The sequence below is a fragment of the Microbacterium sp. MYb62 genome (assembly GCF_002979475.1).
Classification (GTDB): Bacteria; Actinomycetota; Actinomycetes; order Actinomycetales; family Microbacteriaceae; genus Microbacterium.
In genome coordinates, this window is record NZ_PCOY01000004.1 from 113,355 (window position 1) to 228,016 (window position 114,662).

The window sequence follows — 114,662 nt, forward strand, 5'->3', positions numbered from 1 at the left end:
CGTACTCGGAGGAGTACAGCGGATCGTTCATCGCGACACCCTCGCCCCAGCCCTCCGCCTCGTCGGTGACAGCGCGCACCACCAGCGCCTCGCGCACGGTCTGCACGCCGAACGACGTCCGGAACGGCGACACCAGCGGCATCTCGATCACACGCAGCTCGAATCCGGTGAGCTTCATCCCTGTTCTCCTCTGTCGATGGTGTAGGCGCCGGAGCGGTCGAAGGAGAGCACGCGCCCTCCCGCCTCCAGCGAAGATCCGAGCGTCTCGCGAAGGGCCAGGCGCCACGCGGTCGCGAGGGCCGGCTCCGTCACGCGCAGCGACTCGATGTCGCGCGGCAGCGCCACACGCACCAGGCGTGCGTCGGTGCGATGCCGGAGCGGCCCGAGATCCTCACCCACGCTGAGCAGCGGCTCGGTGGCCGCGTGGTCGTCGGCGACGACGGCCGGCTCGCCGTGGCAGGCGGCCACGACCCGGGGGTCGCGCACGTACCAGGTCACCAGCATCCGGTCGGTGTCGTCCGCTCCGTTCAAGGCATCGGCCATGTGCCCGTAGAAGTTGCGGTGATACGACGTCGGCGCCGCGGCGAGCTTGACGAGATTGAAATGGGCGTTCCGGCTGATCAGCGGATCGAACGTCCAGGAGATCTCGTCGAGTCCCTCCTGAAGCGCCCAGGCACGCTGGTGCACCTTGAGGGCGAAGCCGACGCTGCGCCCGCGCATCCGTGCGGAGACACCGGCGATGTGGCTGTGCAGGGCACGCTGCTCGGGAGCCGCGAAGAATCCGAAGCAGGCGCCGACGAGCTCATCGTGCTCGAACGCCCCGCCCACGTAGCTCCCGGCTTTGGACAGCGCGCGCAGCGTCTCGACGTTCACGGGGGAGTTCTCGCCCTGCTTGGTCCAGATGCCCTGGAACAGCTCGGCGACGCGGGCGAAGTCGCCCACATCCGTGAGCAGTCGGATATCGACCCCCGCTCTCGTCGCAGCGGTGCTCGCCGCGTCGGCGGCCTCCTCCGGCGAGGCGCTGTGCGCCGCGGCATCCGTCATGCTCATGCCCTTCCTCCGGCCAGAGCGCGGGAGATCAGCCCCTGCAGCAGCAGCATGCGCTCGGGGATCATCGCGACGACGACGTGCTCGTCGTCGGCGTGCGCCCCGCCTCCGACGGCACCGAGGCCGTCGAGGGTCGCAATCCCGAGGCCCGCGGTGAAGTTGCCGTCGGATGCGCCTCCGACGCTCACGCCCTCGAACGGCGTGAGCCCGGCGCTTTCGGCGATCGAGACGGCCTCTGCGAACAGGTTCGTCGAGGTCTCGGGCTCCATCGGACGACGGTTGACCCCGCCCTCCACGCGGACCGACGAGCCGGGCAGGGTCGTCGGGAGGGCACGGATCGCCGCATCCACACGATCCTGCTCGGCGATCGTCCGCACGCGCACGTCGACCGAGAACTCGGCATCGGCGGGCACGGTGTTCGTGGTGCTGCCCGCTCGCAGGAGCGTCGGCGTGACGCTGGTTCCCGCGGTCGGGTCGCCGAGTCCGGCGACCGCCAGGAGCAGGTTCGCAGCCTCCACCGCCGCATTCACCCCGCGTTCCGGTTCGAGTCCCGCATGTGACGCGCGTCCGGCGACGTGCACGCGATAGAGCGAGACGCCCTTGCGCGCGATCTTCAGGGCCCCGTCGTCGGCGGCGGCCTCGAGGACGAACGCGGCCGCGCAGCCGATCGCCTCCTGCTCGATCAGCGCGCGCGAGCTGGGGGAACCGAGCTCCTCGTCGCCCGTGATCAGGATGCCGATGCCGGTGCGATCCGGCAGCGCCGCCACGGCGTGCAGGGCCATCACGACGCCGGTCTTCATGTCGAAGCATCCGGGTCCGCGGAGGATCCCGTCCGCGACCCTGAACGGATGCCGGAGCAGCGACCCGAGCGGCCATACGGTGTCATGGTGGCCGAGCAGCAGCACCGACGGATCGCCGAAGCGCCACCGCAGATGGGTGCGCCCGTCGATCACGATGCGGTCGGGGGCGACGCCCAGCAACCGTTCCCCGAGCGCGGCGACGACATCGGCGCTGCGCGCGACGGCATCGAGATCGTCCGACGGCGATTCGCAGGAGACGAGGGTCCCGATGTCGGCGAGGACCAGGTCGAGGTCGACGTCGGCCCGCACGGTCATCACGAGACCTTCGGCGCCGCGCGGACGCCGTGGTGCACGTAGCGCTCACCGCTGGGCAGCGCGTAGAAGACCACGGCGTGCCAGGCCTGCTCGCCCTCGGGGCGCATCACGAACTCGCCGGGGCGGACGGGCACCAGCGTGTTCTCCTGCACCGGTTCGGGGAGGAGCGCTGCGAGGGGGCCGTTGAGGGTCGTGCGCATGCGCAGGCCGTCGTCGGTGCGGAAGATCTCGGTGCGGACACCGGCCCGGTCGTAGACACCCTCGAACTCCGAGAAGTCGTCGGCGAACGGCTCCTCGGGCGGTACGAGCCCCGCGGGGAGCCGCACATCGGCGATCTCGGCGAAGATCTCGCCGAAGAGCGCGTCGTACAGGTCGCGGGTGTTTCCGCCGTTGGCCAGCAGCGTGACCGCGACTCCCTCGTCGAGCAGGATGCGCAGGAACGAGGACTGTCCGATCGTGTTGCCGTCGTGGCCGACCAGCTTGCGACCGTCCCAGTCGAACAGGATCCAGCCGACGCCCCAGGCGTCACCGAGCGTGTACGGGTCGGGCATGTCGACCTCGCGCTGCTGCATGCGCTCCACGGCGGCTTCCGAGAGCACACGGGTGCCGTCGGCGGCGAGCCCGCCGGTGAGGTGCATGCGGGCGAACGCGAGCACGTCGGCCGTGGTGGAGTTGATGAGACCTGCGGGGCCCATGGATCGGGGGAGCATCCAGGCCGGTGCGAGCTCCGGACCGTCGTCGCCCACCACGGTGTGGCCGCTCGCCGCACGGAACATGATGGCCTCCTCCGGGAGCGTGGAGGAGTGGGTGAGCCCCAGCGGCGTGAACAGCAGATCGCGCATGGCCTGGTCCCAGGTTTTCCCGGTGACCTTCTCGATCACGCGCCCGGCCAGGGAGAAGCCGGAGTTGCAATACGACATGGTCGCACCGAGCGGATGGTTCTGCGCGACGCCGTCCAGCAGCGCGACGTACTTCTCGAGCGTGTCGTCGCCGCGTCCGGTGTCGGTGAAGACGTCGCCGTCGATCCCACTGGTGTGGTTCAGGAGGTGACGCAGCGTCACGGTCCGGGTGATCTCCGGATCGGAGGACGAGAACTCCGGCACGTAGGAGGCGACGGGGGCGTCGAGGTCGAGGATGCCCTGATCGACCAGCCGCATGATCGCGGTCGTCGTCCACACCTTGCCCATCGAGCCGATCTGGAAGACCGAGTCGTCGGTGGTCTCGATGCCGGTCCGTATGTTGAGTATGCCGTGATGGGCATATACCGGCTCCTCGCCGAGGCGGAGGATGCCGAGGGTCGCGCCAGGAACCTTGTGCGCCTCGGCGAGCGTGCTCAGCCGCTGCTGCCAGTGCCGCGCGTCGAGGCGGGCGCGGACGGGCTTCCCGGCGGGTGGGGCGTACTGCTCGACCCAGTCGATCACGCGCTGCGAGAAGTCGGCGCGGTGCGAGGGAGCGCCGGAGAGCACGAACAGGTGCGAGCCGCCGGGGTAGAGCACCAGTCGCGTGGGGACGCCGCGCTCGCGCAGCGCCGTGAACCACTGCTCGGCCTGGCCTACGGGGCAGCGATCGTCCGCCGCGCCGTGCAGGATCAGGGTGGGCGTGGTGACCCGGTCGACCTGCGTGTACGGGGACTGCACGGAGATGCGCTCCTCGTCGCGCCACGGCAGCCCGCCGTTCTCCTTCGACGAGAGGTAGTGGCCGAAGTCGGAGGTGCCGCCCATCGAGAGCAGGTCGGTGACGACACCACCGGCGACGGCCGCGGCGAAGCGGTCGTCGCGTGAGGTGAGGTAGCAGGTCATGAAGCCGCCGTAGCTGTAGCCGGTGACGGCGAGGCGAGCCGGATCCGCGATGCCCTCGGCGACGAGCTGGTCGATCGGCTCGAGGAAGTCGTTCGCATCGCTGACGCCCCAGCCGCCGGAGACCGCGGAGAAGAACGCGTCGCCGTAGCCGTCGCTGCCGCGCGGGTTCAGGGTGAGGACGGCCCAGCCGCGGCGCGCGAGCACCTGGTGGTGGGGGTGGATGATGTCGGCCGCGCCGTTCCACGAGTTGTGCGGGCCACCGTGCACATCGAGCAGCAGCGGGAGGGGCCCGGTGGCGTCGGGATCGCGCCGCAGCCATCCGGTGACGACGGTGCCGTCGGAGATCGTGAAGCGACGCTCCTCGGCGGGGACGAGGTCGAAGTCGGGCGTCCCGTACTCGGTGAGGACGCGTGTCGTCCCCGCGGCGAGGTCCACGAGCGCGACGTCGCCGAACGACTCCGGTGTCGCGAGGACGATCGCGGCGGAGGACGCGGCGACCGAGAGCCCCGACACGTTCGCGGTGCCGTCCACGAGCGACACGGCACCCGTGCCGTCCTGCGCCACGCGGTACACGTGCGAGTAGCCGTTGTCGCGCAGGCAGAACACGATGTCGCCGCCGTCCGTGAACTGCGGCATCCCACCGGGGTAGCCGGGACCGCCCGGCATCACGTTGCGGTCGAGGCTTCCGGTGATGTTCTGCGCATCGCCGCCGTCGACCGGGAACAGCAGGAGGTCGGCGTTGCCGACCTCGGTGTCGGTGCGTCCGGCCGCGACGACGTGGCGCCCGTCCGGCGTCCATCCGACGGCGGTGGCCTGCACATCGGCGGAGCTGACCCGCACGGCCTCGCTGTTCGGGTCGGTGGAGGAGCGGACGAACACGGGGACCCGCATCGTCAGATCCGCATCGTCCTCGACGCTCGCGGAGTAGGCGAGGAGCGTGCCGTCCGGCGACCAGAACGGGTCGGAGGCGTGCGAGCGTCCGCGCGTGAGCACGGTGACGCTCCCGGAGGCGACGTCGAGCACGTGCAGCTGCTGGACGAGTGTTCCGAGGTTTCCGGCTCCATCGGCCTTGTAGCCGAGTCGGTCGGTCGCGGCCGGTGCCGAGCGCCGGGCGAGGATCGTCTCGGCGCCTTCCCCGGGCAGCGCGGCACCGTCGACGGGCGCTGTGAAGGCGAGGCGCGCGCCGTCGGGGCTCCAGGCCGGGGCGCCCGCGCCGAGCGGGAGGCTCGTGAGACTGCGCGCCTCGCCGCCTGCGGCCGGGAGGAGCCAGATCTGCCCGGGGCCGTCCTGCGCTCGTAGGAACGCCAGCTGCGAGCCGTCGGGGCTCCACACCGGCGTCGAGTCCGAGGTCGCGTGGGTGAGCGGGGCGGGGGCGCCGCCGGACGTCGGCACCTGCCACAGTGCTCGTGTGTCGCGGTCGCCTTCGCGGTCCGTCGTCCGCACCACGAAGGCGATGCGGGAGCCGTCAGGAGACAGGGCCGGTTGCTCGGGGGTGCGGACGGAGAGCAGGTCGTCGACGGTGACGCGGTTCATGAGAGCTCCTATCGGATGGTCAGTTCACTGTGTCCGCTGAGAGCGGGGTCGGTGTTGTGGTCACGGCCGAAACCGGGGTGGTGCTTTGGGAGGTGGGCACAGTTCCGATCGCGGCACCCGCTCCGGTGCCCGCGAAATGGCAGGCGGCCCCGGCGGCACCGGTCGGGGCCGCCGGCTCGGTGAGCACGCAGATCTGGCGATCGGGGCGTGCGACGGGACCGATCGGGCACCGAGGGTGGAAACGGCAGCCGCTGGGCGGGGCGTGCGGGTCGGCGGGCTCGACATCGACCGGGGCGAGTGGATCGATCGCCAGCAGGTTGCCGTGTCGCGTCGGCGCGGCCTGGAGCAGATCCCGCGTGTACGGATGCTGCGGGTCGGCCAGCACCTGCTCGGTCGGGCCGACCTCCACGATCCGGCCGAGATACATCACCGCGATGTGATCGCTCAGGTATCGCACGACGGACAGGTTGTGCGAGATGAAGAGCATCGTGAGGCCGAGCTCCACGCGCAGTTCCCGCACGAGGTTGAGCACCGAACCCTGCACCGAGACGTCGAGCGCGGAGGTGATCTCGTCGGCGATCACGACCTCCGGCCGGGCGGCGAGCGCTCTGGCCAGCGCGATGCGTTGGCGTTGCCCGCCGGAGAGCGCGGCCGGGAGCGACTGCGCACGGTCGGCGTCGAGGTTCACGAGGTCGAGCAGCCGCGCGACCTCGGCGCGGCGGGCCCCGGTTCCGCGGATGTCCCGGGGGAGGGCCTCGGCGATCGATTCTCCGATCGTCATGCGCGGGTCGAGCGAGGAGAACGGGTCCTGGAACACCATCTGGATCGGGCGTCGGCGGCGGAAGCTGCGCACGTCCACCCCGTTCAGGGTGATCGCGCCCTCGCTGATCGGCGCGAGACCGATGGCGGCGCGGGCGAGAGTGGACTTGCCCGACCCGGATTCGCCGACGAGCCCCACCACCGACCCGGAGGGGACGCGCAGGGACACGTCGTCGACGGCGGTGAGCCCGGAGCGGTGCGAGCCGTAGCGGACGCTGACCTGATCGAAACGCAGCTCGCTCATCGCAGGACCGCCTCTTCCTCTTCTGCGGCCGTGGCGATCGCCACGGGCACGGGGGCCTCTTCCGTGAGCGGGTGCCAGCAGGCGACCCGATGGTCCGCGGCATCCGAGACCAGCTCGGGGTCGCTCTCGCGGCACAGATCGGTCGCGAGCGGGCAGCGAGCGGCGAACGCGCAGCCGGCGGGGAAGGCGCCCGGCGCCGGCGGACGGCCGGGGATGACCTTGAGCGGTGCGTCGCGATCGGCATCGAGCTCGGGGACGACCTCGAGCAGCGCGCGGGTGTACGGATGCCGGGCGCCGGTGTGCAGGTCGGCCGCCGGCAGATCCTCCACGATGCGGCCCGCGTACATCACCAGCACCCGGTCGCACGTCTGCGCGACGACGGCGATGTCGTGGCTGATCAGCAGGATCGCGGCATCGGTGTCGCGGCGCACACCGGCGAGAAGCTGCAGGACCTGTCGTTGCACCGTGACGTCGAGGGCCGTGGTCGGCTCGTCCGCGATGATCAGGCGCGGGTGGTTCATGAGTCCCATCGCGATCATGGCGCGCTGGCGCATGCCGCCGGAGAACTCGTGCGGGTACTGACGGGCACGACGAGCTGCCGCGGGCACGCGCACCGACTGCAGGCGCTCGATCGCCCGATCCATGGCCTGCTTCCGGGTGATGTCCTGGTGCTCGGAGGCGGCCTCGGCGAGCTGGGACCCGATGCGTCTGGTCGGGTTGAACGAGGTCATCGGGTCTTGGAACACCATCGCGAGCGAGGTGCCGAGGAGGCTCCGCACCGCGCGGTCCGAACCCGTGAGCAGCGGGGTGCCGCAGAAGTCCAGTCGTGCGGCGGCGACGTGGCCGGGGCGCTCGATGAGGCGGGCGGCCGCGAGCGCGGTGAGGCTCTTGCCCGATCCGGATTCACCGACGACGCCGATCGCCTCGCCGCGAGCGACCGTGAACGAGACGCCGCGAACGGGGGTGACCCAGCCGGTCGGCGTGGGGAACGAGACGCGCAGGTCGTCGACGAGGAGCACCACTTCTTCGCCGTCGACCTGCGCGGGCTGGGCGGCGCCGGGGCGCGCGATGGTGGGGAGGCGGTGGAGGCGGCGGGCCGATCGTCCGCCCAGAGCCGCCGCCGCGGTCTCGCCGAGAAGATTGAACGCGAGCCCGGCGACGACCACGGCCACGGCAGGCCCGAGGGCGGCCGCCGGGTTGAGGTAGATGCGGTTGAGGCCCTCGCCGAGCAGGCGGCCCCAGTCGTACTCGGGGACCTGCACGCCCAGGCCGAGGAACGAGAGTCCGGCGAAGGCGAGCAGCGCCGATCCCGCGGAGACGGTGGCGTTCACGATGAGCGGTTCGCCGATGTTCGGCAGGATGTGCCGGATCAGGATGCGGAATCGCGAGACGCCGGCCACCCGCGCGGCGGAGATGAAGTCGCGGCCGGCGATGGCGGCGGAGAGGGTCTGGGTGAGACGGGCGAACTGCGGCGCCATCGCGAAGCCGATCGCGAGCACGGCACCGGTGGAGCCGACTCCGAAGATGACCGCGAAGAACAGGGCGAGCAGCAGGCCGGGGAAGGCGACCGCGATGTTCACGAAGCCGACGATCGGGCGGCCGACTCCGCGCGGGAGCACGGACGGGGCGGTGCCGAGGAGCGTGCCGGCGACGACGCCGATGATCACCGCGATCACGGCGAGGACGACCGAGAGCCGGGTGGCCACCAGCACCCGCGCGAGCACATCGCGGCCGAGGGTGTCCGTGCCCAGCAGGTGGGCGGTGCTCGGCCCCTGCGTGATCGCGGTCGGATTCAACTGCTCGGCCTGAGCACCCCAGACGATCGGCGCGAAGATCGCGGTGAGCGTGACCAGCAGCACCAGACCGAGAGCGGTGATGCCGAGCGGCGAGCGGACGATGCCTGACCATGCGGTGCGTGCGGACATCATGCCTCCCGGATGGTGGAGCGAGGGTCGAGGAGTGCGAGGATCACGTCGATCACCAGGTTCACGATGAGCACGCCGATGCCGTAGACGAGGACGATGCCCTGCACGACCGAGTAGTCCTTGGTGAGGATCGACTGCACGATCATGGTGCCGAGGCCCGGCCAGGCGAAGACGTTCTCGACCAGCACCGTCCCGGCGACCATGCCGGTCAGCAGCAGGCCCGTGAGGGTGAGGGTCGCGGTCATGGCGTTCGGCAGCGCGTGGCGCGCGTAGATCCGACGCGGCGCGAGGCGCTTCGCCCTGGCGGTGCGGATGAAGTCCTGGCCGAGGACGGAGAGCACCTCGACCCTGATGATGCGCGAGAACACCGCGATGGGTGCGACCGCGAGGGCGATCACGGGGAGGACGAGCGAGAACGGGGCGGTGTTGCCGGCGACGGGGAACCAGCCCAGCGAGACCGCGAACACGTAGACCAGGCCGACTGCGAGCAGGAACTCCGGGATGGCGGCGAGGATCACGGACCCGGTGGCGAACGCCAGCTCGAGGCCGCGCCGCCGTCCGCCACGGGTGAGGACGGCCATCGTCACACCGAGGGGGACGGAGACCAGCAGCACCAGCAGCACCGCGAGCAGGGCGAGTTGGAGAGTGGCGGGCAGCCGGGTGGCGATGATCGCGGAGACCGGCTGGTTGGTGATCAGGGACGAGCCCATGTCCCCGGTGAAGAGACCGCCGATGTAGTGGAGGTACTGCACGACGAGGGGCTGGTCGAGGCCGAGGGCGGCGCGACGCGCCTCCACGAGCTCCACCGGTGCGTTCATGCCGAGCGCGGCGCGGACCGGGTCGCCCGGCACCAGATGGATCATGAGGAAGGCAGCCGTGACCAGCACCCACACCGACAGGACGAACTGCCCTCCGCGCCGGACCAGGAAGGACACCCAGGGGTTGTCCGACCGTGCGGATCTGATCAGTATCGCCTGTGTGGCGGTGGTGCTGGCCATCGGCTGTCTCCGGTCTCGGTCTACTCGTACATGCGGATCGAGGCCGGGTCGATGCCGTCGCCCTCGGTGAAGGTCGCCTTGTGGCCGAACGTCGTCAGGACGTTGTTGGCGTAGGGGACGACCGAGACCGAGGTGAACAGCGCCTTCTCCGCGTCCTCCCAGTCCGCACATCCCTCGGTGCCCGGCTTCGACGATGCGGCGGTGACGGCGGTCGCGTAGGCCTCGTCGGTGACCGAGGCGAAGTTCGTGCCCTCGGGCGGCGTCGGGCCGGAGTAGAACGGCACGAGCATGCTGGGCAGCGAGACGCCCAGCGGGACGGCGGAGACGTCCCAGTCGCCCGTCGCGAACAGCGTCTCGCTCACCGAGGGTCCATCGAGGGTCTTGATCGTCGCGGCGACGCCGAGCTTCTTCCAGGACGCCTGCATCAGCTCGGCGGCGGCACTGCCGCCGTTGCCGAGCGTGGTCGGAGTCACCAGCGTGATCTCCATCGCGACGCCGTCCTTCTCGCGGATCCCGTCGGAGCCGACCTCCCAGCCGGCGTCGTCCAGGCTCGCCGCCGCCGACTTCTCGTCGAACTCCGGCAGGAGACCGCCGACGACATCGGCCTGGCAGGGGTTCGGGGCGATGGTCACGAGGCTCTTCGCCTCGGTGCCTTCACCTCCGGTGAGCACCTGACGGAGCTGACCGAGGTCGAGCGCCTGCACGAGCGCCTCGCGGACCGCCTGATCGGCGCCGGCGTGTCCCTCCGCCTGGTTGAAGAACAGCTGTCCGGCGGCGAGCGGCAGCTCGGAGACGAACAGGCCGGCATCGCGGAGTCGCTGCCGATCGGGTCCGAGGACGAGTGCGGCGTTGACCTCGCCGGACACCACGAGGTTCGCGGCGGTCGTCTCGTTCGGGATCACCCGGTAGATCACGGTCTCGGGAAGGCCCGGCTGCTCCGGATCCCAGTCACCGGGTCCCCAGGTGAAGTCGTCACGACGGGTGAGGGTGTACTGGCTGTTCGGGACGATCTCGGAGAGCGTGAACATCCCGGTCGCGCCCTCGCCGACGGCCCGAGCATCCGCGTCGTCCACGACGGTGCCGCAGACGATCGAGATGCTGCCGATGTTCTGCAGCAGGAAAGCGTCGGGCCGCCCGCTCGTCACCGTGACGGTGCCCGCCGCGTCGTCGCCCACGGCCGTCGTCCCCGGCTGCACCTGGAGGCCGGCCAGGGGAGACCCGTTCGCCGGATCGCCGATGTACGCGATGTTGCGTGCGACGTCGGTCGCGGTGAGAGGCGTGCCGTCTTCGCAGGTGAGGCCGTCGCGCAGCGTGAAGACCGCACCCTCGGTGTCCGCCTCCCACTCCGCTGCGAGTCCGGCGAGCACCTCGCCGTCGTTCTGCACCTCGACGAGACGGGAGTAGAGGTAGCGGTCGATCTGCCTCGCCGCGCCCATGGTCGTGGTGAACGGATCGAGGGTGCCCGGGTCGGTGGCGAACACCGCGGTGAAGGTCTTGCCGTCGGCGAGGACGCCGTCGGTGCTGTCCCCTCCACCGGGAGGGGCGCTGGCGGCACAGGATGTCAGGGCGAGCGCCGCAGCGCCCAGCAGCGCGATCAGCGGGGTACGGGAACGCATCAGAAGCCTCCAGCAGTGTTCGGGATGGTGCAGGTGGATGGTGCAGGGGTGAGTGCGGATGGTGCGGTCAGCGGTCAGCGGTCAGGCGGTGAGGGCGTGCAGGTGTTCGACGGCCGTGAAGCCGGCTCGACCGATCGAGGCGTCGACGAGCGGCTGACGGTCGGCGAGGGAGGCGGCCCGGGTGAACACCGCCACCGCGTACTGCCGGCCGTCGGGATAGGTCACGACCCCCGCTTCGTTGCGCCAGGTGGGCAGAGTGCCCGTCTTCGCCGCGAGGCGGACGCCGGCGGGAAAACCGGAGGTCAGGCGGTGCGGCCAGATCTGCTGCGCCATGATGTCGCGTGACTGACGGCAGGCCTCGGCGGGTGCCGCGGTGTCGGTCCACAGGGCGTCGAGCAGCGTCGTGACGTCGCGGGGGGTGGAGTGCGAGGTCTTCACCGGTTGCACCGCATCGAGCGCGAGGATCTGCTCGGAGGTCGCGCTCTCGAACAGCTCGTCGAGGTCGCTGTCCGGTGCGCCGCCGAGGTCGGCGATCACCGAGGCGAACAGGTCTTCGCAGCATCCGATGAGGCGTGTGTGTCTCAGCCCCAGGTCGGCGATGACCCGGTCGACCGCCGCTGCCCCGAGGCGGTGGTAGATCACGTCGGTGGCGGCGTTGTCGCTCATCGACATCATGTTCAGGGCGAGGTCGCGCCAGCTGATCACGACGTCGTCGGCGAACCCCGCCGTGCCCACGCCGCCGATGCGGTAGCGCGCTGTCACGGTGGTCCGCTCGGTCGGGTCGAGCTCGCCGGCGGCGACCGCTCGGACGTACGCCGTGAGCACGAGGATCTTGAAGACCGAGGCGAGGACGACGGGCTCATCCGCGCCTTCGCCCACCTCAGGACCGCCCTGCACGCCGATCTCCCGCGCGTGCAGGAAGCCCGTGGCGCCGGCGTCCGCGAAGATCTCGGCGATGTCCGCCGCGGTGTCCCGTTCGATCGCCGCGGCCGTGCTCATGCGCCGACCCGGCGATCGGCGCGGCCCGTGTGCAGGTACAGCGCGCGCCCCGTGCCGTCGTCGCCGACGAACGCGTGCGGCATGTGCATGCCGTGCTGCTGTTCGCGGGGGAGGAGGGTGTCCGCGGTCCAGCCCACCAGCTCGACGGGCTCGGGCGCCGGGCCGAGCTCGGCGAAGATGCCCTTCATGGTGCGCTCGAGCCAGATGCGACCGTCGTCGTCGAGCCGGACCGTGGAGTCGGACACGGACGACGAGTAGGTGCCGAGGATCCGTTCGACGTCGACCGCGACCGGCGTGTCCGGGATCGCCGGCAGCGCGGGCATCGTGACTCCTGCGAGAGCGGCGAGGACCTTCGAGGTGATCGCGTGGTAGGCGTCGACGGTCCGTCCGCCGTTGGTGAGGACGGCGACGGCGACCCCCGCGGAGGGCACCATCCGCAGGAACGCGTTCTGGCCGATCGTGCCGCCGTCGTGGCCGATCACGGGGCCGCCGTCCCAGTCGAAGATCTCCCAGCCGAGGCCCCAGGCATCGCCCATGACGCCCAGCTCGGGAAGGTCGACCTGCCGCTCCTGCATCGCCCGCACGCTCTCCTCCGAGAGCACGCGCGTCCCGTCGGCGGCGACGCCGCCGTCCAGATGCATGCGCGCGTAGCTCACCAGATCGCGCGCCGTCATGGCGAGCATCGACCCGGCCGGTGCGTTGGAGCGCACGAGGCTCCAGACCGGCGCCGGCACCGGTTCATCGCCACCCTCGGCGGGGATGTGCCCGAGTGCGGCGCGGAACATGATCGCCTCCGAGGCGGTCGTCGCCACGTGCGTCAGTCCCAGCGGAGCGGCGAGGTGGGCGCGCAGCGCCTGGTCGTACGACGTGCCGCGCAGCACCTCCACGATGCGGCCCAGCACCACGAAGGCGGCGTTGTTGTACGAGAAGCGCTCGCCGGGCGTGAAGAGCTGCGGCGCATCGGCGATCGTCGCGAGATACTTCTCCACGGCGTCGTCGCCGACCCCGGTGTCGTTGAACAGGTCGCCCTCGAAGCCGCTCACGTGGCTCAGCAGCTGTCGGGCGGTGATCGCGCTGGCCGCGGCGTCGTCGCCGATCGCGAACGCGGGAACGGTGTCGCGCACCGGGGCGTCGATGTCGAGCAGGCCCTCGTCGACGAGCTGCATGATGAGCGTCGCCGTCCACGTCTTGGTGATCGAGCCGATCTGGAAGACCGAGTCCTCGTCGGCTTCGACGCCGGTGTTGCGGTTCAGGATGCCGGCGGCGGTGGTGAAGATCTCACCATCGGCCAGGATCGCGACGGATGCCGCGGGGATGTGCGCTTCGGTCAGCATCGCGGGCAGGTTCTCCCGCACCCAGCTGCCGATTTCGTTCAGGTCGGACACGTGCGCTCCTCTTCGTCGAGTGGGTCGTCGCTTTCGGGGCGACGGCGATGGGCCGAGACTATTCGCGTGCTCCGCCGGCTCGTTGGTGCCCGGCGACGAGACTTGCGCGGACCTTGGTTCGTCCGGACGAAGGATCCGCGTCAGCGCCGACGCACCGCGCGCATCCCGACGTGGAGCAGCGCGGGGCCGCCTTCCGCCGGGTCGAGGAGTCGACCCACGGGCTGGTCGGCATCGGTGATCAGAGCCCCGTCCGCGCGCACACGCACCCGCAGCGGCGGACGCGGAGGGATGCCGAGGGCGGCGATGTCCTCGCGCAGCACCATCGCGAATTCGAGGGCTTCGCCGACACGGGTCACGTCGTAGTGCCATTGCCCGGCGTCGTAGCTGCCGACCACCTCGTCGAGGGCATCGGTCGGCCGCAGCGCTGCCGTCTGCGTCGTCTTCTCGATGCCGCGCAGGTGCGCGAAGCACCAGTCGACGACCTTCGCGCCGAGGGCCTTGCCGCTGCCGCTGTTGGTCAGCACGGTGACGGCCAGATCCTCGTCCGGGGCCAGGACGAACTCGCTCAGCTGCGTGTCGGCGATGTTGCCGCCGTGCATGACGACGCGGGCTCCTCCGTGCCGTGTCAGCAGCCAAGGGAGACCGATCGCGTCGATGGGCGGCCCGGCGGCGAGCTGGGGCTGCTGCATCCGCAGCCGCGTCTCCTCGCTCACCGGCGCGGTCCCCTCGGATTCGCCGCGCATCTGGAACCGCGCGTAGGCCAGCTGGTCGCGCACCGACGACACGATGCCGCCTTCAGGAGCGATGTCGCGGGTCAGCGGCCACTGCGCGAACGTGGTCAGGGCGCCGCCGTCGCCGGGGACGTGCCCGACGGCGTGAGGGCGCGCGATCACGTCCCACGGGAAGAAGAACGTCTCCGACATCCCCAGCGGGTCGAGGACGATGCGCTGCACCGCCTGTTCGAACGTCTCGCCCGTGACCTTCTCGATCACACGGCCCAGAAGGCGGATGCCCGCATTGCTGTACGACGCGATCGTGCCGGGCGCGAAGTACTGCGGGAGGTCGGCGAAGGACGCCACGTTGCGGGCGAGCGCGTCGTCGTCCCAGCCCGGCTGCTCGTCGGCGTCGCCCAGGAACCCGCCGGAGTGGGTGAGGAGGTGCCGGACGCGCAGTGCGGCGAGGGCGTCCGCGTCCCCCAGTCGGAAATCGGGGAGCACATCGACCACGCGCGTCTCGAGACCGAGCATCCCGTTCTCGACCAGGCGCATCGCGACCGTGCCGGTGAACGTCTTCGAGGTCGAGCCGATCTGGAACAGGGTGCGCGCGGTCACGGCCGCCCCCGTGTCGACGGCCGCGACGCCGGTCGTGGCGACGATCTCCCGGTCGCCGTCGACCACGCCGACGACCGCGCCGGGCACGCCGAGCTCCGCGGCGGTGGTGTCCAGGAACTCCTGCAGGTCGTCGTCCATCATGCGTCTCCTCGTACGGGGCGCCCCGGCAGGGCATCGGTCACGATCTCTCCGTCGCGCACGACGGGGGTGCCGTGCACGTACAGCCGGCGGATGCCCTGCGAAGGGCGGGTCGGGTCGGCGTAGGTCGCACGGTCGGTCAGCGTCGCCGGGTCGATCACCACGATGTCGGCATCCGCTCCGACCGAGAGGTGTCCCTTGCCCCGCATCCCGGACGAGACCTCGTCGAGCACGCGCGCCGGGAGGAACGCGCAGCGGCGGAACGCTTCGAGCCAGGTCCAGGTGCCGCTCTCGATGACCATGAGGCGCAGCGACTTCGCGAACGTGCCCGCCGTGCGCGGATGCGTGTGTCCGCCCGAGGGGAGGGGCCATCCACGCTGCTCGTAGATCGTCTCGCCGCCCACCTCCGTCCAGGAGATCGGCATCGCATCGCTGGCGACGATCGAGTCGGGATAGGCCAGGGCACGGTGCAGGTGCGCGCGATCCAAGGGGTCGGCCTCGTCGAGGAACGTCACGATGTACGCGGCCCCGGGGTCGGTCGCCCGCACCTCGCGCAGCCGGGCCTCGTCGGCGATGCGCTCGCCGGTGTCGACCAGCACGAGGGAGGACGGCGTGATGCCGAGGCCCGCAAGCTTCTCCGGGGCCAGGAAGAAGGCGCCGATCGCCGTGCTGCCCGCGCCGTACGGATAGGCCTCGACGGTGACGCGGGAGCCGGCGGCGCGGCTGCGGTCGAGCAGGCCCAGCACACGGTCGATGTGGCGCAGCGAGGTGCTGTTCACATGACAGTGGTGCATCGCGGCGCCGGTCTCGGCTGCGGCGCGCACGAGCTCCTCCGAGCCGTCGATCGGCGTGCGGGGGTCGGCTTCGATCAGCTCGCGCACGTGCGTGAAGGTCGGGGCATGTGCCGCGGCGGCCAACCGGGAGAGCTCCAGGTACTCGTCCGGATCGGAGCGGGGCGCGTAACCCATGAGCACGCCGATCCCGAGCGCACCCGCGCCGAGCTCGTCTTCCAGCAGGCCGAGCCAGCGGCGGCGTTCGCTGGGGGAGGAGGCACGTTGCCAGTCCGGCGTGCCGAGCAGATCCATCGATGCCGTGAAGTCGGCGACGGGCACCCGTTCGAGGTGCGCGTACGCCCGTGCCTGCGACCAGGAGGCCGAGAAGCCGTAGTTGAGCGGTCGCCCGTCGGCGGCGGCGCGTGCGAGGGCCTCAGCGATCGGCATGAGCCCGGCCTCGAGATCGAGCGCCGTGGTGACGCCGTCCATCGCCTGCAGCCGCTGCCCCGCGATCGAGTGCACGTGGCTGTGCAGGTCGACGAATCCCGGACCGACGATGAGGCCGGCGACGTCGACGACCTCGGTGTCGGACGGTGCGGTGAGCGCGTCGCCCACCGCGGCCACGCGTCCATCCGCGAGCAGGAGGTCGGTGATCCGGTCGGTTCCGGTCTTCGGGTCGATGACGCGCCCGCCGCGCAGCAGAGTGTCCACGCCGCCACGATGCCATGCTGGACGTGGCCGTTCCGGTGCCGTCCGACGAAAGCGGGCGGGCGTTCCGGTGCTCGCGCACAACCCGTCACGCGCGGCGATGGCGGCCGAGAGGTGCACACGCGCGCGCCGCCAGACATAATGTAGTGACGATGTGACCGTGCACACGCAAGGAGGCAAGTGATGTCCACCGCCTCCGAGCGTGCGCGGTTGCCGAGCATCCGCGACGTCGCGCGTCTCGCCGGGGTGTCCCATCAGACGGTGTCCCGCGTGCTCAACGATCATCCGAGCATCCGCCCGGAGACGAAGGCCAAGGTCCTCGACGCGATCGCGGTCCTGGACTACCGGCCGAACCTCGCCGCCCGCGCGCTCGTCACCAGCAAATCGAACATGCTCGGCATCCTGTCGGCCACGATCGGGGAGTTCGGTCCCACGTCGTCGATCGCCGGGATCGAGGATGCGGCGCGCGAGGAGGGGTACTCGGTGTCGACCCTGAACCTCGCCGACACGACTCCGGAGGCCATCGGCAATGCGGTGCGACAGCTGTCGCGCGAGCAGGTCGACGGCATCGTGGTGCTCGCTCCGCAGGTGCGGGTGTTCCATGTCCTGCGCGGCATGTCGGTCGACACGCCGTTCGTCACGCTGCAGACAGCCTCGGGGGCGGACGGCGTGAGCCTCTCGGCGGACCAGGTCGCGGGCGCCAGAGCGGCGACGGAGCACCTGATCGCGCTCGGCCACAGCGACATCCTGCATCTCGCGGGCCCCCAGGACTGGATCGAGGCCGAGTCGCGGATGCGCGGATACCTCGACGGCCTGCGCGAGGCCGATCTGCCGACCTTCCCGCCGATCCGCGGAGACTGGACGGCGGACTTCGGATACTTCGCCGGCAAGGAGCTCTCGCTCCGCCGCGACTTCACCGCGGTCTTCGCGGCCAACGATCTGATGGCGATCGGGCTCCTGCACGGCTTCCGCGACGCGGGCGTGCGGGTGCCGCACGACGTGAGCGTGATCGGGTTCGACGACATCCCGGTCGCGGCCCACGTGGCACCGACGCTCAGCACGGTCCATCAGGACTTCCCCGAGCTCGGGCGTCGCGCCGTCCGCATCCTCCTCGCGCAGATCCGCGGCGAGGACGTGCCGGAGTTCGGCCCTCTGCAGACGATCCTGCGCGCGCGCGAGTCTGCCGCGGCGCGATAGCCCCCCGCGACGGGACCGCTCCCACCGCGTCGCGCATCGCCGCATCACGGTAGGGAAACGAAATATCGGCGCGGACTTGACAGCGGTTCGTCGTGAGTGGACGATGTAATCCAATGTGAACGGTCACATCGAAGGTGACCGCACGTCGCGAGGAAAGATCCGTGAGCACCACAGCAACGTTGCCTACCGTGTCAGGCCCGATCCTGGAGATGCGCAGCATCACCAAGGAGTTCCCGGGCGTCAAGGCGCTCGCCGACGTCTCCATCACCGTTCGCGCCGGGGAGATCCACGCGATCTGCGGCGAGAACGGCGCCGGGAAGTCGACGCTGATGAAGGTCCTCTCGGGGGTGTATCCCTACGGGACCTACGAGGGCGAGATCCTGCTGTACGGCGAGGAGCAGCGCTTCAAGGACATCGTCGCCAGCGAGCAGGCCGGAATCGCGATCATCCACCAGGAGCTCGCGCTGATCCCCGAGCTCTCCGTCACCGAGAACATCTTCCTCGGCAACGAGATCCAGCACCTCGGCCGGATCGACTGGAAGGCGCAGAAGGAGCGCACGATCGAGCTCCTCGCCCGCGTGGGGCTGAGCGAGGACCCCGACGTGCAGATCAAGACGCTCGGCGTCGGCAAGCAGCAGCTGATCGAGATCGCGAAGGCGCTCAACAAGGAGGTCAAGTTGCTGATCCTCGACGAGCCGACCGCCGCGCTCAACGAGAACGACTCGCAGCACCTGCTCGACCTGATCCTCGGGCTCAAGGCCAAGGGCATCGCGTCGATCATGATCAGCCACAAGCTCAACGAGATCGAGCAGATCGCCGATGAGATCACGATCATCCGCGACGGCCGCACGGTCGAGACGCTCGACATCTCCCGCGGCGAGATCAACGAGGACCGCATCATCCGCGGCATGGTCGGTCGCTCGCTCGAGAGCCGCTACCCCGACCGCACGCCCGAGATCGGCGAGGTGTTCTTCGAGGTGAAGGACTGGTGGGTGCAGCACCCGACCGTTCCCGAGCGGATGGTCGTGAAGGGTTCGAGCCTCAACGTCCGGCGTGGCGAGGTCGTCGGCATCGCCGGCCTCATGGGCGCGGGGCGCACCGAGTTCGCGATGAGCATGTTCGGCCGCTCCTACGGCACGTTCCTCTCGGGGACCATGGTCAAGGACGGCCAGGAGGTCGCGCTGTACGACGTGGCGTCGGCGATCAAGCACGGCCTCGCATACGTGAGCGAGGACCGCAAGGTCCTGGGGCTCAACCTGCTCGACACCATCAAACGCTCGATCGTCGCGGCCAAGCTCTCGAAGATCGCCAAGCGCGGTGTCGTCGATGCCCGCGCCGAGTTCGCCGTCGCCGAGGACTACCGCAAGGCGCTGCGCATCAAGACGCCGTCGGTGGAGGAGGGCGTCGGCAAGCTCTCCGGCGGCAACCAGCAGAAGGTCGTCCTGGCGAAGTGGATGTTCACCGATCCCGACCTGCTGATCCTCGACGAGCCGACCCGTGGCATCGACGTCGGCGCCAAGTACGAGATCTACGCGATCATCAACCAGCTCGCAGCGCAGGGAAAGGGCGTCATCGTCATCTCCAGCGAGCTGCCAGAGCTCCTCGGCATCTCCGACCGCATCTACACCGTCTTCGAAGGTCGGGTCACCGACTGCATCCCGGCCGATCAGGCGACACCTGAGGACCTCATGCGCAGCATGACCTCCGCGACCCAGAAAGCATCCGCATGACCACCGACACCACCGCAACGAAGCGCGGCTTCCACTTCAAGGACATCACCAAGATGTTCGGCGGCGGGCAGTCGACGCTCCGTCAGTTCGGCATCCTCGGCAGCCTCCTCGTGATCCTGGTCGTCTTCCAGGTGCTGACCTGGATCATCAAGGGCACCGGCCTCACGCTCTCGTCGGGCAACCTGATCAACGTCGTCAACCAGTACTCCTACATCCTGATCCTCGCGATCGGCATGGTGATGGTCATCATCATGGGCCACATCGACCTCTCGGTCGGTTCCGTGGCGGCGTTCACCGGCATCGTGGTCGCGAAGGCGATGGCCGACTGGAATCTCCCCTGGCCGCTCGGCATCCTCCTGGGTCTCGGGGTGGGCGTGCTCGTCGGTGCCTGGCAGGGATTCTGGGTGGCCTACGTCGGGGTGCCGGCGTTCATCGTGACGCTGGCCGGCATGCTGTTCTTCCGCGGTGCGAACCAGTGGGTCGGCGACTCGCAGTCGATCCCGGTGCCGCAGGGGTTCAAGGTCATCGGCGCCGGTTATCTGCCCGAGCTCTCGTTCATCCCCGTGCCGTTCAACGTCTTCACGATGCTGCTCGCCCTCCTCGGAGTCGCGTGGATCGTGTTCTGGGAGATCCGCACCCGACGAATCCAGCACCGGATGGGTGCCGATATGGCGCCCCTGTGGGTCAGCGTCACGAAGGTCGTGCTGATCTCCGCCGTGATCCTCATCGCCGGATGGCTGTTCGCGACCGGGCGCGAGGGCACGAGCTTCCCGATCTCGGGCGTCATCCTGCTCGCCCTCGTCATCCTCTACTCGTTCATCACGAACAACACAGTCTTCGGCCGTCACATCTACGCGGTCGGCGGCAACCGGCAGGCCGCGCGGCTGTCGGGCGTGAAGGATCGCTGGGTCGACTTCTTCGTGATGATGAACATGTCCGTCCTTGCCTCCCTCGCCGGCATGATCTACGTCGCCAGGGCGACCGCGTCGGGGCCGCAGGACGGCAACGGCTGGGAGCTCGACGCGATCGCCTCGGTGTTCATCGGCGGCGCGGCCGTCTCGGGCGGGATCGGCACCGTGATCGGGTCGATCATCGGTGGTCTCGTGATGGCGTTCCTGAACAACGGACTCGCGCTGCTCGGCGCGGGCGCCGATGTCGTGTCGATGATCAAGGGCCTCGTGCTGCTCTTCGCCGTCGGTGTCGACGTGTGGAACAAGCAGCAGGGCCGTCCGTCGATCATCGGCTTCCTCACGCGTCGCTTCGGCCGCAAATCCGACCCGGCGGAGGAGACCTTCGACCCGAAGGCGAACTATCCCACCAGCCAGAAGTACGAAGCCCCCGCCGTCGACGAGACGCGCGGATAGTAGGGGTCGAATCGCGTGCCGCACGCGTGACGAGACCTTCACACACCAGAGAAAGAGATCACATGAAGAAGATTCTTCTGTCGGCGACAGCGCTTGTCGTCGCGGGCGCCTTCGCCCTCACCGGCTGCTCCTCGGAGCGCGGCGGGGACACCGGTTCCGGGTCGGGGGACGACGCCAAGGGCTTCGCCGCCGACGCCACGATCGGTGTCGCCCTCCCGGACAAGACCTCGGAGAACTGGGTCCTCGCCGGTCAGCTGTTCACGGACGGTCTCGAGGAGGCCGGCTTCAAGGCGGACGTGCAGTATGCGCCCGCCAGCAACACGGTCGCCGAGCAGCAGAACCAGATCCAGGCGATGGTCACCGGTGGCGCCAAGGTCATCATCATCGGCGCGAAGGACGGCAAGCAGCTCGCGACGCAGGTCGAGGCCGCCCGCGACGCCGGCGTCACCGTCATCGCCTACGACCGTCTGATCGAGAACACGGAGGCCGTCGACTACTACGTCGCGTTCGACAACTTCAAGGTCGGCCAGCTGCAGGGCCAGGCTCTGCTCGACGGTCTCGCCGAGCGTGCGGGCCACGAGGCCCCGTACAACATCGAGCTGTTCTCCGGCTCTCCGGATGACGCGAACTCCGCCGTGTTCTTCAACGGTGCGATGGATGTGCTCCAGCCGAAGATCGATGACGGCACGCTGAAGGTCGTCTCGGGTCAGACCGAGATCGCCCAGACGGCGACCGAGGGTTGGAAGGCCGAGAACGCGCAGCGTCGTATGGACTCGCTGCTGACGTCGACCTACAGCTCGGAGACGCTCGACGGCGTCCTGTCCCCGAACGACACGCTCGCTCGCGCCATCATCACCTCGGTGCAGGGCGCAGGCAAGGACGTCCCGGTCGTCACCGGTCAGGACTCCGAGGTCGAGTCGGTCAAGTCGATCATGGAGGGCATCCAGTACTCCACGATCAACAAGGACACCACGCTCCTCGTCGAGCAGTCGATCAAGATGGTCGGCCAGCTCCAGAAGGGCGAAGAGGTCGACGTCAACGACACCGAGCAGTACGACAACGGCGTGAAGGTCGTTCCGGCCTACCTGCTCGACCCGATCATCGTGACCAAGGAGAACGCGGCCGAGGCCTACGCCAACGTCCCGAGCCTCCTCGAGATCGTGAACTCGTACAAGTAACAGCGTCATCTCCCGCAGCGCTCGCTGTTGCGGACCCACGAGCCGTCCGGACCCTCGGGTCCGGACGGCTCGTTCGTTCGAGAGTCAGCGGGCCGTGGCGGCCGCTCCCTCCCAGAGAGCCGTGTGCGCGAGCAGCTGGTCGTCGCGCCAGCGCCCCCGCGCCTCCCACGCCTCCAGAGGCAGCAGCGCGCGCCGTTGCGCCTCGACCTCCTCGACGAGCTCCGGCGTCCAGGGGTCGTGCTGTCCGCGCTCCGCGCCCATCCGTCCGTAGGCGGGCCCCATCTTGACGGCGTGCGAGGCGATCCCTCCGCGCGTGTTGAGATCGCTCGTCTCGAACGGGCCGATCACGCTCCAGCGCCGGCCCAGTCCGCTGCGGACGATCTCGTCGATGTCGTCGACATCCACGACCCCGTCCCTGACGAGACAGTATGCCTCCCGAAGGAGGGCGCCCTGCAGGCGGTTGAACACGAATCCCTCCACCTCGCGCCGGATGGTGACGGGGCGCAGACCCGCTGCGGCGTAGAGCGAGCGCGCGAGGCCGAGGGCATCCGGCGACGTGCGCGGAGTCGGCACCACCTCGATCACGGGCAGCAGGTACGGCGGGTTGCCGGGGTGGCCGACGATGACGCGCGCGGCGACGTCGTCCGGCAGCTCGATCGCGATCTCCGACGGCAGGATGGCTGAGGCCGAGCTGGCGAGCACCGCGTGAGCGGGAGCGGCGGCGGCGACCTCGCGGAACACCGCACGCTTGACATCCTTCTGCTCCGGCGCGCACTCCTGCACGAGCTCCGCGCCTCCGACGGCCCTGGCGACGTCCGTGCCGAACCGCACCCGCGCGGCGACCTCGCCCCGAGGAGCGCCGAGCATCCCGGCGTTCTCGAGGAGCTCGAGTCGGACGTCGAGGTCGCTGCGCCCGCGGGCGAGTGCGTCCGCATCCACATCGGTCACGGCGACCTCGAACCCCGCTCGGGCGAACACCACGGCGAAGGCGACGCCGATCGACCCGCTGCCGATCACCGCGACGTGGGGAGCGGCGGGCATCATCCCGTCCACCAGCTGCGGTCGCCAGAGAGCCCGTGCTCGAGGATCGTGATGATCGCCTCGCGCGTGAGCTCCCGGGGGTTGTTCGCGGTCAGCCGCGTCGCGAGCATCGCCTGGTCGGCGACGAATCCCACGTCGTCGGGGGAAAGGCCCAGGGTGGTGAGGTCGGTGGGCGCGCCCAGCGCGTCCAGCAGCCCCTCGACCGCGATGATGCCCGCGTGGGCCTGGTCGAGTGCGGGGGCCGCCGGGTCCGCCGTGCCCATCAGGCGTCCGATCTCCGCGAACTCCGGGATCCTCGTCGGCAGGTTGTAGCGCATGACGGAGGGAAGGAGGGCGGCGATGCCGAAGCCGTGAGGCGTGTGCGTCAGGTTCCCGATCGGCGACTGGATCGCGTGGGCGCCGGCCGTGCCCGCGGTGTTGATCGCCATTCCGGCGCAGTACGACGCGAACATCGTGTCGGTGCGGGCATCGATGTCGCTCGGGTCGGCGACGACCGCAGGCAGTGATCGGGCGAGCAGTGCGAGCCCCTGGCGGGCGTAGACGTCGGTGAGGAGGTTCTTCCCCGCATACAGCTTCGTGCGCAGATGTGCGGAGTCCGGGTTCTTGGCGCGCCCCGTGAAGGCCTCCACCAGGTGCGAGAGCGCGTCGGCTCCGGTCGCCGCTGTCAGGCCAGGCGGGCAGCTGAGCGTGAGCTCCGGGTCGATCACCGCGGTGTGCGCTTCGAGGTGCGGGCTCGCGACTCCGACCTTCATGCCGCGCTCGGCGTCGTACACGACGGAGATGCAGGTCACCTCCGCACCTGTGCCTCCCGTCGTCGGAACCGTGACGACCGGGAGGCCCGGTCCGGGGACGAGGAACTCGCCGTAGTAGTCGCGGACGTCACCGCCGCGGGCGAGCACGATCGCCGCGACCTTCGCGAGGTCCAGACAGGATCCGCCGCCGATCCCGACGATCGCGTCGATGTCACGGCCGTGGAAGCGCTGCGCCACGTCCATCACGTTCTCCCGAGGGAGGTCGGGCTCCGTGGCGTCGTAGACGTCGACGGCGACGCCGGCCGCACGGATCCCGTCCGCGATCTCGCGGAACTCCGCACTCGCGGCCATCCGGGCATCGGTGACCACGAGCGCGCGTGACGCGATGCCGGCGACGATGCTCGGCACTTGGCGACGCTGCCCCGGGCCGAAGAGCACGGTGCCCGGCTGCCGGAGGATCCCGACCGCCAGGGCGTTCTCGGAGCGGACAGCGGCGGGGAGGTCCTCGGCGATCGTCATGCGAGTGCTCCCTCTTCGTCCACGGTCACGGCGAGGTACTTGGGTTCGAGGAACTCGCAGATGCCGTGCTGGCCGCCCTCTCGGCCCAGCCCGGAGGCTTTCGTGCCGCCGAACGGCGCCGCCGGATCGGCCATGATGCCGCGGTTCACGCCCACCATCCCGAACTCGAGGCGCTCGCCGACAGTGAACGCCCGTGACAGGTCGCGTGTGAAGACGTAGGCGGCCAGGCCGTAGCGGGTGTCGTTGGCGAAGGTGATCGCCTCGGCGGTGTCGGCCACACGGTAGATCGTGGCGATGGGTGCGAAGAGCTCCCGGTGGCAGAGCTCATTGTCGCGGTCGTGCACCTCGTACACGGTCGGCTCGAAGAAGTAGCCCTCGCCCTCGATGATTCCCCCGCCGGTGAGGCGGGTCGCGTCGATCTCCTCGAACGCGGCGACGAGGGCCGCGACGCCTTCACGCTGCGTGGCGGAGATGATCGGTCCCACGTCGGTCGCCGGATCGAAGCCGCTCCCGACGTGCAGCGCCTTCGTGAGGGCCACGAACCTCTCGATGAACGCATCCGCGATCCTCTCGTCGACGATGATGCGGTTCGCGGCGACGCACGCCTGCCCGGCGTTGCGGAACTTCGCGATGACCGCCTGGGACGCCGCCAGCTCGATGTCCGCGTCATGCAGGACGACGAGTGGTCCGTCGCCTCCCAGCTCCATCGCCGCGTTGACGATGCCGGGGGCGGCCTGGCGGAGCAAGGTCGTGCCGACCTCGGTGGAGCCGGTGAAGCTCACCTTGCGCAGTCGGGGGTCGCCCATGACCGCGGCGGAGAGTCGAGCCGACGACGTGGTGTGCACGAGGTTCACGACGCCCGGGGGGAACCCCGCATCGTGGAGCACCTGCACGAACAGCGCGCAGGTGAGCGGTGTCTCGCGGGCCGACTTCACCACGGCGGTGCATCCTGCGGCGAGCGCGGCGCCGGCCTTGCGGGCGATCATCAGGAGCGGGAAGTTCCACGGGGTGATGAGCAGGGTCGGCCCGACGGGCTCGTGCGACGTGATGATCCGGTATCCGCCCTGCGACGCTTCGGCGAACGACCCGTGCAGGTGAGCGATCTGCTCGGAGTACCAGAGGAAGAAGTCGGCGCTCAGCGCGAACTCCGCCCGTGCCTCCGCGAGGGGCTTGCCGCTCTCGAGGGTCATGATCTCGGAGATCATGTCCGCGCGCTCGCGCAGGATCCGGTGTGCGCGGGCGAACAGATCTGCGCGTCGGCGTGGCGGGAGCCCCCGCCAGGTCTGTTGGGCGTCGACGGCGGCGTCGAGTGCCTCCAGAGCGCGGCTCTCGTCGGCGTCGGCGACCTCGGCGATCTGCCGGCCGGTGGCTGGGTCGAAGACGGCGAATCGATCGGAATCAGCGACCCAGGTGCCGCCGATGTAGTGATCGACGGGCACGGCGTGCCCTCGGAGGTCGGTCACGACCGGCGGGGTGAGGACGGTGGTCATGGTGGTTCCTTTCCCTTTGCGGTATTCTCGTATTACGGTAATAGGGCGACCCCGCGCGGGGGCTCGGGTGTCTCGATATGAGACAGTCCGCCAGGGAAGGGAGACCGGATGCCGGTCATCGAGAGACATGCGGCACCGCTGCGCCAGCAGGTGCTCACCCTCCTGCGCGAGGAGATCCTCGAGGGGCGCCACGTCCCGGGAGAACGCCTGCGGGAGCAGGATCTCTGCGTCGCGTACGGCGTCTCTCGCACCGTGATCCGCGAGGTGCTCCGGCAGCTCGAGAGCGAGAGCCTCATCTCGGTGATCCCCGGGCGCGGACCGATCGTCGCCGTGCTCTCCAAACACGACATCGCATCGCTCTACGAGGTGCGCGCGGCTCTGGAGGGCCTGGCGGCTTCGCTCTTCGCCCGTCGCGCGAGCAGCCCGCAGGCGGAGCGGCTGATCGACCACCTGGCGCGGATGGAGCGCACCTATCTGCAGGGGGATCTGGCGAGCCGCGAGGAGAGCAAGTCCGCGTTCTACCGCATCCTGCTCGACGGAGCGGGCAACGAGGTGCTCACGGCTGATCTCGCCGGGGTCCACACCCGGATCGGGCTGTTCCGTCGCTATGCGTTCCTCGACGACGGCCGCGTCGCGCAGTCCTACGAGGAGCTGCGCGCCATCGTCCGCGCCGCGGCGGAGGACCGCGACCCGGAGGCCGCGAGGAGCGCGAGCGTCCATCACATCGAGCTGGCGGGGCACCTCGCGATCCTCGAGTACGAGCGCAGGGTGACGGTCGACGGCGGCGTCGTCCATCTCGACGAGGTCGCCGTGTGAACCCTCGCCCCGCCGTTCCCCGCCGACGTCCCATGCGGTACTCTCGGCGCACCCGACCCTGTACCCTCCTCGATCGAACCCGCTGACGTATTCGCATGCGACGGCTCGGGAGATCCGTCGTCGACGAAGGAGTCGAAGATGACCACAGCACATGCACGCCCCGCGGACCAGGCGAAAGAAGCGCTGCTCAGCGGAACCGATCTCGCGCGCCCGGCCCGGCCGGACCTGATGATCTCGTGGCAGAGATCGAAGGACGCTCTGGGGTCGCCGGGCAACATCCGCGACGTTCCCCAGGTCGGTCTCGACCTGCTCGACAGCCACCTCCTGGAGATGTTCCAAGCACCGCTCGCCCGAGTGTCCGATGAACTCGACGGCACGGGCCTCGGGCTCCTGCTCGCGGATTCCGAGGGGCGGATCCTGCAGCGGTGGACACATGATCGTTCGGCGGCCGCGCACCTGGATCGCCTGGGAACCGTGCGTGGCGCCGTGCTGTCCGAGGCAGCGGTCGGCACGAACGGCGTCGGCACCGTCGCGGCGACCGGGCGCAGCGTGCAGATCACCGGAGAGGAGCACTTCGCCGAGTTCTACCGATCCGCGGTGTGCACGGGGTCGCCCGTGCGGCACCCGATCACCGGGCGCCTCCTCGCGGTCGTCACGATCTCGACCCGGGTCACGGAACGGGCCGAGTTGCTGCGTCCGCTGACGCACTCGATCGCGGCGCAACTCGGCCAGCACGTCGTCGAGGCCGAGCGGCCGGCGGCCCGGAGCATGCTCGCCGCGTTCCTCAGCGCGTCGCGCACGCAGAGCGGGCCTGTCGTCGCGGTCGGCCCGGATGGGCTTCTCATGCAGAACCAGCGTGCCGCGCGCCTGACCTCGGCCGATCTCGGACTCCTGCAGCGCCTGTGCACCGACGACGCCCGCTCCGGCCGCATCGGGGTGGAGTTCTCCGGGGGGCACGCCGACATCCAGGTGACGCGGCTGGACGCGGGCGCCGGAGCAGTGGCGGTGATCGTCGAACCGGAGCGCCGGGTGCGGCACACCGGGTTCGGTCCCGCGCGACCGGTCCTCGCCGGTCGTTCCCCGGAGTGGCTCGGGATCGCACAGCTCGTCGGCCGCCACCGTGAGGCCCGCACACCGCTGCTCATCGCCGGCGAGGCGGGCACGGGGAAGACGTCGCTCGCCCTGGGGCACCCTCATCGCCCCGGTTCCTCCGCGCACGCGGCGAGCGTCGACGCGGCGGAGAGGCACGTGCTCGGCGCGAAGCGCTGGCTGCAACGGCTCTCCGAGCGGCTCGAGCGAGGCGCAGCCGTCATCGTGCGCGGGATCGAGACGCTCGATGCGCCGTCGACCTCCGGGATGAAGTCGCTGATCGACTCGACAGGCGCCCGCAGCGCGGTCCTGCTGACGATGTCGGCTGCGACGCAGGCCGATGCGGAGGCGGCGGCGACACGGCTGGGCTATCCCGTCGCCTGGGTCCCCGCCCTCCGCGAACGCTCCGGCGACATCGCGCTGCTGTGGCGGGCGCTCGCCGATCACGCCGCTCCGGCGGCGCATCTCGAGCCCACCAGGGAAGCGCTCGTCGCGCTCGAGGCGCACTCCTGGTCGGGGAACCTCATCGAGCTGCGGAACGCGATCGAGCATCTGGCGATGAGCGGGCGGCGCGGAGCGATCGGGGTGGCCGACCTGCCGATGTCGATCAGAGGGACACGCACACTGTCGATGATCGAACGGGTGGAGCTCGAGGCGATCCAACGGGCGCTTCAGGAGGCGGGCGGCAACCGGTCTCGAGCCGCCGAGATCCTCGGCCTGTCGCGGGCCACCGTCTACCGGAAGATGAAGACCTATCGGCTGAGCGCCTAGGGGGTCGGGGCCGCCCTCCGGCGACCCCGACCCCCCACTACTGCGCGCCGAGCTTTCGTACCGCACGTCGACGGACGACAGCGGGAACGATCTCGCGCAGCAGCACCACGGTGATGAGCACGACCGCCTGGGCGATGAGCTGCAGGGCATCAGGCCACCCGATCGAGCGCAGGAGCTGGCCGAGCTGGGTGAGGAAGAGCGCTGCCACCGCCGTCGCCGCGATGGAGGAGATGCCGCCCGTCAACGCGGTGCCGCCCAGCACGACGGCGGCCACGGTCGGAAGCAGGTACTGGTCGCCGAGGAACAGCGCCGGCGTCTTCGTGTACCCGGCGAGCAGCACTCCGGCCGCGCCGTAGCAGAGACCGGCGAAACCGTACGCGGCCACCTGGTAGAGCCCGATCCGCACGCCGATGATCGACGCCGCGGGCTCGCTGATGCCGACCGCTGTGAGCCGGCGCCCCACGATCGTCCGCTGGGTGACGACGGCGGCGACCACGATGACGACCAATGCGACGAGCAGGGTGTTCGGCACGCCGAGGGTTCTGGCGAGGGCGAACCTGTTCAGCTCGTCCGCGGCGCCCGAGGGGGTGCCGTTCGCGAGGGAGAACACCGTCCCCAGCAGCACCGCGTTCATGCCGAGCGTCGCCACCAGCGGGATGATCCGGAGTCCGCCGATCACCAGTCCGTTGAGCACACCGAAGAGACCGGGGACGATGACCGCCATCGCGACGGCCGGCCACACACCCCAGCCGTACTGCTGCGGGAGGGCGGTCGCGAGGACGGCGGCGAGCGCGATCATCCCCGGCACCGAGAGATCCAGCCCCCGTTGCTGCACGACGAGGGTCTGTCCGGCCGCGGCGATCGCGAGGACGGCTGCGAAGGGCAGCATCGACAGCAGGGGCGCCTCGCCGAGGCTTCCCGGCGCGACGACCGGGCTGACGAGGAACAGGGCCAGCGTCGCGAGCGTGATCGGGACCCAGCTCCCGGCGAGGCTGCGGCGCCAGAGAGCGTCCGCCGTCCGCGCCGTCGGGGGAACCGGGAGCGACGTCGTGGTCGTCGTGGGGCTCGGAGCGCGGGGGTCGAGACGGGTCATGAGACACCTCCGGAGGATGCGATGGGTGCGGACCTTCTTCGACGCGCAGGCGGCACGTCCCGGCGGCGCGTGCCACTGCGGAGCGCGGAGTACAGCCCGGCGGCGGCCAGGGTGACGAGCCCGGGAAGCCAGTACGACCACGCCTGGGACAGCCCGAGGAAGGGGGAGACGTTGAGGATCTGCTGCACGAGGAATGCGGCTGCCAGCACCGCGATGAACGATCCTCGCCCGCCGAAGATGCTCGTTCCGGCGAGGACGACCACCGTGACCGATGCGAGCGTGTACGACACCGAGGGGCGTCCGTCTCCGATGCCGATCTGCGCCATCATCGCGACGGCGGCCGGGAGCACGAGGACCGAGCACAGCACGTAGGAGAGGAATCGCACCCATCCGACGCGGATGCCGAGACGGGAGGCTGCGGCATCCTGGGATCCGACCGCCCGCAGCTCGACACCCCACCGGGTGCGACGCAGCGCCACATCCAGCAGGACGAGCACCGCGACGCCGATCAGGGTCATCACGGGCACGACGCCGACTCTGGCCTGGATCATCTCGGCCACGGCGGGGAAGATCACCCCGCCCGGCGTGCTGCGCAGGGACAGGTACACACCCTGCAGCGCCATGAACATCGCAAGCGTCGCGACGACGGGGCTGATCGCGAATCGGGTGACGAGGATGCCGTTGATCACGCCGACGCCGACCGCTCCGGCCAGCATGAGGGCCAATCCGACGACGAGGTTGCCGCCATCGACGATCCAGAACGAACCGAGCACGACGAGGAATCCCATGAGAGGGCCGATCGACAGATCGAACCCCGCCCCCAGGACGACGACCTGCTGCGCGGCGGCTACGAACAGCAGCGGCGCGACCATGAACAGCAGATTGTTGATGTTGAAACCGGAGAGGTAGGCCGGGTTCGCGGCCGCGACGGCCAGACCGAGAGCGAGGAACACGGCGGTGAGTGCGACCGCGGGGGCGTTGTCTCCGCGGAGCCACGTCCGCAGACCTCCTCGTCCGGTCTCGGTGCTCCGGCGTTCTCGGACCGTCGTCGAAGTCAGCGCGGCTCGGGCGATGGCCGATTCGCTCACGTCCTCGCCGACGAGCTCCCGGACGACCTCGCCGCGGGACAGGATGAGCACGCGGTCGCAGAGACCCTCGAGCTCGACGCCGTCGGAGGAGAGCACGACGACCGCCGCACCGCCATCGGCCGCTTCCCGCAGGATGCGGTAGATGTCGACCCGGGCGCCGACGTCGACGCCCTGGGTGGGCTCCTCGGCGAGCAGCACCCTCGGGCGGGCGAGCAGAGTCCTGGCGAGCACGACCTTCTGCTGGTTGCCTCCGGAGAGGGACGCGACCGGGGTTCGCGGGCTCGGCGTCTTGATCGCCAGACGGGCGATCATGTCGCGGGCGCGGGACTGTATCCGGCGCTCGCTCACGAACCCGCCGGGGGAGACAGCGGGCAACGTGGCCGCCGACACGTTCTCCGCCACCGACAGGGGGAGGAACACTCCCTCGCGGTGGCGATCCGCCGGCACATAGACGACGCCGGCCGCGGCGGCCCCGGCGTTCCCACCGCGCACCGGCCGTCCGTCGACCTCGAGTGCTCCCGTGGTGGGCGACTGGCCGGCGAGCGCGCGGATCAGCGCGGCCTGCCCGTTGCCCTGCACCCCGGCGAGGCCGATGATCTCGCCCTCGCGTACGGTGAGCGACACATCGTGGAAGCCGTCGCCCCTGAGGCCTCTCACGACGAGGCGCTCGGCGTCGCCGATGGTCCCGGCGAGACTTCCCTTCTCGGGGAACACGGTGTCGAGCGTGCGCCCGATCACGAGTTCGATGATCTGCGCCTCGTCGACCTCGGCCGCCGCGAACGTCCCGCGGACCCTGCCGTCGCGCAGCACCGTGATCCGATCGGAGATCTGTTTGACCTCGGGGATGCGGTGCGAGATGTACACGACGGCGGTCCCTCCGGCGGCGACCTCGCGGACGCGGTCGAACAACAGCTGCACCTCGTCGAGGCTGAGATGCTCGGTCGGCTCGTCGAGGATCAGCACACGCGGTTCCAGCGCGAGGGCCTTGGCGATCTCGACGATGAAGCGCTGCTCGACGGTCAGCTCGGCCACCCTGGTGCGGGGGTCGATGCCCATGCCCCACGGGGCGAGCTGCGTCGCAGCCCAGGTGACGGCGCGGCCGAGGCCGCCGACGCGTCGATACCCCACCCCGACGGCCATATTCTCGGCGACGGTGAGATCGGGGAGGAGTGCGGGGTCCTGCCGCACGATGCCCAGACCGAGTTCACGGGCCTCGTCCGGGTGTGACGACGACAGCTCCCTTCCACCGATCCGCACGGTGCCCTCGTCGGGTGCGAGCGCACCGGAGGCCACGGCCATCAGTGTGGACTTGCCGGCGCCGTTCTCTCCCACGAGGGCGTGTATCTCGCCGGCGGCGACCTCGAGGTCCACCTCGGTGAGAGCGCGCACGCCGGGGAACGTCTTCGAGATGCCCTGTAGGCGCAGGGCGGAGGTGCCCCTCCGGTCGGGGGCGTCCCCGGCACGCGGAAAGGCGATGTCGGTGTCTGTCATGTTCTGTTCCTCTCGTCAGGATCGCGCGTCATTGCGCGAGGTAGCCGCCGTCGATGACCAGCTCGGAGCCCGTGACGAAGCTCGCTTCGTCGCTCGCGAGGAAGACCACGCCAGCGGCGATCTCGTGGGGCCTTCCCGCGCGGCCCATCGGCGTCTGAGACACGACGTACTCGTTCACGGCGGGGGCCTGCGAATCGGTGAGGGGCGTTTCGATGAAACCGGGGTGCAGCGAGTTCACCCGCACCTTCTGGGTCGCGTAGGTGATGGCGGCGTTCTTGGACATGTTCCGCACCGCCCCTTTCGTCGCGTGATAGGCGTGCGCACCGCCCACGGCGGCCGATCCCCAGATCGACGAGATGTTCACGATCGACCCGCCGCCCTGCGTGATCATGTGCGGTACGACCTCGCGCATCCCGAGCCAGACACCCGTCTGGTTCGTGGCGACCACGTTGTGCCAGTCCTCGATCGTGAGCTCGTGCAGCGGCTCGTACGCGATGATGCCCGCGTTGTTGACGAGGATGTCGATGTGGCCGTGCACCTCGAGCACGTCGGTGACGACGCGCCGCCAGTCGGCTTCGTCGGCGACGTCGAGCTGCGCGTAGTGGATCTCGCCGAAGGTCGGATCGGAGGAGGCGCGGGACGTGGCGATGGTCGTCGCGCCCTCGGCGTGCAGTGCCTCTGCGATCGCGCGGCCGATGCCTCGCCCCGCGCCGGTCACGATGGCGACTTTGCCGTCGAGACGATTCATAATTGCTCCTCGTTGCTGGGTCCGGATGCCGGACGGGGCCGCGACGCACGAGTCGCCGCGGCCCGGACGGCGGTTACTGGAAGAGGGCCTCGAGCTGCTCGACGGACAGCCCGGAGGAGAGGATGGCGTCTGCGGGCAGAGCCTCCTCGCACCGTGGCTGCTTCGAGGGGTCGGTCGAGTCCTCGATGATCTCGAGGTTGTAGATGGACGGCTCGTCGTTGGGCAGGCCGTTCGCGGCGGCGAGCGCCTTGTGGAGAGCGACCGTGACGATCCAGTTCCGCGACGACTCGGTCGCGATCTGATAGGTCGGCTGCGTGTCCTTGTACTCGTACCAGAGGCACGCGAACTCGTTGGAGTCGTTCGCCGACCACACGGGGAACGGCTTGCCCGCGGCCTCGAAGGCCCGGATGCCGCCGACCGAGCCGCCGCCGTAGTCCGCGACGATCCCGTCGATGTCCCCGTACTTCGTGATCAGGCCGGCTACCACCTGCTGGATCTTGCCGGGTTCCCAATCGGTCGCGACGGGACCGTCCTCGTTCAGGAGCGTGATGCCCGGGTTCGCCTCGACCGCTTCGATCACGCCGTCGTAGACGCCCTGCGAGTAGGAGTTGCCGGCGATGCCGCCGAGCATGACGAGATTGCCCTCGCCCCCCATCGCCTCGATCGTCCATTCGGCGAGATTGCGCCCGTACGTGGTGATGTCCTCCGAGACGAAGTCGACGTAGTCCGTGCCGGGTGTGCCGCCCGGCGACCCGACGTACGGGACGACGGCGACGCCGGCCTCGGTGGCCTTCTTGATCGTGGGCAGCAGGGCCTCGCCGCCGTCCACGAACGTGACGATGACGTCGACGCCCTGTGCGACGAGCGAGTTGATGTCGCTGATCGCCTTCTGCGTGTCGCCCTGGGCGTCCGTGTACAGGACCTTGGTGATGTTCGGACACTTCGCCGCCTCGGCTTCGAAGATCGCTCGGGTGATCTTGCGCCACGAGTTCCCGCCGAATCCATCGGCGAGCGCGACCGTGAGGTCCTCTTCACCGCAGAACGCGGTGATGTCCTGGATGTCGCCCTGGACGCCCACCTCTCCCGTGGTGACGGCGCCGGCTGCCGCGCCGTCACCGCTGTCGGCGGATCCGCCCGAGCCGGACAGGGATCCGGTGGAGCAGGCGGTCGTGAGCAGGAGTGCGCCGGCGGCGATGAGTGTCATCGCTCCCTGACGTCTGGTGATGGATCGCATGTGCGTGCCACCTTTCTCTTCATTGAGAGCCGGCTGCGGAGGGACGAGCCCTGCGGGTCCGCGTCGGCACGGATGTGGTGCTGTGTGCAGCAGTCTGCGGCCGTGGTGCACGGGGCGATCGCGTCACCGTGAGACGACGGTGACTCATTCTGCGACAGCCCCTCGGTGGCCCTCCTGCGTCGGGTCATCCTGGTTCGACGGCGCCCCGCTGCGGCGCCGAGTCTTCTGGAAATCCGCGATGAGGAGGATCCGTCCATGCCCGATTCCGTGCACGCCGACCCCGTACCGGTCGACCCGCTCGGTGCGATCTATGCCGAGTGGACCGTCGAGTTCACGGCAGCACCCGACATGTCGCTCCCGGTGCTGCGCTGGGTCTTCGAGGACTGGCAGCGCGCGACCGCCGAACCCGAGGGCGTCACTTACGCCTCGCGAGTCGTCGGCGGCGTCCCCGGCATCCTCGTGACACCCGTCGACGCCGATCCCGATCAGCTCCTGCTCGTGCTCCACGGGGGCGGTTTCGCCCTCGGCTCGTCCGCGAGCCATCGCAAGCTGGCTGGTCACCTCGCCAAGGCCGCGGGCGCCCACGCCTTCGTCGCCGACTTCCGGCTCGCTCCGGAGCATCCGTACCCCGCACAGCTGGATGACACGGATGCCGTCCTGGATGTGCTCATCGCCGAGGGACAGGCACCCGAGGGGATCACCCTCGTCGGCGACAGCGCCGGAGCGAGCATCGCGATCGCGACCACCCTGCGCCGCCTCCGGCGCGGAGCGGCTCTCCCCGGGCAGGTCATCGCGGTGTCGCCATGGGTCGACATGGAGAACAGCGGCGAGACGATCGAGACGAACGACGCGACGGACTTCCTGATCGCGAGGGAAGGGCTGCAGGGGAACATCGACCGCTACCTGTCCGGCGGCGCCGATCCGACCGATCCGCTGGTCAATCCGCTGTATGCGGACTTCCGCGGGTTCCCGCGGCTGTACATCGCCGCGTCGGAGACGGAGTCGCTGTACCACGACGCGGTGCGCCTGCACGCGCTCGCGGAGCGCGCCGGCATCGATGTGACCTTCGACGGCGTGCACGGCGAGCAGCACGTGTGGCTGCTGCAGGCCGGCACCCACGCGCCGGCCGACGCCGCCATCGCCCGCATCGCCCGCTGGCACCGTGCCGGTCGATCCCCCCGCGTCGACGGCTGACGAAACCCCCTCTGGAAAGGAACGCATTCTCATGACCGACATCACCACCGCACGCGACTACGACGCGATCGTCATCGGCGCAGGCTTCTCGGGGCTCGCGATACTGCATCATCTGCGGGAGATCGGCCTGCGCACCCTCGTGCTCGATGGCGAGGACGCCATCGGCGGCACGTGGTGGGTGAACCGCTATCCGGGCGTCCGCACCGACAGCGAGTACTCCTACTACTCTTTCTCCTTCTCGAAGGAGGTGCGGGACGAGTGGGCCTGGACCGAGCGCTACCCCTCGGGCGAGGAAGTGCTCGCGTATCTGAACTTCGTCGCCGACCGTCTCGACCTGCGCCGCGACATCCAGCTCCAGTCCCGCGTGGAGTCCGCCGTGTACGACGAGACGTCGAACACGTGGGCGGTGCACCTCGCGGACGGTGGGACGCTCACCACTCGCTATCTGGTGAGCGGCATGGGCGTGCTCTCGCAGCCGATCTATCCCGACATCCCGGGCGTCGACAGCTTCCGCGGGGAGAAGTACCACACGGCCGAATGGCCGCGCGAAGGGGTGGATCTCGCCGGGAAGCGGGTCGGCCTGATCGGTCTCGGGGCCTCCGGTATCCAGATCGTCCCCGTCATCGCCGGCGAGGTGGACGAGTTCCACGTGTTCCAGCGGACTCCGAACTTCGTCGTGGAGACGGAGAACGAGAAGGTCTCCGCCGCGGACATGGCCTGGTTGCGGGAGAACTACGACGCCGTCTACGAGAAGGCCGCGAATCATCCGTTCGGCGTCGCGATGGAGCCGGCGGAACACAGCGCGCTCGACGTGTCGGCGGAGGAGCGTCGACGGATCTTCGAGAGCAAGTGGAACGAGGGTGGTTTCCATTTCGCGAACGAGTGCTTCACCGACCTCGCGACCAGTCACGAGGCGAGCGAGCTGGCATCGGAGTTCATCCGCTCGAAGATCGCAGAGATCGTCCGCGATCCCGCGACCGCCGAGCTGCTGTCGCCGCGTGACTACTCGTTCAACGGCAAGCGCGTGCCCACGGGCCACGGTTACTACGACGCGTTCAACCAGGAGCACGTCCATCTGGTCGACACCGCGGAGACGCCCATCACGGCGGTCACCGAGAAGGGGATCCTGGTGGGGGACACCGAGTACGAACTCGACGTCGTCATCTTCGCGACCGGGTTCGACGCGATGACCGGGACGCTGACCAACATCGACATCGTCGGCCGCGGGGGCCGCACGCTGCGCGACAAGTGGCTCGCGGACGGCCTGAAGTCCAACCTCGGCATCAACGCACACGGGTTCCCGAACTTCTTCATGTCGCTCGGCCCGCAGACGCCGTACTCGAACCTGATCGTGCCGATCCAGCTCGGTGCGCAGTGGCTGCAGCGAGCCCTGAGATGGGCGCAGGAGAACGATGTGGAGTACTTCGAGGCGACGCCCGAGTCCGAGGACTGGTGGCGTGCCGAGACGGAGCGCACCGGCCGTCAGACCGTGATGTACACCGAGGGGAAGAAGGCGAAGGCCTGGTTCCTCGGCGAGAACATCCCCGGCAAGCCCGAGGAGTTCCAGGTCTACATGGGCGGTGGACAGGTGTATCAGCAGCACTGCCGCGAACTCGAGGAATCCGGCTATGCGTCACTGCTGCACCGGGTCGACGCCCCGGAGTCGGTCGACGTGTCAGAGTCGGTCGACGCATGACCGGCGAGCGGAGGGGGCGCGTGGCCGGCAAACGCGTCGTCATCACGGGCGCGGCCTCCGGGATGGGGCGTGCGACGGCCGAGCTGTTCGCGACCGAGGGTGCGCGTGTCGCACTGCTCGACACGCACGGCGACGGCGAGAGCGTGGCGGCGGAGATCCGCGCGGCCGGTGGGGACGCGCTGTTCGTGCGAGCCGACGTCACGAAGGAGCACGAAGTCCGTGCGGCCGTCGATGCGGCGGCCGAAGCCTTCGGGGGCCTCGACATCCTGGTGAACAGTGCGGGGATCATCGGTGCGGACAAGCGCACGCACGAGGTCAGCGAGCAGGAGTGGGACGCGGTCTTCGCCGTGGACGTGAAGGGCGTCTTCTTCGCGACGAAGGCGGTCGTGCCGCATCTGCTCGTCGCGGGCAAGGGCGCCATCGTGAACTTCTCCTCGATCTACGGCCTGCTCGGCAACGACGAGTTCACGCCGTATCACGTGGCGAAAGGCGCGGTGAACATGCAGACCAAGCAGGATGCCGCCACGTACGGCCGTGACGGGATCCGTGTCAACGCCGTGAACCCGTCGACGGTGCTCACTCCGCTCGTGGAGGGGATCGCCGCGCAGTACCCGGGCGGTCTGCCCGCGTATGAGGAGACGATGACGGCCCATCAGTCACTGCGACGACTCGGGCGACCGATCGATGTGGCGTACAGCGTGCTGTTCCTCGCCTCGGACGAGGCGGACTGGATCACCGGTGTCACCCTCCCGGTCGATGGCGGATACACGGCACGATGAGCGGGCGCACACGGGCGGCGGCGATGATGCGGGAGGACCCGGGATGATCGACAAGACGGTGCAGGACGCGGCGGCGGCCGTCGCCGGGATCGGCGACGGCGCGACGGTGATGATCGGCGGATTCGGGCGGGCGGGGCAACCCGTCGAACTGATCGACGCGCTCATCGCCCAGGGGGCGACAGACCTCACGATCGTCAACAACAACGCGGGGAACGGCGACACCGGATTGGCGGCGCTGCTGGCGAGCGGGCGGGTGCGCAGGATCATCTGCTCCTTCCCTCGCCAGCACGACTCCTGGATCTTCGATGAGCTCTACCGCACCGGACGGATCGAGCTGGAGCTCGTGCCGCAGGGGAACCTCGCGGAGCGCATCAGAGCGGCGGGAGCGGGGATCGGCGCCTTCTTCTCGCCGACCGGCGCGGGGACCGACCTCGCCGTCGGCAAGGAGGTGCGCCGGATCGGTGACCGCGACCACGTGCTCGAATACCCGATCACGGCCGACTACGCCCTGATCTCCGCTTTCGAGGGCGATCGGTGGGGGAATCTCGTCTACCGGAAGACCGCGCGGAACTTCGGGCCGGTCATGGCGACCGCCGCCGAGGTGACGATCGCTCAGGTCGACGCGATCGTCGAGCTCGGAGCCCTCGATCCGGAGGCGGTCGTGACCCCGGGCATCTTCGTCGATCGCGTCGTCGCGGTCGGCTCGCGGCCCTGGCTGGTCGACGGAGAGTTCCGCGGGAACGTCGATGTCGAGGGCCGCCCACTCGAGACGGACAGAGGAACTGTGGAGACGAACACATGACGAACCCGACCATCGACCGTGCGGAACTCGCTCGTCGCGTCGCCGCCGACATCCCGGAGGGCTCCTCCGTCAACCTCGGCATCGGTGCTCCGACCCTGGTGGCGAACTACCTTCCCCACGACCAGGAGATCATCCTGCACACGGAGAACGGGTTGCTCGGGATGGGGGCGGCGCCGCCGCCCGATCGGGTGGACCCCGACCTCCTGAACGCGGGCAAGCAGCCGGTGACGGAGGTCGCCGGGTCGGCGTACTTCCATCACGCGGATTCGTTCGCGATGATGCGCGGCGGGCACCTGGACATCTGCGTGCTCGGGGCGTTCCAGGTCTCCGAGACGGGAGACCTCGCCAACTGGTCGACGGGTGCGCCGGGAGCGATCCCGGCGGTCGGCGGTGCGATGGATCTCGCGATCGGGGCGAAGCAGGTGTTCGTGATGACCGACCTGCTCACGAAGGACGGCCGACCGAAGCTGGTCGCGGCGTGCACGTATCCGCTGACGGGCGTCGGATGCGTGACGCGGGTCTACACCGACCACGGCGTGCTCGACGTGACCCCGTCGGGGTTCCAGGTGCGCACGGGCTTCTCCGGACACACCGCCGCGTCGCTCTCGGCGCTCACCGGGCTCGACATCGTGTCGGCAGAGGAGGACTGACATGCCCGCTTCCTTCGTCTACGATGCCGTCCGGACGCCCTTCGGGCGAGCCGGTGGTGCTTTGGCCGGCGTGCGCCCCGACGACCTTGCCGCCCTGGTGATGAAGTCGATGGTGGAGCGGGCTGACCTGGATCCCGCACGCATCGACGATGTCGTGTTCGGCGACGCGAATCAGGCAGGTGAGGACAATCGCAACGTCGCGCGCTTCGGCGCCCTGCTCGCCGGGTTCCCGACCACCGTCACCGGGGTGACCGTGAACCGCCTGTGCGCCTCGTCGCTCGAGGCGGTGATCCAGGCATCCAGGGCGGTCGAGGCCGGCGACGCCCGCATCGTCCTCGCGGGCGGTGTCGAGTCGATGAGTCGCGCGCCGTTCGTGCTGGAGAAGTCGGCGCGATCCTGGCCGGCCTCCGGCAACCCCACGCTGTGGAACACCTCGATCGGCTGGCGCATGGTGAACCCGGCTCTTCCGGGAGCCTGGACGATCAGCAACGGGGAAGCAGCGGAGAAGATCGCCGGAGAGTGGCTGATCTCGCGCGAGGAGCAGGATGCCTTCGCCGTCCGCTCGCATCGCCTCGCCGCAGAGGCGTGGGCAGCAGGCGTCTTCGACGCCGAGACCGTCCCGGTGCCCGGCTGCGAACTCGGTCGGGACGAATCCATCCGTCCCGACACGTCGGGGGAGAAGCTGGGAGGGCTGCGGGCACTCTTCGCCGATGGCGGCACCGTCACCGCGGGGAACTCGTCGCCGATCAACGACGGCGCCTCGGCGGTCCTCGTCGCCGCGGAAGGCGCACTGCCCGGCGACCCGCTGGCGCGGATCGTCTCCCGGGCATCTCATGGCGTCGATCCCGATCAATTCCCGATCGCTCCGATCGAGGCAGCGAACACGGCGCTCGCCCGGGCGGGGATGACCTGGGACGACGTCGACTTCGTCGAGCTCAACGAGGCGTTCGCCTCGCAGAGCCTGGCCTGCCTGCGAGGGTGGCCCGACCTCGACCCGGCGAAGCTGAACATTCATGGCGGCGCTCTCGCGATCGGACACCCGCTCGGCGCCTCGGGCGGGCGGATCATCGGTCGCGCCGCGCACGAACTCGCGCGACGTGGCCGCGGCGTCGCGGTCGTGGCCATCTGCATCGGGGTCGGACAGGGGCTGGCCGTCGTCTTGGAACGGCGCTGATTCGGATGCGACGAGGACGTCTGCGGGCGATCCCCGGGCCCGCCATGTCGAGGCGCCCCCGGCGTCGTTCGAGACCGCAGCGCCTGGTTGACTGAGCGGATGCTTCTCCACGCGATCGACAGGGGCGAGGGCCCGCGCACCGCCGTGCTGCTCCACGGCCTGATGGGATCGGCGGAGAGCTGGTGGCGCGTCGTCCCACCGCTCATGGAGCGCGGGTACCGCGTGCTCGCCCTCGATCTCCCCGGTCACGGCCTCTCTCCGCGCGACCCGGAGCTCACGATCGAGCGCGCCGCCGCCGCCGTCGTGGCGACCGTGCGGAGTCTCGCGCCGGATGCGCCGATCGATGCCGTCGGGCACTCCTATGGTGCGACGGTGCTCGCCGAGGCCGTCCCGCAGCTCGGACCGGAGCTCGCGGTGTATGTCGACGCCGCGCTGGCACTCGCCGGAGGTGGCGACCGCGCGGCCCTCATCGACGACTACACGCGGGACCGTCTCGTGCGGATGTCCGCGGAGTCGCTGCGCCGGAGTCGCCCGTTCTACTCGGAGACGGATGCCGCGGTGGAGGCGAGGGCCGCGGAGCGCTTCGACCCCGCCACCTCCGCCTCCCTCTCCTGCGGTGTCGACGCCTCGTGGGAAGCGGCGCCGGGGTCGATCGTGATCCGGGCGGATCCGAGCGCGTGGGTCGGTGAGGCCGATGTCCGACGGTTCGAGGAAGGGGGTGTCTCGGTCCGCAGCATCCCGGGCGCGGCCCACACCGTCTGGTACAGCCACTTCCGGGAGTTCACGGCATCCCTGCCGGAGTTGTTCGGCGACCGGGCCTGACCCGTCCGCGCCGTGTTCAGTCGCGCAGGGCGCGCATGGCGACGTGGGTGCGCTCCAGGGCGTCGACCGTCTCGGCGAACCGTCGTTTCGCGACGCCGACGAACAGGCAGTCGACGAGGGCGAGCTGCGCGATGCGGCTCACCATGGCTCCGGCACGGAACGCGGATTCCCGTACCTCGGTGAACAGGGCGTGGTCCGCCGCGTGGGAGAGGGGGGAGTCCTTCGCCGAGGTGACCGCGATGGTCGCTGCGCCGTTGGCGCGCGCCGTCTCGAGGAAGCGCACGGTCTCGACGGTGGACCCGGCATGCGAGAAGCCGATCGCGACGGTCTGGGCGGTTCGCAGCACGGTCGCGGCGATCGCCTCGTGCGGGTCGGCGAGCAGATGGGCGTTGCGGCCGACGCGGAGCAGCTTGTGGGCCAGGTCCTGCGCCACGAACTGGCTCGCGCCGATGCCGTAGAGGAGGATGCGGTCGGCGGTGTCGATCGCGTCGATCGCGGCTTCGAGCACGCCGAGATCGAGTCGGGCGACGGTCTCCTCGATCGCGAGCAGCTCGAGGGCGGCGAGCTTCGACACGGCCTCCTGGAGGGTGTCCTCGTCGGAGATCTCCGATCCGAAGGCGCCACGAGCGGAGAACTGCGCGGATTCCTTGCCGAGCTCGGTCGCCAGTGCCATCCGCAGCGGGGCGTAGCCGCTGAAGCCGATCGCGCGGCAGAAGCGGACGACGGAGGCGACCGAGGTGCGGCATTCCTGCGCCAGCTCGTTTATCGTCATGTCGATCACGATGGAGGGGTTCTCGCGGACCATGTTCGCGATGCGGGAGAGGGAGGGTGGCAGGGTCGACGCGGTGGCCTCGATCGTCGACTGGATGCTCATCGTTCCTCCGCGCGTTCGGTGTAAATTCTTTTCGGAGAGTCTACTTCGCATGTAGTCTCTTTTCGCTACCTTTTCCGACCGATCACGAGGAGATCCGATGAGCGCGCACATCACCGCATCCGTCGATCTGGGCAAGTCCCGGTGTCGGGTCGTCCTCGCCGGCGACGGCACTCGCATCGAGCGCGCAGACGCCGGGGCGCCGGGTCTCGCCGCTGCCGGCGGTGTCGCCGCTGCCCTCGGCTCCATCCTGCCGCTCCTCGCCGCCGACGCTCCTCTCGACCTGATCGGCGTCGGCGCCGCCGGCGCATGGCTCGCCCCCGAAGAGGCGCAGGAGCTGGCGTCGCGACTCGCGAGCGCGACCGGCGCCAGGGTCGCCGTCGCCTCGGATGTCGTGACCGCGCACGCCGGTGCCCTCGACGGTGCGGAGGGCGTGCTCCTGATCGCGGGAACCGGCGCCGCAGCGCTCGGCATCGACGCCGACGGCGCGCGGCTCCTCGACGGTTGGGGTCCCGAGCTCGGCGACTTCGGCAGCGGTTCGTGGCTCGGGCGTGAGGCGCTGCGAGCCGTGCTGCGAGCGGATGACGGTCGGGCTGCGCGCACCGCTCTCACCGCCGCGATCGTGGAGCCTGTGGGGGCACCATCCGACATCCAGGCGTGGCTCGCTCGGAGCGGACCGCTCGCACGACGCCTCGCGACGCTCGCGCCCCTCGTGCTCGATGCCGCGGAGGCGGGCGATGCCGTCGCCGGCGAGATCGTGACCGAGGGTATCGAGCTGCTCGCGGGGACCGCCGTCGCCGCTTCCGCACGCACCACCGACGTCGTGCTCCACGGCGGTCTCACCGGCCACGCGTGGTTCCGCGCGTCCTTGACCTCCGCGCTGCGGAACGCCGGGCGTCGGGTCGCTCCCGCGCACGGCGACGCCTTCGACGGCGCGCTGCTGCTCGCACGCCGCACCGACCTCCCCCACGAAAGGTTCGTCCACCGTGCCGAATGACGACTCCCGCCTGTCCGCCCTCCTCTCCGTGCTCGAGCGCCTCGACACCGAAGCGTCGACGACGGAGCGCGGCGACCTCGACCTGCTCGGCACGGCCGAGCTCGTGCGACGGATGAACGCCGAGGACCGTCGAGTGCCCGAGGCGGTCGCCGAGCGCGCCGGGGAGATCGCCGCCGCCGTCGACGGCATCACCGCGCGGTTCCGTGCCGGCGGTCGCCTCATCTACATCGGCGCCGGCACCGCGGGCCGCATCGGAGTGCTCGATGCCAGCGAATGCCCGCCCACGTTCGGCACCGATCCGTCGATGGTGGTCGGTCTGATCGCCGGCGGCGAGACGGCGATCCGCTCCGCAGTGGAGAACGCGGAGGACGACGATGAGGCGGCGGAGGCATCGCTGCGCGAACTCGGATTGACCGCAGACGACACGGTGGTCGGCATCTCCGCATCCGGCCGCACGCCGTACGTCGTGGGAGGGCTGACGTATGCACGCAGCGTCGGTGCGCTCACCGTGGCGATCGCGTCGAACTCCGCCTCCGACATCGGCGCGGCGGCAGAGATCGCGATCGAGGTCGTCACCGGACCGGAGTTCATCTCGGGATCCACGCGGCTCAAGTCCGGCACCGCGCAGAAGCTCGTCGTGAACATGCTGACGACCCTGTCGATGATCAACCTCGGCAAGACGTATCGCGGTGTGATGGTCGATCTGCTCGCCACGAACGAGAAGCTCCATGCGCGCTCGATCCGCACGGTCTCGCAGCTCGCCGGTGTCGACGTCGACCAGGCGGCGACCGCGCTGCAGGCGGCCGAGGGTTCGGTCAAGCTCGCGTTGCTGATGCTCGCCGTCGACGCATCGCCGCAGGCGGCGGCCAGCGCGCTCGACGACGCCGACGGCATCCTCCGCGACGCGATCGCCGCGCTCGCCTGATCTCTGCATCCCCCTGATCTCACCCCTCGCCTGATCGCCGCGCTCGCGGGAAATCCGGATGCCGCGGCACTGCGGCCCTGCGGCCCTGCGGCGCTCCGGCGTCAATAGGATTCGGGTGTGGATGATCTCGTGCCGGCAGCGCCCTGGCTGCTCGTCGGCGCTGCGGTCGTCGCGGTCGTGGCCTCGCTGATCGCAGGACGCTCTGTGCCGTGGCAGGGCAGGCAGGCGGTGATGATCATGGCGGCGGCGATGGTCGCGACCGCGCTCGTGGGTGACGTCGCCATGGTCGGATTGGTGCTCGGGGCCGTACTGCTGCTCTCCGCCATGCTCGGCACGGTCGGGGTGCGCGGAACGCCGGCAGCCGGCGAGTGCTTCCGTCGTGCGCTCATCGCAGTGCTCCTGGCCGTCTGCTCGTTCGAGGGCGCGGCGACGGGTGCGGCGACGGGTGTGGCCGCGGAGGCGAGCACGGGAGTGCACGGAGGTCACGGCGGCCTCTCGGGCCTGCTGTCGGTGCTGATCGTCGCCGGAGTGATCGGCGTGGTGCTGTGGACGGTCGTCGCCGACTGGATCGTCGAACCGATCCATCACGGGCGTACTGCACGCCTCATCGCCGTCGAGTCGTGGGCGCTGGCTGCCGGTGCCGCCGTGATGTGTCTCGCGACCTGATGCGGGGGCCGGGTTCCGCTAGCTGTACTGCCCGGGGAGGTTGGTTAACCGGGTGATGGGTGGGACCTTGCCGATGGCGGTGTGGGGCCTGTGGTGATTGTAGTGATGCAGCCATGCGGGGAGCGCGTTTCGGCGGGCTGATTCGGAGTTGTAGTGCCGGCTGAATGCCCATCCGTCGGCGAGGGTGCGGTGGAAGCGTTCGATCTTCCCGTTCGTCTGCGGCCGGTAGGGGCGGGTCCGTTTCGGGCGGATGCCGAGCTCGGCGCATGCGTCTCTCCAGGCGTGTGATTTGTAGGCCGACCCGTTGTCGGAGAGGACGCGCTCGACGGTGACGCCGCGCGCCGCGAACCAGGACGTTGCGCGGCGGAGCACGTCGATCGCGGTCGCGGCTTTCTCGTCGTCGTGGACCTCCGCGTAGGCGACGCGGGAGTTGTCGTCGATGACGGTGTGAACGAACGCGTGTCGCATCAAGACCCCGCGATGCGTGCGGCTGCGTTCTTTCCCTGGCGTCGCTGCTCTGTTCCGGTCTCCCTGCTGCTTGCCGACCATCCGCCAGCCGCCGCCATCTGGGATGTTGCCCAGCTTCTTCACATCGACGTGGATCATCGACCCCGGATACGCATGCTCGTAGCGACGGATCGGTTCACCCGTGCGGACATCGACGTGCCGCAACCTGTGCAACCGGCAGCGGACCAGGACCGCGTGGACGGTCGAGGCGGGAATCTGCAGCATCCCACCGATCGCGACCGGACCGAGTCGCTTCTTCCACCGCAAATGCACGATCCGCCGCACCACATTCTGCGGCGTGCGGTTCGGCGACCGATACGGTCGCGACGACCTATCCTGCATCCCTGCATCGCCCATCGCGGCATACCGATCGGCCCACCGCTTCGCGGTCGGCCACGCGACGTGGAAGAACACAGCCGCGTGCGCGACCGGCCAACCATCGTCAACGACGAGTTTCCCGATTCGGAGTCAGAGCAGCATTAGCGTGGGACACGAGGACCTCCTGGTCGACGAGACGGAACCTGAACAGCTCCACTCTCGACCGGAGGTCCTTCTCACGCCCGAACGACTACAGCGAGTCGTCACAGATCAACCAACGTCCCTGGGCAGTACAGCTAGCGTGGCGGCATGCCCCTCGCTCTGATCACCGGCGCCGCCCGTGCCAACAGCATCGCCGCCGGCATCGTCCCCCGGCTGCGCGCCGCCGGCTGGACCGTCGTCACCAGCGACCTGCAAGACGCCGACCACCCCGCCGACCTCTCGACGCACGAAGGCCCCGAGGTGCTGATCGCCGAGGTGAACGCCGCGCACGGTCCGATCTCGGCGCTCATCCTGAGCCACGCGCACGACGTGGAATCGGGGATCCTCGACACCACGGCCGAGAGCTTCGACCGGCACGTCGCCGTGAACGCACGGGCGAGTCTGCTGCTGATCGCGGCGTTCGCGCGGCAGGCCGGCGACGACGGGGGAGTGATCCTGGCGCTCACCAGCGACCACGTGACCGGCAACCTCCCGTACGGCGCATCGAAGGGCGCGCTCGACCGGCTCGTCATCTCTGCCGCGCGCGAACTCGGCCCTCGGGGGATCTCGGCGAACGTGCTGAACCCCGGACCGGTCGACACCGGATGGATGGATGATGAGACGCGTACAGGGCTGACTGGTATGACCCCGCTCGGTCGGCTCGGGCAACCTCGCGATGTGGCGGCCGTGGTGGAATTCCTCGTGTCGGACGAAGGCCGCTGGATCTCGGGGCAGCTGCTGAAGTCCGACGGCGCGTTCTCGGCGCGATACTGAATTCGTCACGACATGCTGAGGTTGTCGACGAGCTTCTGAGGTTCTCGACGAGTTCTGAGGTTGTCGACGCGGCGCCCTGCCTACTGCTCGCGCTCGTGCGCGAGGGCGACGGCGCGGTCGAAGGTCGACACGATGACCTGGCGTCGATCCTTCCGGTAGTCCTCATCGGGCTCGAGCTCGTCGATGTAACCGTCCCAGACGCGGACGTAGCGGTCCCGCCATGCTTCGAGTGTGGCGCTCGGCGGGAACGTCGCACCTACGCGGCCCGCCGATCCGATGTCGGTGAGGATCTCCAGCCACGCCGGCACCATGCTGCCGCCCCATTCGTCGGGCTGCAGCTCGGTGTCGTCGTCCTCATCGGCGAACGACTCGGCGATCTTCGCGGTGAGATCGTCGGTGATCTCGCTCAGCCCGTCGGCGACGGTGTCGTCGTCGAAATTTCCCGGACCCCACGTACCCATGGTGCGCCTTCCCTCTGTCGGTTGCCGTTCGGGAACCAGTGAACCATGCAGCGGCGACGTCGCCGGCTTCGGCGTCAGTGGACACCGCCGAACTCGATCATTCCGACCCCGACGGCGATGAGCGCGACGCCGAGGGCCATCATCGCCGAGAAATGGTCTTTGAAGATCACCCTTCCCAGCACGGCTGTCAGGGCGACGCCGGCGGCGGCCCAGATGCCGTAGGCGACGCCCACGGGCATCCCCAGCGCCAGGATCGTGCCGAGCAGCGTGAACGCAGCGAGGTAGCCGACGGCGATCACGGGGATCCAGCGGCGGCGGCGCAGTCCCTCGGATGCGCGCAGGCTCAGCGTCGCGGTGACTTCGCTCGCGATCGCGAGGGAGAGGAGCAGCCACGTCACGACGCGACCTCCTTCGCCTCCCGCTGGTGCGAGCCGAGCTCGACCAGCAGCACACCGACCACGATCACGCCGACGCCGACGATCTGCACGGGTCCCAGCAGCTCGTCGAACAGAACGGTGCCGAGCATCGCGGTCAGCACGACGCCGATCGCCGACCAGATGCCGTACGCCACGCCCACCGGCATGCCGCGATCGAGCACGACCGACAGCAGCCACAGCGAGCCGGAGTAGCCGATCGCCACGACGACCAGCCAGAGCGGATGCGTGAACCCTTCGGCGGCGCGCAGCGAGAGGGTCGCGGTGACCTCCAACGCGATCGCGACCAACAGGGGTGGCCAGGCCGAACGGCGAGGGCGATCTGTCATCGGGGGCCTTTCGTGGAGGGTCCGAGGGGGAGAACGCGAGGGATGAGCGGGTGATTCCCTCGGTGGCAGTCGAGTGTCGTGATGCTCTCGCGCACGCGGGTTCCGGAGGCAGGGGAAGGGCGCGGACGCGCTGCTGATATCCCGGCATTGAATCGAACGAAGATTCGAATCTCTGACGAGTCCGCGGTAAAATCGAGCATGTCCAAACTCACCGCGTTGCACGAGGCGATGTCCCGCCTCGATGAGGTGTGGGCAGAAGCCGACGACTCCGCAGAGCTGTCGAGGGAGCAGCTGATCGCGGTGAGCGAGTCGATCGGAGTGCTGCGGCGTCGGCTCGATGCGGTGCATGTCTCGGTGGCGGCGTGCATCTCTCGCGAGTCCCGCCCCGAGCTCGGGGCCGAGAGCCTGGCCAAGCAGCAGGGCTTCCGTAACCCGGCGACCTTGATCGCGGCGGCGACGGGTGTGTCCATGGGCGATGCCTCGCGCCTGGTCAAGGTGGGTGAGGCCACTGCTCCGCGCAGCGATCTCCTGGGCACTCCGCTTCCGGCCAAATACCCGTCGGTGAGTGAGGCGCTCGAATCGGGTGCGCTCGGCGCCCCCGCTGCGGCGATGATCATCGCCGCACTCGATCGGTGCCGCATCGCCGCCGGGGCGGAGCGCATCGCCGAAGGGGAGCGGATGCTGGCGGAGAAGGCCGCAGGGCTGGCGCTCGATGACGTGCGCAAGCTCGTGGTCCGGGTGGAGGCGTGGCTCGACCCTGATGGCCTGAAGCCTCAGGAAGAAGAACGCCGCAGCAAGCGTGCGCTTTCGCTGTTCGAGCGGGACGGGATGGTGCACCTGAACGCGGTACTCGATGTCGAGACCGCGGCTCCGGTGGTGACGGCGATCCGGGGGTTCGTGACGGCGGCGTTCGCCGCGCGCGAAGACACTCCCGACGCGGATGCTCCGGATGCGGATCGGCGGACGGTGCCGATGATCCAGGCCGACGCTCTCGCCGTGTTCTGCGCGCACGTGCTCGGGTGCGAACGGCGGGTTCCGGTCGCCGGCGCGACGGTGATCGTGCGGATGGACCTCGACGATCTGGAGGCCGGCGCGGGGTCGGCGACGATCGATGGATTGGACCAGCCGGTGAGCATCTCGGCGGCTCGGCGGATGGCCGCCGGAGGCGGGGTGATCCCGTGTGTGCTGGGTGGGGACAGTGAAGTCCTCGATTGGGGGCGCGAGAAGCGGTTGTTCACCCGGGCGCAGCGCCTCGCCCTGGTGGAACGGGATGGGGGATGCGCGATGTGCGGGTTGCCGCCCGAAATGACGAAAGCGCATCACATCCGGTGGTGGAAACGCGATCGGGGTCCGACGGATCTCTCCAACGGGGTGCTGCTGTGCGAGACGTGCCACCATCGCATCCACGACAGCGGATGGGAGATCCGCATCGAGGCTGGCGGGAGCGGGAGCGGAAGCGGGGCCCACGTGTGGTTCATACCGCCGCCATACGTCGACCCTGCACGAACCCCGAGGCTCGGCGGTCGCGCGCGCTTCGACATCGCAGCTTGACGAGACCGCAGCCTGACGAGACCGCAGCCCGACGGGACCGCAGCGTGACGGGACCGCAGCGTGATGATCCGATCGAGGATTCTCGACGTCCGGATTCGGCGCGTGTTCCCGCGGCTTGTACGCTGGATGCATCCCCCGATTCACCCGGCAACTCGCGCGCCGGCGATCTCGGCGTGCGCTCACACATGCAAGGACGCAGATGAACGATTCCGCGGCACACCGCGACGACTGGACCGAGAGCGAAGAGCTGGCAGAGCGGATGATCCCGCTCATCGGGGCGCTCCGACGCGAGCACGACGTGGTCACTTCCCTCCACGGCCACCGGCTGCTCGGGCTGTCGGCGACCGGACTGGTCGAGGTGCACGAGCGCGTGGCCCAGCTCGGACACGAACGCCTCCCCGTGGCCGACAGCCTCGCGGTGCTGGAAGCGATCCACGCGCTCGCCCCGGGCGCTTCCTCCCTCGACGTCGCCCGACTCGTCGCCGGGCATGCCGAGAGCGGCCAGACCCTCGAGACCTACCTCGCCGAGGTCCTCGCCCCCGCGATGGGAGCCGTCGCCGCCGAACCCACCGACGTCGTGCTCTACGGCTTCGGACGCATCGGACGCCTGCTCGCCCGCATCCTCATCGCCCACACCGGCGGTGGCAGCGGACTCCGACTGCGCGCGATCGTCGTCCGCCGTGGCGCCGACAACGACCTCGTGAAGCGCGCATCCCTGCTCCTGCGCGATTCCGTGCACGGCCGTTTCGCCGGCTCCGTCACCGTCGACGAAGAGGCCGAGCAGATCATCGCGAACGGCACTCGCATCCAGGTGATCTACTCCGACGACCCGGCATCCATCGACTACACCGCCCACGGGATCGACAACGCCATCGTCGTCGACAACACCGGACGCTGGCGTGACGAGGCCGGTCTCTCGCAGCACCTGCGCTCGAAGGGCGTCGCCCGCGTACTGCTCACCGCCCCGGGGAAGAGCCCGCTCAAGAACATCGTCCACGGCATCAACGACCACACGATCGCCGACACCGACCGCATCCTCTCGGCCGCCTCCTGCACGACGAACGCGATCACGCCGGTGCTCGCCGCCATCGACGAGGCGTACGGCGTCGTCAAGGGGCACGTCGAGACCGTGCACTCGTTCACGAACGACCAGAACCTGATCGACAACTTCCACAAGGGCGACCGACGGGGACGCTCGGCCGTGCTCAACATGGTCATCACCGAGACGGGGGCAGCGAAGGCCGTCGCCAAGGCGCTCCCGCAGCTCGAGGGCAAGCTCACCGGCAGCTCGATCCGCGTTCCCACGCCCGATGTCTCGCTCGCGGTGCTGCACCTGACCATCGCGCGGCCCGCGACCAAGGACCAGGTGAACGACTACCTGCGCCGTGTCTCGCTGCACTCCAAGCTCCGCCAGCAGATCGATTACGTCGAGAGTCCCGACGTCGTCTCGACCGACTTCGTCGGATCCCACCGCGCCGGCATCGTCGACGGGCTCGCCACGATCGCCGACGACGACACCCTCATCCTGTACGTCTGGTACGACAACGAGTTCGGCTACTCGTGCCAGGTGATCCGTGTGCTCGAGGTCATGGCCGGATCCCACCCGATCGTGCTCCCCGAGCGCCCCGAGGTGACTCTGCAGGGCTGAGCTCCCTGATGCGCCGCGTCGGTGGCGCCCGGCATGATGAGGTCATGAACACCGCGACCCTGCGCGCCGAGCGCCTCCGATCGCACCGCCTCACCGCGCCGACGCGCACCGTGGCGGATGCCGCACGCCACATGCTCGCCGTGCAGAGCCAGGACTTCACGGCCGGACGGTGGGCGCTCGCGGTCCGCAGCAAGGACCCCGTCGGGCTGCCCGCGGTCGACCGTGCGTTCGACCGCGGCGAGCTCGTGCGCGGCTGGACCATGCGAGGGACGCTGCATACGATCCCGGCGCGAGACCTCGGCTGGGTGCTGCAGGTCACCGCCGGGCGACAGCGTCAGCAGGCGGCATCCCGGCACCGCGATCTCGGCATCGACGACGACATGATCGCCGCGACTGTGCGGGCCCTGACACCCGCATTGCGCGACGGCGGACGCACACGAGCCGAGGTGTTCGAGATCCTCGAAGGCATCGGCGTCGATCCGACGGGCCAGCGCGGCATCCACCTGCTGTTCACCCTCACGATCGACGGACTCATCTGTCAGGGGCCCGTGGTTCCGCGGGCGGGCGTCGCACGGGAGCAGCGGTTCGTCCTCGTCGAAGACCACATCCGCGAGCACGCCTATCCCGCCGACCCGCTCGCGGAGCTCTTCGTCCGCTACATCGACGGTCATGGCCCCGCGGGCGTCGCCGACTTCGCCTGGTGGTCCGGGCTGACACTCGGTCAGGCACGCGAGGCGGTCGAGCGCGCGGCAGGACGTGTCCAGCAGGTCGACGAGGGGACGTTCGTCGCCCTCCAGCACCCGCGCAGGGCGGCGGGTGCGGCATCCGTCCACGCCCTCGGCGCCTTCGACGAGTACTACATCTCCTACGCCGATCGCACCACGGTCTGCGCCCCGGAACACCTGGCGGCCGTCGGCCCCGGCAAGAACGGGATGGTCCGTGCGACGCTCGTCGAGCACGGGAGCGTGATCGGCACCTGGTCGCATGCGAGTGCCACCCGTCACACGCCGCCCGAGCTGTTCGTCGCCCCCGGCGAGCCCCCTGCAGTGGATGCCGCCCTCACCCGCTTCGCCCGTTTCCTCGGCGACTGACGCCCCGTGCGGACCCGTGTTCTCACTCGTCCGCGCCGCCGACCGGTGCCGCCCCAGCTGTGGCTCGGACTCGGGCTCGTGCTCGGACTCGTGCTCGTGCTCGTGTCGCCTGCGTGGTGCCGCCCCCGTCGCGCACCCAAGGTGCCCGCCGACACGCCAGATGTCGGACGCATCGGCTGACGGCATCCGACATCTGGCGTGTCGGCCCCCGAAGTGGGCCGGGGTGAGTGGTCACACCGACGGTCGCCGTGCACAGGCACTCCGCGGTCGCTGTTCCCGGCACCCGTGGTGGCAGTTCACGGGGCCGTCAACGTTTGTCGTTCGCGGTCACGTCGTGGGGTGACCGCGCACGGTCAGCGCACGCTCCGCGACCGGTCGATGCTCTACGCCGTGCGCCGGACGGGCTACTCGCTCGCGTGACGTCCGAGGAAGTTGTACACCTCGTTGTCGTCGACGCCGGGGAACGCGCCGCGGGGGAGCGGCGAGAACATGTGCGTGTGCACGCGGGCACTCGGCCAGGCGCGACCGTTCCAGCGCTCGGTGAGTTCGGCCGAGGGGCGGCGGCAGCAGGACTCGTCGGGACAGGTCGACACGGCACGGTCATTCGTCTCGCGACCGCGCCACCAGCGCGCGTCGTCGAACGGCACACCGACGGTGATCGAGAACTCCCCGTCGCTCGACGATCCGGTCTGCGTCGAACACCAGAACGTCCCCGAGGGGGTGTCGGTGTACTGGTGATGCTCGGTGGTGCGGTTCTGTTGCGTGAAAGCCGCCCGCGCCTGGAACTTCCGGCACACCCGCTGCCCTTCCACCGCTCCGGTGACATCCATCGGCAAGGGCAGATCGTCGTTCTCGTACACGCGTGTGATGGCGCCGTTGGAATCCACGCGCAGGAAGTGCAGCGACATGCCGAGGTGCTGGGTGAGCAGGTTCGTCATGCGCATGCCCGCGCCCTCATGCGTGACGCCGAACGCATCGCGGAAGTCCTCGACGGCGAGGTTGCGGTCCTTCTTGGCCTGCTGCAGGAATGCGACGGCCGCGGTCTCCGGCATCAGGCAGCACGCGGCGAAGTAGTTGATCTCGAGGCGTTGCTGGAGGAAGTCGGCGTAGTCGGTGGGCGGCGTGTGCCCGAGGTAGCGGTGCGCCATCGCCTGCAGCGCCATCGATCGCAGGCCGTGGCCACCGGGGATGGAAGCAGGCGGCAGGTAGATCCGCCCGTTCTCGAGGTCGGTGACCGAGCGGGTGGAGTGCGGGAGATCGTTGACGTAGATGAGTTCGAAGCCGAGCTTCTCGGCCATGATGCTGACCGTGCGGTGTGTGAGCGCGCCCTGCACGTGCCCTGCCGCCTTGAGGTGCTTCTCGGCGAGCTTCTCGATCTCGGGGAGGTAGTTGTGCTGCGCGCGCATCCGGAGCCGCAGCTCGGTGTTCGCGCGCCGTGCCTCCTCGGGGGTTGCGATGGCCTCCCTCTCGCGACGTTCCAGTTCGCGGTGCAGGCCGAGGACCGACTCGATGGTCTCGTCGCTCATCCCCTTCGTCACGCGCACCGGGGCGACGCCGAGCTGGCGGAACACCGGACTCTCCTGGGCGCGTTCGAGCTCGATCTCGAGCGCCGCGCGACGGTTCGGCGGCTCCCCGGAGATGAGGTCGGTGACCTCGGTGCTGGTGGCCTGCGCGATCGCCTGCAGCAGGGAGAGCTTGGGTTCGCGCTTGCCGTTCTCGATCAGGCTCAGCTGGGAACCGGCGACGCCGACGAGGGCGCCGAGCTCGTCGAGCGTGTATCCGTTCTCGAGCCGGTGGTGACGGATGCGGTGGCCGAGAGTGGTGAGGTGGATGCCGGAGGACGCCATTCCTTGAGTCTAGCGAAAGAATTCAAGTTCTTATCGTCCGATGTACCCGAAAGCCGCGCTCCAACCGGAAGAAGATAGGTGCAACGCCCCATACTTCAAAGGAGCAGACATGGCCATCGCCGAAGTCTTCACCCCCCGCACGTCTCCCGTCGCACCGACGCGTACGTTCGGCGCGGCTCCGACGTATGACACCCCCGCCATGGCCGAGCTGGCCGCATGGGTCGAGGAGATCCGCGCGCTCACTCAGCCCGACTCCGTGCACTGGATCGACGGTTCACGCGCCGAGAACGACTGGCTGCTGCACGGCCTCGTCGACGAGGGCAAGCTCATCAAGCTCAACCCGGAATGGCGTCCCGGTTCCTACCTCGCCCGCTCGCACCCGAGCGACGTCGCTCGCACCGAGGGGCGCACCTTCATCGCGTCGGAGCACGAGGAGGACGCCGGCCCCACGAACAACTGGGCGGCTCCCGCCGAGATGCGCGAGAAGATGGACGGCCTCTTCGAGGGCTCGATGCGCGGACGCACGATGTACGTCGTGCCGTTCTCGATGGGTCCGGTGGGCGGTCCGCTGTCGCACATCGGCGTCCAGGTCACCGACAGCGCGTACGCCGTCGCGTCGATCGGCATCATGACCCGCGTCGGCGACGCCGTCACGCGTCAGATCGCCGAGGGCGCGCCCTGGGTCAAGACGGTCCACACGGTCGGCGCGCCCCTCGCTGCCGGTGAGCAGGACGTCGAGTGGCCGTGCAACGACGACAAGTACATCGTCCACTTCCCCGAGACCCTCGAGGTCTACTCGTACGGTTCGGGCTACGGCGGAAACGCGATCCTCGCGAAGAAGTGCTTCGCGCTGCGCATCGCCTCGGTGATCGCCCGCGACGAGGGCTGGCTCGCCGAACACATGCTGCTCATCCGCGTGATCGATCCGCAGGGCAAGGCCTACCACGTGGCGGCGGCGTTCCCGTCGGCGTGCGGCAAGACCAACCTCGCCATGCTGCGCCCGACCATCCCCGGCTGGCGCGTCGAGACCCTCGGCGACGACATCGCCTGGATCCGCCCGGGGGAGGACGGTCGTCTGTGGGCGATCAACCCCGAGGCGGGCTTCTTCGGCGTCGCACCCGGCACCGGCGAGTCGACCAACGTCACCGCGGTCGAGACCCTGTGGGGCAACACGATCTTCACCAACGTCGCGCTCCGCCCGGACGGCGACGTGTGGTGGGAGGGCCTGACCGACGAGGCGCCCGCGCACCTGGTCGACTGGGAGGGCAACGACTGGACCCCCGAGTCCGGCCGACCGGCAGCGCACCCCAACTCCCGCTTCACGGTGTCGGCGGCGCAGTGCCCCCAGATCTCCGAGGACTGGGAAGAGGCCGTGCCGCTCGATGTCATCCTCTTCGGCGGACGCCGCGCCAGCAACGTGCCGCTCGTGGTCGAGGCGACCGACTGGACGCACGGTGTCTTCCTCGGTTCGAACATCTCGTCCGAGCGCACCGCCGCCGCGGAGGGGACGGTCGGGGAACTGCGTCGTGACCCCTTCGCGATGCTGCCCTTCTGCGGGTACAACATGGCCGACTACTTCGGTCACTGGCTCACGGTCGGTCGGGGCCTGCGCTTCGACCGTGCCCCGCGCATCTTCCAGGTGAACTGGTTCCGCCGTGGCGATGACGGCCGGTTCCTGTGGCCGGGCTTCGGAGACAACTCGCGTGTCGTCGACTGGATCATCCGCCGCATCGCGGGTGACGTGCCCGCGGTCGACAGCCCGATCGGACGCCTGCCGCGCGTGGAGGACCTCAACCTCGACGGGCTCGACATCCCCGCCGCCGACCTCGAGGAGCTGTTCTCCGTCGATCCCGATTCGTGGAAGACCGAGGCCGACCTGACCGAGGAGTTCTACGACACGTTCGGCGACAAGGTTCCGGCGGCGCTGCGCGCCGAGCTGGCCTCGCTGCGCTACCGCCTCGCGAAGGCGTAGCCCCCAGACCGGTGCCGGTTCGGGGGAGCCGGCACCCTCGGCGCCCCGTGCGCCGCAGATCCGCGAAGGCGGGACATCCGAGACCGACCCATGGCTGAGTGGTCTCAGACGTCCCGCCTTCGTGTTGTCGTTCGCCTCCCCCGGACGAGAGGGCTCGGCGATCGCAGGGGCTCCGAGACCGGACCGGGACCGCGACGCGTCAGGTGAGCAGCTGGTGCCGGGCGAGATCGCGGTACAGCGGCGTCGACTCCACGAGTTCGGCGTGCGTGCCCTGGCCGACCACGACGCCGTCCTGCAGCACCACGATCAGGTCGCTGTCGACGACCGTCGACAGGCGGTGGGCGATGACGATGAGCGTGCGGTCGGTCGAGACGGCGTCGATGGCTTCGCGCATCCGCTGCTCGTTCACGCCGTCGAGCGATGACGTCGACTCGTCGAGCAGCAGGATCGGCGCGTCCGTGAGCAGGGCGCGGGCGATCGCGAGGCGCTGACGCTCTCCGCCGGAGAGCATCACGCCGTCCTCGCCCACGGGCGCCTCGATGCCGAGCGGGTTGCGCTCCAGCACGTCGCCGAGGTTCACGGCGCGCAGCACGCGCTCGCAGTCGGCGTCGGACGCCTCGGGTGAGGCGAGCCGCAGATTCTCGGCGAGCGTGCCGGCGAGGGTCGGTGCGTCCTGTTCCACGTATCCGAAGTGGGCGCGGAGTTCGTCGCGCGGGTAGGTGCGGGCATCGTGTCCGTGCAGCCGGATCGAGCCCCCGGTGGGGTCGTAGAAGCGCTCGATCAGCGACAGGATGGTGCTCTTCCCGGCGCCGCTGGGGCCGACGAGGGCGACCCTGGCACCGCGCGGCACGGCGAACGACACTCCGCGGAGCACTTCGTGATCCTGCACGGCAGGAGCCGCATCCTCCGCCGATTCCAGGTGCGCATCGGCGAGGAGGCTGCGTGCTTCCTTCGCCGCCGCCTGGCGGGCCGCCACGACGTTCGCGGGGTAGTGGAAGCGCACGTCGCGGAACTCGACCGCCGGCGCGTCCGGGGCGATGTCGGCAGGCGGAAGCGCGGCGGCGATGGCCTTGTCGTCCTGCGATTCGGTGGGGAGGTCGAGCACTTCCTGGATGCGTCCGAGCGCGCCGAGCGCCTGGTTCACCGAGGTGATCGCGCCGAACGTCGTGGCCAGCGGCATCACCAGCAAGAACAGGAACATGATGAACGAGATCAGCGAGGCGACCGTGATCGCGCCCGCAGCGACGCGGAATCCGCCGACGCCGAGGACCACGAGCAGCGACAGCTGCAGGGCGATGCCGGAGACGGGCACCACGAGCGAGGAGATCTTGGCGATGCGCACGCCGATGCCATAGGCGTCGGAGGCGAGTCCGGACACGGCAGCGGTCTCGCGCTCGGTCGCACCCGAGGCGCGGATGGTGCGGATCGAGCCGACGGCCCGCTCCACGCCGGAGGCCAGTTCCCCGACCTTCTCCTGCTGTGCGGTCGAGGCCGTGCGGATCCGGCCGCTGAGCAGCACGACGACGGTGACGGAGATGCCGATCACGACGACGATGAGCAGCAGCAGGATCGGGTCGATCAGCAGCATCGCGACCAGGGCGCCGAGGAAGAGGACGGCGCTGCCGACGGCATCCGCGAGCCCCTGCGTGAGCACGGCGTACAGGAGCGTCGTGTCGGTGCCGACCCGGGAGACGAGGTCGCCGGTGCGGCGCGCGTCGAACTCCGACGTGGGCAGGTGCAGGATGCGGGCGATGAGCTTGCGGCGGCTCGAGTACACGACCGCGGTGCCCGTGCGCTGCAGCAGGTAGTGCTGGAAGCCCGAGATGATCGACGAGGCGACCACGAATCCGACCAGGAGCCAGACGAGCATGCCGATCCCGGTCGCCGACTGCACCGCCTCGATCACCTGGCCCACGAGCAGCGGTTGCACGAGCGACGTCGCGGCGCCGACGACGCTGAGGATCGCGACCACGATCAGCGTGCGCTTGTGCTCGAAGAGGAAGGGGAGGAGCTGGCGGAAGGTGGCGCGCGGGCCTTCGGGCTGCGCGCCCCGTCCGCGGCGGCGTGCTGTCGCCGTACCGGACATGCGGGACCTCGATCTGGAGATGGTACTTCGACCGTACTTCGTTCGCGGTCGAATCCTATGGAGAGGCTGTATGCGGCTCAGGCGCGACCGAATCGCCGATGCGCCGCCTGCTTGCTCACGCCCAGCGCGCTGGCGATCGCCTGCCACGAGTAGCCGAGGTTGCGTGCGCGGCGAACGTGCACCTCCTCGGCGCGTGCGACCTCCTTGCGCGTCTCGGCGAGCCTGTGCAGTGCGGCGAGCGGCTCGCTTCCGTCATCCTGTGCGATCGTCGTGGGAACTGTCATGATGAACCTCCTGCGTCAATACTCGTTGACACAGGAGCAGACGTCAATAGATGTTGACGATCCAGCGCATGGCCCATCACAGAAAGGGCACCCGCGTCCGTAGACGGGGTGCCCTTCTGTGATCCGAACGATTCGGGAGCTACAGCTCGACGGCCGCAGCGACCCCGAGGTCGTCGTCGTAATCGTGGTCCTTCGTCTCCGGGGAGAGGATCAGTGCGACGAAGGTGAGCACACCCATCGCGGACAGGTACAGGCCCACCAGCCACGGAGCGCCGTCTCCCAGCGACCACAGCCAGAGCGCGATCAGCGGCGCCACGGCTGCGCCGAGGATCGACGAGACGTTGTAGGCGATCGCCGAGCCGGTGTATCGCACATTGGTCGGGAACAGTTCGGGCAACAGGGCGCCCATCGGCCCGAAGGTCGCTCCCATCAGCATGAACCCGAACACGAGGAACGCCTGTGCGAGTGCGCCGGTGAACTTCGGATCGACGGCGGGGAGGAGGAACGTGTTGAAGGTGAAGCCGAACACGATGATCGCCCCGGTCACCCACAGCAGCAGCTTCCGTCGTCCGACCGCGTCGGCGATGGGTCCGGAGAGCAGCGTGAAGATGCCGAAGAACACCACGCCGATGATCTGCATCAACACGAAGTCGGTGTAGCCGAAGCCGAGGCCGGGATAGAACTGCGCCGCGAATTTGATCGGGTCGAACGGGGCGCCCGTCGCTTCGGCGGCGGCCTTCGCGGCGGCCGACGCCGTCTCGAGCGACGCGGGCTTGGTGCCGTAGGCGAGCGTGAAGTTCGTCATCAGGTAGAACAGCACATATGTCGCCAGCATGATGAACGTGCCGAGGATGAGCTGCTTCCAGTGGTGACGGAAGACGGTCGCGAGCGGGAGCTTGCGGATCACGCCCTTGGTCTCGGCCTTCTTGAAGGTGTCGGACTCGACGAGCTTGAGTCGTACCCACAGGCCGATGATCACCATCACGGCGGAGAACAGGAACGGGATGCGCCAGCCCCAGGAGAGGAATGCCTCGGACTTCAGGACCGGGTTCTCGGCGTGGGGCAGCAGCCAGTTGATGGCGAGGAAGAGGAAGTTGGCGATGATGAAGCCCAGCGGGGCTCCCAGCTGCGGGAACGTCCCGTACCAGGCGCGCTTGCCCTTCGGTGCGTTCTCGGTGGCGACGAGCGCCGCCCCCGACCACTCGCCACCGAGCGCGAAGCCCTGGGCGAGTCGCAGGATCAGCAGCAGCAGGGCGGCCCACCAGCCGATGTCCTGGTACGTCGGCAGCAGGCCGATCACGAAGGTCGCGATACCCATCGTCAGCAGCGAGGCGACGAGCGTGGCCTTGCGTCCGAACTTGTCGCCGAAGTGGCCGAAGACCACGGCGCCGATGGGGCGTGCGACCATCGCGGCGCCGAACACGGCGAATGACGACAGGAGCGAGGTGGTGTCGTCGCCGGTGGGGAAGAACAGCACCGGGAAGACGAGCACCGCCGCCGTCGCATACGCGTAGAAGTCGTAGAACTCGATCGTGGTGCCGACCAGGCTCGCGGTGATGACACGCGAGCGAGGATTCGCGGGCGCAGTGGCAGTACTCATGTAGCTCCTCCGATCGAGTGCCCGGTATGCCGAGCGACTCGGGCGAGTTTACGCCTTCCTGAGTGTTTGCTGTGCGCGCATTTCGCGTGTCATCGGGGAGAGCATCCTCGGTGCGTAGAGTCGGAGGGGCGGAAGGCGGGGAGGACGCGATGTCGACGAGGATGCTGCTGCTGGCGGACACGCACGTCCCGAAACGGGCGAAGAGACTGCCGGACTCCGTGCTGCGGGCGATCGACGACGCCGACGTCGTCGTGCATGCGGGGGACTGGGTCGACGCGGCCACCCTGGACCTGTTCGCGTCGAAGGCACGGGTGCTGCACGGGGTGTTCGGCAACAACGACGGAGACGAGCTGCGAGCACGTCTGCCGGAGGTCGCCCGATTCACGGTCGAGGGGGTCGAGGTCGCCGTCGTGCACGAGACGGGGGCGTCTCGGCAGCGGGAGGTCCGGATGGACGCGGCCTACCCCGGTACGGACCTGCTCGTGTTCGGCCACTCCCACATCCCATGGGACACGGTGTCGCCGGCGGGCATGCGGCTGCTCAACCCCGGATCGCCCACAGACCGGCGTCGACAGCCCGTCTGCACCATGATGTGGGCTGTCGTCGACGGGGCGATGGTGGATGCGACGCTGGTGCCGCTGCCGTGAGCAGCCGGTCCGCGTGCCGCGCTCCGATGCGGTCGCGCGACGATCGTGCGACGTCGATGCCGCAGAGGCCTCGGCTGCGCTCCGGGACCGTCCGGGAAGCCACTGACCGGGCAGAACCTCTTGGTCCGGACTATTCCTCCGCATCGCCGAGCGCGGGGGCGCCGACGAAGACCGCGCGCGGCTCCAGCACGTGTTCGAGCTCCAGCGCGACCAGGTGGTTGGTGCCTGCTCTGGTGACGGGCGCGGGCACCATGAGCGTGCGCTGGGGTCCGTTGCGCCAGTAGCGGCCGAGAAAGAACCCGTTCACGAACGCGTAGCCCTTGCTCCAGGACGAGGTGTCGACGAAGAGGTCCGCGGGCGCATCCAGGGGGAACTCGGCGGTCCACGCTGCCGGCCCGTTCTCCGTGATCGCGTCGACTGCGTCCGTTGTGATCGCTGTGGTGATCTCCGCGGCGATCGCGGCGACGTCCAGCGGCGTCGACCGCCACCCCGTGACGCGCGCGCCGTCGAGCGTGATCTCGCCGATCAGTCCCTTCTCCTCGCCGAGCCGATGGTCGTAGTTCACGCGCCCCTGATCCTCGACCAGGATGCTGAGGACACGACCATCCGGGATCCGCATCGCGCGGTCGTGCCGGGTGCGGGACAGCGTGCCGACCGGGTGACCGTCGACGCTCACCCACGCCAGGTCACGCACCTCATCGATGACGAGGAGTCCGCCGTTCCCCTCCGGCAGCTCGATGTCGTAGCGCACGAGGGCACTCAGGTGCCCGAGCGCGTCGAAGGTCTGCGGCAGAGCCGTGGTCGACGCGGCGCCTGCGGCGTCGGTCCACGACCCCGCCGCGCGGAGCGGCACCTCGAACGCGGGCGCACCGTCGGCCACCGCGGGGAGCTCGTCGGGTACCGGCGCATACCGCGCGATCACCTCGCGGAAGACGAAGAACTTCTCCGTCGGATTCCCGGCTTCGTCGAGTGGGGCGTCGTAGTCGTAGGAGGTCACGAGCGGGAGGTAGCGGCCTTTGTCGTTCGCGCCGTTGGTGAGGCCGAAGTTCGTGCCCCCGTGGAACATGTAGATGTTGACCGAGGCGCCGGCGGCGAGGAGCGCGTCGAGGTCGGCGGCGGTGGCGGCGGCGTCCGTCGTGTGATGCACTCCGCCCCACCAGTCGAACCATCCGTCCCAGAACTCCGAGCACATCAGAGGTCCGGTCGGCTGGTGCCGACGCAGCGTCGCGAGCCGTTCCGTGCTGCGCGAGCCGAAGGAGCCGGTCTTGTGCAGCTCCGGCAGGCTCCCCCCGCTCAGCATCCGATCGACGGGCTGGTCGACGGTCGTCAGCGGCACCGTGATCCCGGACTCGCGGGTGACGGCGACCAGCGCCTCGAGATAGGCCGAGTCCGAGCCGTAGGCACCGTACTCGTTCTCGATCTGCACGAGCACGACGGGCCCGCCGCGGTCGATCTGCCGCGGGGCGACGATGTCGTACACGCGGCGCAGGTAGGCGCTCACCTCGAGAAGGAACGCCGGAGCGGAGGAGCGCAAGCCCTCGACGCTTCCGGTGAGCCACACCGGAAGCCCTCCGTTGTGCCACTCGGCGCAGATGTAGGGGCCGGGGCGCACGATCGCGTCGAGACCCTCGGCGTGCACCAGGTCGAGGAAGCGCCCGAGGTCGCTCCATCCGGTCGCGTCCCACTCGCCCCGACGCGGCTCGTGCACGTTCCAGGCGACGTACGTCTCGATCGTGTTCAGACCCATCAGCCGTGCCTTGCGGATGCGGTCCTGCCATTGGTCGGGATGAACACGGAAGTAGTGGATGGCGCCGGAGATCACCCGGTGCGGCTGTCCGTCGCGGAGGAAGTCGGTGTCGCCGAGGGAGAAGGAGGTCACGTGTCGTGCGCTTTCGATGAGGCGGGGTGCGCCGACCCCGGCGGTGCCGGGCCGGCGCAGCTGCGGGTGTCGTTGACGGTCGCATGCGGGCGCTTCATGCGCCGTGTGTCAACGTCAACATATGGGATGCGCTGCTAGTGTGTCAACGTCAACATACGAGGGGATGGATGATCGTGATCCCAGAGCATCCGGCAGAGACGTCGACGCGCAGACGCGAGCCCTCGATGGAAGACGTCGCCCGTGAGGCGGGCGTCTCGGGCCAGACCGTGTCACGCGTCGTGAATGCCAGGGGATACGTCGGCGCCGCCACCCGCGAGCGTGTCGAGGCCGCGATGCACAACCTCGGATATCGTCCCAACAGCGCGGCTCGGGCGCTGCGTTCGGGGCGGTTTCGCACGATCGGCGTCGTGATGTTCTCCTTCAGCTCCTACGGCAACCAGCGCACGCTCGATGCGATCGCCGTGCGCGCCGCGCAACTCGGCTACGCCCTCACCCTCATCCCCGTGGAGTCGAGTGCCCGCGAGACGGTTGCCGGCGTTTTCCGGCGACTGGAGGAGCATGCGGTCGACGGGATCATCATCGTGATCGAGGCGCACCAGCTCGACGAGACCGACATGGAGATCCCCGAGGCGCTTCCGGTCGTCTTCGTCGACTCGAACCGCGATGCGCTGCACCCGTTCGTCGACACGGACCAGGCGCAGGGGGCGCGGCTTGCGACCGAGCACCTCCTCGGGCTCGGCCACGATACGGTCTGGCACGTCACCGGTCCGTCGCGCTCGTACTCGGCCGAGCGCCGTCGTGAGGCCTGGCGGAAGACACTGGAGAAGCACGGGCGTGTGGTGCCCGAGCCGCTGCCGGGGGACTGGTCGGCGGCATCGGGGCACGCCGCCGGCGCGCGCTTGAGGGAGATCGACGGGGTCACCGCCGTGTTCGCGGCGAACGACCAGATGGCGATCGGCGTGCTCCGCGCGTTCCGGGAAGCGGGGCGGGACATCCCGGGCGACGTCAGCCTCGTGGGTTTCGACGGGCTGCCCGACGCCGCGCAGCTGTGGCCGCCCCTGACGACGGTGCAGCAGCACCCGGAGAAGGTCGGCGCGCTCGCGGTGGATGCGCTGCTCGCCGAGCTCGACGGTGTCGAACGTCAGCAGACGCCACTGGTCGGCACCGAGCTCATCGTGCGGGAGAGCACGGCGGCACCGCGCATGCGCTGAGGCTCAGCGCCAGAGCATCCCCATGCCGGCATTCGCGAGCGTCAGGATTCCGATCAGCCAGAACACGGCGGACGGCACGGCCTCCCCGCGCTTCTGACGTGCGGTTCCGATGCCCAGCAGGGCGCCGATGATCACCAGGACGACGAGCTTGACGCCGATCTTCACGTAGTTGAGGTCGTACTCGATGCCCCAGGGGGCGGCGAGGGCGAGGCCGGCGAGGCCGGCGATCGCGAGACCATAGTCCATGATCTTCGTGATCTGGCGCTTGCCGCCGAATGCCTGTGCGGCCCACGCGCCGAAGAGCACGGCGAAGCCGATGAGGTGGATGAACACGACGACCAGACGCAGAGTCTCCATACCCTCACCGTAGGAGCGCGAGGGCGATCTGCGCTAGCAAGGGCAGGCTGACCTCAGCCGCGCAGCTCCCGGGTCACGAGGGCCGTGCGCAGCGCGGCGTCCGCCGCTTCCGCGCCCTTGTCCTCCTTCGAGCCCTCGAGCCCCGCACGGTCGAGGCCCTGCTGCTCATCGTCGAGCGTCAGCACACCGAATCCGACCGGCTTGCCGGCGTCGAGGGCGACGCGCGTCAGTCCGTCGGTGGTCGCCGCAGACACGTACTCGAAGTGGGGAGTCCCGCCGCGGATGATCACGCCGAGCGCCACGACCGCATCCGCCCCTCCGGCGAAGGCCGCCTGCGCGGCGAGAGCGAGCTCGAAGGACCCGGGCACGCGCACCAGTCGGTGCGTGGCCTGCGCCGCGTCGAGCACGCGCTGGGCGCCGGCGATCAGGCCGTTCGAGATCGTCTCGTGCCACGTTCCGGCGATGATGACGACGTTCAGTCCGCGTCCGTCGATGTTCCCGGTCTCGGGTGCTCCTGCGCCGCTCATCCGTGTTCCTTTCCGTGGGCGAGCGCCTCTGCGAGTTCCGCTTCGCCGATGATGTGACCCATCCGGTCACGCTTGGTCTCCAGGTACTGGTGGTTGTTGGGGCCGACACCGACGATCAGCGGCACCTGCTCGACGACGTCGAGTCCGAGCTCGCGCAGCTGCGCGACCTTGTCGGTGTTGTTCGTCAGCAGCCGCACCTTCGAGACGCCGAGGTCTGCGAGGATCCCCGCCGCGGCGGCGTAGTCGCGGGCGTCGGCGGGGAGCCCGAGTGCGAGGTTGGCATCGACCGTGTCGAGGCCCTCCTCCTGCAGGCTGTACGCGCGCAGCTTGTTGATGAGGCCGATTCCCCGTCCCTCGTGCCCACGCATGTAGATGACGATCCCGCCCTCCTTCTCGATCGCGTCGAGGGCGGAGTCGAGCTGCGGGCCGCATTCGCACTTCAGCGAGCCGAACGCCTCGCCGGTGAGGCATTCGGAGTGCACGCGCACGAGTGCGGTCTCGCCGAGCTCTCCCGAGACGACCGCGATGTGGTCGGTGCCGGTGACGCGGTCCTTGTACGCGAGGAATCGGAAGGTGCCGTGCGTGGTCGGCACCGTGGCGTCGGCGCGCAGACTCACGCGGCGCCCGCGATGCGCGCTCGGCGTCGCCCCCTCGGGGTCGATCTCGTTGAGGTGGGCGATGAGCTGCTCGATCGTGATGACCGGCACTCCATCGCGAGCGCCCAGCTCGATCAGACCGGGGAGACGCATCATGCTGCCGTCCTCCGCGACGACCTCGGCGATCGCGCCGACCGGCTGGAGGCCCGCGAGCTTCATCAGCTCGACGGCTGCTTCGGTGTGCCCGCTGCGCTCACGCACGCCGCCGTCGACCGCCCGCAGTGGCAGGACGTGGCCGGGGCGGATGATGCTGGTCGACGTCGAATCCGGGTTCGACAGCACGTTCAGGGTGTGTGCGCGATCGTGGGCACTGATGCCGGTGGTGACGCCGTGGGCGGCATCGACGCTCACGGTGTAGGCGGTCGAACGGGCATCTTCGCTGGCGGCCACCATCGGCGGCAGGTTCAGGTGATCGGCGAGGTCCGACGGCATCGGGGCGCAGATGAAGCCGGACGACCAGCGCACGGTCCACGCCACCCACTCGGGCGTCGCGAGCTCCGCCGACAGCACGACATCGCCTTCGTTCTCGCGGTTCTCATCGTCGGCGACGAGGACGGGACGCCCGGCGCGCAGCGCCTCCAGGGCTTCGGGGATCGTGGAAAGGCTCATCGCGAGCCTCCTTCCGGTGCGGCGCGGAACGCGAGCAGACGCTCGACGTGGCGAGCGAGGATGTCGGTCTCCAGGTTCACGCGGTCTCCGACGGCGCGGCCGCCGAGGGTGGTCGCGGCGAGGGTCTCCGGGATCAGCGACACCTCGAACCAGGGGGACGGGTCTGTGGGGGCGCTGACGGCGCTCACGGTCAGCGAGGTGCCGTCGACCGAGATCGACCCCTTGTCGACGACGAGCGGGGCGAGATCGGCGGGCAGGCTGATGCGCAGAACGCTCCACTGGGCGCCGGGGCGGACCTCGACGACCGTGCCGATGCCGTCCACGTGGCCCTGCACGATGTGCCCTCCGAGCCGGGCGCCGACCGGCATCGCCTTCTCGATGTTCACGCGCGTTCCGATGGTCGCCGATCCGATCGCCGCGACGTCGAGCGTCTGCTTCATCACGTCGGTGTCGAAGCTGTCGGCGGTCGATCCCACCACGGTCAGGCACACGCCCGAGACGGCGATGGACTCGCCGTGCACGGCATCCTCCGCGGCGCGCGGGGCGCGCACGGTCAGACGCCAGCCGTCGCCCGCGGGGGCGATCGCGACGATCTCGCCGATCTCCTCGATGATTCCGGTGAACATCAGGCTGCTCCTTCGTTCTGAGGGTCGTTCTCTTCCGCGGGGTGCGCGATCGCGAGCAGGTCGGACCCCAGAGGGACCCACTCGTCGATGGTCAGACGGCGCACCTGGTCGATGGAGGCGACGCCGATGTCGGTGAGGGCGAGCCGCGGGCCGCCGAGCAGCACCGGGGCGATGTAGGCGAGTATCCGGTCGGCGAGGCCGGCAGCGATGAAGGCGCTGGCGAGCGTCGGTCCGCCCTCCACGAAGAGGCTCTGGACACCGCGGGCGTGCAGTTCTGCCGCGACGACGTGCAGGTCGTGCGTGTCGTAGAAGAGCGGGGTGTGCGGATGCCGGTGCACCGCGGCATCCGCCGGAGTCGGCCGCGACCCGATCACCACGGGGATCGGCTGGTGCGGCAGCAATGCGTCGCCGTCACGGGCGGTGAGCGCGGGGTCGTCGGCGAGCACGGTGCCGGTCCCGACGGCGATCGCGTCGGCCTCTGCGCGGCGGCGGTGCACGTCGGCGCGGGCGTCCGATCCGGTGATCCACTGGCTCGACCCGTCTGCGGCGGCGGCACGACCGTCGAGGCTCTGCGCCCACTTCACCGTGATGTGCGGGCGGCCGAGCCGCTGGGCCGTGAGCCATCCGTCGATCAGGGCGTGTGCGGCGTCCGCCTGCTCGCCCGCTTCGACCTCGACGCCTGCGGCACGCAGTCGTTCCGCTCCGCCGCCGGAGACGACGCCGGGATCGTCGAGCGCGTAGACGACGCGGGCGATACCCGCCTCGATGAGTGCGAGCGCGCAGGGGCCGGTGCGCCCGGTGTGGTTGCAGGGCTCCAGGGTCACGACGGCGGTGGCGCCGCGGGCTTCGCCGGGGACGAGCTTCGAGAGCGCGTCGACTTCGGCGTGCGGGGTGCCTGCACCGTGGTGCCAGCCCTCGGCCATCACCTCGCCGTCGGTGGAGAGGATGACGGCACCGACCTGGGGGTTCGCCCCGCGGGGTCCGCGGGCGGCGAGGTGGAGCGCGCGGTCCATCGCGCTGCGCTCTGCCGCGTTCACTGCCATCCGTCGTCCTCCTCTGAGGCTCCGGGGTGGGACAGGGGTGGCGGAACGGACGCACGGATGCGCCGCGTGCTGCCTCCCTTCCGGACTAGCGAGGTCTCCCTCGCATCACCGTCGGTCCCGGAATTCCACCGGATCGGCATCCCGATCTCTCGAGACGCTCGCGGACTGTCACCGCCGGTTCGGATTCTCACCGACCCCGGAGCACGTTGTTGCTCTGAGTGTACTCAACGCGTCTGAGCACATTTCATTCCAAGACATGGATCGGCGCCTACGGGGACACCGCCGCCCTCACTTCAGCAACCGCGAGAGGCGCCGGTCGGCGAGCACCTTGCCACCGGTCTGACAGGTGGGGCAGTACTCGAGTGAACGGTCGGCGAAGAACACGCTGCGCACGGTGTCGCCGCAGACGGGGCAGGCCTCGCCGCGGCGTGCGTGCACCTGCATCCCCCGGCGCTTGGCGTCTTTGAGGTCGGCCGGAGGCTTGCCTGCGGCCTCGGCGACCGCCTCCGTCAGCGTCTCGCGCATCGCCCCGAACAGGCGATCGATCTCGGCGTCGTCGAGCTTTCCGGCGATCGCGTACGGCGACATGCGTGCGGCATGCAGGATCTCGTCGGAGTACGCGTTGCCGATGCCCGCGATCACGGCCTGGTCGCGCAGCAGTCCCTTGATCTGCATCCGCCGATCGTCGAGCAGTGCGGCGAACGCCTCGCGCGTGAACGAGGGGTCGAGCGGATCGGGGCCGAGCCGGGCGATGCCGGGGACCTCCTGCGGATCGCGCACCACGTAGACCGCGAGGGACTTCTTGGTCCCCGCCTCGGTGAGGTCGAAACCGCTGCCGTCATCGAGCGCGATGCGCAGGGCGATGGGCGACTTGCCCGGCTTGATGAGCGTCGTCGGGAGTGCCTCGTACCAGCGCAGCCACCCGGCCTTGGCGAGGTGGAACACCAGGTGCAGATCATCGCCGCAAGAGAGCACGACGAACTTCCCGAGACGAGCGGACCCGGTGATCGCGGCGCCCTGCAGCGCGGTGATCGGGGGATCGTAGGTCTTCAACGCCGCGATGGCCGCGACCGTCGCGCGCGTGATCGTGCGCCCGACGGCGCGCTCGGCGAGGAAGGTGGTCAGGCCTTGGACTTCCGGCATCTCCGGCATGCGTTCATCCTGTCATCGGCCGCCGACACTGTCACCCGTCTGCGGTCCCGCTCAGGGCGTCCGGTACGCATCCTGATACTGCGCGGGAATCCATCCGTCGGAATCGAGGGTGCGCGCGGCGTGGTCCGTGAACTGCGATTCGTTGATCAGGAGGTACTCGCGGGGATCGCCGCCGTCGTTCCACGTCGAATCCACGGCCTTCCACTCGCCGTCCACCTTGACATGGTTCCAGGCGTGGGCGGCGTTCGAGTCCAGCACCGTGCCGCTGACGTAGACCGATTCGAGCCCGGCTTTGCGGATCAGGAGATTGAACGTGTCGGCATATCCGCCGCAGATTACCATCCGATCGATGAGACCCCCGCGGGCATCGGAGACGCGCATGTCCTCACCGGGGCGGGAGAAGCCCAGCCCCGCATCGAGCTTCTCCAGTGCGGCGTAGTCGTACTCCATGTGGTCGACGATCCACTGGTTCACTGCCGTGACCTTCTCGGCATCGCTCATCCCGTCCGTGACGGCCTCCGCCACGGCGGCATCGGCGATGTCCTCGACCTGGTCGCGCACGTCGTCAGTGGTTCGCTCGTTGTAGGCGACGTAGAGTCGGTCTCGATCGGCGCGGAAGGTGTCGACCGACATCTTCACCAGGGGGTTCTGGCTGATCGCCTCGATCGCGGCGTCGTTCACATCGGGGTATGCGGCGCTCTCGGTGAACCGGGAGATGTCGATCGACTCGGTTCCACCGAGCATGTGTCCCGCGATGAACGTGGTGAAGTCGTTGCTGCCGTAGACCTCATGCTCGGAATCGGGAACCTCGGAGACGGGTTCCATCTTGCGGTAGGCGGCCATCGACATCGACGCGTCCGCGGTGATGACGCGATCGCCCAGCTTGGGGGCCTCCTGCGCGGCGCGGGTGTTGTACGCCTCCGCATTCGCCACCGACGCGTTCAGCCAGTCCGCCTCCGACATGCCTGCGGGCATCACCGCGGTGATGCGGCCCGTCAGCGTGGTTCCCAGGAGGCTGAAGGGGAATCGCGCGTACGTGGCGCCGCTTCCGTCCAGGTACCAATACGGCTCGTACTTCACCTCGATCGTCGAGGTGTCGATGCGGATCGGCATCTTCTGCGTGTTGCCGTTGAGCGTGGTCACCGGGTACCAGATCGGAAGACCGGTGAGATCGCCGGCGTCCACGGGGAAGAGGTCGCGACTCTGCCAGAACGCCTTCTGGAGCGGGAAGTGACCGATCTGCGAGTCGGCGGGTTCGATCACCATCGGAGTGTGCACACTCTTGTCCGGCGCGATGGCGACTATCGAGAGATTCGCGAGTCGAGCGGAGGCGTTGTCGAACGATCGGCCGGAGTAGTTGGCGTCGTCGGCGGAGTCCAGCCCGAACAGCTGCAGCTCCCGGTTCACCAGGTATCCGCCCTCCGTCTCCTCGGAGGGGGTCGACTGCCACGAGGTCTCCGTGGTCTCGGCGATGGCCTCGAAACTGGCGGACGCGGCGTTGATGTCGTCGTCGGAACCGAAGGAGTCGGTCACCGTCTTCATGATGTAGTACGTGCTGCCTTTGGGCATGCCCTCCGGCTTCTCCCAGGACAGTTCGACCACGCCGGGGGTCTCGTCCGACATCGACGTGTTCAGCTCGATGGGTTCCAGGCCGTCCTCCTGCGAGGAGGAGATGGTGTGCACGATCGGGGAGTCCAGCTTCTCGCCTGACCGGTCGTACCGCTGGACCACGTAGTACTGGTCCATCTCGGTCCAGTACGTGAACCCGTCGGCACCGTCGGAGACCTCGACCTCGCCTGCGCCCAGGTACGTGTTCTCGATCACGCGTGCGGATTCGGACGACCACGGGTAGGCCTTCGCGTCGCGCGACTGGATCACCGCCTCCCGGTCGTCTTCCCACCAGAGCACGAGCGACGTGGCGGGCGACACCTGGAACGCCTTGTCGACGTACACGTCGATGACGCCGTGCGTCCCGGACCACTCGTTGCCCAGCTCCTTGCTGATGGCCTCGGGGTCGACATCGAACGGGATGATGAAGTCCTCGTCGACGTCGAGGTACTCGATCGGCGCCCAGGAGTACCCGTTCGCCTCGACGTACCCGCTCTGCGCCCCGCCGTTGAGGGCGTTGACGACCACGATTCCGCCGACGACGAGGGCGGCGGCCGCGACGCCGCCGACGACGGAGAACAGAACCTTCCGGCTCTTCCGCGGGGCGACGGCATCCGGGGCCTCGGCGGTGGGGGTGAGCACGGGGTGCTCACCCTGCGGCACCACGGTCTCGGTGGTCTGGGCTGCCGGCCGGTTGGTGTGCTCCGTCCACTGGCTGCCGTCCCACCACCGATGGAATCGCGGTTCCTGCGGGTCCGGATACCAGCCTGGTGCGGCAGTGTTCATGACTCATCCCCCCGGATGCCTAGGTGCTCGACGTCTTCAGCAGAGTACTGGATGCTCGGCACGGCGCCGGACATCGGCGTGCGTCACTCCGGATCGGCAGGAGAGAGCACGGGCCAGTCCACGGGCGTGCGGTCATCCGTCGGCAGCAGCCCGGCGATCCAGCCGTCATCACGGCCGCGCTGGCTGGTGAGAGCGTGGCGCTGCAGGCCCTCGTAGCGGAACCCGAGAGTGCGAGCGGCGCGGGCGGAGGGGACGTTCCCTGCCACAGCCTGCCAGCGGATGCGGACCAGCCCGAGTTCGGCGAAGCCCCAGTCGATCACGGCGCGACCCGCCTCCGTGAGATACCCCTTGCCCCGTGCACCGGCCGTCACCCAATAGCCGAGCTCGGCGGAGGCGCCCGTGAAGTGGGTCGCGATGTTGTGCAGACCGATCATGCCCACGAGTTCCTCGCCGGCGTACATGCCCCAGACGACCTCTGAGCCATCGGCCCACCACCCGGCCACGTGACGAACGAACTCTTCGGCGTCCTCACGGGTGTACGGGTTCGGCACCGTGGTCCAGCGCGGGATCTCCGGGTCACGGCATGCGTCTGCGATCGCATCGATGTCCGCCTCCGTCGGGGCGCGCAGGATGAGGCGTTCGGTGGTGAGGGCGACGGATTCCATCCCGACAGCCTATTTCGGTGAGCACCGTCCGTACCGGGGAGCGGCCGGAGTGTCCGTGGGCGCGACTAGTCTTGTCCGGTGACTGTTCCGGGGATTCTGCGCGCCTTGGAAGAGGCGTCTCTGTACCGTGATGCCCTCCGCTGGGCGCGCACCGATGCCGACCTCGGCCTGGTCGACGGGCTCGATGCCCCGGCGCTCGCCGGGCTGCTCGAGAAGCGGGGAGCGACGGGGCAGCCCTCGGCTCTGCTCGCGGTCGTCCCCACCGGCAGGCGTGCGGAGAGCCTGGCCCTGGCGATGCACGCCTACCTGCCCGACGCCGAGATCCTCACCTTCCCGGCGTGGGAGACGCTCCCGCATGAGCGGCTCAGCCCCAGCCCCGACACGGTCGGTCAGCGCCTCCAGACGCTTCGTCGGATCGCCGAATGGTCGGGCGATCACCCGCTCGTGGTCGTCGCCTCGGTACGGGCCGCGCTGCAGCCGATCGCGGGAAACCTGGGCGAGATCGCCCCTCTCGACCTCGCGGTCGGCACCCGGGGGCACGAGCTCGACCGCGTGGTCGAGCAGCTGGTCGAGCGCGCGTACTCCCGGGTCGACATGGTGTCGCGGCGCGGTGAGTTCGCCGTGCGCGGTGGCATCCTCGACGTCTTCCCTCCCACGTCCGAGCACCCGTATCGTGTCGAGTTCTTCGGCGACGAGATCGACCAGATCCGCGCGTTCTCCGTCGCCGACCAGCGTTCGCTGCCGGGCGATGTCCCCGGGGTCGACCTCCCACCGACGCGAGAGCTGCTGCTCACGGCCGACGTCCGCGAGCGTGCCAGGGCACTGGTCGGCGGGTTCCCGGCGATCTCGGGCATGCTCGAGAAGATGGCCGAGGGCATCCCGGTCGAGGGCATGGAGTCGCTGCTCCCCGCCGTCGCCGGACCGCTGAAGTCGCTCGCCGAGTATCTGCCGGCCGGCAGCGCCACCGCGATCATCGACCCCGAACGCTCGAGTGCGCGCGCCATCACGCTGGGCGACACGAACCGCGAGTTCCTCGACGCCGCCTGGAGCGCGGCCACGTCCGGCGCGTCCGCGCCCATCGACCTGGGCGCCGGCGACTTCCTGACGATCGCGGAGTTGCGCGAGGTGGTGCGCGACCGCGGCGGCGTCTGGTGGCGGCTCAGCCCGTTCGGGGCGGGACTCGGCGAAGGCGATGCGGATGCCGCGAATCTCGATGCCGCCGTCATCCCCTCGTTCCACGGCAACGTCGACGGCGCGATCTCCTTCGTCGAGGCGAAGGTGACAGACGGCTGGCGGGTGGTGGTCATCGCCGCGGGGCACGGTCTGGTCGATCGCGCGCGCGACGTGCTCGCCGACCGCGGTCTGGCAGCGCGCGTCGTCGAGACGCTCGCCGACGCGCCGGAGGGCGGCGTCGCGACCCTGGTCACCGGATCGGTCGAGGCCGGGTTCCAGGTGGCGGAGGCGAAACTCGCCGTCCTCACCGACAACGAGTTCTACGGGCGCACGATCGGCGGCGACCAGCGCGTCGTCAAGAAGCTCGCGTCCCGGCGCAAGAACGTCGTCGACCCGCTGCAGCTGAAGCCCGGAGATTTCGTCGTGCACGCCACCCACGGCATCGGCCGCTTCGTCGAGATGACGCAGCGCGAGGTGTCGACCGGAGGGCGCAACGCCACGAAGTCGGTCCGTGACTACCTGGTGTTGGAGTACGCGCCCTCCAAGCGGGGGTACCCGGGCGACAAGCTGTTCGTGCCGACGGATCAGCTCGACCTGCTGTCGAAGTACGTGGGCGGCGAGGCTCCGAACCTGTCGAAGATGGGCGGCAGCGACTGGTCGCAGGCCAAGGGCAAGGCACGCAAGGCCGTCCGCGACATCGCCGTCGAGCTCGTGAAGCTCTACTCCGCCCGGATGAGCGCGAAGGGGCACGCCTTCGGCCCGGACACCCCGTGGCAGCGCGAGCTGGAAGAGGCCTTCCCGTTCGCCGAGACCCACGACCAGCTGCAGACGATCGACGAGATCAAGGCCGACATGGAGCGGCCCATCCCGATGGACCGCCTGCTGTCGGGCGACGTCGGCTTCGGCAAGACCGAGGTCGCCGTCCGTGCCGCGTTCAAGGCGATCCAGGACGGCAAGCAGGTCGCGATGCTCGTCCCGACGACCCTGCTCGTGAAGCAGCACCTCGAGACCTTCACGGAGCGCTTCGCCGGGTTCCCGGTCAAGGTGCGGCCGCTCTCGCGCTTCCAGTCCGACAAGGAGGCGCGGCTCACACTGCAGGGGCTGCTGGAGGGATCGGTCGACATGGTCATCGGCACCCACCGCATCCTCACCGACCAGGTCATGTTCAAAGACCTCGGCCTGATGATCATCGACGAGGAGCAGCGGTTCGGCGTCGAGCACAAGGACACGCTCAAGAAGATGAAGACCAACGTCGACATCCTCGCGATGAGCGCCACCCCGATCCCGCGCACGCTGGAGATGGCGGTCACCGGCATCCGTGAGATGTCGACACTCGCGACCCCGCCCGAGGACCGGCATCCGATCCTCTCGTTCGTCGGACCCCGCAGCGACAAGCAGATGGCCGCCGCGATCCGCCGCGAGATCCTGCGCGAGGGCCAGGTGTTCTTCGTGCACAACCGGGTGCAGTCGATCCAGCGCGTCGCCGCGCAGCTGGCAGAGCTCGTTCCCGAGGCACGGATCGCCGTCGCGCACGGACAGATGGGCGAGCACCAGCTGGAGCAGGTCGTCGATGACTTCTGGGAGCGCAAGTTCGACGTGCTCGTCTCGACGACCATCATCGAGACGGGTCTCGACATCGCCAACGCGAACACGATCATCATCGACCGCGCCGACAAGTACGGACTCAGCCAGCTGCACCAGCTGCGCGGTCGTGTCGGGCGCGGGCGCGAGCGCGCTTATGCGTACTTCTTGTATGACGAGATGAAGCCCCTCTCCGAGACCGCGGCCGACCGGCTGCAGACCATCGCCGTCAACAACGACCTCGGCTCCGGGATGCAGGTCGCGCTGAAGGACCTCGAGCTGCGCGGGGCGGGAAACCTCCTCGGTGCCGAGCAGGCGGGCCACATCGCCGGTGTCGGCTTCGACCTGTACCTGCGCATGATCGGCGAGGCCGTGGCGACCTTCCGGGGGGACGAGGTCGAGACCGGTCAGGAGCTGCGGCTCGAGCTGCCGCTCGACGCGCGCATCCCCGAGTACTACATCGACAGTGAGCGGCTGCGCCTCGAGGCGTACCAGAAGCTCTCGGCGGCCTCGGCGGCGACCGCGAAGGACGACGCGATCGACCTGGTGATCGAGGAGCTGGTCGACCGCTACGGCACGCCTCCCGAAGAGGTCGAGGGGCTGCTGGCGATCTCGCGCCTGCGCCGCCGCGCCGCGAGAGCAGGACTGACGGATGTGGTCGTGATGGGGTCGAACCTGCGCATCGCACCGGCACGCCTGGAGGATTCGATCAAAGTGCGTCTGCAGCGGCTCTACCCGAAGGCGAAACTCGTGGCCGGGGGAGAGGCGCTGGTCGTGCCGATGCCGACGGTCCCCGCCACGGTCGGCGTGGGCCTCGACCCGCTGCCGGACGCGCAGCTGCTCGAGTGGGTGGGGCAGTTGTTCACCGCGATCTTCCCGGAGCCGGTCAAGGTCGAGTAGGCGCAGCGGTCACCCCCTGCGGGTGCGAGCACGGAGACGACGTGCGGCGCGCGCGGCGTTTCCACGTCCGCCACCCCGCATTCGGGGCGACTCGCCCCGCGTTTTCGTCTCCCGCGCGCGGCGGGCGCGGTCTAGTCTGGCCGCATGTTGTACGAGCACCTCGGGGCTCGGCCCCGCGTCCATGACACCGCCGTCATCGCCTCGACCGCCGTCGTCTCCGGCGACGTGGAGGTCGGGCCCGGCTGCCAGGTGCTGCACGGCGCCGTGATCACCGCGGAGGGAGGGCCGATCACTCTCGGCGCGCACGTGATCGTGATGGAGAACGCGCTGATCCGTGCGACGGCGGCCAACGCGGTGCACATCGGCGCGCACACCCTCGTCGGGACCCTGGCGAGCATCGCGGGCGCGACTGTCGGCGAAGAGGTGTTCTTCGCATCCGGCGCGCGTGTCTTCAACGGGGCGCTGGTCGGAGACCGCTGCGAGGTGCGGGTCAACGCGATCGTGCATCGTCGCGCCGTGCTCCCCGAAGGCACCGTCGTCCCGATCGGATGGGTCGCCGTCGGAGACCCCGTGCAGCTGCTGTCGCCCGACCGCGAGGGGGAGATCGCGGCCGCGCAACCCGAGCTCGACTTCCCCGGCCACGTGTTCGGTGTCGATCGCGACACCCCCGACCTGATGGTGCAGCTGACCGAGCGCTACGGCAGCTCCCTGGCCCGGCACGCGAACGACCGGGAGATCACGGAGTAGACGTCCGTCGATCGCCGGAGGAGCAGGCCGGAACGACGAAGCCGGGCGCCCCCGCGGGCGCCCGGCTTCGCGTCGTTCGACTCAGATGACGCCCTGGGCGAGCATCGCGGCGGCGACGCGCTCGAAGCCCGCGATGTTGGCGCCGGCGACGTAGTCACCGGCGACGTCGTGGCGCTCTGCGGCGTCGAAGGCGGCATCGTGGATGTCGGCCATGATCTCGCGCAGCTTGTTCTCGCTGTCGCCGAAGCTCCAGCGCTGTCGCGAGGCGTTCTGGCTCATCTCCAGCGCGGAGGTGGCGACACCACCGGCGTTGGCGGCCTTGCCGGGTGCGAACAGCACCCCGGCCTTCTGGAACGCCTCGACGGCCTCCGGCACGCAGGGCATGTTCGCACCCTCCGACACCGCGCCCACGCCGTTCGCGATCAGCGCTTCCGCATCCGCGAGGCCGACCTCGTTCTGCGTGGCCGAGGGCACCGCGATGTCGACGGGGACCTCCCAGACGCTGCCGCCCTCGACGAAGCGGGCGCTCGGACGGCGGTGGGCGTACTCGACGATGCGGGCACGCTCGACCTCCTTGATCTGACGCAGCAGGTCGACGTCGATACCGGCGTCGTCGATGACGTAGCCGGAGGAGTCGGACGCCGTCACCGCGGTCGCGCCGAGCTGGGTGGCCTTCTGGATCGCGTAGATCGCGACGTTGCCCGAGCCCGAGATGCCGACGCGCTTGCCGGTGAGGGAGTCGTTGTGCACCGCGAGCATCTCCTGCGCGAAGAACACCGCGCCGTACCCGGTGGCTTCGGTGCGCACCTCGGCGCCGCCCCAGCCCGTTCCCTTGCCGGTGAACATGCCGGACTCGTGGCGGTTGGTGACCTTGCGGTACTGGCCGAAGAGGTAGCCGATCTCCCGGCCACCGACGCCGATGTCGCCGGCGGGGACATCGGTGTGCTCGCCGAGGTGTCGGTACAGCTCGTTCATGAACGACTGGCAGAAGCGCATGACCTCGGCGTCGGACCTGCCGTGCGGGTCGAAGTCGGACCCACCCTTGCCGCCGCCGATGCCCTGACCGGTGAGCGCGTTCTTGAAGATCTGCTCGAAGCCGAGGAACTTGATGATCGACAGGTTCACGGAGGGGTGGAAGCGGAGTCCGCCCTTGTACGGGCCGAGCACCGAGGAGAACTGGATGCGGTAGCCGCGGTTGACCTGCAGCTTTCCGGAGTCGTCGATCCACGGCACACGGAACAGGATCTGACGCTCGGGTTCGACGAGACGCTCGAGGATGCCGCCATCGACGTATTCCGGGTGCCGCTCCAGGACCGGGGCGATCGAGTGCAGCACCTCGTGGACGGCCTGGTGGAACTCCGGCTCGTGCGGGCTGCGGGAGAGCACCGTGTCGAAGACGGGCTGCACGGAGTCGGCGAGCGGATGGAAGTCGGCGAGAGTCGTAGCGGTCACGCGGAAGGCTTTCTGGTGGGGGATGGTGGTGCAGGCGATCGTGTCGCGTGAGGCTGTGCCGGATCCGGCAGAGATTTCACTCTAGTGCGCACCGAAGGGAGGTCTTCCCGGCCGGTCGGGTGGATGCCGGTCATCCGGTGTTCTGCAGGCCGGCGGCCACGCCGCTGACCGAGAGCAGCAGCAGTCGCTGCTGCTCCGCATCCGCGCCGGAACCCGTCGGATCCTCTGCGGCCGACCGGAGGGCCCGCAGCGCGCGGAGCTGCAGGAGCGAGAGCGCATCGACATAGGGGCTGCGCAGCTGCACGGCCCGCTGCAGGACGGGCTTGTTCTCGAGCAGGCTCTCGCCGCCGGTGAGACGGATCACCCAGCGCCGCGTGGTCGCGAGCTCGTCGAGCACGAGCTGCGCCAGATCGTCGCGGTCGCCGAGGGCCAGGTACTGGCGGGCGATGCGCTCGTCGGTCTTGGCGAGGCTCATCGCGACGTTGTCGATCATGGTGCGCAGCAGCGGCCACTCCCGGTACGCCTCGACGAGCATCTCCTCGTCGCCGACGGCGTCCAGAGCGCTGCCGAGTCCGAACCAGCCGGCGAGGTTGATGCGAGCCTGCGTCCACGCGAACACCCAGGGGATGGCGCGCAGATCTTCGAGGGACTCGACAGAGAGCCCGCGGCGGGCGGGGCGGGAGCCGAGCGCGAGCAGCCCGATCTCCTCCATCGGCGTCACCGTGGCGAACCAGGGGGCGAAGCCCTCCGCCTTCACGAGGGAGAAGAACCGTTCGCGGGAGGCGGCGTCCATGATCGAGGCGACATCGGCGTAGCGCGCGGCGGCGCGACTGGTGCGCCCCTCCTCGGTGGGGGAGGACGCGAGCAGGGTCGCTGCGGCGACCTGGTCGATGTGCCGCATCGCGATCGCGGGCTCGCCGTAGCGCGCGAAGATGACCTCGCCCTGCTCGGTGAGCTTGAAGCGGCCGTCGACCGAGTGCGGCGGCTGTGCGAGGATCGCGGAGTTGGCGGGGCCGCCCCCGCGTCCGAGCGCGCCGCCGCGTCCGTGGAAGAGGGTCAGCTCGATGTCGGACTCCTGAGCCCACCGCGCGATCTTCTCCTGCGCCTCGTACAGCGCGAGGTTCGCGGCGACGGGACCGACGTCCTTCGACGAGTCCGAGTAGCCGAGCATGACCTCGAGGCGGTTGCCGGTGGCGGCCATGCGCTCACGGAACTCGGGGAAGGTCACGGCTTCGGCGAGGATGCCGGGAGCCGCCTGCAGGTCGGCGAACGTCTCGAACAGCGGCACCACGTCGAGCACGGGGGCATCGTCGCCGAGCGCGTAGCGGGCGAGACGGTGCACGTTGGCGAGATCGGAGGCCGCCTGGGTGAAGGAGACGACGTAGCGTCCGGCGGCGCGCAGCCCGCGGTCGCGCTGGATGTCCGCGATCGCGCGGAACACCTCCAGCACCTCCTCGGTCTGCGCGCTGAGGGCCTCACCCGCATCGAGCTCGGCGAGGGCCTTCGCGTGCACCTGGGAGTGCTGACGCACCTCGAGCTCGGTGAGGTGGAAGCCGTAGGTCTCGACCTGCCAGATGAGGTGCTGCACGCCGCCGAACGCGTGGCGCTTCGCGCCGGCCGCCGCGAGCGACGACTGCACCGCGCGCAGATCCGCGAGCAGCTCTTCCGGACGCCCGTAGGCCTTCGCGGTGTCTCCGCGACGAGTGGCCGCGACGCGACGGGCCAGGACCAGCAGCACACGACGGTGCGGCTCGTCCGGCGAGCGGGTGGCCAGCTCGGCGGCCAGCTCCGGCTCTGCGGCGGCGAACCGCTCCCAGAGGGCCGTGACCTCGGCGCTCGGCGGGGTGTCGTCGGAGGCGAGAGTGAGGGTGCGGCCGATGCGCTCCAGGGCGCGCTCGAGACCGCGCAGCACGTGGTCGGCCGCGATCTGCGAAGCCTCGCGGGTGACGGATGCCGTGACGAACGGGTTGCCGTCGCGGTCGCCGCCCACCCAGGAGCCGATCCGTACGAACGCGGGCACGACCGGCGCGCTGGAACCGGAGTCCTCGCCACGGAGGGCATCGTCGATGCGGCGGTACACGTGCGGCACCGTGGTGAAGAGCGTCTCATCGAACACACCCATCACGGTGCGGACCTCATCGGTCGGAGACGGCTTCTGCGAACGCAGCGGAGCCGTGCGCCAGAGCGTGTCGATCTCCTCCAGCATCCGTCGGCGGGCACGGTGCTCCTCCGAGCCGCCCTCGCTCGCCGCGTCGTGCTGCGTGAGCAGCTCGGAAAGACGGCGGATGCTCGACGACACCGCACGGCGGCGGGCCTCGGTCGGGTGCGCGGTGAAGACGGGGTGGAAGCGGAGACCCTCCAGGCGGCGGCGGGCCTCGTCATCGCCGACCTCGGTGCGCAGCCGCGCGTACGCCGTCGCGACCGTGTCGGCGGCATCCTCGCGGCCCGGCTGGCCGGCGCGTTCGCGCAGCACGCGCACGCGCTGGTGCTCCTCGGCGAGGTTCACGAGATGGAAGTAGCAGGTGAACGCGCGAGCGACTTCGTCGGCGCGAGCGACCGTGAACGACTCGGCGATCGCCGCTGCGCGCTCGAACGCGTCGGGCGTCTCCTCGTCGTAGGCCTGGATGGTCGCGAGTCGCAGGCGTTCGACGTCTTCGAAGAGGCCGTCGCCGCCGGCTTCGCGCAGCACCTGCCCGAGCAGCTGCCCGAGCATCCTGACGTCGGTGCGCATCGCATCGGGGATGCCGCGGCCGGCTTCGAAGCGGCCGATCACGCGGATCGCCTCGGTGTTCGTGGGCTCGGAGAAGGAGTGTGCGGGGGTCACCCTTCGAGAGTATCCCTCGCGAGAGGGGTGCCCTGCACGCATGACGACGCCGTCGGGGAGGGGTGACGACGGGAGGCGCGAGAGCACCCCGGCAACCTACGATGGAGGGGATGCGCATCTCAGCGAACCCCCTCCGCGGGCAGCAGTTCCCCGCCGTCCTCCTCCTCATCGCGGCCGGACTCGGACTCCTCCTCGCGAATCTCCCGACGCACGATGCGCTCGCCGCCTTCCTCGACTTCCACATCGCGGTCCCCGGCACCGAGCTCGATCTGTCGATCGCGCACTGGGTGTCGGATGGCCTTCTCGCCGTCTTCTTCCTCGTCGTGGCCATCGAGCTGCGCCACGAGCTGACCCACGGTGAGCTCGATTCGCCGCGCAAGGCGGTGCAGCCGGCGATCGCCGCGGCCGGAGGAGTGCTCGTCCCGATCGCGGTCTACCTCCTGATCGCCGGGGGCGACAGCACGACGGCACCAGGCTGGCCCATTCCGACCGCGACCGACATCGCCTTCGCTCTCGGCGTGCTCGCGATGTTCGGCAAGGGTCTGCCGTCGCGCGTGCGCGTCTTCCTGCTCGCCCTCGCGATCCTCGACGACATCATCGGCATCATCTTCATCGCCGTGCTCTTCGCCGACGACGTGCAATGGCTGCAGTTCGGCCTCGCGATCGTCGGTGTGGCCGTGTTCTGGGCGCTCAGCCGACTTCTGCATGCGAAGGGCCACCCGCTGATCGCGGTCGCCATGGTCGTGGTGGGCGTCGTCACCTGGGGGCTCGTCGCGTCTTCCGGCATCCACGCCACGATCGCCGGCGTGCTGCTCGGACTCGTGATGTCGCCCGTTCCCGCCGGTCGCACCAGGCACGCGCTCGAGCCAACCGTGAACGGCGTGATCCTCCCGGTCTTCGCGTTCGTCGCGGCGTTCGTCGTGATCCCCGCCCTTTCGCTCGCACAGCTGTCGCCCGCATTCTGGGCGATCGTCGTCGCCTTGCCGGTGGGGAAGATCATCGGCATCTCGCTGTTCGGCTGGCTCGCGATGCGCATCCGCCCGAAGGGCGCCGACCCCGCGCTGCCGTTCGCGGACATCCTGGCCGCGGGTGCCCTCGGCGGCATCGGCTTCACCGTCTCGCTGCTGTTGGCGAACCTCGCCTTCGCGGATGACGGCGGCATCAAGGACCAGGCGATCCTCGGTGTGCTCGTCGGGTCGCTCATCGCGCTCGTGTTCTCCGGAGTGATCGTGTCGCTGCGGGCGCGCTGGTACCGTCGGGTCGCATCCGCCTCGTCGTGAGGGATCGCCCGGCCCCGGACCGACTCGTCCCGGACCGATTCAACTCCGGACCGATTCAAGGAGGAAGCGTGAGCGCTCAGCCCGAGACCACCGCGGACGCGGACGACCCGCTCCGGCTCGCCGCCGACACGATGCACGCGATCCGCGAACGCTGCGTGTGGTCGCAGCAGATCACGCATCGCGACCTCGTGCCGTACCTGATCGAGGAATCGCACGAGGTGATCGACGCCGTCGAGGCCGGCACCCGAGACGACCTCCGCGAGGAGCTGGGCGATCTGCTGTGGCAGGTGCTGTTCCATGCCGCCATCGCGGCGCAGGACCCCGAGGACCCGTTCGACATCGACGATGTGGCCCGCACCCTCACCGAGAAGATGGTGCGCCGGCATCCGCACGTCTTCGCGGGTGAGGTCGCCGAGACCCCGGAGCAGGTGCTCGTGCACTGGAACGCGGCGAAGGCGGCGGAGAAGCACGGCCGCCGCAGCGTGCTCGACGGCATCCCTCGCGGGATGCCGGCACTCGCGCTGGCACAGAAGCTCGCGGGTCGCGCGGCGGGAGCCGGGGTGACGATCGAACCGGCTCCGCCCGCCGCGTCTCCGGCATCCGAGGCGGAGCTCGGCGAGGCGCTGCTCACACTCGTGGCGACAGCACGCGCCGAGGGCTGGGACGCGGAGCGGGCACTGCGGGAGCGGCTGCGTGTGCTGGAAGACGACGTGCGGACCGCCGAAGCCGCATCCTGACCCGGCACGTCCATGTCGGCGGACCTGGGATGATGGAAGCGTGGCTACTGTGAACGCGCCGCGCGGCATGCGCGACATCCTCCCCGCCGACAAGGCCCGCCGTGAGCGCGTGCTCTCCGTCATCCGCGAGCGCTACCGTGCTCACGGATTCGACGAGATCGAGACTCCGGTCGTCGAGGACTACACGCACCTGCATGCCGGAATCGGGGGCGACAACGAGAAGCTCTCGTACAACGTCCTGCGCCGTGGTCTCGATGCCGACGCGATCCGCGCCGCTGCCGAAGATCCGGCCGCGCTGTCGGATCTCGGCCTCCGCTACGACCTGACCGTGCCGCTCGCCCGCTTCTACGCGAGCAACCGCGGACAGCTCCCCGCCGTCTTCCGCTCGATCCAGATCGGCCCGGTCTGGCGCGCCGAACGTCCGCAGAAGGGGCGCTACCGCCAGTTCGTGCAGTGTGACATCGACATCATCGGCGATGACTCGTCGCGCGCCGAGGCCGAGCTCCTGGTCGCCTCGCTCGACGCCGTCGACGCGCTCGGGCTCGAAGGCGCGACCGTGCGCATCAACGATCGCCGCGTGCTGGACTGGATGCTGGACAGCTTCGGGTTCAGCGCCGAGGAGCGTCCCGGCGTGCTCATCACGATCGACAAGCTCGACAAGATCGGCCCGGAGGGGGTCGCGGCGGAGCTGCGCGAGCGCAGTGCCTCGACGGCTGCCGCCGACGCGTTCGACGCCTTCCTGCGTCGCCCGCAGACCATGGAGTACAACCCGTTCGGGGAACGGCAGATCCGCAAGGCGCTGCCCGAGGGTGCTCCGAGCGAACTGGTCGAGCACCTGGTGGGCATCGGCGAGGCGGTGGCCGCAGGGCGCGGTCAGTCCGACATCCCGCTGCTCTTCGACCCGTTCCTCGTGCGCGGCATGGGCTACTACACGGGCACGATCTTCGAACTCGCGCACCCGTCGGTCGGCTACTCGCTCGGCGGCGGCGGCCGCTATGACGGCATGATCGGCCGCTTCCTCGGGCAGCAGGTCCCGGCGGTGGGCTTCTCGCTCGGGTTCGAGCGGCTCGTCGACCTCGTCTCCGAGTCGACGGACGGCGCAGAGCAGGCCGTCGTGCTGATCCACGATGCCGACGTTCCGATGCACGAGCTCGTGCGGCACAAGGCGGCGCTCATCGCGTCCGGCGCCCGCGTGCGCCTGGAGCGACGGACCAAGAACGTCAAGGCGCTGCTCGAGCGTTCGGCCGCCGACGGCTACACGGCTTTCGCGACCGTCTCGGCCGGTACCGGCGAGCTGGAGCTCAAGCCGCTGAGCTGAGCGGAGCGGCCGCGGCTCGTTCACGCCGTGTTCACGGTGACGGGGTGGAATCGGGGCGTGAGTCGCATCCGCATCCCGGTCCTCGTGGGGGTGGCGCTCGTCGCGTTCCTCGGTGGTATCCGTCTCGTGCTCGTGCAGCAGGCCGCGCTCGCGCGACGCCGGATCGGGAAGCCGCTGGGGGAGGAATCCCTCGACGCGGATCGCCTCTGGCGGCGAGCTCTCGACGGCGAGCCGCTCGAACTGCTTCTGCTCGGCGACTCGATCGCCGCAGGCCTCGGGGCCGAGCGCCGCAAGGAGACGCTCGGCGGTCGTCTGGCGAAGGCGACGGGACGCCGGATCCATCGGCCGGTGCGGCTGCGCACGGCGGCCGTGGTCGGCGCGGAATCGCCCGATCTGCCGGGCCAGTTCGACGCCCTGCCTGCGGAGTACCGTCCGCACGTGGCGGTGATCGTCGTCGGCGGAAACGATGTGACGCACCGGCTGCCCGTGGCGCTGTCCGCTCAGCATCTGCACGAGACGATCCGCAGGCTCCGGGAGAGGGGCGCGGAAGTCGTCGTGGGCACCTGCCCCGACCTCGGAGCGCTGCGCGCAGTGCCGCAGCCGCTTCGTCGGATCGCATCCAGCCTGTCCCGCCGTCTCGCCGAGATCCAGGACGAGACGGCACGACGGGCGGACGCCGAGCCGGTCGATCTGCGCCGAGCGGTGGGACCGATGTTCTTCGACGAGCCGGAGGCGATGTTCAGCCTCGACCGCTTCCACCCGAGTGCACTCGGCTATCGACGGACGGCCGAGGCGCTGCTGCCCGCGGTGTGCCGTGCGGCGGAGAAGGCCCTCAGCTCGCGTCGTCCGTCGGTGCGGTGCTGAACGATGCCGCCCACTCGGCGACCCGGCGGCTGCTCTCCTCGTCGGAGATGTCCTCGACGCGTGTCATGACAGACCAGCGCACCCCGAACGGGTCGCGGATGCTGGCGAACCGGTCGCCTGAGACGAAGAGCGCCGGTGCCTCGCGCACCGTAGCTCCCGCAGCGACGGCCTTCTCCACGACCGCGTCGACGTCGGAGACGTACAGTCCCATCGAGTAGCAGTCGTCGTCGCCCTCGGGCGCACGGACGAGGTGGTACTCGGCGTTCGGCTCTCCGAGCTGCAGCAGGCCGAGTCCGAACGCGAGGTCGGCGTGTGCGACCACTCCGCCGAACTCGGTCACGTCGATGACCCGGGCGCCGAAGACGTCGCGGTAGAACTCGATCGCCTGCTTCGCGTGGGGGATGGCCAGGAAGGGGGTGAGCGAGGTGGCGCTGTTCGGGCGGCCTTCGGTCGTGTAGGTTCCGTTCGCACCGGTCGTGGGGGTGTTGGTCGTGGTGTCGTCGTTGCTCATGCCGCCACGCTAGGCCGGGTGGTATGCCGGTGGCTTGAAGATCCGCGACAGCATCCGGATGTCGGGGCCGGAGCCTACGCTGGGCGCATGGTGAACCCGACTCGTGGCGTGCTCTATCCCGCGCGCCTGCCCGAGTTCCACCGGCTGCCCGCACCGGCGGCGGTGACCGAGCTTGTCGCCTGGTTCTGGATCCCGGAGTGGGACATCGAGCCCGGACGCTCGTCGCGTCAGGAGATCGTCGCCTATCCGGCGCTCAATCTCGTCGTCGATGCGGATGCCGTGACCCTGTCGGGTGCGACGACACGCCTGTCGCACCGCGATCTGCGCGGGACCGGGTGGGCCGTCGGGGCCCTGCTTCGTCCGGCTGCGGTCGCCGCGCTGATCGACGACCCTGCCGCCCTGGTCGACGGGGAGCGGGTGATCGACGACGGGAGGGGTGTCACCGAGCTCCGCGATGCCGTCGCCTTCGCCATGGGCTCGGGCGAGGGGCACCGCGAGCGGGCGGTCGAAGCCTTCTCGCACTGGCTCGAGGACCGTGCGGCACCGGTCGGCGAGCCGGGACGCCAGGCGAACGCGGTCATGGACGTCCTGATCGGCGATGGCGCGGCGCTCACCCCCGAGGAGGCCGCCACGCGGCTGGCCGTGTCGGTGCGCACCCTGCAGCGGATGACGCACCGGCACGTCGGGATCTCACCGGCCGCGATGATCCGACGCCGGCGTTTGCAGGAGGCGGCGCAGCGGGTGCGTGAGCACCCGGGAGTCGACCTGGCCTCGATCGCCGCCGAACTCGGCTATGCGGATCACGCGCATCTCACGCGCGACTTCCAGGCCGTTCTGGGCATCGCACCGCGCACGTACCGCTCCGAGGCGATCAGCTGAGCCAGACCCGTACGAGCGCAGACCCGGACGAGCTCAGACCCGGACGAGCTCAGACCCGTACGAGCTCAGACCCGCGTGAACCGCAGCCGCAGCATCCGGTATCCGACGCCGATCAGCACCACGGCGGTGCCGATCAGGGAGGCGAGCGCGGGCAGGGTGTTGACCAGCACCAGGCATCCCAGAGCTCCGACCACCTGCAGGGCCCGCGGGTAGTGCCGTGCGGGTCCCTCCTGCCGGAAGGCGGCCGCGTTCGCGATCAGGTAATAGAGCAGCACGCCGAAGGACGAGAATCCGATGGCTCCGCGCAGATCGGCGAGGAGCACGATGGCGATCACGACGAGGGCGATCACGATCTCCGCACGCTGCGGCACCTGATGGCGTCGGTCGATCTCGGCGAGGAAGCGCGGCACGTCGCCCTCGCGGGCCATGGCCAGCGTCGTGCGGCCGATTCCCGTCAGCAGCGCCAGCAGAGCGCCGAGGGAGGCGGCGGCGGCGGCCACCCGAAGGATCGGAGCCCACGCCGATGCGCCGGTGGCGGCGAGCAGGTCGACCAGCGGAGCCGTCGAACCGATCACGTCTGCGCCGAGCACGAGAACGACGGCGAGCCCCACCAACGTGTACACGACGACTGCGCCGCCCAGGGCGAAGACGATGGCGCGCGGGATGGTTCGCGCGGGGGCGACGACCTCTTCGCCCATCGTCGCGATGCGCGCGTAACCGGCGAACGCGAAGAACAGCAGTCCGGCTCCCTGGAGCACACCGTAGGCCGTGGCATCGGGCAGAGGCGTCGGTGTGGCCGTCGGGGCCGCAGCGAATCCGAAGCCGACCGCGATCGCGAGTCCGAGCAGCGAGGCCACCACGAGGATGCGGGTGACCAGGGCGGTGCGCGTCACGCCGAAGCAGTTCACGACGGCGAGGAGCACGACCGCCGCGACTGCGACGGGTGACTGCCAGTCGGCCGGGGCCGCATAGGCGGCGAAGGTCATCGCCATCGCGGCACAGCTGGCGATCTTGCCGATCACGAAGCTCCATCCTGCGATGAAGCCCCACCACGCGCCGATCTCCGCGCGGGCGTACGCATAGGTGCCGCCGGCGACGGGATGCGCGGCGGCGAGCTGCGCCGATGACGTGGCGTTGCAGTAGGCCACCACCGCTGCGATCGCGAGCGCGATGAGGATCCCGCTCCCGGCGACCCCGACCGCGGGAGCCCACACGGCGAAGACGCCGGCGCCGATCATCGAGCCGAGACCGATGGCGACCGCGTCTCCGAGTGTCAGACGGCGCGCGAGGGGCATCCCGTCATCGTGACACGTGGTGGTGAACGCCGGGTGACCCGGTGCTCGCCGGCGCCGGGACGGTCACCGATGCGGGCAGGGTGAGCGTGGCGGGCGTGGAGCCTCCCACCCGAACGATCTGGTCGCTGGCGATCAGGTGCGAGTGGTCGCGTACCGGATCGTCCGTCCCCGAGTTGCGCAGATGCAAGGGATGCGCGCCGGACGACACCTGCACGCGCAGACGCGACCCGGCGGCGAAGCGATGGGCGAGTGGGGCGAGTTCGAGCCGGATGCGGCCGGCATCGTCGACGTCTTCGCTGTCCGCACGGGGCGAGAGTCGCCGATACCCATCGGTGAGCGCCCGGGAGACGCCCCGGGCATCCACTTCGCAGAGACGTACGAACAGGTCGGCGTGGGGGTTCGACGACACGAACGAGAGTGCGATCTCGGGTGCTCCGATGACCACGAGGTCCTCCGGAAGCGGATCGCCGGTGAAGACGAGCACGTCGTCCCGGCGTTCGCGGGTGTGCTGCTTTCGGCGTCCGGCGGCGAACGGGTTGAGGGTTCGACCGCCGGCATCCGGTGTCGGATCCGCCGGGTCGTAGCGATACGCGAGGTCGGCGGCGAGGTTCTCGGCGCCGCTCCGGTCGAGTCGTCCGTCGGCGGTGAGCTCCACGGCCATCGCCGCGTGCGGCGGAGGCCAGCTCTCGAGCTCGCGCCAGCCACCGCTTCCCGTCACGGCGAGGCGCACGCCGTCCGTCGGCGCTTTCCCGGTGAACGAGCGCAGCGCCTCGCGGACGCCGATCACGGTGATCTCCGGGGCGCCGTGCACCCAGTCGCCGATGATGAGGCGCACGGGGCGCCCCGCGTCGCGGAGAGCGGCATAGTCCGAGAGCTGGCCGACCAGGAACAGATCCTGCCATCCGGCGACCAGCGTGACCGGCGGGATGGTGTCGACGTCCTGCGCGAAGTGCATGGGCTCCCACCACGGGTCGCCCTTGTCGCTGTGCTCGACCCAGTCGCGGAAGAACTGCGGGTCGGCGCCACGCGCCACGCGCACCGCATCCGCGGGGGGAACCGCGAGCGCCCCGCGGCGGAAACCGCGGCGGGCGCGCAGCAGCGCCCAGGCCTTCGACGGCAGCGACTGCTCCTGGATGTCGAGCGCGTACGCCCACGTGAGGGGGGTGTCGATCGAGAATCCGCCGCCCGGATAGAGGATCGCGTCATCGAAGCATCGGGCGGAGATCGCGATGCCCATGGCGTCGGGACGCTCCTCTCCGTCGCAGAAGGCCCACTGGGTCACGCCGAAGTAGCTTCCGCCCCAGGAATGCACGCGCCCGGTCGCCCACGGCTGTGCGCGCAGCCACCGCATGGTCGCCTGCCCGTCGGCGACCTCGTCGTGCAGGGGGTCGAACACCCCGCCCGACCCGAAGGTGCCCCGGCAGCTCTGCACCACCACGTGGTGCCCGCGTTCGGCGAGGAACAGCGCCACCCCGCCGATGCCGTCGCGCCCGTACGGGGTGCGGATCAGAACGGTGTGCCCGCCGGATCCTTCCGCATGCCAATGGTCGGTGAGGAGCGTGGCTCCGTCGTCCGCGGAGACAGGGATGGCGGTCGTCCGTGTGACGGCACGGTGCGTCCGCGACGGCATGTCGGCTGCGCGGGAGAGGCGCCGATACTCGCGGCGGGCCGCACCGCTGAGGCGGGGAGCATCGGTCATCGCACGCCTTTCACTCTGGTGACCGCGAACGCGGCGATCACGGCCATCACGACCGCGCCGATGTAGAGGGCCGCGAAGTTCTCACCTGTGGGCGAGCCTATGCGCGTCGCGAAGAATCCGAAAACGGGTACGAGGATGCCCGGGAGCAGATATGCGAGGGCCACGATCCCGAGGTCTTTGCCGGCATCCTCCACCGAGGGAAGACACTCGGTCATCAGGGCGACGTCGGCGGCGATGTAGGCGCCTTGCCCGGCTCCGACGATCGCGATCCCGACCAGGAAGAACGCGATGTCGCCGAACGAGATCGCCAGCACGAGACCACCGGCGCTCGCGAGCGCGCCGATGATGACGCTCGGCTTGCGGCGACCCGTCCGATCCGAGATCACGCCGAAGACGAACGCCATCACCAGGTTCATCAGCGTGAACGCCGCCGTCGCCTGCGTCTGCACCGCGGCGATCTCGCTCGGATCGTCGATGCCGAAGCGGCCGGAGATCGTGAGGTAGAGGTAGCTCGTGACCGACACGATCGACGCGGTCATGAAGAAGCGACACACCCAGGCCCAGGCGAAGTCGGGGTAGCGGCGCGGGCTCAGCCAGAACGTGGCCAGCACCCCCCTCCAGTCCAGGGGTTCGGCCGGCAGCAGGCGACGGATGTCCTTCAGCGTGAAGAACAGCGTGATCGCCAGGACCACGGAGAGGCCGCCCGGGATCAGGAACATGCCGACCTGGCCGGTCGGGGCGACGACGCCCGCGAGCGAGACGCCGCCGAGGATCCCGATCGCGGTGGCGGCACCGGTGACCGCCGACATGATGGCTCGGATGCTGCGGCGGATCTGGTCGGCGAACAGGGTGTGGACGGTCATCGACACCGCGCCCCAGCCCACGAGGACCAGGATCGTGCCGATGCCCAGCACGAGGAGCGAAGGGGCGGTGGCCTGCACCCCGTATCCGGCCAGGGCGATCAGCGAGCCGGAGAGGATCCAGGGGCGGCGGATGCCGAGCTTCGACATCGAGCGGTCGCTGAGCCGGCCGAAGATCGGCGTCGTGATGAGGATGGCCGCACCGCCGAGCGTGAGGATGATGCTCAGGTTGCCTGTCGCCTGATCGGGATCCCACTCCTTGAGGAGTTGGGGGATGGCCACACTGGCGACGCCCTGGGCGATACCGGATCCGAGCCAGGCGAACACGAAGGCGATCCAGAACCAGCGGGTCTGGCGCTGGCCGGGGATCGCGTCGGCGGTGAGCGGGGGAGCGGGGTCGGCGGGGAAAACAGGATCGACTGCGTGGGTGGACATCATCGTCTCCGGGTCTCGGTCGGGGTTCGGGCTGGTCACGGGTGTGCGCCGGCGGTCGTCACCGGATCGGCGGTCGGGTGGCTGGTCGTGCGGTAGGCATCGGCGAGCTCCGAGACGAAGACGTCACGCCATTCCCGTGCGCCCTGCCAACGGCCGGTGAGGCCGGGGGAGGCATGATCATGGCCGGGGCCGATGCGCAGCACGACGGGGACTCCCGCCACCCGCAGCGCATCGGCGTAGGCGGCGGCGCCGTCCCGGAGGGGATCGAACTCGGCGGCGAGGATCAGCGCGGGTGCGAGCCCTCGGTGATCCGGCGCGTCCAGCGGAGACGCCTCCGCGAGGGGAGCTCCGGCGCGATAGACCTCGGCGAGGTGTTCGACGTCCTCCATTTCCGCCGTGCCGAGGTACCGGTGCATCGATTCGCCGAAGAGGCGCAGTGCTGCGGGCAGCACCTCGAGCGTCTGGTGATGCAGTGGTGCTCCGGCATCTCGCTGGCGCAGTGCCGTCGTCGCGGCGATCGTCGCACCGGCGGAGTTGCCGCCGATCCCCAGCCGGGCCGCGTCGACAGCGAGCTCGTCGGCGCGCTCGCGCAGGCTCGCCAAGGTGGCCACGGCGTCGTCGACCGGAGCAGGGAACGGATGCTCGGGCGCCAGCCGATACTCGAGCGCGACGATCTGCACCCCGGAGCGCAATGCGCGATCCGCGCAGAGGCGGTCGTTGAGGAGCTCGTCGATCGTGCCGCCGGTCCATCCCCCTCCGTGCAGCCACAGCATCGTCGGCAGTGCGCCGGTCGCGGAGGCGGGGCGGTATCGACGCGCACGCAGCGGGCCCGCCCCACCGGCGACCATGAGGTCGTCGATCTCCACGCCTGCGGGAACCGGATCGGTGAACTCGACGGCCAGGAGGTCGCTCAACTCCCGTTGCGCGCGGCGGCGCGCTCCCCGGTCGCGCGACTCGAGATCGGCAAGTGTCGCGGAGAGCTCCCGGATGCGTCGGATCCACTCCCGGATCTCCGGACTCAGCGGCGGCCTGCCCTGCTCGTGATCGCTCACGCCCCGGCTCCTTCGTGAAGCGTGCGCAGCTCGGAGACGACGAGGCGATGTGCGGTATCTGCCGCCGGCACGTATCCGGTCGAACCGAGCGATCCGTGTGTCTGTCCGATGAAGCGCATCGCCGTCACCGGCACACCCGCGGCGGAGAGCGCCCGTGCGTAGGCTTCTCCGTCGCCGCGCAGGGGGTCGAGCTCGGAGGTGAGGATCACCGCGGGCGGAAGCCCTTCGTGGGTCACGGCCAGCAACGGTGAGGCATACGGTCGTCGCGCGGCTGCGGAGTCGTCCCCGACGTACTGTCGCACCAGGTTGCGGCCGACCGCACGCACGATCACTCCCGGCATGCGGGCATCGATCCCGCTCATGTCGGCGTGTCCCATCGTCAAGTCCAGTGCAGGGTTCTCCAGCAGTTGCAGGGCGATCAGGTGTGCGGAGCGATCGCGGTTCATGAGTGCCACGGCCGCGGCGAGGTCACCTCCCGACGAGGCTCCGCCCACGGCCATCCGGTCGCGTGAAGCCCCCAGCTCTTCGGCGTGGGTGTGCGCCCATTCGAACGCCGACCAGCACTGCTCCGGCTGGGTCGGGAAGCGTGCCTCCGGCGCGTGGGCGTAGTCGGCCGCGACGATGACGATCCCCGCATCGCGTGCCCTGGCTCGGAACCGGGCGTCCCACGAGACCCAGTCGATCCCGGCGATCGTGAATCCGCCGCCGTAGAAGTACACCAGCACGGGGAGCCCCGACCCTGGTGGCGTGCGCTCCTCGCCGGGCCAGTACACGCGGACGCGCACGTCGGGGTGCCCGTCGACCGGGACGACGTGCTCCTCGGAGGCGGTGGGGAGCGGAGTGATCCCGAGTGCGGCACTCACGGCGTCGTCGTTCTCAGCCGCGACCCGGCGGCGCCCTGCGGGGTCTGCGGGTTCCGGGGCGAGCAGCGGGGCGACCCGCTCCTCCCACGCTGCGACCGCGCTGTCGAGGGCCGGGCGCCGGAATCGGGACCGTGGTGTCGGCATCGGGCATCTCCTTCGATGGGTTCCCACGGTGAATTCGCACCGCGCGGGTTCCGGCCTAGTCTGGGGAATCGAAGAACTTCGATGAAGAAGGAAGCCGAATCATGCGCGCACGCCCGGGACGGGTCACCATCTACGACGTCGCGGAGCGCGCCGGCGTGAGCATCTCCACCGTGTCACTGGCGGTCAGCGCCCCGCACCGGGTGCGCCCCGAGACCCGCGAACGCATCGTCGCCGCGGCTACCGCGCTCGGGTATCGGATGACGCAGGGGCGGCGCGTCGGGGCCGCGCGCATCGCGGTCGCCGCACCGTTCACGACCTACCCGTCGTATCTGCGCCGCCTGTCCGGCATGCTCCGTCGAGCGAGGGACGCGGCGGTCGACATCATCCCGTACGACCTCGATTCCGCGGCTGCGGCGGATGAGCCGCTGCTCGATGTGCTGCCCACTCGCACGGATGCCACCGGCCTCGTGGTAATGGGGGTTCCGCTCGGCGGTGCGGCACGCAGAGCGAGCAGAGCGGCGCGCATCCCGGTCGTCTATGTCGACGTGGTGCCGACACGGTCCGATGCGGGCGGTCCGGTCGTCCTCGTCGACGACCGCGACGGCGGGTCGCAGATCGGCCGCCATCTCGCCGGACTCGGCCATCGCCGGGTCCTGTTCGTGCATGAGCCGCAGCGCTCGCCGGCATACGTGTCGGCGGGGATGCTCCGCATCGACGGGCTGACGCAGCACGTGGCGATGACCGATCTGGCGGTCGCTGATCCCTCTTCGGTCGATGGCCGGGTGATCGCCGCGGCCCGAGCGGCAGGTGCGACGGCGATCGTCGCGAACCATGACCAGTTCGCCGCCGCGGTGCTGTCGGCACTGCGTGCGGACCCTGGCAGCGCCCCGCTCGCGGTCGTCGGCTACGACGACGGTGAGGTCGCCGCAGCGCTCGACCTCACGACCGTGCGGCAGCCGTTCGAGGAGAGCGGGCGCACGGCCCTCGAACTCGTCCTCGGACTGGTGTCGGGCGCATCGACCGCACACGACACCGTGCGACTCGCCCCCACCCTGATCGCGAGGTCGTCGACGCTCGTGCCCGGGGTCAGCCCCGCGAGGCCGTGACCCGCTTCTTCTCCCGGATGTAGACCTCGCGGCGCACCTTCGCGACCACATCGCCCTCCCGGTCGGTGATGACGGTCTCGAACCACTCGAGCACCTTGGCTCCGCCGCGTGCGCGCTCACGGATATCCTCGGCCTTCTCCTTCGACACCTCGAACTCGGCCGTGAGCACCCCGCGGCCGGGCTTGAGGAACTCGATCTCCCCGCGCGTGTCCCACACGACGTGGTCGCGTCCGAGCTGGTGCATCACGAGCATGAAGAAGTACGGGTCGGTCATCGCCGACATCGACCCACCGAACGCGGTCTTGACGTAGTTGCGGGTGAAGACGTTCACGTGGAGCTCGACCGTGGCGTGCGTCCAATCCTCGCTGAAGCGGCGGATGCGGATGCCGCTGAAGAGGTTGGGGATCCACAGGCTCATGCCGATCGCGAGACGGCGGGGAGTGATGCGCATCACGCCAGTGTGGAGGAACGAGCCGAGAGCGACAAAGACGTCTGGAGGGTTGGCACAGTTGTTATAGTTCGCATAGAATAAGTAGCGATTCAGGGAGAGGAGGGTCGGATGCTCATCCGCGTCGATCCCGACAGCCCCCGCGCTCTGTACGACCAGGTGGCGGCCTCGGTCCGCTCCGACATCCTCGCCGGGGTCCTCGCCCCCGGTGACCGCCTTCCCGCGGCACGCGATGTCGCCGCAGCGCTGGACATCAACCAGCACACCGTCCTGCACGCCTACCAGCGGCTGCGCGACGAGGGCCTCGTGGATCTTCGACGCGGCAGGGGAGCGGTCATCGCGGCCTCGGCAGCGCCCCTCGCCGAGCTCGCACACGATATCGATGGGCTGGTGCGACGCGCGGCCGCCCTCGGCGTCTCTGCCGACACGCTCGCCGGCATCATCCAGTCGCACCGCGACGACCGAACCGAACCGACCCGCTCCGAGACCCGCGAGGAGGACTCGCCATGACCACCCACGACCTCACCCGCACCCCGCCGCAGCTGTTGAGGCGCGCCCGGTCGACCTTCTTCCTCGTCGCGGTGATCGTGCCGATCGTGATCACCGCCATCGCTGTCGTGGTCCTCCTCACCTGGCTGCCCACGCTGCCGCAACAGGTCGCGACCCACTGGGGTGTGAGCGGCGCCGATGGCTTCGGACCACCCTCCACATATCTCTGGATCCTCATCGGGATCGGACTCGGACTGCCCGTGCTGATGGCGATCGTGACGCTCGCCTCGGTCGGTGCGCACTGGGGCGGCGCGGCCCGGTTGATGGGCGCACTCGCCGCCGGCATGTCCGTCTTCGCCGCTCTCACGACCCTCGGCTCGCTCGCGATCCAGCGCGGTCTGACCGACATCTCCGATGCGCCGGGCATCGGAGGGGTCATGGCCCTGTCCTTCGCCGGACTCGTTGCGGTCGGCGGCATCGCCTGGGCTGTGCAGCCCCGCGTGCGACCGGAGCAGGGACGCACGCTCGAGCATCGATACTCGGTGCACGTCGCGAAGGGCGAACGCGTCGTGTGGGTCGCGACGACGATGATGCCGCGCGGCGCGCTCGCGTTCCTGCTCTTCGTGCTCCTGGGTCTCGTCGCGCTCGCCGCGTACATGCTCGGCACCGGCGTCGAGGGCGGCTGGATCGCCGCCGCCGTGGTGCTCGTCGTCGGCTTCGCGCTGGCGGCGACCGCCTCCTTCCGCGTCACGGTCACCCCGGAGGGGTTCTCCGCCCGGGCCCTGCTGGGTTGGCCGCGCATCCGGATTCCGATCGACGAGGTCGAGTCGGCTCGCGCTGTGGAGATCTCCCCGTTCGGGGAGTTCGGCGGCTGGGGATGGCGTATCGCCGTCGACGGGCGCACGGGAATCGTCATGCGCCGTGGCTCCGCGATCGAGGTCTCCCGTCGCGGTCGGCGGCCGTTCATCGTGACGATCGACGGTGCGGAAGAAGCCGCGGCGCTGCTGCAGGCCTATGTCGACCGCTCGCGAACACCGGGCACACCTTCGACCGACTCCGGAAAGGCGACCTCATGAACGACCAGACCCTGCACGCGCGCCGTGTGCCGTGGACCGCGGTGATCGTCTTCGTGGTGGTCTCCTTCGCCCTGGCCTGGTTGGTGGCGCTTCCGCTGTGGCTGGGCGACGGTCTCGCCGAGCCGATCTCGGTCGTCCTGCTGCCGGTGATGATGTTCACGCCCGCCGTGGCGGCCCTCGTCGTCACATTCGCCCTGCGCGTGCCCGCCCGCGGGCAGCGTGCGCGCTTCCTCGGGCTGTGGCCGCTGCGCCCGGCCAAGCGCGTGGTGTGGCTCATGGTCGTGGGGTGGCTGGCGCCCCCGCTTCTCGTGGGGCTCGCCATCCTCCTCTCGGGGGCACTCGGCTTCGTGCAGCTCGATCCGACGTTCTCCGGTTTCGCCGCCGAACTCGAGAAGGCCGTTCCCGCCGGCACACCCCTGCCTCCCGTCGGCATCCTCGTCATCGCACAGCTCGCGATGATCCCGCTCGGCGCGCTGTTCAACAGCATCTTCGCCTTCGGTGAGGAGATCGGCTGGCGGGGTTGGCTCCTCCCTGCGCTGCGTCCGCTCGGCACCTGGCCCGCGCTGATCCTCAGCGGCGTGATCTGGGGCCTCTGGCACAGCCCGATCATCCTGCTCGGCTACAACTTCGGTCGCACCGACATCACCGGCGTGCTGTTCATGATCGGCGGGTGCGTCGCGTGGGGCATCCTGCTCGGATGGCTGCGTCTGCGGTCGGCGTCGGTCTGGCCGGCGGTCATCGCGCACGGCTCGCTGAACGCGGCCGGGGGCATGATCGTCCTCTTCGCCGCGGCGCAGCCCGACCTGGCGCTCGCCGGACCGCTCGGCGTCGCGGGGTGGATCGTCCTCGCGGTCGTCGTCCTCGTGCTCGTGCTGACCGGCCAGTTCCGGAAGCAGCCCGAGCTCGCCGACGCTCCGGGTCGTCTGCTCTCCGCCCCGCGGTCTTGACGGACGGCGGCGGCGGGGGTTGGCTGAGGCCATGGAATCCACCCCCTCCGCCTGGTCCGAAGCCGACTCCTTCCTCTCCGATCTGCTCGTCGGCCCCGACGCGGAACTCGAGGCGGCACTGACCGCCCAGCGGGCCGCGGGACTGCCCGAGATCGAGGTCGCGCCGGTCGCGGGCAAGCTGCTGAATCTGCTCGTCCGCATCAGCGGGGCGCGTCGGGTGCTCGAGGTCGGCACCCTCGGTGGCTACTCCACGATCTGGCTCGCCCGCGCCGTCGGCCCCGAGGGGCGTGTCGTGACGATCGAGGCCGAGTCGGACAACGCCTCTGTCGCCCGCGCCAGCATCGATGCCGCGGGCGTCGGCGACCGCGTCGACATCCGGGTGGGGAGGGGAGCCGATGTGCTTCCGACCCTGGTCGGCGGATTCGACCTGGTGTTCATCGACGCCGACAAGGAGTCGAACACGATCTACCTCGACTGGGCGGCGAAGCTCGGTCACCCCGGCACCGTGATCGTGCTCGACAACATCGGGCGTGAAGGCGAGATCGTGCGGGACGACAGCACCGACCCCAAGGTCGTCGGCACCCGAGAGGGACTCCGGATGCTGGGGGAGGACCCCCGATTCGACGCCACCGCCCTGCAGACCGTGGGTGCGAAGGGCTGGGACGGCTTCGCGATCGCCGTCGTGGTCTGACGCCGGCGGGTTCCGGACCGCGGTCCCTCCCTGTCGGGCGAGTCCCGGAGTCCGTCGGACGGCCGGGCTAGACTGAGCGCGGATCGACGACGCTCCACACAACGTTTTCCCCCTGAGCAAGGAGCACATCAGTGGCACTGATCGAGGCTGTAGGCGCACGCGAGATTCTCGACTCGCGCGGAAACCCGACCGTCGAGGTGGAGGTCCTCCTCGACGACGGCATCGTGCAGCGGGCGGCCGTCCCGTCCGGTGCATCCACCGGCGCGTTCGAGGCGTACGAGCTCCGCGACGGCGACAAGAGCCGTTATGGCGGCAAGGGCGTGCTCAAGGCCGTCGAGGCCATCATCGACGAGCTGGGCCCGGCGATCGAGGGTGTCGAGGCGAGCGAGCAGCGCATCGTCGACGAGATCCTGATCGACGTCGACGGCACCGAGAACAAGAAGCGCGTCGGCGCCAACGCCATCCTCGGTGTGAGCCTCGCGGTCGCCAAGGCGGCGGCCGACTCTGCCGACCTGCCGCTGTTCCGCTACCTCGGTGGCCCGAACGCGCACGTGCTGCCCGTCCCGCTGTTCAACGTCATCAACGGTGGCGAGCACGCCGACAACGGCATCGACATGCAGGAGTTCTTCCTCGCGCCGATCGGTGCCGAGACCTACTCCGAGGCACTCCGATGGGGCGTCGAGACCTACCACGTGCTGCGTGCCGAGCTGAAGGCGGCCGGCTACGCGACGGGTCTCGGTGACGAGGGCGGCTTCGCTCCCGACCTGCCCAGCAACCGCGAGGGTCTGGACTTCCTGGTGAAGGCGATCGAGAAGGCCGGTTTCACGCCGGGCACCGACATCGCCCTCGGTCTCGACGTCGCGGCGACCGAGTTCTTCAAGGACGGCGTCTACCGTCTCGACAACAAGGACTGGGACGCCGCCGCGCTCACCGAGTACTACGTCGGACTCGTCAACGACTTCCCGATCGTCACGATCGAAGACGCGCTGGCCGAAGACGACTGGGACAACTGGAAGCACCTCACCGACGCCCTGGGCGCCAAGGTGCAGCTGGTCGGCGACGACCTGTTCGTCACCAACCCGCAGCGCCTGGCCGACGGCATCAAGCGCGGTGTCGCCAACTCCCTGCTGGTCAAGGTCAACCAGATCGGCACGCTCACCGAGACGTTCGACGCGGTCAGCCTCGCGCAGCGCTCCGGCTACACGGCGATGCTCTCGCACCGCTCGGGCGAGACCGAGGACACCACGATCGCCGACCTCGTCGTCGCGACGAACGCGGGCCAGATCAAGGCGGGTGCGCCCGCTCGCAGCGAGCGCGTCGCGAAGTACAACCAGCTCCTGCGCATCGAGGAGGAGCTCGGCGACGCCGCGGTCTTCGCCGGCCGCTCGGCGTTCCCGCGCTACCAGGCCTGAGCGCAGCTGACACCACGAAGAAGCCGCCGACACGGCGGTGAACACCGCCGCCGAAGCGGCACGACGAAGGAGGAGCCGTGGCACGACGACCGGCTCCTCCTTCGGCGTCTCCCGGGCCGCAGCCGCAGCGCCCTGCAGGCAAGACCAGGGCGAAGACGAAGACGACCGCATCGGCGGCGTCCGTGCCGCGCGCAGCGGGGCGGACGCGCGGCGGGGCCCCTCGTGTCGACGTGCGCGAATGGGCCTCGGGTATCCGTCTCTCCGCCTTCTCGGTCATCATGCTCTCGCTCGTGGTGCTCGGCGCGTGGGTGCTCGTCCCGACGATCGGCACATTCATCGATCAGCGCCAGAAGATCGCCGCGCTCGAAGCGTCCGTGCAGGTGAGCGAAGACGAGATCGCCGCGCTCGTCGCCGAGCGCGAGCGCTGGAACGATCCCGCGTACATCACGACTCAGGCGCGTGAGCGCCTCTACTACGTCAAGCCGGGGGAAGTCGTCTACCTGATCGACAACGACCTCGACCCGTCCGCGCTGCCGCGCGAGCAGGACCCCGTGAGCGACACGCTCGAGGAGAAGCCGACGGACTGGATGCCGCAGCTGCTCCGCACCCTCGTCACGACCGGACTCAGCGATACCGCCGCGGTCGCTCCCTGAATGTTCGCTCCGAGCATCCTCTCGGGCGGCTCCCCTACGCTGGTGGGGTGACCACGCCGCCGTTCCCCGCACCCACGCCCGCCGAGCTCGCCGTCGTATCGGCCCAGCTCGGTCGTTCCGCCCGAGGTGTGGTGGGCATCGCGGCCCGTTGCGCGTGCGGCAACCCGACAGTGGTCGCGACCACCCCGCGGCTGCCGGACGGCACGCCGTTCCCGACGTTCTACTACCTGACGCACCCGGCGGCGACGGCGGCGATGTCGACGCTCGAGGCGACCCAGGTGATGCCGGAGCTCGCTGCTCTCCTCGTCGACGACGAGGATGTGGCGGCGGCCTATCTGGCCGCTCATGAGGCGTATCTCGCCGACCGGAGGCAGTTCGGCGAGGTCTCCGAGATCGACGGCATCTCCGCCGGCGGCATGCCGACGCGGGTGAAGTGCCTGCACGCACTGGCCGGGCACGCCCTGGCCGCAGGCCCCGGCGTGAATCCGATCGGCGATGCCGCGCTCGCGCGCTCGTCCTGGTCGCCGTCGGTCTGCCGCTGTGAAGAGCCCGGCGCCGCCGCCCGCGATGAGGCGGCATCCGCGGTATGACCGCACGCCGGACGCTGCGCAGCGCTGCCGCCATCGTGGTGGTCGCGGCGACTGTGCTGCTCCTCGGCGCCTCGGCGACTCCGCCGCCGATCCCCGACGACCCGGCCGATCCCGTGCGGGCGACGGAGTACTGGCTCGACGGGGCGAAGATCCGCGAGGCCTGGCAGACGACCCGCGGCAAGGGTGTGACCATCGCCGTGATCGACACGGGGATCGGCAAGGTCCCGCAGGTGTTCGGTGATGCGGTGGTCGGCGGTACCGACGTTTCCGGTGCCGGCACGCCGGACGGACGCACGCCCCTGGGCGCGGTCGACGGCAACCACGGCTCCTGGGTGGCATCCCTCGCCGCGGGGCGTGGCGCACCGGACGGCACCGGAATGATCGGCGTCGCCCCGGAGGCCAATCTGCTCTCGATCTCGGTGGGCTTCGGCGCCGCCGCGGCCGTGCCGTTCACGGAGCAGGTCGCGAAGGGAATGCGCTGGGCCGTCGACAACGGCGCCGACATCATCAACCTCTCGTTCACGACGAACACCCTCGACTGGGACGAGAGCTGGGACGATGCCTTCCTCTACGCGTTCGAGCATGACGTCGTGGTCGTCGTCGCGGCGGGTAACCGGGGCAGCGGCACGAACGTCATCGGTGCTCCTGCGACCATTCCCGGCGTGCTCACGGTGGGTGGTGTGGACCAGACGGGAACGGCGAGCATCGAGGCATCGACGCAGGGCATCACCATCGGGATCTCGGCCCCCAGCGAGGGGCTGATCGGGGTCTCCGCCGACGGCAGCGTCCAGCACTGGCGCGGAACGAGCGGTGCGGCACCCATCGTCGCCGGGATCGCGGCCCTGATCCGGTCGGCGCACCCGGACATCAAGGCGATCGACGTGATCAACCGGATCATCAAGACCGCGATCCCCGTCCCCGATGCCGAGAAGCCGCAGGATCCGCTCTACGGCTACGGACTGGTCGATGCGGAAGCGGCGATCTCCGCTGACATCGCTCCCGTGACCGAGAACCCGATGGGCGACCTGGCCGAGTGGATCCGCTGGTTCCGCCGTGCGGAGGCGGAACCGGAGCCCGTGCCGAGCATGACGCCGGTCGCCGTGCCCCCGCTTCCGGCCGCTGACTCGCCGACTGAGGCCGGTTCACCGTTGCTTCCCAGCGCGGATTCACTGCGCTACGGTACCCTGCCGCTCATTGCGCTCACCGTCCCTGGTATCCTGGTAGCGCTTGGCGTCACCGCAGCTGCCCGGCGCATCCGATCGGCGCGCGTTTCCGTACGCCAAATCCCCGACTCCGAGGAGTAGTTCTTCTGTGCCTCAGAACAGCACTGTGCCCAAGATTCTGATCGTCGGCGGAGGGTACGCGGGCTTCTACACCGCGTGGAAGCTCGAGAAGCACCTGCGCAAGGGCGAGGCCGACGTCACCATGGTCGACCCGCTGCCGTACATGACGTACCAGCCGTTCCTCCCCGAGGTCGCCGCCGGTTCCATCGAGGCCAGGCACTCGGTCGTGGCGCACCGTCGTCACCTCAAGCGCACCCACGTCCTCACCGCCAAGGTGACGAACATCAACCACGCGCAGAAGGTCGCGACGATCACGCCGCCGGTGGGCGAGCCGTACGAGTTCGCCTACGACCAGATCGTCGTCACCGCGGGTGCGGTGTCCCGTACCTTCCCGATCCCCGGCATCGCCGACAACGCGATCGGGCTCAAGACCATCGAGGAAGCCGTCGCGATCCGTGACAAGGTCATGTCGAACTTCGACAAGGCGGCCTCGCTGCCGGCCGGTCCCGAGCGCGACCGGCTGCTCTCGGTCGTCGTCGTCGGCGGTGGCTTCGCGGGAATCGAGGTGTTCGCCGAGCTGCGTTCGCTGGCCTCCTCGCTCGTCAGCAAGTACCCGCAGATCAGCTTCGAGGACACGCACTTCCACCTCATCGAGGCGATGGGCCGCATCATGCCCGAGGTCTCGCTGAAGACCAGCGAATGGGTCCTGAAGGACCTGGCCAAGCGGGGCGCCAACGTGCACCTCGACACCCAGGTCACCGGTGCGATCGACGGCAACGTCGAGCTCTCCACGGGCGAGGTCATCCCGACCGACGTGATCGTGTGGACCGCCGGTGTCATGGCCAACCCGACCGTCGTTCGCGGCGGCGACCTGCCCGTCGAGGAGCGCGGTCGTATCCAGACGCGTGCCGACCTGCGCGTCGGCACCCCTGAGGCCTTCGTCGAGGGCGCCTGGGCGGCCGGAGACGTGTCGGCGGTCCCCGATCTCTCGGGCGGCGGCGTCGGCGGCTTCTGCGTGCCGAACGCTCAGCACGCCGTGCGACAGGCGAAGCTCCTCGCGAAGAACCTCGTGGCCGTCCTCCGCGGCGAGAACCCCCGGGAGTACTTCCACAAGAACATGGGCGCGGTGGCGGGTCTCGGCCTGTACAACGGTGTCTTCCAGTCGGGCAACCTCGCCCTCAAGGGCTTCGTGGCCTGGGTCGCGCACCGTGGCTACCACGGTCTCGCGATGCCGACGTGGGAGCGCAAGTTCCGCGTCATCTGGGGCTGGTGGAACAACCTGTGGCTCGGTCGCGACCTGGTGAACCTCGAGACCGTGCAGAACCCGCGCTACGTCTTCGAGGAGTTCGCCGCTCGCCCGCGTCCGGCCGCCCCTGCAGCTCCCGCGGCAGATGCCGCTCCCGCCGCGAAGTCGGAGCCGCCCGTGAAGAAGACGGCGGCGAAGGCAGCCCCGGCGGCATCGGCGGAGACGACGACGAAGCCCGCCGCCAAGAAGCCTGTGGCGAAGAAGGCTCCTGCGAAGAAGGCGGCCGAACCCATCGAGGCCGCGGCGAAGTAGGAGGCCTTCCGAACACCACGATCGGCCCCGTGCGCTCCTGCGCCGGGGCCGATCGTCGTTCTCGGGGGAGTGGACTCCGAGGCGACGCACAGGTGGAGCCGGTAACGTCACCCGGGCAAGGGGAGTACTCCCGAATGCGGCGACGTCGTCATTACGAGCACGAGATCGTGCTCCGGCCCGCCGGCCCGTGAGGGTGGAGGAGACCTTGGCACCCGCATCGCGGGCTGTCGAGTGAACCCTGCCGTCGTTCCGACGTCGTGGATCCGCGGGGGCCCGCACCACGAAAAGGACCACACATGGGCAAGCTCTCCCGTCTGATCGGACTCGCTTCCGAAGCGCTCGACAAGAACACCGGTTCCGGGCGCAGCGGTCAGCCGGCGGACGGATCCCGCTCGACGGACTGGGGTGGGATGCTCCGTGGCGCGGTCGACGCTGTTCGCGGGCCGGCGGATCCCGCGCGTCCGTCGGATGCGAGCGGTCGCCCCGCACCGGCGGACCCCTATGCGCCGCCCACCGCACCGGGCTTCCGTGATCGCGCCGCGAATGCCGCGCCCGCTTCCGGCGACCCGTACGCGCCTCCCGCTTCTGGGGCCTCCCGTGCACCCCGGACCGCCTCCGACGCAGATCGAGCAGCCATCGCACGCTACGACTACCTGGTGCAGACGGCTGACCCGCAGCAGATCGAGCAGATCCATCGTGAGGCCTTCGCCCGGCTGACGCCCGAACAGAGGATCCTCGTCGAGGCGCGCATGCGCGAGGAATTCGCCCCGGGGGAGCGCCCTCGGTCGTCGTCTCCGGATGATCTCGCACGCGCGGCCGGACGTGCCGAAGCCCTGAAGCCTGGGCGGATGCGGGGGCTGTTGTCGCGCGTGCGCGGCGCGGGCGTCGGCGGAGCGGCGGTCGTCGCGGGCGGCGCGGCCGTCGGACTGCTGGGGGCCGTCGCCGGCGGCGCCGTGCTCAGCACCGTCGCCGGACCGCTTCTCGAGCAGGCGGCGAACATCGGGGTCGACTTCGGAGCGTTGGCAGAGGGCGTCGATGTCGAGGCCCTGGCGTCGGGCATCGACGTCGAGGCGCTCGCGGGTGGGGCGGAAGGCATCCTCGGCTCCGCCGGCGAGGCGGCCTCCGGCCTCGGTGACGCGGCGACGGGGTGGGGCGAACGGCTCGGCGACCTCGGGATCCCCGGCATCGGCGACATCTTCGGACGCTGATCCCGGATGATCCTCACGACTGACGCCGAGCACGGTTTCACCGGACTCACGGGGTTCGCCGCGGATGTGCTCACCGCGCTCGGAGACGTCGGGGTCGGCGCGCTCGTCTTCCTCGAGGTGCTGATCCCGCCGATCCCGAGCGAGGTGATCCTGCCGTTCGCGGGATACCTCAGCCAGAGCGGCCACCTGAATCTCGGCTGGCTCATCTTCTGGAGCACGCTGGCGTCATGGCTGGGTGCCTTGCTGCTGTACGGGCTGGGGGCCGCGATCGGCATGCGGCGGGCCGTGCGGATGCTGGCGGCGACCCGGCTGGTGAGCCGGTCCGATCTGGAACGAGGAGCGGACTGGTTCGTCCGCAGCGGGGGATGGACGGTGCTGGTGGGACGCATGGTGCCCGGCGTCCGGAGTCTGATCTCGATCCCGGCGGGCGCATCCCGCATGAATCTCGTGACGTTCAGCGTCTACACGATCATCGGAAGCGGGCTCTGGAACACGCTGCTCCTCGGCGTCGGGGCGGCCCTCGGCACCCAGCACGAGCAGCTGGAGCAGTATCTGGGTTACCTCGATTACGCCGTGTACACGGCGATCGCGATCGCGCTGGTGGTCCTGGTCGTTCGACGCATACGTGAGGCGGCAGGTGAGCGGAAGGCCGTCGCACGGGTCGAGGACTGAACTCGAACGTGCCCCCGCTGGGACTCGAACCCAGACTGAAGCGATTTTAAGTCGCCTGCCTCTGCCATTGGGCTACGGGGGCCGTGACGTCAGCCTATCGCCGCGCCCGGATGCGACGCGGTGCCACAGAGGGTGATCCGGAGTCCGGGGAGGCCGTAGGGTGGGGGAGTGCTCGACCTCATCGACGAACTGAGCCCCGTCCATGGTGCGCCCGCGGTCGCCCCCGAGTGGGAGGACCCGGCCCGCTATTGGCCGCGCCTGTCCGCGGCGACCGGACATCTGTCCGCGCCCGTCGCGGTGATAGATCGAGAGGCCCTCCGTTACAACGCGATGGATCTCCTGGTGCGTGCGGGCGGACTCCCGATCCGCGTGGCATCGAAGTCGGTGCGCGTGCGCTCCGTGCTCGACGCGGTGCTGCGACTCCCGGGATTCCACGGCATCCTCGCGTTCACCCTCGAGGAGGCGCTCTGGCTCGCCGAGACCCACGACGACATCATGCTCGGCTATCCGACCGTCGACCGTGCAGGGCTAGAGCGGCTCTTCGCCGATGAGCAGGCGGCCCAGCGCATCACGTTGATGGTCGACGACCTCGTCCACCTCGATCTGATCGACAGCGTCGCGGGTCCAGCGGCGCGCCCCGAGCTCCGTGTCGCGATCGATGTCGACGCCTCCTGGCGTTCCTCCCTGCTCGGCCACATCGGCGTGCGTCGCTCGGCCCTCTTCAGCGCGGGAGAGGTGGCGGCGTTCGCCCGCAAAGTCGTCGCGCGCCCGGGGTTCCGCCTCGTCGGACTGCAGATGTACGACGCGCAGATCGCGGGACAGGGCGACGACGCCGGTCCCGATGCGCCGCTGATCCGCATGGTGCAGGCGCGTTCGCGCAGCGAGCTGCGCGAACGGAGGGCGGCCATCGTCTCCGCGGTCGGCGCGATCGCTCCTCTCGAGATCCTGAACGGCGGAGGGACCGGGTCGCTCGAGTTCACGGGGAGCGACGAGTCGCTCACCGAGGCGAGTGCGGGCAGCGGGCTTCTCGGCGGCCATCTGTTCGACGGCTACCGCTCGTTCCGTCCGGCTCCGGCATCAGCCTTCGCGTTCGACGTGGTGCGTCGCCCGGCCGTCGATATCGCCACCGTGCTCGGCGGAGGGTGGATCGCCTCCGGTCCGGCTCTTGCCTCGCGTCAACCGCGTGCGGTGTGGCCGGAGGGCCTCCGCACGCTGTCCCGTGAGGCCGCAGGTGAGGTGCAGACGCCTTTGCAGGGCCCCGCAGCAACCGCGCTGGGCGTGGGGGACCGGGTCTGGTTCCGGCATGCCAAGAGCGGGGAGCCGGCCGAACGCATCGAGAGCTACCACCTGGTCTCGGGCGACGACATCATCGACGAGCTGCCGACCTATCGCGGCGAGGGAAAGGCCTTCCTGTGACGAGAATCGGCGGCACCTGGCAGAACTGGGGTCGCTCGGCCGCGGTGCGACCCGTGCGCGTGGAGCGTCCGCGCAGCCCGGAGGGTGTGCAGCGCGCGGTGCTCGCCGCCGTGAAGCACGGACTTGCGGTGAAGGCGGTCGGTGCCGGGCACAGCTTCACCGGGATCGCCGTCGCACCGGGCGTGCTGCTGGAGCTGGACGACCTGCAGGGACTCGTCTCGGCGGATGCCGTGACCGGGCGCGTGACACTGCTCGCGGGCACCAGACTGCACCGCATCCCCGGGCTGCTCGCGCCGTACGGTCTCGCGATGGAGAATCTGGGCGACATCGATCGGCAGTCGATCTCGGGGGCCATCTCCACGGGCACCCATGGCACCGGCGCCGAATACGGCGGCCTCGCGACCCAGGTCGTCGGCGTCACGATGGTCACCGCCGCCGGCGAGTTCCTGCGCATCGACGACGATCACGAGGGCGACCTCCTTCCCGCCGTGGCCCTCGGCCTCGGAGCGCTCGGCATCCTCGTCGACGTGACCCTCCAGTGCGTCCCCGCGTTCGTCATGCACGCGATCGACGAGCCGTTGCCGCTCGACGAGGTGCTCGCGACGCTCGACGAGCGCGTGGCCGGATCCGACCACTTCGAGTTCTACTGGTTCCCGCACACGGACGTGGCGCTGACCAAGCGGCAGACCCGTCTTCCGGAGGCCACGGTGCGCAAGCCGCTCCCCGTGGTCGGACGATGGATCGATGAGACGCTGCTCTCCAACGGCGTCTACCGGGTGGTCTGCGCCGCGGGCCAGGCCGTGCCGGCGATCACACCGTCCTTCAGCCGGCTCGCGGTGAAGCTCACCGGTGATCGTGAGTACACCGAGCTCTCGCATCGCGTGCTCATCCAGAGCAGGACCGTGCGGTTCCGAGAGATGGAGTACGCGATCCCCGCGGAGAATGTCGTCCCGGCGTTTCAGGCGGTGCGAGCGCTCATCGCTCAGCGCGGATGGCGGATCGAGTTCCCGATCGAGGTGCGCTTCGCCGCCGCCGATGATCGCTGGCTGTCGACGGCACACGGGCGGGCGAGCGCCTACGTCGCCGTTCACCGATACTGGCGCGCCGACCCCACGGAGTACTTCGGGGCCGTGGAGGAGATCATGCTCGAATTCGGCGGACGCCCGCACTGGGGCAAACTCCACACGCTCACGGCGGAGACGCTCCGCGAGCGCTACCCGCGATTCGACGACTTCGTCGCGCTGCGCGACCGTCTGGACCCGGAGCGTCGCTTCGCGAACCGCTATCTCGAGCGTGTCCTCGGCGTCTGAGACGGTCGCCAAGTCGGCTTCTGATGCCCAGTCCACGTGCAGACTGCGCGTCTAAGATGAGAGAAACACGAGGAAGGGTGGGCCTCTGATGGAATGGCTCGTGCCGGTACTGATCGTTGTCGGAGTGATCCTGCTCGTCGGCATCTATCTGTGGGCCACGTACAACTCGCTGGTGCAGCTGAACGTCCGCGTCGATGAGGCGTGGAGCGGAATCACGGTGCAGCTCAAGCGACGAGCCGACCTCATCCCCAACCTCATCGAGACGGTGAAGGGGTATGCCTCACACGAGAAGGCCGTCTTCGAGAACGTCACCCGTGCGCGCGCCGAGACCCTGTCAGCCGGTGGCCCCGGCGAGGCGGGCATCGCCGAGGGTCACCTCCAGCAGGCGCTGCGCAGCCTCTTCGCGGTCGCCGAGGCGTACCCACAGCTCCAGGCGAGCACCAACTTCCTCCAGGTACAGCAGGCTCTCGTCGACACGGAAGACAAGATCCAGGCCGCGCGCCGGTTCTACAACGGTGGCGTGCGCGAGCTCAACACCAAGATCAAGGTGTTCCCGAACAACCTGTTCGCCAAGGGACTGGGCTTCTCCGAGCGTGAGTTCTTCGAGGTCGCGGACAGCAGCGCCATCTCCGAACCGCCGCGCGTGCAGTTCTGACGACGCCGCGCACTGACGATTCCGTGCACTGACGATTCCGCGCACTGAGGACTCCGCTCACCAGACCGACAGGTCGATCCCGTCGGCGGTGAACGACACGTCGCCGCGCAGGGTCCACGAGTCCGTCCGGTAGGTGGTCGTGCGGGCTTCGCCGTCCTGGCCGGTCCCGGTGACCGTGGACACGAGCACGCCGCCCTCCGCCGTGAAGCCCGTCGGTGTCAGCGCGATCGTGGGCACGGCGTCGATGCGGTAGCGGATGCCGGTGACCTCGCGGAACTCCGTGCCCCACGGGATGCGGATGCCGCACCCGTCGGGAGCATCGGCGGCGGGCGCGGTACAGGCGTCGAGGCGCTCGTCGAGCTGGGACTGCGCGGCCGCGGTCGCCTCCGGGCGCAACGCGGCCTCGATCGCAGCCGCGGCGTTGTCGCCGGGCAGCACCTGCACGGTGCTGCCGCCGGAGAGCAGCGACGCCGGTGCCGCGGCGATCGCGTAGGTCGCGGGCAGCAGTGCGAGCTTCTCCCGGGCGGGCATCGCGATCTCGCCGATCCCGACGTCGGAGCCGATCGTCGAATCGACGGTCAGGGTGCCGAGCCCTGAGCCGTCGACCGTCCAACGGCCCTCGACAGGAGTCAGCGTCAGCTGTGCCGTGCGCCTCTCATCCTCGAGCAGGAAGGCGATGTCGACGGTGGCGGTGGTCGCGTCCGGGTCCTCTCGCACAGCCGTCACCGCCGCATCCTCGATCAGCGCGGTCGCTGCGGTGAAGGCGTCGAGCGCGGGTGCGGTGACGGCGATCCCGGTCGCCGTCACCGCATCGGCGTCGCCGGACTCCAGGGCGTGCAGATAGTCACGTGCCGCCTGCTCTGGTGTAGGAGGCCGCATCGTCAGCTGCCAGAGCCACAGTCCGGCGGCGATCACGACGACACCCGCGACACCGCCGACCAGCCACCACGCGCGCCTGCTCATGCCGGATGCTCTCGCGCATGGACGTGTCGCCGCACCGACGGGTCGGGCCCGCCGCCCCTCAGCGCCGTATGCAGTGCTTCGGTGGCATCGCCCCAGCCCGACACCGAGACGTGCTCCAGCCCCTGCCACGTCGCGGCGAGCGTCAGCTCCGCCGCAATCCGCTCGGCGTCCCCGGGGCGGGCTTGCGGCTCCCACCATGCGGACTGCACCTGCAATGTGGAGGTGGCACGGTCGGCCTTGAGGTCGACCCGTGCGACGATGCGGTCCCCGACGAGGACCGGCAGCGAGTAGTAGCCGTACCTGCGCTTCTCGGCGGGCACGTAGATCTCGATGCGGTAGTCGAGATCGAACACGCGCAGCGCCCGCTCCCGGAACCACACGACCGGATCGAAAGGGGTCAGCACAGCCGCGGCCTCGATCTTCCGGGGCAGGACGGCATCCCGGTGCCGCCAGGCGGGGAGCGGGCGACCGCCGCGCTCCCATCCGCGCACCTGCACGGACTGCAGCTCGCCCGTGTCGACGAGCTCGGCGATCGATCGGGCGACCGCGGCCCGATCGCGGATCCGGTAGTAGTCGGCGAGATCGGACTGCGTCGCGACGCCGCTGGAGCGGGCCGCACGACGCGTCAACTCGAGGATCGCATCGCTGCGCGAGATCTGCTGCGAGCGGATGTCGTCGGGGATGACGTGTTCGGCCAGCGCATACGTGCGCTCGAAGCCCCTGCGTCCGCTGACGGCCACATCTCCCGTGCGCCAGAGATGCTCGAGTGCGAGCTTCACCTCGTCCCAGTCCCACCATGTTCCGCGCTCCCGTGGCGCGTCGGCGCGGAGGTCGGCGGGGCGGAGAGGGCCGCGGGCGCGCAGCTCGTCCTGCACCCACTGCACCGTCCGCGCGTTGCTGCTCATCCACGAGTCCTCGCCCGCCCACCGTCGCCGGAAGTCCTCCATGCGGAACCGCCAGAGCGGCCAGTCCTCGATCGGGATGAAAGTCGCCTCGTGCGCGAGGTACTCCACATAGTGCGTCGTGCGCGACAGGAAGACCCGGTCGAGGAGCGCGGGCTCGTAGACCCCGAGGCGGGAGAAGAGCGGCAGGTAGTGCGAGCGCGCGAAGACGTTCACCGAGTCGATCTGGAGCACGCCGAGGCGGTCCATCACGCGGTGCACCTGGCGTGCGGACACGGAGCCCGGCCGCGCGCGGGAGAACCCCTGAGCAGCCAGGGCGATACGACGTGCCTGGGTGGGGCTGAGGGTTTCCGTCACGTCGTCAGGCTATCGCCGGGTGCCGACATCGCGCCCGGATGCGGAAGGATGCCGAAGGATGCCGAAGGATGCGTCGAACGGCATACGGCATGACCGTAGACTTGGGCGATGAGCGAGGACCAGCGACACCGGCTGCGAGATCTCTTCCGTCCGCGCCCGGTCTCCACCGACCGCACCGTGACGACCGAGGCCGATGAGGCGGTGCCCCTGCCACTGCGGATCACCGCGGGCTATGCCTGGCGGCTGCTGCTGATCGCCGCGGCGATCGGTGTCTTCATCTGGCTCGTGATGCTGCTCAAGCTCCTGGTCATCCCCTTGATGGTCGGCATCCTCATCACGGCCCTGCTGTGGCCGGCATTCTCCTGGATGCTGCGGCGCGGTCTCCCGCGCTGGCTCGCGATCGCGATCTCGCTGATCGGCACGGCGGCCATCGTGACCGGTCTGCTGTGGCTGGTCGTCTGGCAGGTCCGTGCCCAGCTGCCGGACGTGCAGAAGAGCACGGCCGAGGCTTTCGATCAGTTCCAGGTCTGGCTCCATGAGGGTCCGTTGCATCTGTCCGACTCCCAGATCGCCGACTATCTCCAACAGGGCCTCGACTTCCTCAACGAGCAGACGCAGGCGCTCTGGACGGGCGCGTTGGCCATCGGAACGACCGTGGGACACGTCGCCACCGGCGCGCTGCTGTCGCTGTTCATCCTCATCTGCCTGCTCGCCGACGGTGCCGGCATCTGGCGCTGGACGCTCAAGATCTTCCCGCGCACCTCCCGCCCGGCCGTGGACGGTGCCGCTCGCAACGGCTGGACCACGGTCGTGAACTACGCGCGGACCCAGATGTTCGTGGCGACCATCGACGCCATCGGCATCGGACTCGGCGCCTTCCTCCTCCAGGTGCCCCTCGCGCTCCCGGTCGCCGTGCTGGTGTTCCTCGGCTCGTTCATCCCGATCGTGGGTGCCGTCGTGACCGGCGCCGTCGCCGTCTTCCTCGCTCTCGTCTACAACGGCCCCTGGATCGCTCTGTGGATGCTGGTGGTCGTGCTGGCCGTGCAGCAGATCGAGGGCCACATCCTGCAGCCGATCATGATGGGCTCGGCGGTCAAGGTGCACCCGCTCGCCGTCGTCCTCGTGGTGGCCGGAGGCGCGATGATCGCCGGCATCCCCGGAGCCCTCTTCGCCGTACCGCTGGCGGCGTTCGTGAACGTCGCGGCAGTGACCATCAGCTCGGGATCCTGGCGCACCGGCGCCGGGCCGAGCGGAGACCTAATCTGGAGCACAGTTCCGCGCGAGCGGAGACGGAGGAATCGATGAGCGCAGTCCCCAGCCTGACCGAGTTCGAGCACGCAGCTCAGAGTCTGGCTGAGGTGATTTCGCACACGCCGACGCTGCCGTCGCGAGCCCTCTCCGACATTCTCGGGGCTCCCGTCGTGCTGAAGATGGAGAATCTTCAGCGCACGGGATCCTTCAAGATCAGAGGAGCGGCCTACCGGCTGTCGAAGCTGAGCGCCGAGGAGCGTTCCCGCGGCGTCGTCGCCGCGTCCGCCGGCAACCACGCGCAGGGTGTGGCTCTGGCGGCGCAGGCACTCGGCATCCCCGCCACGATCTTCATGCCGCTGGGGGTGCCGGTCCCCAAGCTGCTCGCCACGCGCGGCTACGGTGCGGAGGTCGTGCTGGAAGGGGAGACGGTGGCGACCTCGCTGCGTCTCGCGGCCGAGTTCTCCGAGCGCACCGGCGCCGTGCTGATCCATCCCTTCGATCACCGCGACGTCGTCATCGGGCAGGGGACACTCGGCCTCGAGCTCCTGGAGGACGCTCCCGACGTCGACACGGTCGTGCTCGGCATCGGCGGTGGCGGCCTCATCGCGGGCGTCGCGGCGGCCGTCAAGGCGCGCGCCGCCGAACTCGGACGCACCGTCCGCATCATCGGCGTGCAGGCGGAGAACGCCGCGGCGATGCCGCCGTCGCTCGCAGCCGGTGAGCCGGTCGACATCGTCACGCGTCCGACCATCGCCGACGGCATCCTGGTGGCGCGCCCCGGCGCCATCCCCTTCGACATCATCAAGGATCTCGTCGACGAGGTCGTCACCGTCTCGGACGACGACCTGGCGCGGGCGATCCTCATCCTCCTGGAGCAGGCGAAGGTCGTCGTGGAACCCGCCGGTGCTGCCGGTGTGGCCGCGATCCTCTCCGGCAAGGTCTCGGCATCGGGAACGACGATGGCCGTGCTGTCGGGCGGCAACATCGATCCGCTCCTGCTGCAGCGCGTGGTCTCGCACGGGCTCGCGGCGTCCGGCCGCTATCTCACGATCCGCATCCCGCTGCCCGATCGTCCCGGTCAGCTGGCGCGCGTGTCCGAGCTCATCGCCGAGGCCGGTGCGAACGTGATCGAGGCGATGCACACCCGGCACGGTCACGGGCTCCAGATCAGCGAGGTCATCCTCGAACTCAGCGTCGAGACGCGTGGTCCGGAGCACTCGGAGCACACGCTCGATACGCTGCGCCGCGCCGGCTTCGAGCCCATCCTCGTCCCGGATTGATCGGCACACCTCGTGCAGACGAGAGCGCCCCGGCATCCGTGTGGATGCCGGGGCGTTCTGCGCTGCGGGCGACTAGCCCGTGTAGGTCTCGACCTTGACGATCTCGACGCTGATCGAGCGGCCGTTGGGGGCCTCGTACGACGACTTCTCGCCGACCTTGAGGCCGAGGATGGCCTGGCCGAGCGGGCTGGCCTCGCTGTAGACGTCGAGATCGCTGCCGGCAGCGATCTCGCGGCTGCCCAGGAGGAAGACCTCTTCGCCACCGGCGACGACGGCGGTGACCACGGTTCCGGGCTCGACGATGCCCCGGCTGGCCGGAGCCTCGCCGACCTTGGCCGTCTTCAGCAGGCCCTCGAGCGTGCGGATGCGCGCCTCCTGCTTGCCCTGCTCGTCCTTCGCGGCGTGATATCCGCCGTTCTCCTTGAGGTCGCCCTCTTCGCGAGCCGCCTCGATGCGCTTGGCGATCTCGTCGCGGCCGAAGGTGGACAGGTGCTCCAGCTCGGCGACGAGCCGGTCATACGCTTCCTGCGTGAGGAAGGGAACCTGAGCATCGGTGGACATGACGAAGCTCCTTCTTTCGGGATCCCTCCGGCATGCTGCGGGGGATATGCCAAGACGCCCCGGCACGGTGCCGGGGCGTCGTCTTGTCTGGCACGAGTCTAGGCGACCCAGCAGGTGTTCACCAAACCTGTCGTCGCCGCGGCGACCGTCGGGATGGAGACCGAACGGGCCTGTGAGTGGCTCTCTCCGGCCTCGATCTCGACGATCTTCCAGCCGACGACTCCGAACTCCTCGTCGAGCGCTTCCACGGCGCACACGACGTCCTTGCCCTGCACCCCGGTGACCTGGAATGTGATGTTCACGGAGTGCTCGTCGACGAGCTCGAAGCCCAGATCATCCGCATCGACCGATGCCATCGACTGGGCGACGGTCATCCAGCTGAAGGCGCCGACGAGGAGGAGCGCGACGGCGCCGCCGATGATCCACGGCATCCGGCGCCGTCGGGTTCGGCCATAGCGTTCGTCGAGCTGTTGCGCGGTCGTCACAGGTGGGTCTTCCCGGTCGTTAGGCTGGTGTTACCAGGTTATGCGACCTGCGTACGAAAGGTCGATTCATGCTCGCTCTGACCGAGACCCCGATGCCGACGCCCAGCATGACGGTCGATCCGGTCTCCGTGACCCCGGGGTTCGTCGGTTTCGCTGTGATCGTCGTCATCGTGATCGCGGTCATCCTGCTGATCTGGGACATGAACCGCCGCATCCGCCGAGTCCGGTACCGCGAAGAGGTGCGCGAAGAGCTCGACGCCGAGGAGGCCGCGCGCGCCGAGGGAGACGCGGCCGCTCCTGGGACGAGTGCGCCGACGTCCGACGGCACGGGCGCTTCCGACGACGACACCCCTGCGCGCTGACGGGTCGTTACGGCGCGCCCAGGGAGGGCGACAGCGGTGCCAGAGCGATGAGCAGGCATGCCGTCCAGTGGCACAGGAACGCGAGCACCGTGCACACGTGGAAGATCTCGTGGAACCCGAAGTGGCCCGGCCACGGGTTCGGCTTCTTGAGGGCGTAGACGATGGCGCCTCCCGTGTAGAGGAGCCCGCCGACGATCACCAGCACCATCATCGCGAAGTTCGCGTTCATGAGGTCGACGATGTACATCACGGCCGCCCAGCCGAGAAGCAGATAGAGCGCGACGTACAGCCAGCGTGGCGCGTGGATCCAGAACACGCGGAAGAGGATGCCCACCAGTGTGCCTCCCCAGACCAGGCACAGGAGCAGCACGCCCTTCTCCGGAGGGAGTGCCAGGACGGCCAGGGGTGTGTACGTGCCGGCGATGAGCAGCAGGATGTTGGCGTGGTCGATGCGCTTGAGCAGCACCCGCACCTTCGGCTGCCAGTCGAAGCGGTGGTAGAGCGCGGAATTGCCGAAGAGCAGCATCGACGTGAGCATGAACACCGCGGAAGCCCATTTCGCCGCGGCGCCTTCGGCGGCGACGATCAGCACGACGCCGGCGATGATCGCCACAGGGAACGTGCCCGCGTGGATCCAGCCCCGCCAGGTCGGCTTGATGTCGACCGCAGCGTCCGCCGCCGCAGCCTCGAGCAGCGGCAGCTGGGGAACGTCGGGACCGGAGGGCTCGGGAGTGCTCACGTGCTCACTCTAAGCGGATGCGCATACCGCGTGAGGCACATATCTCAGCGTCCGCACAAGGCGGCGGAAGGTGCGACAGGGTAGCGTGGGTGGGTGATGTCACGCGAGAGCCAGGGGCGAGGGCCGCTGTATCGGCTCTACACGAACCGGCTGCGTCG

101 protein-coding genes and 1 tRNA gene (2 of these 102 cut by a window edge) are annotated in these 114,662 nt (G+C 69.7%); 50 read left to right on the top strand and 52 right to left on the bottom strand.

Annotation, left to right across the window (positions count from 1 at the left end; translation table 11 throughout):
- The 12 genes from menC to CQ042_RS06865 all read right to left on the bottom strand — a co-directional run.
- Positions 1-178, bottom strand: partial view of an o-succinylbenzoate synthase gene (gene menC / locus CQ042_RS06810; protein WP_105669718.1) — the 5' portion only. It extends 929 nt beyond the left edge of the window; the window shows 178 of its 1,107 coding nt (coding positions 1-178); the start codon lies at positions 176-178; its stop codon lies off the left edge, out of view.
- The gene (locus CQ042_RS06815) at positions 175-1,050 is read right to left on the bottom strand and encodes a GNAT family N-acetyltransferase (RefSeq protein WP_219844823.1); all 876 of its coding nucleotides are present in this window, start codon (positions 1,048-1,050) and stop codon (positions 175-177) included. The genes menC and CQ042_RS06815 overlap by 4 nt, the downstream gene beginning before the upstream one ends.
- Positions 1,047-2,162 (bottom strand): M20 family metallopeptidase, encoded by a 1,116-nt coding sequence (locus CQ042_RS06820; RefSeq protein WP_105669720.1) that lies wholly within the window; start codon positions 2,160-2,162, stop codon positions 1,047-1,049. Before CQ042_RS06820 ends, CQ042_RS06815 begins: the two co-directional genes overlap by 4 nt.
- Positions 2,162-5,494 carry a serine hydrolase gene (locus CQ042_RS06825; RefSeq protein WP_105669721.1) on the bottom strand — a complete coding sequence of 1,111 codons (3,333 nt, stop codon included), beginning with the start codon at positions 5,492-5,494 and terminating at the stop codon, positions 2,162-2,164. Before CQ042_RS06825 ends, CQ042_RS06820 begins: the two co-directional genes overlap by 1 nt.
- 19 nt (positions 5,495-5,513) lie before the next feature.
- A complete protein-coding gene (locus CQ042_RS06830; RefSeq protein WP_105669722.1) occupies positions 5,514-6,557 on the bottom strand; it encodes an ABC transporter ATP-binding protein in 1,044 nt (347 codons plus the stop codon).
- Positions 6,554-8,485 carry a dipeptide/oligopeptide/nickel ABC transporter permease/ATP-binding protein gene (locus CQ042_RS06835; RefSeq protein ID WP_105669723.1) on the bottom strand — a complete coding sequence of 644 codons (1,932 nt, stop codon included), beginning with the start codon at positions 8,483-8,485 and terminating at the stop codon, positions 6,554-6,556. The genes CQ042_RS06830 and CQ042_RS06835 overlap by 4 nt, the downstream gene beginning before the upstream one ends.
- Positions 8,482-9,480 (bottom strand): ABC transporter permease, encoded by a 999-nt coding sequence (locus tag CQ042_RS06840; protein ID WP_105669724.1) that lies wholly within the window; start codon positions 9,478-9,480, stop codon positions 8,482-8,484. The genes CQ042_RS06835 and CQ042_RS06840 overlap by 4 nt, the downstream gene beginning before the upstream one ends.
- A 20-nt stretch (positions 9,481-9,500) precedes the next feature.
- Positions 9,501-11,096 (bottom strand): ABC transporter substrate-binding protein, encoded by a 1,596-nt coding sequence (locus CQ042_RS06845; RefSeq protein WP_105669725.1) that lies wholly within the window; start codon positions 11,094-11,096, stop codon positions 9,501-9,503.
- Between the two features lie 81 nt (positions 11,097-11,177).
- On the bottom strand, positions 11,178-12,095 hold the full coding sequence (locus CQ042_RS06850; RefSeq protein ID WP_105669726.1) for a serine hydrolase: 918 nt from the start codon (positions 12,093-12,095) through the stop codon (positions 11,178-11,180).
- On the bottom strand, positions 12,092-13,480 hold the full coding sequence (locus tag CQ042_RS06855; RefSeq protein ID WP_105669727.1) for a serine hydrolase: 1,389 nt from the start codon (positions 13,478-13,480) through the stop codon (positions 12,092-12,094). The genes CQ042_RS06850 and CQ042_RS06855 overlap by 4 nt, the downstream gene beginning before the upstream one ends.
- Before the next feature lie 140 nt (positions 13,481-13,620).
- Positions 13,621-14,952, bottom strand: coding sequence for a serine hydrolase (locus tag CQ042_RS06860; RefSeq protein ID WP_105669728.1), 1,332 nt, complete (start codon positions 14,950-14,952; stop codon positions 13,621-13,623).
- Positions 14,949-16,433, bottom strand: a complete 1,485-nt coding sequence (locus CQ042_RS06865) for an amidohydrolase family protein (RefSeq protein WP_105669729.1) — start codon at positions 16,431-16,433, stop codon at positions 14,949-14,951. Before CQ042_RS06865 ends, CQ042_RS06860 begins: the two co-directional genes overlap by 4 nt.
- Before the next feature lie 180 nt (positions 16,434-16,613).
- Between CQ042_RS06865 and CQ042_RS06870 the strand changes: the two genes are divergently transcribed.
- The 4 genes from CQ042_RS06870 (at position 16,614) to CQ042_RS06885 (ending at position 21,899) form a co-directional block, all read left to right on the top strand.
- Complete coding sequence (locus CQ042_RS06870; protein ID WP_105669730.1) at positions 16,614-17,627, top strand: LacI family DNA-binding transcriptional regulator; 1,014 nt, start codon at positions 16,614-16,616, stop codon at positions 17,625-17,627.
- 209 nt (positions 17,628-17,836) lie between these two features.
- Positions 17,837-19,357, top strand: a complete 1,521-nt coding sequence (gene mmsA, locus CQ042_RS06875) for a multiple monosaccharide ABC transporter ATP-binding protein (protein ID WP_308736977.1) — start codon at positions 17,837-17,839, stop codon at positions 19,355-19,357.
- On the top strand, positions 19,354-20,721 hold the full coding sequence (gene mmsB, locus CQ042_RS06880) for a multiple monosaccharide ABC transporter permease (protein WP_105669732.1): 1,368 nt from the start codon (positions 19,354-19,356) through the stop codon (positions 20,719-20,721). The genes mmsA and mmsB overlap by 4 nt, the downstream gene beginning before the upstream one ends.
- A gap of 62 nt (positions 20,722-20,783) precedes the next feature.
- Complete coding sequence (locus CQ042_RS06885) at positions 20,784-21,899, top strand: sugar-binding protein (RefSeq protein WP_105669733.1); 1,116 nt, start codon at positions 20,784-20,786, stop codon at positions 21,897-21,899.
- Positions 21,900-21,983: 84 nt separating this feature from the next.
- Here CQ042_RS06885 and CQ042_RS06890 read toward each other — a convergent pair whose 3' ends face one another.
- The 3 genes from CQ042_RS06890 to CQ042_RS06900 are packed head-to-tail and all read right to left on the bottom strand — an operon-like array spanning position 21,984 to position 25,701.
- Positions 21,984-22,940: a 3-hydroxyacyl-CoA dehydrogenase gene (locus tag CQ042_RS06890; protein WP_219844824.1), complete on the bottom strand. Its 957-nt coding sequence runs from the start codon at positions 22,938-22,940 to the stop codon at positions 21,984-21,986.
- A complete protein-coding gene (locus CQ042_RS06895) occupies positions 22,940-24,211 on the bottom strand; it encodes an iron-containing alcohol dehydrogenase (RefSeq protein WP_105669734.1) in 1,272 nt (423 codons plus the stop codon). The genes CQ042_RS06890 and CQ042_RS06895 overlap by 1 nt, the downstream gene beginning before the upstream one ends.
- Positions 24,208-25,701, bottom strand: coding sequence for an NAD-dependent succinate-semialdehyde dehydrogenase (locus CQ042_RS06900; protein ID WP_105669735.1), 1,494 nt, complete (start codon positions 25,699-25,701; stop codon positions 24,208-24,210). The genes CQ042_RS06895 and CQ042_RS06900 overlap by 4 nt, the downstream gene beginning before the upstream one ends.
- A gap of 108 nt (positions 25,702-25,809) precedes the next feature.
- On the opposite strand from CQ042_RS06900, the gene CQ042_RS06905 reads away from it, so the two are divergent.
- Both CQ042_RS06905 and CQ042_RS06910 read left to right on the top strand, forming a co-directional pair.
- A complete protein-coding gene (locus tag CQ042_RS06905) occupies positions 25,810-26,517 on the top strand; it encodes a GntR family transcriptional regulator (protein WP_105669736.1) in 708 nt (235 codons plus the stop codon).
- A 138-nt stretch (positions 26,518-26,655) separates the two neighbouring features.
- Positions 26,656-28,377: a sigma-54-dependent Fis family transcriptional regulator gene (locus CQ042_RS06910; RefSeq protein ID WP_105669737.1), complete on the top strand. Its 1,722-nt coding sequence runs from the start codon at positions 26,656-26,658 to the stop codon at positions 28,375-28,377.
- A 37-nt stretch (positions 28,378-28,414) separates the two neighbouring features.
- Here the strand turns inward: CQ042_RS06910 and CQ042_RS06915 are convergent, their stop codons facing one another.
- The 4 genes from CQ042_RS06915 to CQ042_RS06930 form a co-directional block, all read right to left on the bottom strand.
- Positions 28,415-29,470: an ABC transporter permease gene (locus CQ042_RS06915; protein ID WP_105669738.1), complete on the bottom strand. Its 1,056-nt coding sequence runs from the start codon at positions 29,468-29,470 to the stop codon at positions 28,415-28,417.
- Positions 29,467-32,049, bottom strand: a complete 2,583-nt coding sequence (locus CQ042_RS06920; protein WP_105669739.1) for an ATP-binding cassette domain-containing protein — start codon at positions 32,047-32,049, stop codon at positions 29,467-29,469. The genes CQ042_RS06915 and CQ042_RS06920 overlap by 4 nt, the downstream gene beginning before the upstream one ends.
- Before the next feature lie 28 nt (positions 32,050-32,077).
- On the bottom strand, positions 32,078-32,797 hold the full coding sequence (locus tag CQ042_RS06925; RefSeq protein WP_105669740.1) for an SDR family NAD(P)-dependent oxidoreductase: 720 nt from the start codon (positions 32,795-32,797) through the stop codon (positions 32,078-32,080).
- A gap of 73 nt (positions 32,798-32,870) precedes the next feature.
- Positions 32,871-34,001 (bottom strand): substrate-binding domain-containing protein, encoded by a 1,131-nt coding sequence (locus CQ042_RS06930; protein ID WP_181157482.1) that lies wholly within the window; start codon positions 33,999-34,001, stop codon positions 32,871-32,873.
- A 285-nt stretch (positions 34,002-34,286) separates the two neighbouring features.
- Here CQ042_RS06930 and CQ042_RS06935 point away from each other — a divergent pair, with 285 nt between their 5' ends.
- From CQ042_RS06935 to CQ042_RS06965, 7 genes are all read left to right on the top strand, one after another.
- On the top strand, positions 34,287-35,225 hold the full coding sequence (locus tag CQ042_RS06935; protein ID WP_105669742.1) for an alpha/beta hydrolase fold domain-containing protein: 939 nt from the start codon (positions 34,287-34,289) through the stop codon (positions 35,223-35,225).
- 31 nt (positions 35,226-35,256) lie between these two features.
- On the top strand, positions 35,257-36,921 hold the full coding sequence (locus CQ042_RS06940; protein ID WP_105669743.1) for an NAD(P)/FAD-dependent oxidoreductase: 1,665 nt from the start codon (positions 35,257-35,259) through the stop codon (positions 36,919-36,921).
- A 20-nt stretch (positions 36,922-36,941) separates the two neighbouring features.
- The gene (locus CQ042_RS06945) at positions 36,942-37,700 is read left to right on the top strand and encodes an SDR family NAD(P)-dependent oxidoreductase (RefSeq protein ID WP_219844825.1); all 759 of its coding nucleotides are present in this window, start codon (positions 36,942-36,944) and stop codon (positions 37,698-37,700) included.
- Positions 37,701-37,743: 43 nt separating this feature from the next.
- On the top strand, positions 37,744-38,502 hold the full coding sequence (locus CQ042_RS06950) for a 3-oxoacid CoA-transferase subunit A (RefSeq protein WP_105669745.1): 759 nt from the start codon (positions 37,744-37,746) through the stop codon (positions 38,500-38,502).
- Positions 38,499-39,152, top strand: coding sequence for a 3-oxoacid CoA-transferase subunit B (locus tag CQ042_RS06955; protein WP_105669746.1), 654 nt, complete (start codon positions 38,499-38,501; stop codon positions 39,150-39,152). Before CQ042_RS06950 ends, CQ042_RS06955 begins: the two co-directional genes overlap by 4 nt.
- Position 39,153: 1 nt before the next feature.
- Positions 39,154-40,326 (top strand): thiolase family protein, encoded by a 1,173-nt coding sequence (locus CQ042_RS06960; protein ID WP_105669747.1) that lies wholly within the window; start codon positions 39,154-39,156, stop codon positions 40,324-40,326.
- Positions 40,327-40,425: 99 nt separating this feature from the next.
- A complete protein-coding gene (locus CQ042_RS06965) occupies positions 40,426-41,148 on the top strand; it encodes an alpha/beta fold hydrolase (RefSeq protein ID WP_105669748.1) in 723 nt (240 codons plus the stop codon).
- Positions 41,149-41,164: 16 nt separating this feature from the next.
- On the opposite strand, the gene CQ042_RS06970 is transcribed toward CQ042_RS06965, so the two are convergent.
- Complete coding sequence (locus CQ042_RS06970) at positions 41,165-42,022, bottom strand: MurR/RpiR family transcriptional regulator (RefSeq protein ID WP_105669749.1); 858 nt, start codon at positions 42,020-42,022, stop codon at positions 41,165-41,167.
- Positions 42,023-42,119: 97 nt separating this feature from the next.
- Between CQ042_RS06970 and CQ042_RS06975 the strand changes: the two genes are divergently transcribed.
- The 3 genes from CQ042_RS06975 to CQ042_RS06985 all read left to right on the top strand — a co-directional run bounded on the left by CQ042_RS06975 (position 42,120) and on the right by CQ042_RS06985 (position 44,607).
- On the top strand, positions 42,120-43,016 hold the full coding sequence (locus CQ042_RS06975; protein ID WP_105669750.1) for an N-acetylglucosamine kinase: 897 nt from the start codon (positions 42,120-42,122) through the stop codon (positions 43,014-43,016).
- On the top strand, positions 43,006-43,941 hold the full coding sequence (gene murQ / locus CQ042_RS06980) for an N-acetylmuramic acid 6-phosphate etherase (RefSeq protein WP_105669751.1): 936 nt from the start codon (positions 43,006-43,008) through the stop codon (positions 43,939-43,941). Before CQ042_RS06975 ends, murQ begins: the two co-directional genes overlap by 11 nt.
- A 117-nt stretch (positions 43,942-44,058) precedes the next feature.
- Entirely contained in the window at positions 44,059-44,607 is a 549-nt protein-coding gene (locus CQ042_RS06985) for a hypothetical protein (RefSeq protein ID WP_105669752.1), read from the top strand.
- An 18-nt stretch (positions 44,608-44,625) separates the two neighbouring features.
- Here the strand turns inward: CQ042_RS06985 and CQ042_RS06990 are convergent, their stop codons facing one another.
- Positions 44,626-45,576, bottom strand: a complete 951-nt coding sequence (locus tag CQ042_RS06990; RefSeq protein WP_181157487.1) for an IS481 family transposase — start codon at positions 45,574-45,576, stop codon at positions 44,626-44,628.
- 165 nt (positions 45,577-45,741) lie between these two features.
- Between CQ042_RS06990 and CQ042_RS06995 the strand changes: the two genes are divergently transcribed.
- Complete coding sequence (locus tag CQ042_RS06995) at positions 45,742-46,407, top strand: SDR family oxidoreductase (protein WP_105669753.1); 666 nt, start codon at positions 45,742-45,744, stop codon at positions 46,405-46,407.
- An 80-nt stretch (positions 46,408-46,487) separates the two neighbouring features.
- Here the strand turns inward: CQ042_RS06995 and CQ042_RS07000 are convergent, their stop codons facing one another.
- The 3 genes from CQ042_RS07000 to CQ042_RS07010 form a co-directional block, all read right to left on the bottom strand.
- Complete coding sequence (locus CQ042_RS07000; RefSeq protein ID WP_105669754.1) at positions 46,488-46,868, bottom strand: DUF4259 domain-containing protein; 381 nt, start codon at positions 46,866-46,868, stop codon at positions 46,488-46,490.
- A gap of 74 nt (positions 46,869-46,942) precedes the next feature.
- Positions 46,943-47,266: a multidrug efflux SMR transporter gene (locus CQ042_RS07005; protein ID WP_105669755.1), complete on the bottom strand. Its 324-nt coding sequence runs from the start codon at positions 47,264-47,266 to the stop codon at positions 46,943-46,945.
- Positions 47,263-47,631, bottom strand: coding sequence for a multidrug efflux SMR transporter (locus CQ042_RS07010; RefSeq protein WP_105669756.1), 369 nt, complete (start codon positions 47,629-47,631; stop codon positions 47,263-47,265). Before CQ042_RS07010 ends, CQ042_RS07005 begins: the two co-directional genes overlap by 4 nt.
- A gap of 198 nt (positions 47,632-47,829) precedes the next feature.
- Between CQ042_RS07010 and CQ042_RS07015 the strand changes: the two genes are divergently transcribed.
- From CQ042_RS07015 to CQ042_RS20415, 4 genes are all read left to right on the top strand, one after another.
- On the top strand, positions 47,830-49,182 hold the full coding sequence (locus tag CQ042_RS07015; RefSeq protein ID WP_258132114.1) for an HNH endonuclease signature motif containing protein: 1,353 nt from the start codon (positions 47,830-47,832) through the stop codon (positions 49,180-49,182).
- Positions 49,183-49,381: 199 nt separating this feature from the next.
- The gene (locus CQ042_RS07020) at positions 49,382-50,830 is read left to right on the top strand and encodes a glyceraldehyde-3-phosphate dehydrogenase (protein ID WP_105669757.1); all 1,449 of its coding nucleotides are present in this window, start codon (positions 49,382-49,384) and stop codon (positions 50,828-50,830) included.
- A gap of 44 nt (positions 50,831-50,874) precedes the next feature.
- Positions 50,875-51,921 (top strand): winged helix DNA-binding domain-containing protein, encoded by a 1,047-nt coding sequence (locus CQ042_RS07025; protein WP_105669758.1) that lies wholly within the window; start codon positions 50,875-50,877, stop codon positions 51,919-51,921.
- 6 nt (positions 51,922-51,927) lie between these two features.
- Positions 51,928-52,101 carry a hypothetical protein gene (locus CQ042_RS20415; RefSeq protein WP_181157483.1) on the top strand — a complete coding sequence of 58 codons (174 nt, stop codon included), beginning with the start codon at positions 51,928-51,930 and terminating at the stop codon, positions 52,099-52,101.
- Between the two features lie 224 nt (positions 52,102-52,325).
- Here CQ042_RS20415 and CQ042_RS07030 read toward each other — a convergent pair whose 3' ends face one another.
- Positions 52,326-53,768, bottom strand: coding sequence for a helix-turn-helix transcriptional regulator (locus CQ042_RS07030; RefSeq protein WP_105669759.1), 1,443 nt, complete (start codon positions 53,766-53,768; stop codon positions 52,326-52,328).
- Positions 53,769-53,877: 109 nt separating this feature from the next.
- Between CQ042_RS07030 and CQ042_RS07035 the strand changes: the two genes are divergently transcribed.
- Positions 53,878-55,740 (top strand): phosphoenolpyruvate carboxykinase (GTP), encoded by a 1,863-nt coding sequence (locus CQ042_RS07035; RefSeq protein WP_105669760.1) that lies wholly within the window; start codon positions 53,878-53,880, stop codon positions 55,738-55,740.
- Between the two features lie 199 nt (positions 55,741-55,939).
- On the opposite strand, the gene CQ042_RS07040 is transcribed toward CQ042_RS07035, so the two are convergent.
- The 3 genes from CQ042_RS07040 to CQ042_RS07050 all read right to left on the bottom strand — a co-directional run bounded on the left by CQ042_RS07040 (position 55,940) and on the right by CQ042_RS07050 (position 59,710).
- Positions 55,940-57,826, bottom strand: a complete 1,887-nt coding sequence (locus tag CQ042_RS07040) for an ABC transporter ATP-binding protein (RefSeq protein WP_105669761.1) — start codon at positions 57,824-57,826, stop codon at positions 55,940-55,942.
- A gap of 77 nt (positions 57,827-57,903) precedes the next feature.
- Complete coding sequence (locus CQ042_RS07045) at positions 57,904-58,110, bottom strand: transcriptional regulator (protein WP_105669762.1); 207 nt, start codon at positions 58,108-58,110, stop codon at positions 57,904-57,906.
- 139 nt (positions 58,111-58,249) lie between these two features.
- On the bottom strand, positions 58,250-59,710 hold the full coding sequence (locus CQ042_RS07050) for an MFS transporter (RefSeq protein WP_105669763.1): 1,461 nt from the start codon (positions 59,708-59,710) through the stop codon (positions 58,250-58,252).
- A 149-nt stretch (positions 59,711-59,859) separates the two neighbouring features.
- Between CQ042_RS07050 and CQ042_RS07055 the strand changes: the two genes are divergently transcribed.
- Complete coding sequence (locus CQ042_RS07055; RefSeq protein ID WP_105669764.1) at positions 59,860-60,357, top strand: metallophosphoesterase; 498 nt, start codon at positions 59,860-59,862, stop codon at positions 60,355-60,357.
- Positions 60,358-60,487: 130 nt separating this feature from the next.
- On the opposite strand, the gene CQ042_RS07060 is transcribed toward CQ042_RS07055, so the two are convergent.
- Positions 60,488-62,236: a beta-galactosidase family protein gene (locus tag CQ042_RS07060; protein ID WP_105669765.1), complete on the bottom strand. Its 1,749-nt coding sequence runs from the start codon at positions 62,234-62,236 to the stop codon at positions 60,488-60,490.
- Between the two features lie 224 nt (positions 62,237-62,460).
- Between CQ042_RS07060 and CQ042_RS07065 the strand changes: the two genes are divergently transcribed.
- On the top strand, positions 62,461-63,447 hold the full coding sequence (locus CQ042_RS07065; RefSeq protein ID WP_105669828.1) for a LacI family DNA-binding transcriptional regulator: 987 nt from the start codon (positions 62,461-62,463) through the stop codon (positions 63,445-63,447).
- A 3-nt stretch (positions 63,448-63,450) separates the two neighbouring features.
- Here the strand turns inward: CQ042_RS07065 and CQ042_RS07070 are convergent, their stop codons facing one another.
- The 8 genes from CQ042_RS07070 to CQ042_RS07105 all read right to left on the bottom strand — a co-directional run bounded on the left by CQ042_RS07070 (position 63,451) and on the right by CQ042_RS07105 (position 71,476).
- Complete coding sequence (locus tag CQ042_RS07070; protein ID WP_105669766.1) at positions 63,451-63,804, bottom strand: Fe-S protein; 354 nt, start codon at positions 63,802-63,804, stop codon at positions 63,451-63,453.
- A 53-nt stretch (positions 63,805-63,857) separates the two neighbouring features.
- Positions 63,858-64,331 (bottom strand): 6,7-dimethyl-8-ribityllumazine synthase, encoded by a 474-nt coding sequence (gene ribH, locus CQ042_RS07075; RefSeq protein ID WP_105669767.1) that lies wholly within the window; start codon positions 64,329-64,331, stop codon positions 63,858-63,860.
- Complete coding sequence (ribA, locus tag CQ042_RS07080) at positions 64,328-65,596, bottom strand: GTP cyclohydrolase II (RefSeq protein WP_105669768.1); 1,269 nt, start codon at positions 65,594-65,596, stop codon at positions 64,328-64,330. The genes ribH and ribA overlap by 4 nt, the downstream gene beginning before the upstream one ends.
- The gene (locus CQ042_RS07085) at positions 65,593-66,222 is read right to left on the bottom strand and encodes a riboflavin synthase (RefSeq protein WP_105669769.1); all 630 of its coding nucleotides are present in this window, start codon (positions 66,220-66,222) and stop codon (positions 65,593-65,595) included. Before CQ042_RS07085 ends, ribA begins: the two co-directional genes overlap by 4 nt.
- Positions 66,222-67,265 carry a bifunctional diaminohydroxyphosphoribosylaminopyrimidine deaminase/5-amino-6-(5-phosphoribosylamino)uracil reductase RibD gene (gene ribD / locus CQ042_RS07090; RefSeq protein ID WP_105669770.1) on the bottom strand — a complete coding sequence of 348 codons (1,044 nt, stop codon included), beginning with the start codon at positions 67,263-67,265 and terminating at the stop codon, positions 66,222-66,224. The genes CQ042_RS07085 and ribD overlap by 1 nt, the downstream gene beginning before the upstream one ends.
- Positions 67,266-67,553: 288 nt before the next feature.
- Positions 67,554-68,417 (bottom strand): Fpg/Nei family DNA glycosylase, encoded by an 864-nt coding sequence (locus CQ042_RS07095; protein WP_105669771.1) that lies wholly within the window; start codon positions 68,415-68,417, stop codon positions 67,554-67,556.
- A 51-nt stretch (positions 68,418-68,468) separates the two neighbouring features.
- Entirely contained in the window at positions 68,469-70,811 is a 2,343-nt protein-coding gene (locus tag CQ042_RS07100) for a DUF2510 domain-containing protein (RefSeq protein ID WP_105669772.1), read from the bottom strand.
- Positions 70,812-70,894: 83 nt separating this feature from the next.
- The gene (locus CQ042_RS07105) at positions 70,895-71,476 is read right to left on the bottom strand and encodes a GNAT family N-acetyltransferase (protein WP_105669773.1); all 582 of its coding nucleotides are present in this window, start codon (positions 71,474-71,476) and stop codon (positions 70,895-70,897) included.
- A 78-nt stretch (positions 71,477-71,554) separates the two neighbouring features.
- Here CQ042_RS07105 and mfd point away from each other — a divergent pair, with 78 nt between their 5' ends.
- Both mfd and CQ042_RS07115 read left to right on the top strand, forming a co-directional pair.
- Positions 71,555-75,130 (top strand): transcription-repair coupling factor, encoded by a 3,576-nt coding sequence (mfd, locus tag CQ042_RS07110; protein WP_105669774.1) that lies wholly within the window; start codon positions 71,555-71,557, stop codon positions 75,128-75,130.
- A 144-nt stretch (positions 75,131-75,274) separates the two neighbouring features.
- On the top strand, positions 75,275-75,877 hold the full coding sequence (locus CQ042_RS07115; protein WP_105669775.1) for a gamma carbonic anhydrase family protein: 603 nt from the start codon (positions 75,275-75,277) through the stop codon (positions 75,875-75,877).
- Between the two features lie 81 nt (positions 75,878-75,958).
- Here the strand turns inward: CQ042_RS07115 and gdhA are convergent, their stop codons facing one another.
- Both gdhA and CQ042_RS07125 read right to left on the bottom strand, forming a co-directional pair.
- Complete coding sequence (gdhA, locus tag CQ042_RS07120) at positions 75,959-77,329, bottom strand: NADP-specific glutamate dehydrogenase (protein WP_105669776.1); 1,371 nt, start codon at positions 77,327-77,329, stop codon at positions 75,959-75,961.
- A gap of 130 nt (positions 77,330-77,459) precedes the next feature.
- Entirely contained in the window at positions 77,460-80,153 is a 2,694-nt protein-coding gene (locus CQ042_RS07125) for a phosphoenolpyruvate carboxylase (protein WP_105669777.1), read from the bottom strand.
- A 110-nt stretch (positions 80,154-80,263) separates the two neighbouring features.
- On the opposite strand from CQ042_RS07125, the gene nhaA reads away from it, so the two are divergent.
- From nhaA to CQ042_RS07145, 4 genes are all read left to right on the top strand, one after another.
- Positions 80,264-81,433 (top strand): Na+/H+ antiporter NhaA, encoded by a 1,170-nt coding sequence (gene nhaA, locus CQ042_RS07130; protein ID WP_105669778.1) that lies wholly within the window; start codon positions 80,264-80,266, stop codon positions 81,431-81,433.
- A 131-nt stretch (positions 81,434-81,564) separates the two neighbouring features.
- Positions 81,565-82,170 (top strand): MazG family protein, encoded by a 606-nt coding sequence (locus tag CQ042_RS07135; RefSeq protein ID WP_105669829.1) that lies wholly within the window; start codon positions 81,565-81,567, stop codon positions 82,168-82,170.
- A gap of 67 nt (positions 82,171-82,237) precedes the next feature.
- Positions 82,238-83,488 carry a histidine--tRNA ligase gene (gene hisS / locus CQ042_RS07140; protein WP_219844828.1) on the top strand — a complete coding sequence of 417 codons (1,251 nt, stop codon included), beginning with the start codon at positions 82,238-82,240 and terminating at the stop codon, positions 83,486-83,488.
- Between the two features lie 57 nt (positions 83,489-83,545).
- Positions 83,546-84,352 carry an SGNH/GDSL hydrolase family protein gene (locus CQ042_RS07145; RefSeq protein WP_374954463.1) on the top strand — a complete coding sequence of 269 codons (807 nt, stop codon included), beginning with the start codon at positions 83,546-83,548 and terminating at the stop codon, positions 84,350-84,352.
- Here CQ042_RS07145 and CQ042_RS07150 read toward each other — a convergent pair.
- Entirely contained in the window at positions 84,321-84,863 is a 543-nt protein-coding gene (locus tag CQ042_RS07150) for a glyoxalase/bleomycin resistance/extradiol dioxygenase family protein (protein ID WP_105669780.1), read from the bottom strand. The two genes, CQ042_RS07145 and CQ042_RS07150, sit on opposite strands and share 32 nt — an antisense overlap.
- Positions 84,864-84,950: 87 nt before the next feature.
- Here CQ042_RS07150 and CQ042_RS07155 point away from each other — a divergent pair, with 87 nt between their 5' ends.
- A complete protein-coding gene (locus tag CQ042_RS07155) occupies positions 84,951-85,742 on the top strand; it encodes a helix-turn-helix domain-containing protein (RefSeq protein WP_105669781.1) in 792 nt (263 codons plus the stop codon).
- A 65-nt stretch (positions 85,743-85,807) separates the two neighbouring features.
- Here the strand turns inward: CQ042_RS07155 and CQ042_RS07160 are convergent, their stop codons facing one another.
- Genes CQ042_RS07160 through CQ042_RS07180 form a run of 5 tightly spaced genes read right to left on the bottom strand, consistent with a single transcriptional unit; the run spans position 85,808 to position 92,090 of the window.
- The gene (locus CQ042_RS07160; RefSeq protein ID WP_105669782.1) at positions 85,808-87,037 is read right to left on the bottom strand and encodes an APC family permease; all 1,230 of its coding nucleotides are present in this window, start codon (positions 87,035-87,037) and stop codon (positions 85,808-85,810) included.
- 4 nt (positions 87,038-87,041) lie between these two features.
- A complete protein-coding gene (locus tag CQ042_RS07165) occupies positions 87,042-88,736 on the bottom strand; it encodes a CocE/NonD family hydrolase (protein ID WP_105669783.1) in 1,695 nt (564 codons plus the stop codon).
- Complete coding sequence (locus CQ042_RS07170) at positions 88,733-90,031, bottom strand: MFS transporter (RefSeq protein WP_105669831.1); 1,299 nt, start codon at positions 90,029-90,031, stop codon at positions 88,733-88,735. The genes CQ042_RS07165 and CQ042_RS07170 overlap by 4 nt, the downstream gene beginning before the upstream one ends.
- Before the next feature lie 35 nt (positions 90,032-90,066).
- A complete protein-coding gene (locus tag CQ042_RS07175; protein WP_105669784.1) occupies positions 90,067-91,083 on the bottom strand; it encodes an alpha/beta hydrolase fold domain-containing protein in 1,017 nt (338 codons plus the stop codon).
- On the bottom strand, positions 91,080-92,090 hold the full coding sequence (locus tag CQ042_RS07180) for an alpha/beta hydrolase (RefSeq protein ID WP_105669785.1): 1,011 nt from the start codon (positions 92,088-92,090) through the stop codon (positions 91,080-91,082). Before CQ042_RS07180 ends, CQ042_RS07175 begins: the two co-directional genes overlap by 4 nt.
- Before the next feature lie 101 nt (positions 92,091-92,191).
- Here CQ042_RS07180 and CQ042_RS07185 point away from each other — a divergent pair, with 101 nt between their 5' ends.
- Complete coding sequence (locus CQ042_RS07185; RefSeq protein WP_105669786.1) at positions 92,192-93,196, top strand: LacI family DNA-binding transcriptional regulator; 1,005 nt, start codon at positions 92,192-92,194, stop codon at positions 93,194-93,196.
- On the opposite strand, the gene CQ042_RS07190 is transcribed toward CQ042_RS07185, so the two are convergent.
- Entirely contained in the window at positions 93,177-93,647 is a 471-nt protein-coding gene (locus tag CQ042_RS07190; protein ID WP_105669787.1) for a PaaI family thioesterase, read from the bottom strand. The genes CQ042_RS07185 and CQ042_RS07190 overlap by 20 nt on opposite strands.
- A gap of 108 nt (positions 93,648-93,755) precedes the next feature.
- Here CQ042_RS07190 and CQ042_RS07195 point away from each other — a divergent pair, with 108 nt between their 5' ends.
- The 11 genes from CQ042_RS07195 to CQ042_RS07245 all read left to right on the top strand — a co-directional run bounded on the left by CQ042_RS07195 (position 93,756) and on the right by CQ042_RS07245 (position 104,223).
- Entirely contained in the window at positions 93,756-94,154 is a 399-nt protein-coding gene (locus CQ042_RS07195; RefSeq protein WP_105669788.1) for a GntR family transcriptional regulator, read from the top strand.
- Entirely contained in the window at positions 94,151-95,209 is a 1,059-nt protein-coding gene (locus tag CQ042_RS07200; RefSeq protein ID WP_105669789.1) for a DUF1648 domain-containing protein, read from the top strand. Before CQ042_RS07195 ends, CQ042_RS07200 begins: the two co-directional genes overlap by 4 nt.
- On the top strand, positions 95,206-96,156 hold the full coding sequence (locus CQ042_RS07205) for a CPBP family intramembrane glutamic endopeptidase (RefSeq protein WP_105669790.1): 951 nt from the start codon (positions 95,206-95,208) through the stop codon (positions 96,154-96,156). The genes CQ042_RS07200 and CQ042_RS07205 overlap by 4 nt, the downstream gene beginning before the upstream one ends.
- 31 nt (positions 96,157-96,187) lie before the next feature.
- Positions 96,188-96,847: an O-methyltransferase gene (locus CQ042_RS07210; protein WP_105669791.1), complete on the top strand. Its 660-nt coding sequence runs from the start codon at positions 96,188-96,190 to the stop codon at positions 96,845-96,847.
- Between the two features lie 131 nt (positions 96,848-96,978).
- On the top strand, positions 96,979-98,259 hold the full coding sequence (eno, locus tag CQ042_RS07215) for a phosphopyruvate hydratase (protein ID WP_105669792.1): 1,281 nt from the start codon (positions 96,979-96,981) through the stop codon (positions 98,257-98,259).
- A gap of 77 nt (positions 98,260-98,336) precedes the next feature.
- Entirely contained in the window at positions 98,337-98,912 is a 576-nt protein-coding gene (locus CQ042_RS07220) for a septum formation initiator family protein (protein ID WP_105669793.1), read from the top strand.
- 47 nt (positions 98,913-98,959) lie between these two features.
- Positions 98,960-99,502 (top strand): DUF501 domain-containing protein, encoded by a 543-nt coding sequence (locus CQ042_RS07225; protein ID WP_105669794.1) that lies wholly within the window; start codon positions 98,960-98,962, stop codon positions 99,500-99,502.
- Entirely contained in the window at positions 99,499-100,806 is a 1,308-nt protein-coding gene (locus CQ042_RS07230) for a S8 family serine peptidase (protein ID WP_105669795.1), read from the top strand. The genes CQ042_RS07225 and CQ042_RS07230 overlap by 4 nt, the downstream gene beginning before the upstream one ends.
- 25 nt (positions 100,807-100,831) lie before the next feature.
- A complete protein-coding gene (locus CQ042_RS07235) occupies positions 100,832-102,343 on the top strand; it encodes an NAD(P)/FAD-dependent oxidoreductase (protein WP_105669796.1) in 1,512 nt (503 codons plus the stop codon).
- 296 nt (positions 102,344-102,639) lie between these two features.
- Positions 102,640-103,551 (top strand): cation-transporting ATPase, encoded by a 912-nt coding sequence (locus CQ042_RS07240; protein WP_105669797.1) that lies wholly within the window; start codon positions 102,640-102,642, stop codon positions 103,549-103,551.
- A gap of 6 nt (positions 103,552-103,557) precedes the next feature.
- Complete coding sequence (locus CQ042_RS07245; RefSeq protein ID WP_105669798.1) at positions 103,558-104,223, top strand: DedA family protein; 666 nt, start codon at positions 103,558-103,560, stop codon at positions 104,221-104,223.
- A gap of 9 nt (positions 104,224-104,232) precedes the next feature.
- On the opposite strand, the gene CQ042_RS07250 is transcribed toward CQ042_RS07245, so the two are convergent.
- Positions 104,233-104,305: transfer RNA gene (locus tag CQ042_RS07250), tRNA-Leu, on the bottom strand.
- An 86-nt stretch (positions 104,306-104,391) separates the two neighbouring features.
- Here CQ042_RS07250 and CQ042_RS07255 point away from each other — a divergent pair.
- The 3 genes from CQ042_RS07255 (at position 104,392) to CQ042_RS07265 (ending at position 107,604) form a co-directional block, all read left to right on the top strand.
- The gene (locus tag CQ042_RS07255; protein ID WP_105669799.1) at positions 104,392-105,639 is read left to right on the top strand and encodes an alanine racemase; all 1,248 of its coding nucleotides are present in this window, start codon (positions 104,392-104,394) and stop codon (positions 105,637-105,639) included.
- Positions 105,636-106,949 (top strand): D-arabinono-1,4-lactone oxidase, encoded by a 1,314-nt coding sequence (locus tag CQ042_RS07260; protein WP_105669800.1) that lies wholly within the window; start codon positions 105,636-105,638, stop codon positions 106,947-106,949. The genes CQ042_RS07255 and CQ042_RS07260 overlap by 4 nt, the downstream gene beginning before the upstream one ends.
- Before the next feature lie 88 nt (positions 106,950-107,037).
- On the top strand, positions 107,038-107,604 hold the full coding sequence (locus CQ042_RS07265; protein WP_021199536.1) for a LemA family protein: 567 nt from the start codon (positions 107,038-107,040) through the stop codon (positions 107,602-107,604).
- 57 nt (positions 107,605-107,661) lie between these two features.
- Here CQ042_RS07265 and CQ042_RS07270 read toward each other — a convergent pair whose 3' ends face one another.
- Together CQ042_RS07270 and CQ042_RS07275 are read right to left on the bottom strand one after the other, a co-directional pair.
- Positions 107,662-108,567 (bottom strand): hypothetical protein, encoded by a 906-nt coding sequence (locus CQ042_RS07270; protein WP_105669801.1) that lies wholly within the window; start codon positions 108,565-108,567, stop codon positions 107,662-107,664.
- On the bottom strand, positions 108,564-109,826 hold the full coding sequence (locus CQ042_RS07275) for a winged helix-turn-helix domain-containing protein (protein ID WP_105669802.1): 1,263 nt from the start codon (positions 109,824-109,826) through the stop codon (positions 108,564-108,566). The genes CQ042_RS07270 and CQ042_RS07275 overlap by 4 nt, the downstream gene beginning before the upstream one ends.
- A gap of 108 nt (positions 109,827-109,934) precedes the next feature.
- Here CQ042_RS07275 and CQ042_RS07280 point away from each other — a divergent pair, with 108 nt between their 5' ends.
- Positions 109,935-111,131 carry an AI-2E family transporter gene (locus CQ042_RS07280; protein ID WP_105669803.1) on the top strand — a complete coding sequence of 399 codons (1,197 nt, stop codon included), beginning with the start codon at positions 109,935-109,937 and terminating at the stop codon, positions 111,129-111,131.
- Positions 111,128-112,357, top strand: coding sequence for a threonine ammonia-lyase (gene ilvA / locus CQ042_RS07285; protein ID WP_105669804.1), 1,230 nt, complete (start codon positions 111,128-111,130; stop codon positions 112,355-112,357). Before CQ042_RS07280 ends, ilvA begins: the two co-directional genes overlap by 4 nt.
- A 72-nt stretch (positions 112,358-112,429) precedes the next feature.
- Here ilvA and greA read toward each other — a convergent pair whose 3' ends face one another.
- Both greA and CQ042_RS07295 read right to left on the bottom strand, forming a co-directional pair.
- Positions 112,430-112,918 carry a transcription elongation factor GreA gene (greA, locus tag CQ042_RS07290; protein WP_105669805.1) on the bottom strand — a complete coding sequence of 163 codons (489 nt, stop codon included), beginning with the start codon at positions 112,916-112,918 and terminating at the stop codon, positions 112,430-112,432.
- A gap of 98 nt (positions 112,919-113,016) precedes the next feature.
- Positions 113,017-113,403 (bottom strand): DUF4307 domain-containing protein, encoded by a 387-nt coding sequence (locus CQ042_RS07295; protein ID WP_105669806.1) that lies wholly within the window; start codon positions 113,401-113,403, stop codon positions 113,017-113,019.
- A gap of 68 nt (positions 113,404-113,471) precedes the next feature.
- Here CQ042_RS07295 and CQ042_RS07300 point away from each other — a divergent pair, with 68 nt between their 5' ends.
- Positions 113,472-113,765, top strand: a complete 294-nt coding sequence (locus CQ042_RS07300; RefSeq protein ID WP_105669807.1) for a hypothetical protein — start codon at positions 113,472-113,474, stop codon at positions 113,763-113,765.
- 7 nt (positions 113,766-113,772) lie between these two features.
- Here CQ042_RS07300 and CQ042_RS07305 read toward each other — a convergent pair whose 3' ends face one another.
- A complete protein-coding gene (locus CQ042_RS07305) occupies positions 113,773-114,504 on the bottom strand; it encodes a hemolysin III family protein (protein WP_105669808.1) in 732 nt (243 codons plus the stop codon).
- Between the two features lie 96 nt (positions 114,505-114,600).
- Between CQ042_RS07305 and CQ042_RS07310 the strand changes: the two genes are divergently transcribed.
- On the top strand, positions 114,601-114,662 hold the start of the coding sequence (locus tag CQ042_RS07310) for an isoprenyl transferase (RefSeq protein WP_105669809.1). The gene runs 718 nt beyond the window's last position; 62 of the gene's 780 nt are visible here — the first part of the coding sequence; it begins with the start codon at positions 114,601-114,603; its stop codon lies beyond the right edge, outside the window.

Bases quoted from the DNA above. Each gene is read 5' to 3' on its own strand.
- CQ042_RS07040 (WP_105669761.1), bottom strand. From the start codon at position 57,826: ATGTCCGGTACGGCGACAGCACGCCGCCGCGGACGGGGCGCGCAGCCC.
- CQ042_RS07115 (WP_105669775.1), top strand. From the start codon at position 75,275: ATGTTGTACGAGCACCTCGGGGCTCGGCCCCGCGTCCATGACACCGCC.
- mmsA (WP_308736977.1), top strand. From the start codon at position 17,837: ATGCGCAGCATCACCAAGGAGTTCCCGGGCGTCAAGGCGCTCGCCGAC.
- CQ042_RS07150 (WP_105669780.1), bottom strand. From the start codon at position 84,863: ATGAGCAACGACGACACCACGACCAACACCCCCACGACCGGTGCGAAC.
- CQ042_RS07020 (WP_105669757.1), top strand. From the start codon at position 49,382: ATGAACGATTCCGCGGCACACCGCGACGACTGGACCGAGAGCGAAGAG.
- CQ042_RS07070 (WP_105669766.1), bottom strand. From the start codon at position 63,804: ATGGAGACTCTGCGTCTGGTCGTCGTGTTCATCCACCTCATCGGCTTC.
- ribA (WP_105669768.1), bottom strand. From the start codon at position 65,596: ATGAGCCTTTCCACGATCCCCGAAGCCCTGGAGGCGCTGCGCGCCGGG.
- greA (WP_105669805.1), bottom strand. From the start codon at position 112,918: ATGTCCACCGATGCTCAGGTTCCCTTCCTCACGCAGGAAGCGTATGAC.
- CQ042_RS06845 (WP_105669725.1), bottom strand. From the start codon at position 11,096: ATGCGTTCCCGTACCCCGCTGATCGCGCTGCTGGGCGCTGCGGCGCTC.
- CQ042_RS06970 (WP_105669749.1), bottom strand. From the start codon at position 42,022: ATGAGCATCCAGTCGACGATCGAGGCCACCGCGTCGACCCTGCCACCC.
- CQ042_RS06885 (WP_105669733.1), top strand. From the start codon at position 20,784: ATGAAGAAGATTCTTCTGTCGGCGACAGCGCTTGTCGTCGCGGGCGCC.
- CQ042_RS07180 (WP_105669785.1), bottom strand. From the start codon at position 92,090: ATGCCGACACCACGGTCCCGATTCCGGCGCCCGGCCCTCGACAGCGCG.
- CQ042_RS07050 (WP_105669763.1), bottom strand. From the start codon at position 59,710: ATGAGTACTGCCACTGCGCCCGCGAATCCTCGCTCGCGTGTCATCACC.
- CQ042_RS07165 (WP_105669783.1), bottom strand. From the start codon at position 88,736: ATGACCGATGCTCCCCGCCTCAGCGGTGCGGCCCGCCGCGAGTATCGG.
- CQ042_RS07105 (WP_105669773.1), bottom strand. From the start codon at position 71,476: ATGGAATCCGTCGCCCTCACCACCGAACGCCTCATCCTGCGCGCCCCG.
- CQ042_RS06915 (WP_105669738.1), bottom strand. From the start codon at position 29,470: ATGACCCGTCTCGACCCCCGCGCTCCGAGCCCCACGACGACCACGACG.
- CQ042_RS06905 (WP_105669736.1), top strand. From the start codon at position 25,810: ATGCCGGTCATCGAGAGACATGCGGCACCGCTGCGCCAGCAGGTGCTC.
- CQ042_RS07065 (WP_105669828.1), top strand. From the start codon at position 62,461: ATGGAAGACGTCGCCCGTGAGGCGGGCGTCTCGGGCCAGACCGTGTCA.
- CQ042_RS06930 (WP_181157482.1), bottom strand. From the start codon at position 34,001: ATGACACTCATCGCCGCCGGCGCACTCCTGCTCACGACCGCCTGCTCC.
- CQ042_RS07300 (WP_105669807.1), top strand. From the start codon at position 113,472: ATGCTCGCTCTGACCGAGACCCCGATGCCGACGCCCAGCATGACGGTC.
- CQ042_RS06935 (WP_105669742.1), top strand. From the start codon at position 34,287: ATGCCCGATTCCGTGCACGCCGACCCCGTACCGGTCGACCCGCTCGGT.
- CQ042_RS07000 (WP_105669754.1), bottom strand. From the start codon at position 46,868: ATGGGTACGTGGGGTCCGGGAAATTTCGACGACGACACCGTCGCCGAC.
- CQ042_RS07170 (WP_105669831.1), bottom strand. From the start codon at position 90,031: ATGTCCACCCACGCAGTCGATCCTGTTTTCCCCGCCGACCCCGCTCCC.
- CQ042_RS06870 (WP_105669730.1), top strand. From the start codon at position 16,614: ATGTCCACCGCCTCCGAGCGTGCGCGGTTGCCGAGCATCCGCGACGTC.
- CQ042_RS07230 (WP_105669795.1), top strand. From the start codon at position 99,499: ATGACCGCACGCCGGACGCTGCGCAGCGCTGCCGCCATCGTGGTGGTC.
- CQ042_RS06820 (WP_105669720.1), bottom strand. From the start codon at position 2,162: ATGACCGTGCGGGCCGACGTCGACCTCGACCTGGTCCTCGCCGACATC.
- CQ042_RS06840 (WP_105669724.1), bottom strand. From the start codon at position 9,480: ATGGCCAGCACCACCGCCACACAGGCGATACTGATCAGATCCGCACGG.
- CQ042_RS06955 (WP_105669746.1), top strand. From the start codon at position 38,499: ATGACGAACCCGACCATCGACCGTGCGGAACTCGCTCGTCGCGTCGCC.
- CQ042_RS07270 (WP_105669801.1), bottom strand. From the start codon at position 108,567: ATGAGCAGGCGCGCGTGGTGGCTGGTCGGCGGTGTCGCGGGTGTCGTC.
- CQ042_RS07205 (WP_105669790.1), top strand. From the start codon at position 95,206: ATGAACGACCAGACCCTGCACGCGCGCCGTGTGCCGTGGACCGCGGTG.
- CQ042_RS07265 (WP_021199536.1), top strand. From the start codon at position 107,038: ATGGAATGGCTCGTGCCGGTACTGATCGTTGTCGGAGTGATCCTGCTC.
- CQ042_RS06950 (WP_105669745.1), top strand. From the start codon at position 37,744: ATGATCGACAAGACGGTGCAGGACGCGGCGGCGGCCGTCGCCGGGATC.
- CQ042_RS07095 (WP_105669771.1), bottom strand. From the start codon at position 68,417: ATGCCGGAGATGCCGGAAGTCCAAGGCCTGACCACCTTCCTCGCCGAG.
- CQ042_RS07155 (WP_105669781.1), top strand. From the start codon at position 84,951: ATGGTGAACCCGACTCGTGGCGTGCTCTATCCCGCGCGCCTGCCCGAG.
- CQ042_RS06835 (WP_105669723.1), bottom strand. From the start codon at position 8,485: ATGATGTCCGCACGCACCGCATGGTCAGGCATCGTCCGCTCGCCGCTC.
- CQ042_RS07210 (WP_105669791.1), top strand. From the start codon at position 96,188: ATGGAATCCACCCCCTCCGCCTGGTCCGAAGCCGACTCCTTCCTCTCC.
- CQ042_RS06960 (WP_105669747.1), top strand. From the start codon at position 39,154: ATGCCCGCTTCCTTCGTCTACGATGCCGTCCGGACGCCCTTCGGGCGA.
- CQ042_RS07240 (WP_105669797.1), top strand. From the start codon at position 102,640: ATGGGCAAGCTCTCCCGTCTGATCGGACTCGCTTCCGAAGCGCTCGAC.
- CQ042_RS06920 (WP_105669739.1), bottom strand. From the start codon at position 32,049: ATGACAGACACCGACATCGCCTTTCCGCGTGCCGGGGACGCCCCCGAC.
- CQ042_RS06925 (WP_105669740.1), bottom strand. From the start codon at position 32,797: ATGAATCGTCTCGACGGCAAAGTCGCCATCGTGACCGGCGCGGGGCGA.
- mmsB (WP_105669732.1), top strand. From the start codon at position 19,354: ATGACCACCGACACCACCGCAACGAAGCGCGGCTTCCACTTCAAGGAC.
- CQ042_RS06995 (WP_105669753.1), top strand. From the start codon at position 45,742: ATGCCCCTCGCTCTGATCACCGGCGCCGCCCGTGCCAACAGCATCGCC.
- CQ042_RS07025 (WP_105669758.1), top strand. From the start codon at position 50,875: ATGAACACCGCGACCCTGCGCGCCGAGCGCCTCCGATCGCACCGCCTC.
- CQ042_RS06860 (WP_105669728.1), bottom strand. From the start codon at position 14,952: ATGATGGACGACGACCTGCAGGAGTTCCTGGACACCACCGCCGCGGAG.
- CQ042_RS07045 (WP_105669762.1), bottom strand. From the start codon at position 58,110: ATGACAGTTCCCACGACGATCGCACAGGATGACGGAAGCGAGCCGCTC.
- CQ042_RS06890 (WP_219844824.1), bottom strand. From the start codon at position 22,940: ATGCCCGCCGCTCCCCACGTCGCGGTGATCGGCAGCGGGTCGATCGGC.
- CQ042_RS06825 (WP_105669721.1), bottom strand. From the start codon at position 5,494: ATGAACCGCGTCACCGTCGACGACCTGCTCTCCGTCCGCACCCCCGAG.
- hisS (WP_219844828.1), top strand. From the start codon at position 82,238: ATGCGCGACATCCTCCCCGCCGACAAGGCCCGCCGTGAGCGCGTGCTC.
- CQ042_RS07015 (WP_258132114.1), top strand. From the start codon at position 47,830: ATGTCCAAACTCACCGCGTTGCACGAGGCGATGTCCCGCCTCGATGAG.
- CQ042_RS07035 (WP_105669760.1), top strand. From the start codon at position 53,878: ATGGCCATCGCCGAAGTCTTCACCCCCCGCACGTCTCCCGTCGCACCG.
- CQ042_RS07135 (WP_105669829.1), top strand. From the start codon at position 81,565: ATGCACGCGATCCGCGAACGCTGCGTGTGGTCGCAGCAGATCACGCAT.
- CQ042_RS06850 (WP_105669726.1), bottom strand. From the start codon at position 12,095: ATGAGCACGGCCGCGGCGATCGAACGGGACACCGCGGCGGACATCGCC.
- CQ042_RS07085 (WP_105669769.1), bottom strand. From the start codon at position 66,222: ATGTTCACCGGAATCATCGAGGAGATCGGCGAGATCGTCGCGATCGCC.
- nhaA (WP_105669778.1), top strand. From the start codon at position 80,264: ATGCGCATCTCAGCGAACCCCCTCCGCGGGCAGCAGTTCCCCGCCGTC.
- CQ042_RS07185 (WP_105669786.1), top strand. From the start codon at position 92,192: ATGCGCGCACGCCCGGGACGGGTCACCATCTACGACGTCGCGGAGCGC.
- CQ042_RS06965 (WP_105669748.1), top strand. From the start codon at position 40,426: ATGCTTCTCCACGCGATCGACAGGGGCGAGGGCCCGCGCACCGCCGTG.
- CQ042_RS07245 (WP_105669798.1), top strand. From the start codon at position 103,558: ATGATCCTCACGACTGACGCCGAGCACGGTTTCACCGGACTCACGGGG.
- CQ042_RS07280 (WP_105669803.1), top strand. From the start codon at position 109,935: ATGAGCGAGGACCAGCGACACCGGCTGCGAGATCTCTTCCGTCCGCGC.
- CQ042_RS07160 (WP_105669782.1), bottom strand. From the start codon at position 87,037: ATGCCCCTCGCGCGCCGTCTGACACTCGGAGACGCGGTCGCCATCGGT.
- CQ042_RS07030 (WP_105669759.1), bottom strand. From the start codon at position 53,768: ATGGCGTCCTCCGGCATCCACCTCACCACTCTCGGCCACCGCATCCGT.
- CQ042_RS06900 (WP_105669735.1), bottom strand. From the start codon at position 25,701: ATGACCACCGTCCTCACCCCGCCGGTCGTGACCGACCTCCGAGGGCAC.
- CQ042_RS07200 (WP_105669789.1), top strand. From the start codon at position 94,151: ATGACCACCCACGACCTCACCCGCACCCCGCCGCAGCTGTTGAGGCGC.
- CQ042_RS07190 (WP_105669787.1), bottom strand. From the start codon at position 93,647: ATGCGCATCACTCCCCGCCGTCTCGCGATCGGCATGAGCCTGTGGATC.
- ribD (WP_105669770.1), bottom strand. From the start codon at position 67,265: ATGGCAGTGAACGCGGCAGAGCGCAGCGCGATGGACCGCGCGCTCCAC.
- CQ042_RS07055 (WP_105669764.1), top strand. From the start codon at position 59,860: ATGTCGACGAGGATGCTGCTGCTGGCGGACACGCACGTCCCGAAACGG.
- CQ042_RS06830 (WP_105669722.1), bottom strand. From the start codon at position 6,557: ATGAGCGAGCTGCGTTTCGATCAGGTCAGCGTCCGCTACGGCTCGCAC.
- ribH (WP_105669767.1), bottom strand. From the start codon at position 64,331: ATGAGCGGCGCAGGAGCACCCGAGACCGGGAACATCGACGGACGCGGA.
- CQ042_RS06910 (WP_105669737.1), top strand. From the start codon at position 26,656: ATGACCACAGCACATGCACGCCCCGCGGACCAGGCGAAAGAAGCGCTG.
- CQ042_RS06940 (WP_105669743.1), top strand. From the start codon at position 35,257: ATGACCGACATCACCACCGCACGCGACTACGACGCGATCGTCATCGGC.
- CQ042_RS07100 (WP_105669772.1), bottom strand. From the start codon at position 70,811: ATGAACACTGCCGCACCAGGCTGGTATCCGGACCCGCAGGAACCGCGA.
- CQ042_RS06815 (WP_219844823.1), bottom strand. From the start codon at position 1,050: ATGAGCATGACGGATGCCGCGGCGCACAGCGCCTCGCCGGAGGAGGCC.
- CQ042_RS07195 (WP_105669788.1), top strand. From the start codon at position 93,756: ATGCTCATCCGCGTCGATCCCGACAGCCCCCGCGCTCTGTACGACCAG.
- CQ042_RS06895 (WP_105669734.1), bottom strand. From the start codon at position 24,211: ATGACGATCGCCGAGGACCTCCCCGCCGCTGTCCGCTCCGAGAACGCC.
- CQ042_RS07010 (WP_105669756.1), bottom strand. From the start codon at position 47,631: ATGACAGATCGCCCTCGCCGTTCGGCCTGGCCACCCCTGTTGGTCGCG.
- CQ042_RS06975 (WP_105669750.1), top strand. From the start codon at position 42,120: ATGAGCGCGCACATCACCGCATCCGTCGATCTGGGCAAGTCCCGGTGT.
- ilvA (WP_105669804.1), top strand. From the start codon at position 111,128: ATGAGCGCAGTCCCCAGCCTGACCGAGTTCGAGCACGCAGCTCAGAGT.